Raw genomic sequence first — 111,225 nt, forward strand, 5'->3', positions numbered from 1 at the left:
TTTGGGTACGCTTTACATAATTGCTTTGTTCATCCATAATGATACTTTTTTGTGTATCGCTATTTCAGGACGTGACAAAATATAGAAATAAAAAAAGCGACTCAATAATAATCGCTTTACTTTTTACGAATTTAATAAAAAAGAGCCACGCAATGCGTGGCTCTTTATATAGTTGTGTGCTGTGTTCAGTATTATTAATTGTTCAAAGCTTCTGCACCACCTACAATCTCTAAGATCTCTCCTGTAATTGCAGCCTGACGTGCTTTGTTGTAAGTTAATTTTAACTGGTTTCTAAGCTCTGTAGCGTTATCGGTTGCTTTATGCATTGCTGTCATACGTGCACCGTGCTCTGAAGCAAAAGAATCGCGAACTGCTTTATAAAGCTGTGTTTTTAACGAAAGCGGTATAAGGCTTAATACGATTTCTTCTTTAGAAGGTTCAAAAATATAATCAGTACTGTTGTTGTTTACTTCCTCTGTAGCCTGAGCAGGAACTAAAGGCAAAAACTGTTCTGCCATTACAATCTGAGTAGCTGCATTTTTAAAGTGGTTATAAACTAACTCGATTTTATCATATTCACCAGCTGCAAACCTGTCCATAAGTGTTTGTGCAACCTCTGCTACGTTTTCAAACGTAAGGTCGTCAAACAACGAACTTTGATTAGCTATAATGTTACAGCTTTTTTGTAAGGCATCATTACCTTTTTTACCAATGGTTAAAACATCAACCGTTTTACCAGCATACTGGTTCAATAGGTTTTTTGTTTGTTTAAGCACATTAGCATTAAAGGCACCACACAAACCTCTGTTAGAAGTAACTACTACAAGAAGTACTTTGTTTACTTCACGCTGTTCTGCAAACACACCTCCTGTATCTCCTTCCAGAGTAGCGCTAAGGTTTTGTAATAGCTCTGTAAGCTTCTCAGAATAAGGTCTCATAGCCGTAATAGCATCCTGAGCTTTTTTAAGCTTAGCAGCAGAAACCATTTTCATCGCACTAGTAATTTGCATAGTGGATGAAACCGAAGCAATCCTGTTACGTATTTCCTTTAAGTTAGCCATTGTTATTTATATAGTTTGAGTATTGAGAGTTGAGGCTTTAATAGCTCAGCTCTCAATACTTAAGTCTAAAATCTAATTAGTATTTTGCAGCAATTTCAGCAGCAGCTTTCTCTAAAACGTCTGTAAGCTCATCGGTAAATTTACCTGCTTTAAGAGCGTCAAGAGTATCTCTGTGCTTAGCGTTTAAGTACTCGATATAATCTTTCTCGAATTCTTTAACTTTAGCTACCGGTACGTTTTTAAGTAGGTTTTTAGTACCTGCATAAATAATCGCAACCTGATTCTCTACAGTGAAAGGATCGTTTACTGCCTGCTTAAGGATTTCAACGTTTCTTCTACCTTTTTCAATTACATTTAAAGTAGCAGCATCAAGGTCAGAACCAAACTTAGCGAAAGCCTCAAGCTCACGGAACTGCGCCTGGTCTAACTTAAGAGTACCTGATACTTTTTTCATTGACTTGATCTGAGCGTTACCACCAACACGTGATACAGAGATACCTACGTTAATTGCAGGACGTACACCCGAGTTGAATAAATCTGACTCAAGGAATATCTGACCATCTGTAATCGAAATTACGTTTGTTGGGATATAAGCAGAAACGTCACCCGCCTGAGTTTCGATAATAGGAAGAGCCGTTAACGAACCACCACCTTTAACGATTGGTTTTAATGACTCAGGTAAGTCGTTCATGTTTTTAGCGATATCATCATCTGCAATTACTTTTGCAGCACGCTCAAGTAGTCTTGAGTGAAGGTAGAAAACGTCACCAGGGTAAGCCTCACGTCCCGGTGGTCTTCTAAGTAGAAGAGACACCTCACGGTAAGCTACCGCTTGCTTAGATAAATCATCATAGATAATAAGCGCAGGACGACCTGTATCACGGAAGTACTCACCTATCGCAGCACCTGCAAATGGTGCATATACCTGCATCGGAGCAGGGTCAGAAGCGTTAGCAGCAACAATAACTGTATAAGCCATTGCGCCTTTTTCTTCTAATGTTTTTGCAATACCTGCTACAGTAGAAGCTTTTTGCCCTACAGCAACATATATACAGAATACAGGCTTACCTGCATCATAAAATTCTTTTTGGTTAAGAATGGTGTCAATACAAACTGTAGTTTTACCAGTTTGACGGTCACCAATTACAAGCTCACGCTGTCCACGACCTACTGGGATCATGGCATCAACAGCTTTAATACCTGTTTGTAGTGGTTCTGTTACCGGTTGACGGAAGATAACTCCAGGAGCTTTACGCTCAAGAGGCATCTCATAAAGATCACCACCAATAGGACCTTTACCATCAATTGGGTTACCTAGTGTATCAACTACACGACCTACCATTTGCTCACCTACTTTAAGTGAAGCGATACGCTGTAGCCTTTTTACAGTTGATCCCTCTTTAATTCCGGTAGAAGGGCCAAGCAATACTACGCCCACATTGTCTTCTTCAAGGTTTAATACAATACCTTCTAACCCGTTGTCAAACTGTACTAACTCACCATATTGAGCGTTAGACAATCCGTATACACGGGCAATACCATCACCTACCTGAAGAACAGTTCCTACTTCTTCTAATGTAGCACCCGATTCAAAACCGGACAATTGTTTCTTTAATATTGCTGAAATTTCAGCAGGGTTAATTTCTGCCATCTTAATTTATAATTTAGACACTTTTGTGTGATAAATACTTAATTACTTAATTCTCTTTTTAAGGTTAGCAGTCTGTTTGCTACAGATGCATTGAACTGCTTATCACCTATCCTTAGGATAAACCCTCCTATTATAGCTGGGTCAACCACATTTTTAATGGTGATTTTTTTATCTGAAAACTCTTTTATTTTCGCCATTACCTTAGCTTCAAGCTCGGCAGTTATAGGAAAAGCAGTCGTTACAGTAGCATGTTCTATATCATTTGCTACGTCAAACTGTCTTGCATATTCTACAGCAATAAGACTAAGAATCCCAAACCTCTTATTTTCTAATAAAAGACGGAATAAACCTTTTGTGATATTTTGTGTAGACGCAAACACTTCGTTTAAAGCACCTTCCTTAACCTCTGCCTTAATGGTAGGGCTATTAATAAAGCTGTTAAGCTCGCTATTTTCTTTAATTGTAGATGCTATAAGAGCCATATCCCCGTTTACCTGCTCGGCCACATTAGAAGCCTGAGCCATTTCAAGGATTGCCTTTGCATATCTTACTGCAGCTCTTGAACCCCTCATAAGATTAGTTTAATTTTACGTCATCTAACATTTTCTCAACTAAAGTAGTCTGAGCAGCGTCGTTAGATAATTCCTGTTTAAGTATCTTCTCTGCAATCTCAAGTGATAGGCCGGAAACCTGAGCTTTAAGTTCTGCCATAGCAGCGTTTTTCTCGCTGTTAATAGTAGCCTTAGCCTGCTCAATCATTTTCTCTCCCTGAACCTGAGCTTCAGTTTTAGCATCAGCGATCATTTTTTCTTTGATCTCTCTTGCCTCTTTCATCATAGCATCTCTTTCAGCTCTTGCTTCCTGAAGAATTCTTTCGTTATCTGCCTGTAGGTTTTGCATTTCTTTACGTGCAGCTTCAGCAGCAGCAATAGCATTTGCAATACCTTCTTCTCTTGCAGTGATAGCATCCATAATTGGTCTCCACGCAAATTTAGCTAATAATACTAAAAGGATTATCAGGATAACTGCCTGATAAAAAAACAACCCGAATGAAAAATCGTTGATTAATTTTTCCATTATATATGTTTAATTAAGTTCTTTTAAAATTTAAATCAATAATGCAAACATTACCTGCAGCCAACCGCTGCAGGTAAATGTGTTGTTTTAATTAAGCTGCGAAAAGAGCTGCGAAAGCAACACCTTCAAGAAGCGCAGCGATAATGATCATCGCAGTCTGGATTTTACCAGCAGCCTCAGGCTGACGAGCAATAGCGTCCATTGCAGAACCACCGATTTTACCTAAACCAAGGCCAGCACCTATTACTACTAAACCTGCTCCAATAATTCCTGGAATTGTCATAACTATTTGATTTATATTAATTAAAAAATTCTTACTCTACAATTAATTATATTATTATAGGCTCTTCTTCAGTGTGAGGATCGTGGTCCTCTTCATGATGATGCTCCTGTACTGCCATTCCAATGAACAGTGCCGAAAGCATTGTGAATACAAATGCCTGAAGGAATGCAACTAATATTTCTATTATCGAAATGAATAATGTTAATCCGAAGAATGAAGGTCCGGCAATCCAGTTTTTGAACACAAAAATAAGACCTAATAAACTCATTACTACAATGTGACCTGCAGATATGTTCGCGTAAAGACGAATCATAAGCGCAAATGGTTTTGTAAGTGTACCTAATATCTCAATAGGAATTAAAGCTATTTTCATAAGTACAGGCACATCCGGCATCCAGAATATGTGTTTCCAGTAATCTTTATTTGCACTAAACTGAGTAACAAAATAAGTAAATAAAGCCAAACATGCAGTTATAGCAATATTACCGGTAACATTAATTCCAAGCGGAGTTAAACCTAAAAGGTTAAGAATAAGTATAAAGAAGAATACAGTTAAAAGGTAACCCATAAATTTTCTGTATTTCTTTTCACCAATATTTGGTAGCGCAACCTCATCTCTTATAAAAATGATTAGCGGCTCAAGCACTCTACCTAAACCTGTAGGTATAGGTCCTTTTTTGTATGACTTAGCTAATCCAATAAAGAATATGAATAATAACGCTGCTGTTACCAACATTGCCACAACATTTTTTGTGATAGAAAAATCAAGAGGTTTTTCGTTTGTTGGGTGATGATGCTCATCAAAATTTAAAGTACCCTGAGCATCTGTTTTGTATATTTTACCGTGGTGTAATGCATAGTAGTTACCATCTACCTCTGCAATCTCTTCACCGTGGTGAAACTTTGAAGATGAGAAAATTTTCAGTCCGTTATCGATAAGGATAACCGGAAGTGGAAAACCGTAATGCTTACCTTCAGTCTCATCTGAAAAGAAAGTAAAATCATGAGCATCTTTTAAGTGATGATCAATAAATGCTTTTATTTTTCCTTTTTCATCTGTTGATTCATGTCCTGCTTCGGCATGATGTTCTAAAGCATGGTCAGCCTCCTGATTATGAACCTGTAAGGAATCCTCTACAGAATTAGCCATAGCCATGAACGGAACTACAGCAAATAGGGTTGCTAACGCGATTTTAAGTGATTTTACGGGAAACACCATCTTATTAAATGTCTTAATTTTACGGTCCTTAAATTTTGTGCAAAGGTACATTTTTAATTAATATTCCAATATTATTGAGCAAAAAAATTTACCGTAATTTCAGATTATAGGCTTTATTATTATTTTTTGTTTAATAAACGTGCTGTATAATAGGCCTCTATTATCAAAAACAAAATGAAAATCACAAAAAAATTGATTTTTTCGGTAGAATTTTCTGTTGCCTTATTTATTATGGGTCTGGCAAAAGCATAACATAATGCCATTTTTCCTCCTGTTAAAAAAAGGAAAGCATACCCCAATTGTTCTTTATTTTTACCTGAAATAAAAACCAGAACCTCTATTATTATTACAGAGCACATAAAAAAGAAAATATAAGTAACAGGTAAGGGATATATAAAATCTGTTGAAGAGAAGCCTGTATCCGGAATAAAATAGAGAAGAAAATTTAATCCAAAAGTAATAACGGTAAATACCGCCAAAAGCAAAAAAGCTGAAACGTAGTCTTTTTTCATTATTTATTTAACTGATTAACCTGCCTTATTACATTATACATTGCAATTGCTACACCTATAAGTGTAAACAAAATAGTATTTGGGTTTGAAGTATTGCCGTATTTATTATCCAGCCATCCTCCAAACCAAGCAAACAAAAAAATAATTATCCCCATTTGTATGGGGATATTAATAAGTATTATCCATTTTCGGTTATTTCTATCCGGCTTGTTGCTGCTCATTTTTTTTAGACAATGGCTTTACCGAATTTTTCATGGTACAGGTTGCAGTAAATTCTGCTCCCGGCTCTACCGAAAGTTTATTTACGTTTACCTCTCCGGTAATTTGCGCCTTAGATTTTACATTAAGTAGTTCGGCAACTTCAATTTTACCTTCAAAACGACCTTCAATGTCGGCATTAGTACATTTAATGTCTCCTGTTACACTTCCGGATGGGCCAATTACTATTTTGCCCTGGCTTGTAAAGTTTCCTATTAATTCGCCGTCAAGGCGAAAGTCGGTTTTCGAAATGATATCTCCTTTAATTATTGTGCCCTCTACAATCCTATTCGTTTTACCTAAATCTGTGGTTGGTTTTTGAGATTTGTCAAACATGCTTATTCAATTGCTAAAAATTGTGTGAAATTCTTTTTGATTTGTATTACCTTATAATCTTCGCTCGATATTATGTATGGTGTTTGGGTAATTTTATATTCTTTGTAATCTTTTAATATACTCACGGCATCTACAGCAGCCTCTTTACTGTTAAGCCCGTGCATAACAATAAAATCTTCGTTCATGGTGTATATGTCTCTCGACACGGTTAAGCTCCTGTTGTAGCTTTCCTCTATAAACTTTTTCAGTTTATCGCTTAATTCTTTTGCCTTACCATCATCGGGGTTATTATCAAACTGGAATATTATTTTCCAGCTTACTGCAGGGCGACCAAAATCTACTTTCTCCAGCGTAGGAATGTTTGTTTTAAGCATTGCCTCTGCCGATTTACCCTCTTCACTGTTAGGGTAGTTTAACGCCACATAGTTTAATGCATTTTTGTATTCTTCAAGACCTTTAAGTCTTGCAACTATATTCGCTTTAAGAAGCTCGAATTTTGAAGCAATCTCTTCTCCGGTATAGGTATCTATAGCTTCTTCAACTAACGGATATACTTCACGCAGTTTACCGTCTTCATATTGTTTGAACAGATTAGCATAAACCGCTTCCGGACTCTGATTATTATTTTGTTCTGCACCCGGATTCCTGATAATCTCGGCATAACGGCTGTCAGGATACTCATTAAATATTTGGTTTTTATACAACTCTGCTCTCTCAGGGTTTATAATCTGGTATATTTTATACAGGTTATATTTAGATGGTAGTATCAGCCTCTCTTCCGGACTGTTGGTTAACAGTTTCTCCAGCTTATCGGCAGCTCTTTGATATTCTTTAAACTTCTCCTTATATATAGTACCTAACTGGTAGTATGCAAAATTTCGTTCTTTCGCCAAACTGTCCAGTACTACCTCTGAGGTTGGTAACTGCCCTATATAAAATTCAGGGCTGTATCTTGGATTAAATTCATCTTCATTTGAAACTATAGCGGTACTGTCATTAACAGTTTCTTCCTCCTCACTTCGCGAGCCACGCTGCTCGGCAGACCATCGCCAGTTATCAGCAAGTTTTCTGCCTCCCCATTTTCTCTGAAACTCAAGCTTACCATAAGAAACAATTGAGTTGTTATAGAAATAAAACGTTCCGCCACCAGGCTGCTGGGTTTGACCGGAAACATTACTGTTACCTTTTGTTTTTGCCGCAACTTTTTGAGACATACTGCTGTTACCTTGTTGCCCGTTAAATTTATTTTTGCCGGCAGCCGTGTTAGTAGTACCCCCCATTGTGGTTAAACCATTATTCATCGGAATTGCCATAGACCGGGCATTTTGACCGCGGCTCATGTTCTCAGCTATTTGAGCTTCTCTCTCAAGTCTTTCTTTTTCTTTTTCGTCGGCCTCTTTAAGTTTTACTATATACTCTTTAAAATAAGCAACCCTTTGATCATCAGTCATAGCGGCCAAATTAAGAATACTGTCATTGGTTTGTGCTATACCTTCATACTTAATAACATCATCCAGGTTATCCCTTTTCTTTTTTATAGCCCTGTACTCTCTTGTTCTCTGATTTAGGAAAACCAAAGTACTGTCGTAATATTTACCGGCTGTAGGATATTTTGCATTCTCAAAATAAATCTCGGCAATATTCCTGTGATTAGATGCTGCTAAATATTTATCCTTAGGATTTTGTCGTAATGACTTATTGTAATACTCAACCGCTTTATCATCAAGATCCTGTTTATCATAAAACAATCCTACCTGATGGTTAAGTACATCCAGATAAGGCCTATTCTCTCTGTCTTTTAAAAGTTTCCTGTACTTTTCCATGAAGGCAAGAGTATCCCCGTTTTTATAATCAAACTGAGCAGCCTGTCTTGCATGTGCCTGTATGGTATACATTCTTGGTGATTTTCTTTTCATATCTATCACCGTTTGGAATTCTGTATAAGCACTGTCAGGGTATTCCAGACTTTCGTATAACTGACCTAATATAAAATGGTATCGGGCTTCTTCCTCTCTTTGCTTTGTAAATTCGGCTGCATTTTTAAGTACAACAACAGCACTATCTTTAGAACCTGTAGCTATATATGCCTGAGCCAACATGGCATTTGCATCAGCAAAAATTTGCGGCTCTATCTTTTCTTTTTCGTCTAAAAGCTTTTTAAGGTTTTTTATAGCAATGGCTTCGTTCTCTAACCTAAGGTTAGTTTTTTCCCTCCATACCTTGGCCTCAAATATTTTGTCGCTTGACGGATATTTATATAAGATATAGTTAAAAGCTTCAAGTGCTGGTATAAATCTATTTTCGTAATACCTTGCCTTCCCTAATAAAAGGTGGGCTTCATCCATTTGCGGATTCCTTTCGGTACCGCCTATATACATGGAGTGTTTTTGGATTGCTTTTGTAGCTTTCTCCTCAGCCCTGTCAAAGTTTGGATTGCTTTGTTTTTCTTCCTTCTCGTCTCCTTTACCTGCTGCGGGCTTTTGCTCTTCCTGTTGTACAACAGGCTGCATTCTTTCTACGGGTAAAAGCTCCCAAAAATTATCGCTATAGGTAGTTTTTAACTCCTCCACACCATTAACAAGAGCAATGTTACCGTTATACAGCACATTATATTCTGTAGTGACCGCGTGAAAATTACGGTTAACAAAGCTGTCCTTTTTGGTAGAGCAGGCTATCAAAAAAGCAAAAGTTCCGGTTAGGAGTATATATTTATAAGTACTGGTTTTCAAGGCAAAACATGTTTTTATCCTTAACTTTTAAATTGATGTTTTAGTATTAAGGAGTCGTAAAAATACGTTTCTTTTTTTATTTTATGCAAAAAAATCCCCCGAAGCTTCGGGGGATTTATAATAAAGTTAAACAGCAAAAAAAGCTTCAAGCTCCTGGAGCGTTTCCTGTGAAGTTTTAATATCTTTTACAATTTCGCCTTTGTGCAGCGCTACTATACGGTTACTTACTTCGGTAGTATGTGCCAGGTCATGACTGGAAACCAGTACTGTGGTATTACCGTCTTCTGCCAATTCTTTAATAATACGCTTCAGTCTTATTTGTGTTGTAGGGTCAAGGTTTGCAAAAGGCTCGTCTAGTATAATAACCTCAGGGTTTCCTATAAGGGCTGCAACAATACCTACTTTCTTTTGGTTTCCTTTTGAAAGATCTCTTAAATACTTTTTTCTTTTAAGTATCTCCCCGTTAAAAAAGTCTTCATGTTTTTCTAAAAGAGCATCAACATCGGCTTTATTCCAGCCACGAAGCTCTCCTATAAAATAAAAGTACTCTTCGGGCGTAAGGTAGCCTATTAAAAAACTATCGTCAATAAAGGCCGATGTAAAAGGCTTCCAGTCTTCACTCTCATCAACTCTTATATTGTTTGAGGTAATATTTCCCTGTGTAGGTCTTATCAAATCCAGTAATAAACTGAAAAATGTGGTTTTCCCTGCACCGTTGTTTCCCACCAGTCCAAAACTTTCTCCTTTTGGGATTTCAAGCTCTGGTATATTAAGTACTGTTGTATTATTATATGTTTTTTGAAGATTACTTACTTTGATCATGATATATAATTTTTGATTGGATGATTAGTTTACTTGTTTGTATGCCGCAAGCGTATCATACTTTTCAGATTTATACAGCTTAGCTATTTGGTTGAAAACAAAATTTCTGAATAAAAGCCCTATTAACCCTGTACCTGCAATTAAAAGATAGGCAATGGTATCATTAAAAATGTAGTGACCTACAGCATACAACGCTATTGGAATAATAAGTTTAGACAGCCCTAAAAGCATCATTCTAAGGTTAAAGGATTTTTTACCTCCCATTGCCTGACTGGCTTTGGTTAAATCGACCGGAGTTTTTACAAAAGCTCCGCTTAAAAGTACCATATAAGCATTGATCCCTATATTATAAACTGCGCAGGCAAGAATCATTAGGTATACATCGACACCAAAATAAAGATAAAAAGAAGCCAATACTGTAGTTATAACTGTAGCAATTACCATAAGCCACCATTTTGAGGCTATATATTCCCTGTATGGTATGTTTTGGCTCATCATAAGCGGATAGTAAGAACTATCCCAACTAGGCACAAACTGCCCAAAGGTGAACATAAAACCACTAGTAAGCATTATAGCAGCAAACATTTTCCAGGTTGGTGTATTATATACTTCAATACTATTACTAAAAAATAATAGCCCGTAAAACAAGAATAATACACTTGTTAATACTGTCATTTTTGCTCTTTTGTTTCTTAGTATAAGCTTTAAATCATTTTTAAGGTAGGTACTCATGGAACCAAACTGATCCAGCCAAGCATAATTTTCAGTACGTGCTTCCTCTTCTTTGGTTTTCAAACCGGCATCCAGAAACATGTATTCGTAAAAGAACTTAAATGTTGCTCTCCATACAATAACAAGCAGAGCAACAGGCAGCAACGCCATAAAATAAGTACTGTATAATGACGTAAAGAAAACTTCTGTATATGTTGTAATATCAAAATAGCCATAATACTGTAAGCCTCCAAATGTTGCCAGTAAAACAATGAATACTGCAAAAAGCCAATTCTTACCCTCCAGTAATATGTTTAAAAAGTTATTACTGTATACCAGCGCCATAATACCTACATGCCACAATACAACATTTACAGGGTTGTATCCTTTAACTAACAAAACAATGGAGAAGGGTACAAAAAAGAAAGCATGTATTATATTGAAAAAAGTAGCCATACTTTTCCCTATGGTAAAGTTTACTATGGTTTTCTTCTTAATATTAAGGGTTAACAATGGTTTAATATTACTAACCGGAATATTTTGAAAAACAATCCTGATTACTAAATCTACAACTATATAATAAATAAGGTATTTGTTTACCCAAAGCATTGGGTCACTAGCACCTGCTTTTTTTAGTATAGAAAAGGCGCCTGTTCCCAGTAAAAGAAGAAAGAAGGCCATCATTATGGCATATAGTAAAACGATTATTTTAACTACAAGATTAGTACTAAAAGCTGCCGACCTGGTAAATGCTTTCCATTCGAGCTTTATAAATTTTTTAAACATCGTATTTTGGTTTGGTTTACCCGATTAGTAGTATAAAATGTAAAAATGTTACAGTTATACTATTGCTTTAACAGCTTATACTCAGGATATGTTTGCTCTAAATGCACTTCTGCCCTGTTTATTATTACATATAAAATTATGTATTGATAGATAGCAAACAGTACCACTGCTGCTGCCAGTATCCATTGCCCTACCGTAGAATATTCTTTATCATAAACATACTCTATTATCTGATAGGGTATGAATATAAATACGGGTAAACTCCCACAACGGAATATTATTTCTTCAAGCATCCAGCGATAGCCTGTTTGTTTTACTTTTTTCCTGTACCTGTGGTTAAGCACAAAAAAACGCACTAAACTGAAAATTAATATCGAGAACAGTAATATTGGTGCTATAACGGCATGAATATGTTGTATTGATTTTGCCAAAAGCACTGTTAATACAATAGTGAGCAGTATTTTAGGTAATTTGAAATACTCTCTAAAATAAGCCCAAAGCAATTTTCTATATTTTTTCGTCAATGCCATCTGCCTTCTTTCCACAACATCCATAAAACCGAAAACACCAAACTTTTTAAACTCCTGTTGCAGGGCATCATCAAACAACAGCCCCGGTTGTTGTTGCCATTTCTCTTCGATGGCATTAGCCAGATGGTCTACCAGTTCGGTTTGCAGGTCGTAGTATTCTACAAAATGCTTACGAGTAAAAGCATAAAGCTGTTTTACTTCTTCATCGGCTATTTTTCGTTCTTTATTCATTAAATCTTAGCTTGTATATTTTTCTAAGCTTTAGGTATGAGCATATTATCATAACAACAAAACTGATGATTACAGCATAATATAAAAACAGGTAAATATCATCTTTAAACATATTTTGGGGCTTTACCACCAAAAACAATATATATACAGTTAATGCTGCTGCATAATGAAACCTGTTTACGCCAGACCATTCGGGTTTTTTATTTATAACAACCATATGGACATAACTACTGAATACTATACCACACAGTAAAAAATATAAAATGGTAAAACCTGTAAATACAGCATCATTATAACCCCTTTGGTTTAACAGTAAGGATATTGTAAACAAAATCGTAGCAACAATATAGAACTGAGGCTTAACAAAGTCCTTAACCAGCATTTTGAATGCCCTTATTGTTGCTGCTTTTGAAAATTTTCTGGCAGAACTTAATAGCTCAGCTTTATTTTTAGCCATATATGCCTGAAATTCATCATAAAAATCACCTTCCTTTTCTTCAAGAACTGTTGCTACATGGTCAGTCATTTCATAGCGTATATCCAAATATTTTACCCCTGAATTCTCAAGATATTGGTCTATAAATTTTATTTGGCTGTCTGTTACCTGCATGTTTAAAATTGTAAATCAGGATTAATTTTTGGGTTAACCAGTGTTTGCATATTCTTGATAAACTCTTCCAGTTCCGCCAGTCGGTTTATAGTTTCTTTTTGTCCGTCTTCTGTTAGTTTGTAATATTTGCGGAGCCTGTTTCCCACTTTCTCTACCTCTACATCCAGCAAGCCTTCGCCCTCCAGTTTATGCAGGGCAGGGTATAAGGCACCTTCAGTAATATTAAGTTCGCCTTTGGTTATACTCTTTACCTTTTGGGTAATCTCATAACCATACATACGTCCGTTTTCTTCCAGCAGCTTCATAATAATAGTGGTAAGGCTGCCTTTATATAATTGGGAGTTTTTCATTTCAAAAATTTTGTATCACAAAAATACATAAAATTCTTATGCATAATAGTTTTATGTATATTTTATTTGATTAATGTTGTTTTATACCGTTACAGGATTGCTTATTTTTGCATTGAAAAACACAAAATATGTCAACATTTCACTCACTTACAATAAAAGATATAAGGAGAGAAACACCTGGTGCAGTTTCTATTGCCTTTGAGATTCCGGAAAATCTGAAAAACGAATATAAATTTATTGCCGGCCAGTATATTAACATTAAAAGTGTATACAACGGTGAAGAATACCGCAAGGCCTACTCTATATGCTCAAGCCCTAACAGTAACGAACTAAGGGTTGCCATAAAAGCGGTTAAAAACGGAGGTTTTTCTGTGTTTGCTAATGAGCAGCTTGCAGTTGGCGATACTATTGAAGTAGGTATCCCAGAAGGTAAATTTACTTTTGAACCTAAAACAGACCGCCAGAGAAACTATGCGGCCTTTGCTGCCGGTAGCGGTATTACACCGGTACTTTCCATAATACATTCGGTATTAGAAAATGAGCCTGAAAGTACATTTGTACTTGTATACGGTAACAAAACACCTGAAGACACTATTTTCCACCAGTACCTACACGATTTGCAACAAAAATATGTAGGCCGTTTGTTTATCCAAATGGTATACAGTCAGGCAAGGGCAGAAGATTCTCTTTTCGGACGAATAGAACGTTCTACCGTAAACTTTGTACTTAAAAACAAACATAAGGAAAAAGAATTTTCTAAGTTTTACCTGTGCGGACCGGAGGAAATGATTAAAACGGTAAGCGAGATACTGAAAGAAAATAATGTTCCTGAAAAGAGCATAAAATTTGAGCTTTTCACCACTCCGATTGAAGAGAACAAAATTGACGAAAATCTTGAAGGGCAAACCAAAGTTACCGTATTGGTAGATGATGAGGAGACTACTTTTGTAATGTCGCAAAAAATGACCATCCTTGATGCGGCATTAAAAGAAGGACTGGATGCTCCTTACTCCTGCCAGGGCGGTATTTGCAGCAGCTGTATGGCACGAATTACAGGTGGTACTGCAGAGATGAGGAAAAATGCCATACTTACAGATGGCGAAATAGCCGAAGGCCTTATACTTACCTGCCAGGCACACCCAACCTCTCCCGAGATTCATGTAGATTATGATGACGTTTAATTAAATGTCCAAACCATAAAAAAAAGGATGCTTAGGCATCCTTTTTTAGTATATCATTAATTCGGTTTATAACTGTTCTTGGCTTTATGGTACGCATGACATCCTCATAGCCATCCACTTTCTTATTACCGTAAATGGACGTTGGCAGTAACGGATATTTCTCTCTGCTGGAAACCAACAGGTTTTCCTTCGACTGATGGTAAGGGGCAAAGCCTGCATAAGGGTGTGTAACTCCCCATAGTGTTAAGGTTGCCACTCCCTGCATTGCTGCCATGTGGGCATTACCACTGTCCATACTCAACATAACATCAAGGTTACTTATAAGCTGTAGTTCCTGCTGTAATTTTAATTTTCCTGCAACTACCACTACATTGCTAATATTATTAGCAAAAGAATTTAGTACATCTATCTCTTTTGCTCCTCCGCCAAAAAGAAACAGTTTATACGATTTGTTTTCGGCTAAACCATTTATCACTTCCTGCATTAAATCCTGCGGATATACCTTACCTTCATGCTGGGCAAAGGGTGCTATACCTATCCATTGTCCTGATTTTTCTCCTGTTACTGTTAGTACTTCGGGTGTGAGTTCGTGTTTCTCAGGGAAAACAGGCACGCTAATATCTATAGGGAAGCCCAGTTGGGCAAACGTTTGGGAATGCCTCTCTACAATTGGGGTAAGCTGCTTAAATATTTTGTTTTCAGCACGGGTTAAGGCTTTTTTCTCTTTCCTTGCCTTATCAGTAGTAGCTGTTTTTATTCCGCCAAAGGCAAATAGTCTGGTTACTGTTTTAGAGCGAAGTACGTTATGTAAATCGGCAACAGCATCAATGTCCAGTTTTCTAAGCTCGCGGTATAGTTTTAGCAGTCCGCCAAAACCTTTATGAATGCCTTTTACATCGGCCTCATAAAAACCTACATTGGGAATACCTACAAAAAAGGGTTTGAAAAAGCCTCTGGACAATACCGTGAATTTAACCTCAGGGTATTGTAAAGCTAAGGCTCTCAGCAACGGTACCGTCATAGCGACATCACCCATTGCAGAGAGCCTTATTACAAGTATATGTTTTATACCCGCCATATTGTGCAGGGTTTACTTTTTGTTTTGGTATAAAACAGGGTTTAATTCTTCGTCGTTGTACATTTTCATTTGTTTGTACACTTTCATGAATTTATCTCCGCTTTCAATATCGGCTAAAAGCTCATCAATAGCAGTAGAAAGATCTGTTCTCTGTTCTAAAAGAACATTCAGTTTCTCCTGACATTTGGCAATGTGCTCCGGCGAAGCGTCTGTACGGTTCACCTCTTCCTGCATGTGGTATATTTTAAGGGCAAGGATAGAAAGCCTGTCTATAGCCCATGCCGGACTCTCAGAGTTTGTTTTAGCGTTATCTTTAACTGTAACATCCTGATACTTATTTAAAAAGTAACTGTCAATATATTCTACCATATCAGTTCTGTCCTGGTTAGAGGCATCAATCCTTCTCTTTAATGCAAGTGCCGCTACAGGGTCAATTTGCGGATCACGAATAATATCCTCAAGGTGCCATTGTACAGTGTCAATCCAGTTTTTGGCATATAGTAAATGCTCTATCTGATCCTTGCTGTAAGGATTGTTAACAGGCTGGTCAACATTATCAAATTTGTGATAATCGTTTATACTTTGCTCAAAAATGGGAAATGCTATTTTAGAAAACATAGGGTTAAAATTTTATTTTACAAATATAGTTTTAATACTTTTATCCTGCTAATACTAATTTACAGCACTATGTATATTCACTACCTTTCCCAAAACAATAGCATATTAAACCATTTTTTGGCACAAATACGCGATGTAAACGTACAAAAAGACACTATGCGTTTTAGGAAGAACATAGAGCGTATAGGGAAAATTATGGCTTATGAAATAAGCAAAACACTAGAATATACCCCTGTTAATATTACCACTCCGCTTGGAACTAAGGAAACCGAATTTGTAAAAAAACCTGTGGTGGTTTGCTCTATATTAAGAGCAGGGCTTACCCTTCATAACGGACTACTCAATTTTTTTGATGATGCCGATAGCGGATTTGTGTCGGCCTACCGTTATCACCCTAACAATGGTGATGAGTTCATTATACAAACACAGTATCAGGCTGTACCTAACCTTACAGGGAAAACACTACTGCTGGCCGACCCAATGCTGGCTACAGGTCTATCGTTAGAAGCTGTATTTAAAAACCTTATGGCAACAAATAAGCCCGAAGAAATTCACATTGCAGTTGTAATCGCAGCACCCGAAGGCATAGCCCATTTACAGGAAACCTTACCGGATAATGTGCATTTATGGATAGCAGATAAAGATGAGTACCTTAACTCCCACAAGTATATTGTTCCGGGACTTGGAGATGCAGGGGATCTTGCTTACGGAGAGCGTTTATAACTGGGCAAAAAATAATCCTAGAGATATTAATACAATCAGTATTAATATACTCTCCCTTATCCACTTTACCTTTTGGCTTTCTATAAAGTTAGCCCCCATTATGGCAAGTGGTGCAAATGTAAATGCCAGGAAACTATTGTTCTTATTGGCAGAAAGCACATATATAGCTACACCTATTAAGAAAGAGAAAATCACTTTTTTATAAGAAGAATGCAGGTTAATAGGTTTTGCCGAAAGCATGGCAACCTGTGCTACAACAAAAAACAGGGCTATTGATGAAAACAGGGCAAGTGCAATATTTTGGTAAATATTTTCAAAATACGTAAAGTCGAAGCTTGTTTGCATATCGGCATACAGGTCGTAAAACAGTTCATTACCAAACAGTAATACCGTTAAAACGTAAAGTGTAGAAGCCGAAAAAAAGGCTATAAAAGGTATTATCCAGTTACGATAATCTCTTGAAACGTGAAAAACTATCGAAATAAATACCAGCACAATGAAAATAATACACCAAAAATGAAAAAAACTTGCCACAAATATCCAGAAAGAGGCATCAAAGATTTTTTCCTTAGGGGTAATGAGTGACTGTAGTGATATAAGCCTCCTCAAAGCCAACAGCAAAAAGAAGTTTGCCACTATTATTTTTGTATTTACAAGTATAGTAGGAAAGAGCACCAAAAACATGGTAAACAGGAACATAGCATAAGTATTGTCCCGGCTTAATGAGTTCTTTCTGGTAATAAAATTTACAAGGAAAACCGAAAAGGCCAAAAGCAAATATAATCCCACTTTTTGTAGTATGAGCGAGAAATATTCTACCCAGTAAGTATCTTTAAACAGGTATAAAAAATAAAATAAAGTTATTAGTACACCTATTAAAGCATAATTTATCGGCTTTGATTTATTAAAAACACTTGCCAGCATGTGAATATTTTATACTTTTGTGATTGTAAATATAATACTTGTTTAAAAATGAGAGCATTTTTTGAAGGAATAGATTATCTGTTTGTACACATACTATTTGCACCGCTTGACTTTATTAGAGCCCTAGAGCTTGAAAACTGGTGGGTAGCAAACATTATTACCTGGATTTTTATCCTTATCTGCTGCGGGGCAACCTGGTACTGGATTCAGCAACTGAAAATTTTCAAAGCGAATCACGAAGATGACCAGGATACCACAGCACACTCTTTCTTATCATAGATCGAAACCTATATCTTTTCTAAAATATATCTTATCAAAATTTAGCTTGTCTATATTTTGATAAGATTTTTTTATGGCTTCCTTAAAGTCAGCACCATATGAGGTAACAGCAATTACACGACCTCCATTAGTCACTACATTTCCGTTATCGTCTTTTGTTCCCGCGTGGAAAACAAGAGAATCTTCTACCTTATCAAGTCCTGTTATAACTTTACCTTTTTCATAATCTTCAGGGTATCCACCCGAAACCAGCATAATTGTAGCAGCACTTCTTTCATCAATTTCAAAAGCAGTTTCTGCAAGCGTACCGTTATGTAGCGCTTTGAAAGCTTCAACAAGATCTGATTTTACCCTTGGCATTACCACCTCAGTTTCAGGATCACCCATTCTTACATTATACTCAATAACATAAGGATCGTTACCTACTTTTATAAGACCAATGAAAACAAAACCTTTGTAATCAATGTTTTCGTTTTTAAACCCTTGTATAGTTGGCTTAACAATAAGTGTTTCTATTTTTTCAAGGAATTCGGCATCTGCAAACGGCACCGGTGAAACAGCTCCCATACCACCTGTATTAAGTCCTGTATCGCCTTCTCCAATACGTTTGTAGTCTTTAGCCATTGGTAACAGCTTGTAGCTCTCTCCGTCAGTTAAAACGAAACAGCTAAGCTCTATACCGTCAAGAAACTCCTCGATAACTACCTTAGTACTCGCCTGACCGAATTTTGCGTCTACAAGCATGTTTCTAAGCTCCTGTTGTGCTTCTGCAAGGTCGTTTATAATAAGTACACCCTTACCTGCCGCAAGTCCGTCTGCTTTAAGTACGTATGGTGCTTTTAATGTAGTAAGAAATTCACACCCCTGCTCTACGGTTTCTTTTGTAAAACTCTCGTAAGCTGCTGTTGGGATGTTGTTTTTTACAAGGAATTTTTTAGCAAACTCCTTACTTCCTTCAAGCTGTGCAGCATATTTTGACGGACCGATAACCGGAACGTTGCTAAGCTCACTGTCGTTTTTAAAATAATCATATACACCTTTTACCAGTGGGTCTTCCGGACCTACTACCACCATACCGATGTTTTCCTGCTGTACCAGTTTTTTTACAGCTTCAAAATCAGTCGGGTTTATGTTTACATTATTTGCAATGGCCGATGTACCTGCGTTACCAGGTGCAACAAATAATTTAGAACACTGCGGGCTTTGCAGCATTTTCCAGGCCAGCGCGTGCTCTCTACCTCCAGATCCCAGTAATAAAATATTCATATGTTATTGCTTAATTATTATGATAAACACTAATAGGCTTTTTCTTCACCCTGAAAAATGTTTACCACCGTTTGTACTATAATTTTTAAATCCAGTAAAAGCGACCAGTTCTCAATATAAAAAACATCATACTTAATTCTGTTTATCATATCCTCATCGGTGCTTATTTCTCCTCTGTACCCTTTTACCTGTGCAAGGCCTGTAATACCCGGCTTTACATAAAGCCTTATTAGGTATTTTTTTATACGCTTGCTATACAGGTTGTTTTGTGACCATAGGTGTGGCCTTGGCCCCACTACGCTCATTTCCCCAATAAGTACGTTTAGGAACTGTGGCATTTCGTCAATACTCGTTTTCCTCATAAAACGACCTATACGGGTAACTCTCGGGTCATTTTTTATAACCGATTCCTCTGTAGTTTTGTTCAGCTTCATAGACCTGAACTTATAACAAAAGAACTCCTTTTCATTTATTCCCGGCCTTCCCTGTTTAAAAAACACGGGCCCCGGTGATTCCAGCTTAATTATAAGTGCAAGTATAGGTGTAAGCCATGTTAGCACAAAAATTATAACGAATAGCGAAAAGGCAATATCAAATAACCTTTTGGCTACTTTTGCCACCGGCTCATGTAGCGGTGTTTTTCTTAACGACAGTACCGGGAAAAACTCATAGTAGTCTACCCTTAGGTTTTTAGTGAATATCTCCTTAGTATCAGGGATAAACTTAACAACCTTGTCATTAATATCGGCAAACTCAACCAGTCTTTTAATCTGGTAATTGGTAATTTCGTTTAGCGAACAGTATATCTCATCTACGTTATTATCTATCGCAAAGGCTTCTACCTCAGCTATTTTTCCTTTTACCTCATCATTATGTTTCCTGTCGGAAAAGAATCCAAGAAATCTATAACCGTACTCCCCTTTTTGTTCAAAAAGTTCTTTTAGCCTTAAAGCATCTGGCGTATAACCAATAATAACTGCCTTGCGGTAATTACTACCCGTAACCACCCTGTATCTCTTTAAGTAATAAAACAATACAAATTTAAACAGTATTATGATTATAAATGCAACGATAAGATATTTTGCTATAGCCTGACCACTAAATATGGCTTGTTTTGAAAACGGGAAAAAAGCAATTACCACCAGCAAGAACACTATGCCCTGCCTTACAATTTTTACAATTATTTCGGTTAGGCTGGTAAATCGGTAAATTTCATAAAAACCAAATATATAGGCTATTATAAACCATGTAGCCAGCTGATAGATTCCAAAATAAAACTGGTTGATGCCCAGTTCCCAAAAGAAATAAGGGAACAACAGGGTTAGGACCAATACATCAAATGCTATATTTATTGGTCTTATATATTTTGAATATCTCCTTTTTCCGGATGAAGTCATTAATTAGTATATATATCCTGAAAAATCTTTGTGTTCTTCCTTAAGCAGTTCCTCGTGTGTTAACGATTTAAAGTATTCGTAGGTTATTTTCATACCTTCGGCACGATCTACTTTAGGCTCCCATCCCAAAATTTCTCTTGCACGGGTTATATCCGGTTGTCTTTGTAAAGGGTCGTTAATTGGTAACGGTTTATAAATAACCTTTTGTGTTGTACCTGTAAGTTTAATTATCTCTTCGGCAAAATCCTTAATGGTAATCTCATCCGGATTACCAATGTTAACCGGATATACATAATCAGAATGCAACAGCCTGAAAATACCTTCTACCTGATCGTCTACATAACAAAACGACCTGGTTTGCATACCGTCTCCAAAAACAGTTAGGTCTTCACCTCTTAGCGCCTGCCCTATAAATGCCGGAATTACTCTACCGTCATTTAACCTCATCCTTGGACCATAGGTATTAAATATCCTTACAATTCTGGTTTCAACACCGTGAAACGTATGGTATGCCATAGTTATGGATTCCTGAAAACGCTTTGCTTCATCATATACACCTCTTGGCCCTATGGTATTTACATTACCATAGTAATCCTCATTTTGCGGATGCACTAACGGGTCACCATAAACCTCAGATGTTGATGCGATAAGTATTCTTGCCTTTTTAACCCTTGCCAATCCTAAAAGATTATGTGTTCCTAATGATCCAACCTTAAGCGTTTGGATAGGAATTTTTAAATAATCAATAGGGCTTGCCGGTGATGCAAAGTGCAGGATGTAGTCCAGCTTATCGGGTACGTTTACAAACTTGGTAACGTCGTGGTGATAGAACTCAAAGTTAGGAAGTTTGAAAAGATGCTCTATGTTTTTAAGATGACCGGTAATTAGATTATCCATACCAATTACATAATAGCCTTCCTTAATAAACCTGTCACATAGATGAGATCCTAAAAAACCGGCTGCTCCTGTAATAAGTATTCTTTTCATCTTTAACTTCTTTCTTTTTCTATAATACTGGAATACAATTCTTTATTAAACAGGCAATACAAAACGGTAAAGAAAATAACACCTCTTTGCCTCCATAAAAAAGATTCGGTCAAAAATAAGGCTATCATTAGAAATGCGAAAGCAATATGAACAAAATCTTTATTACTGAAACCGTTTTTAAGGTTAATGCCTAACATTACTATTAAAACCAAAAATCCTATTAAACCCAAATCGGCAAAAACCTCAATATACTGGTTATGAAAGTTAAGGCTGTTATACCCCCTGTGGGTTTCGTCGCCCTTGTATACATTATGCTCCTCTCCCTTTTCCTTAATCCTGTTAAGAGAGGCATTAAGTCCGTAACCGGTAAGTAAAACAGGATCCTCGCTCATCATTTCGGTAAAAATCCTTATTTGGTAAACCCTAAAGGAAGTTCCGTTAAAATAATCGTTTTGGGTAAATGTATCTTTATTCCATGCTTCCTGTATGCTGATAGCATTGCTACCCGATTCCCTTACGGCCATTTCTGTTCCGGGTTCCAACTCTGATTTTATTCTTTCTCCTATTTTAGTGTAATATCCTGCTATGACAACTAATGCCGCAAAAGCAACTCCTATTGTCCACTTGGCTTTTTTGGTAATTCCCGACCAAAACAGTACATAAATCAGGATAAGGAAAATATCGGCCAAAAGTATATTTTTTGACGACAGCAGGAAAACCATTATAAATAGTAGTCCAAATGCCATATAGTCAATTCTCTTTTTATATTTTTTTACCAGGAAATAAAATAACGCTACCGACAGGAATACCGAGACATATATAGCATTTACATCTTTAGTTACCAGTTCATGGTAAAAAAACACTGAAGTATCTCCTGTATTAAAATATTTACTAAAAGCTCTTATTACATAAAACAGAGCATATACAACCATGCCCCAGCTGTAAAACTTTACAATGTCTTTTTGTTGTTTGGACCATAGTCTTGTAAAAGCAAGTACTACCGGTATTATCAGTAACGGAATTTCTTTGGAAAGCGCCTTTAGTGTACATTTAAATTCAACCGTCCATATAAGGGACGTGCACATAACAAGGAATAAAAACACAGGCAATGCAAGACTAAGGCTAAAATTAAAATGTCTTTTTTTTGCCGTAAGCAGGGTATAAACCACCAGTAATATGGTTGCTATACTACTAAATGCATAATTTAAAGGAATAGTAAGCAGTATGGTAGCTACCAGAAAAACCAGCATTTTAGGGCTTGCTGAAGGCCGTTTATTATTTGGCAAGGCATTTTTCGAAGAAGTGAAGATAGTCCCCATTAATTTTTTCCCAATTAAAGTCGTCTATTATTGCTTTATAGTTGTTTTCGATGGCCTGCAAATTATCACTTTTTTTTAACGTATTAACAATATTTGCGACTTCTTGCGGGTTTGAGAAATAAAAAGCATTCTTTTTAAGAACTCCTTTATTAAAATCGTTGTTGTTTGCTATTATAAAAGCCTTAGATGCCATAGCTTCTAAAAGCGACGGATTAGTACCGCCAACAGAGTGCCCGTGAAAGTAAAGATTAGAGTAATACCTTAAATTATCCAGGTGATTTATATTATATATACCTCCCATAAAACGGATATGGCTGTAAGCTCCAAACTTGTTTTTTAAATAGGCTCCATATTTAGTTTCATGCTTACCAATAACCAGTATTGGGGTTTTGTTACCGCTTTGTACCACCCCATCAAGCACCATGTCTATGTTATTTTCGGGCTCAAAACGGGCCATCACCATATTATAATTGCCTTTCTCTACATTATATTCCTTAATCACCTCTTCATCAGGGTTTTCAAAAGGATATGCTCCATAGGCAATATATTCTGACTCTTTGTTGTATCGGTTTTTTAGTGATTTCTGTATACCCAGTGAGTCGGCCACTAAATAATCACTGCTAATGGCAGCCAGTCTTTCGGCAAACTTAAGGAACTGCCTTACCGGTGCCGAATATTTGGAACGTTTCCACTCCAAACCATCCATATTACTAATTATAATCGATTTTTTAGGTAACAGGAAAAACCATATGGAACTACTGGTATACCCCAGTTGAAGGATAATGTCGAAATTCCTTTTGCGGGAATCCATTATACAGTTGTAGTCATATATAAACTGTCCAAAAGTACCCATTTTATACTCCGGGTCATGTTTATGGATAATATGTGCTCCCTTAAACATTTTTTCCTGATACGGGTGATTGTGAGAATTATAAACATATACCTCATGACCTTTATCGGCCAGGTAAGCCGAAAAGTATTCTGCAAACTGTTCAAATCCCCCATAGTAATTGGGAACACCTCTTGTACCTAGTATGGCTACTTTCATTATCACTTTTTAAGGTTGGCAAATATAAGCCTTTCCGTTACGCTTTTCTAATTGTTTAGCTTTCAGCTTCCAATACGCTATTGATACCCTTAAGATAGTTTTGAAGCGAAAACTGTTGTTTAGCCCTGTTATAACCGCTTTCTCCAAATTCATTTTGCAGTTGCGGGTTATCCATAAGTTTAATAAGCGCATCTGCAAGGGCTTTATCATCTAACGGATTTACCAGATAACCTGTTTCATTATTCAGTACTATTTCCTTTAATCCGCCAAGGTTTGAAGCTACAAGCGGTTTTTTTGCCAGCATAGCCTCCAGCCCTACCAAACCAAAAGATTCTGCTTCTGTCGAAGGCATAAGGGCAATATCTGTAACATCCCAAATTTGCTTCAGGTTCTTAGTAAACGGCAGTATTGTTACCTTGTTTTCAAGACCTTCGTGTTTAATAATATCCCTTAGCTCTGTTTCATAATATTCCTGCCCCGGTACAGGAGAACCTACAAAAAACAACTTAGCATTACTTGTTTTTAAATACTTGGAAAATGCCGATACGGTCCATTTATGCCCTTTTAAACGGCTTATTCTTCCTACAAGTGTAATCACAATATCTTCCTGAGTGAAACCGAAATCGACTTTTGTAGCCACAGCACCTACCCTTTGTGACTCATCTAGGCCGTTGTAAACTACAACTGTTTTAGACTGAAGTGCCGATACTCTATGTAATAAATTATCTCTGGTAGCTAATGAATTGCATATAACCTTATGTGCTGTTTTGTTTAAAAGCCTTGGATAAGCTTCGGCAAAAATTTTAGGATGGACTATAATTTCATGTACATGCCATACATGTTTTATTTTTCTTTTACGGGCATAGAACATCCCTAATAAAACAGCCAGTGTATTAGAATAAATCAGGTCAAACCCATACTCGACATTTAATTTATCTAAAAGACTTACCCCTTTTTTTATGTCCTTAAAAAAACGATACAGGTTTTTTGGGGTGAACATTTTACGATAAACTTTTAATACCGGAGCTGTTACAACCTTAATATTATCTTTTTCAAGTTCCTGTTTTAAAGGACCTTCCCCGGGAACTACAACAACCGGATAAAACTTTGCCTTATCCATACTTTTAAGCAATAGGAGAAGCATTTTATCTGAGCCATATAATTCGGCCGACTGATGTATTACCAAAATGTTTTTCATGAAGCAACTTCCTTTCTTTCCTTTTCAGAAAAATACAGTAATCCCCCTAGCAGAAATACAATAATGTCCCTGTTATTATAAATACCGGTAATAGTGATAGTGGTTACAAAAAATATTAACCCGGTAGCCGATACCATTACCGAAACAAATGTTTTATCCCTGTAAAGAAACTTATACCATCTGCCAAGCATAAAAAGATAGATTAGCAGCCCTATAGTTCCTACTTTATAAAATATGTAAATATATCCGTTATGTAGTTCTGAAATATACCTTATTCCTTTTCTTTCTCCTGTAAGCGGAGCAAAAAACCTAAGGTTCACTAACGAGCCAAACCCTGTACCATAAACAAAACTACCGGGGTGTTCTGTCATTAAATGTACTGCTCTTCCTGCCTCATAAGCCCTCCAGTGATCCCATAATTTCCTGTGGTCGTCAAGATTTATATTGGTTTTATAAATCTCCTCGGGTGCTATTTTAACCTTATACAAAAACTGTTCGAAACCTTTTCCGTTCCTTCTTATATTTGCTGTATGCAAATAAGCATAAAAGAGCCCTATAAAAACAAAAAGCCCTACTATAATGCGCAAAGTTTTTTTGGTAATTATGGTATAACCAAAGACAGAAAGCCCCATAACTATAGCCAGTACTATCATGGTTCTTGAAAAATACAGCATACTGGAAATTGCCAAAACCAATAATGCCCCTACCACATAAATGATATTATTGAATAACTTTTCGTTTGTATACCTGCTGTAAAACAGCAAAACAAAAATGGAGAAAAGCTCCAGGAAATTATCTTTGGTAAACTCCCTTATCTCACTAATTGATCCTGTACCGGCAAGTACCTTAATAATCCCAAGGTGAATTATGGCCGAAATTACTCCGGCGATAACTATTGTTTTAAAAAACAGGTGTGCATTATCAATGCGGCGATAAAACAAATAGCCTATCAGCAATCCTGTTATAGGTTTAATATAATGCGATATATCTCTTATTACATCAAATAGCTGCGGCCTGTAAATAACAGCTCCCACAAAACCCAAAACAAACAGAAGAAAAAGAGGTTTTATCTGTTTAAGGAAAAAAACAGAAAATGCCGTTTTTTCCATAAACATAAAAACAGCAATAACAACAATTTGTACTACCAGATTAAGCTTAAATGAAGGCAGATATAACTGTAGTAACAGCAATACTATAAATAATGAGCTATAAAATTTTGCCGCGTTTATTTTCATTTGCCTAACCTATATTTAGCTTTAATTTAAGTTGTTTTACTATAGCATTTAATTGTAGTACAGCCAAGAGTCCTGCCTTTTTAACCCCGGTAAAATGCTTTTTTATAAATAACCTGTGTCCTTTTACCAGTAACGGATTTCGGGATTTGTCAAAACCTACAAAATGAATAAATTTATACTTAGGCATAAAAACCCTTTTATAACCTTTTTGTTCTATTTTTTTGCAAAAATCAACATCCTCCACATACATAAAGTAATCTTCGTCAAACCCTTTTATAGCAAAGTACACCACTTTAGGCATAATTATACACGAACCACTTAACCAGTCTATTTCATAAACTTCCTTAGTAAAGTTTCCTGTCCTGAATTCTTCCCCCATATTAAACATTCTCTTAAAGAGAAAAGTACTTTCAAAATCGGGAAATTTACCTACAGACGGCAGGTAATCTTTATTACCGTCCATCATTTTAATACCAGCTGCACCAACATCCTTATTGTTTTTTAAATAGGTAATTACAGGAGTAATATCATCCTGTAAAATAGTATCGTTATTAAACAATAACAGGTACTCCCCTCTTGAATGTTTAACAGCCTCATTATTCCCTTTTCCAAAACCGTGATTTATCCTGCTTTTTATAAGCACAATTTCAGGATAATGCTGCTCTATGTATGCACAACTGTCATCGGCAGAATTATTATCCAGCACAACAATTTCAAAAGAGATTCCTTTAATCCTGTCATATAAAGAATCAAAACAGTCCTTAATATATTTTAGTCCGTTGTAATTTACTATTATGACAGAAAGTTCAGGGTTCATCCGGTTGTTTTAATGTTTAAGCAAATGTATAAAAGCCAAGTCTCTTTTTCATATAAAAAAGACTTATCACATTTAACAGGGCATTAGTAATAACACTTGCTATTGCTGCTCCGTTTATTCCGTAAACAGGTATAAGCAGGTAATTAAGGGAAATATTTGCCAAAAAACAAACTACCGTTATGTTTCTAAACACTTTTTCATTACCCGTCATATTTAAAATCTGATCGGTATTACCACACATAGCACTAAATAAAATTCCGGCAGAAATTATAATAAGGGTACTTTGCCCTGCAATTGCCTCTTCTCCAAAAAAAGACAAAATATAACTGCTTAACCCTACTATACCGGCAACAATAGGCAGGGTAGTAAAAATAATAAGCCTTGTATATTTATGTATGTATTTTTTAAGCCCGGATAGGTCTCCTTTTCCATAAAGTTCGGCCATTTTAGGCATCATAATAATATTAACCGTAACAATAACAAGGAAGCCCAGTGTACCTATTTTATAAGCAATATTATAAATACCTACCTCATCCTCATCTACCATCATGCCCAGCATTATCAAATCGGTCCAGTTTAACAGGTACAGCATAAGGCCACTAAATAATAAAGGCCATGCCGTTTTAACAAGCGCCCCCGATGACAATGGTAAATCTGTTATTTTCGGCTTTATTTCAAAAACCATAAAAGCCTCTGTAACAACCACAATTAACATACTCACCGCAAAAGCGATAAAGGTATAATACTCGGGCATTTTTAAAGTGTAAAACAGGTAAAGGAAGCCCAGCAATAGCAGGTTAGGCAACCCAAACATGAAAACATTATATAGTTTGAATTTTTTAACCGATATAAAGAAAAATAAAAACAATTCGTGGAAAATAAACAATGGCAGTACAAGGCAAATCACCACAAAGTAATTGGAAAGCATATCGCTTTTAAATACAGTCTCTGATAAAAATTCGGCTCCGAAGAAAAAGAACATCACCGGTATTATCGAGAATATCAACGTGATTTTAAGTCCTTTTATAAGCAGTTTTTTTGCCTGTAAGTAAGTGTAGCTATTATTCCCTACAATTTTTACCAGTGCCGATGGTATGCCCAAAGCAAACACAAGGGCTGCTGCCTGCGCTATGGTAAATGCAAGGGAATAGTTACCGAAAATCCCAACGCTAAAAAGCCTTGAGATTAGCATTGTTACCAGAAATGAAGTACCCAACCCGAACAATCGGAAAATAAACCCGATGCCGGAAGTAGAAATCATTTTTTTAAAATTCACAGCCTCCATTTATACAACGTCTATTAATGACTTATATTTATTTTCTTATCGGTAAGTATATAGCTTTCTGTATTCTGTATCTTATCTGTTAGATATAAACCTATGGCATACTCTCCCTGTTCAAGGTTATTTTTATCTGTAGAAAACTCAAACCCTGAATAATTAAGATCCCTTTTATCGAAAAACTGACCCACATCAGGTCTTAAACGTTTACCTGCCGTAAATATAGCCGTATCTTTTTTTATTAAAACAACTCTGACTTTTGTATTCAAAGAAGCGGTATTTTCTAAAAATGCCCAACCGGATATCCTGATATTATTACCGAATATGTCAATATTCTCAACATTACACTTTAGTCTTCCGTTTTCTTTCGCTTTTAAATCGGCTATGGTAAGTTCCTGATTGCTCTCTTGCTGTTTTATCTGATAATTATTTGCCCAGCAATCAAAAAGCTTCACATCATCATGCAATATAAAATGCCTCTTTAAAAATGCCTCCTTGTCCGGAGAAAGATTATACTGCCTGCCATGGGCATCGGTATACCAAAAAGATTCAAGATGTAATGAATCCTTTTGCAGTTTACCTACATACTCTTCCAATGAAGCTTCCGCAATAGGGTAATGTAATTTATTGTTGTTTAAAAAATAATTATAATACCATTTAAGGCTGGTTATAACCTTTTGATTTTGGTTACTGTTGTTTGCAATGTAACTGGTTATTTCCCTAAACTGGGTTTTATTTATTCTTGTATAATAGTTGTTGAATGTAACCGTATTTATAACTGAAACAGCAGAAATAGCCAGTACAATACCATAACAGAAATAAGTGTTCTTTACTTTTGAAAGTGGTAAAGCTGCTAAAAGTATAATTGCCGGCAAGCTAAGTATAAAATACCTGCTTATCATTACCGATGGTGAGAGATATGATTTTATTAAAGGTAGTAAAACTGTTATTAACAGCCAGAATATAGGTACTATTATACTAAAAGAAGTACTTAACCCCATACTACCCTTTAGAGACTTTCTTTTTTTAAATAAAAAAGCTATACTAATTATTAACAGTAAAATTACGGTAAATAATATACGTTTTGAATATCCGAAAATTTCAAAAAAAATGAGATATACCGTATCATTTTGAGGATCTGGTATCCAAAATTCTTTAATACTTAAAACCTTAAGAAATATAGGTAGTAATGGTAATAAAAACAATAATATTAAAAAGCCTGCTATAAGTTGGTTTTTAAACAGCCTGCCTCTTTGCTCCCTGCCTGTCCAAAATAAGAGCAATAAAAAAATGAAACACTGAGCCATGACTGCAAATAGTCCAAAAAAATGAAAGTGTATCATTAATGCCGTAAACAGGGCATAATAAAAGGCATTTTTAAGATTTGGGGCCTCTGCAAGAAACATAAGCCTGTAAAAGGAGAGTATGGTAAACAGTTCAAAAAAAATATAAGGCCTTACCTCCTGAGAGTAATACAAATGAAAATAAGTTACACTTAATAAAAGGGCAGCTATTTCACCCGTACGTTTATTAAAAAGCTTTTGCCCTAAAAGATAAATGGCATAAATACACAGTACCCCTCCCATTGCCGAAAAAGCTCTTGCTACTAAAGTTGTGTATCCAAATACTTTAAAAACAAAATAAAGAAGGTAATAGTATAAAGGAGGTATTTGCTCGCTTGTGGTTACAGAAAGGTAAACGTTTCTGAAACTTTGCATTGGAGAAGCCTCATTCATAGAATGAATTTCATCCAGCCATACACTTTGTAAATCAAGTTTATAAAAGCCCAAAACTATCCCTGTAACTAAAGCTAATAGTAACAAAGGAGACTGTTTTATAAACCGAAGATGTTTCATTGATTTATTGGATATCATCTATATAATCTAGGTACTTTTTAGTGTTTGGGCTGTCGGTGTTTTTCCTGGAGCTTAACTGCAAAAGCAACACAATTAATGTTACCGAAAACAGCTGAACTATAATTCCCGATATTATTAATATTAAACTTGATGCCCACCCAGGAATAGCATTATCTGTAAATAGTTTTTGGAAAAGTATATAAATAACCCCTACAAAACATATCAGCATACCATATATGGAAAACTTAAGTATTCTTACTGAAATAGAATCAAAATAAACCGCTATAGAGCTTAAACCGTGCAAAACAAGGCTATTAAAATTCATTTTTGATGTACCCGAATACCTTTTACCTCTGTCAATAAGAATCTTATCATACGGTAGCCTTGAGTGCATTATAGCGCCCGAATAGTGGTTCCATATATTATTTAATGCAACTGTTTTTTTTAGGTATGCAGAAGGAATTGCACTGTAATTACCAAAACTTATTCGTTGTCCTGTTAATAATTTAAATAGTTTCTTGTAAAGAAAATATCCGGCTTTAAACAATTGTGATTCTTCCCTTTTTTTCCTTTCTGCAAAAACTATTGTATTACTTTCAGTGCATTTTTTTAAAAGTAAAGGGATGTCTTCGGGGCGATCTTCTCCGTCACTATCCAGTACAATAACCATGTCATAATCGTTAACCTCATTATAAACATATTGTAGCCCTACAGCAATAGCCCTTTGATGACCAACGTTCACCTTAAGATTAATGATTTTTACATTTTCTGAAAAAAGGACAGCATCTTCAGGAAAGGTTACCGATCCATCATTTACAATAACAATATTAAATATAAATTCACTGTGCGTGTTTTCAAGTTGTTTAATTTTATTAACTAAAACAGAACAACTTTGCCAGTCGTTATATAGAGGCGTAACACAGTAAATCTTTTGCATGCCTGTTACTTATATAGTTGTAAGGATTTTTCCCAGCTATTTATTTGTATATCAAATGTATATTTTATTTTACTTTTATCCAAAACACTATACTGCGGGCGTTTTACCGGTGTTGGATATGCTGATGTTGGAATAGGTTTTAAGTCTATAGTCACATTATTAGTCTCGAAAATCTGTTTGGCAAAGCCATACCAGCTGGTTTCCCCTTCATTACTGTAGTGATAAATGCCATAAGCCGCTTTACCACTTTCTATAATTTTTAGCACCGCTTCTGCCAAATCAACTGCATTAGTAGGAGTTCCTTTCTGATCATCAATAACGCCAAGCGAATCCCTTTCGGCAGCCAGTCTCAACATGGTTTTCATAAAGTTATTAGCAAACTGAGAGTACAACCATGAAGTTCTTACAATGTAATGTTCTTTGAGTGCCTTTTCAATTTCCTGTTCGCCCTGCCTTTTGGTAATCCCATACACCCCCTGCGGATTTGTACTATCCTCTTCGGTATAGGGTGTTGATTTTGTTCCGTCAAAAACAAAATCGGTAGAGATATGTATTAGCTTAACGCCTTCTGCGTTACAAACCTCAGCAAGGTTTTTAGCTCCGGTTACATTAACAGCATAAGCCTGTTCCTTATCGGTTTCGGCCTTATCAACAGCAGTATAAGCGGCTGCATTAATACAATAATCAGGCTTTACTTCTTTAAACAGCTTTTCAAGCACTGCTTTATTTGTAATATCACCCTCTTTACTATCGGCATAATAAAAAGAAAGCGAACTATGACTAGCCGCTATATGCTTAATACTTTGCCCTAACTGACCCGATGCTCCTGTAACTAATACTACCATATTGGTCTTGCATTTTTAAGGTTAGGAAGTATCGTATCCTTGTCTGATATAATCAGGTTCTCCGTTGGCAGTTGCCAGTCTATATTCAGTTCAGGGTCATTAAACAGTATTCCCCCTTCTGATTCCTTATTGTAAAAATTATCGCATTTGTAAAAAAACGATGCCGTTTCACTCAATACTATAAAACCGTGAGCAAAACCTCTGGGAACAAAAAGCTGTTTTTTATTTTCGGCAGTTAATAATACCGCTACATGCTCACCATAGGTAGCCGATCCCGGTCTTACATCTACAGCTACATCCAGTACCTCTCCTTCCAGTACCCTTACCAGTTTAGCCTGTGCGTGGTTGCCCGTTTGATAATGCAGCCCTCTTAGTACTCCTTTTGTGGAATACGACTGATTGTCCTGTACAAAGTGTACCTTTTGCCCGGTTTGTTCCTCAAAACGCGCTTCATTATAACTTTCCATAAAATAGCCCCTGTCGTCATAAAAAACATTAGGTTCTATTATAAAACATCCTTCAAGTTTTGTAGGTATTGCAGTCATTTATTTAATATATTTTGTTTAATATATGTATATCGTAATCCCTTTTAAAAAGGGATTACCCAAATTTAATTAATTGTTATTACTTTGATTTTGTGAGTTTATGCAAATACCAATTTATGGTCTTTACAATACCTGTTTCAAAATTCTCATCGGCTTTCCAGCCCAGTTCGTTCTCAATTTTTGTTGCATCAATAGCATAGCGCATATCATGCCCCGGCCTGTCTTTTACAAAAGTTATAAGCTCGTTATATTTACCCAATTCACGCGGCTGCATCTCATCCAGTAAATCACATATCTTATTGGCTATATACAGGTTGTTTCTTTCGTTTCTTCCGCCAATATTATAGGTTTCCCCTGCTACACCTTTTTTGTAAACCAGTTCTATCCCTTTACAGTGATCCAGTACATAAAGCCAGTCTCTTACATTTTCTCCGGTTCCATAAATAGGAATATTTTCGCCCGAAATGGCTTTTCTTATAATAGTTGGTATAAGTTTTTCCTGGTGTTGTTTCGGTCCGTAATTATTAGAACAGTTTGTTGTAACAACATTCATCCCATAGGTATGGAAATAACTTCTTACTACCATATCGCTGGATGCCTTTGAAGCACTGTAAGGACTATTTGGCGCATACGGCGTTTCTTCGGTAAACAAACCTTCCTTACCCAAAGTACCATATACCTCATCAGTAGAGATGTGATGGAAACGGCAGTCTTTGTATTCTTCCTTGTACTGATTTGGGGCATCCATCCAGTGTTTTCTGGCAACATCAATCAAAACAAAGGTTCCCATAACATTAGTTTGTATAAATGCCTCAGGCCCCGATATAGAATTGTCTACGTGTGATTCGGCAGCAAAATGAATCACCCCCCTAAAATCATATTCCTTAAACAATTGCTCTATAAGCTCCCTGTCACAAATATCCCCCTGTACAAATTTGTAATTTGGATTGTTTTCTGCCTCAGTAAGATTAGCTAAATCTCCGGCATAGGTAAGTTTATCTAAATTAACCAATAAAACATCATTATTGGTCTGTAAAAAATATTCAACAAAATTAGCACCTATAAATCCGGCACCTCCTGTTACTAGTATCGCTTTATTCATTTTCTCCTGTTACTGTACTCTGTCTTTTTTTAACCTGTCTTTTGTAAAATCCTATAAACCAAATTAAAACAGCAAATACTGCTACAAAAAACAATGGCATTATTATAGTCATTCTGCCTCTTGTAAATGAAGACTTTTCTATATTAAGTACTTTACTGCTGTCTTTAATTATTTTAGTGTAGTTTATCCTGTCCAGGCGGTTCATAGCCTGCTCATCTACTATTTCCTGTTTTTGGAGTATTACCTCATCCAATGCCATATCCTGATTAAAGAAAACAGCTGAGCCTCCACCCTTGCGGGTATAACTGTTTAACATACCGTCTATTTGCATTAAAAGCGTATCGGTTGCCGCAATTTTTATTTCAAGGTTTTTAACCCATTCTGCCTGAACAGTTTGGTAAAACTCATCATCATTCAAAAAGTTCATAAGAGCCTCAATAGTCTTATCATCTGCCGGAATACCCGAATTAAATGTAATTACATGATATTTATAATTCTTACCAACAACCGTTTCTTCCAGTATTTTAGAAATCTCTCCACTGTCAGACATTAATTTTAAAACCTCATACTTAATACGGTCGTCTCTCTTTACAAAAGAAAAAACATCAACTACAGGTTTTACCTCTATTTTGGTTATTGATTTAGGCTCCAGCCCTATACTTTGAAAAAAACCGTCATCACCCACTTTAGAGCTTAAATAATCTATTTTAGAGTACAGGTAATCCATACTCTTAAAGTTAGGTATTACAAACAGGTTATTTTCATAACTTGGTTTACTCTTTTCGTCTTTAAAGTAACCCCAAACACCACTACCTATTATTATAACCAGCAGGATAATAAAATATTTTTTTGCAAACAGTATCGCGTCAAAAAAGCGGTCGCCTGCTGCTGTAAAGTAACCCTTTACCTTACCCGATACATAATCAAAATCAATATCCCTATTATTAGGGTTTTTGTCTAACTGGTTTGCCATAGTTTATGTGACATTAAATATTTGTTCTAAAATTTTAATTGTAATTAAATAAGTAGGTTTCACTCCCGTTGTTCCTAATCCCCCCGAAGCAAGTGTACTACCTGTTTCAAGCGGATTATCTGACGCATAATAGGCATACCTTACCTTTACATCAGGGTTAATACTCCTGCGTATTTTTGAGGCCGACTGTATGGCTTTTTGATAATAGGCTCCTTCCATCTCCAGGCCTATAACACCCCAGGTAGATTCGTTAAAAAATTTAAGCAAGTCCCTGTTTTGAAGTGATGTACCTAAAACGGTTACCATAGCCCCGGTATAAACCGGTATGCCTTGTCCTTCCAATAGCACTGCTTTTAATTCGTTTTCAAACGGATAATTATCTCCTGTACCTTCGTTTATATGTGCCGAAGGAATCATAATATCACCCTTATTACCCTCAAGTATACCAGCTTTACCCATTATGGATACCGATTCAACATCAAGGAAGGTTTTTGATTTATGCTCCTTAAAAGGTTTTAGCAGCTCATCAATAGTTTCATAGGCCTGCTCACCAAAAGCATAATCCATTACTATTAATACAGGCTTTACTTCGCCCTGAACGCCATTTTTAAACGGTGTTCCTGCGAAATCAATTGCTGCCGTATCAAATAGCTGTACGTCTATATTAGTACCCGATGTATCGGGGATAAATATCATTCCGTTTTTAAGAGCTTCTTCTTCAATTCTTGCTCTTTGTTCTCCGTTACCGGTTTTACTTAACTCTTCATAAATAAAGTAATCAGGTTTACCCTTAAATTCTTTACTTAATACCTTTTTGGCAAAAATAGAGTTCATCACACTGTGCATATTAGCACTTATAATGTGAATAGGCCTTTCCAAAAGCCCGTTTTGTTTAAGGATGGTTTTGATATTGTTTGCCCAAATCTCACCATGAATATGATGCCCTAACCGCTCCCTTAAAATAGGACTAAAGGTTATCGTTCTTTTTGCACCACCCATAGCTTCATCTATAGCCAGTTTACCCAGCCAATATATTATATGCAAAAACCTATCGGGCATTTCTGCCGAACCAAAAGCATCATAAATATCCAATACTTCCGAAAATGTTCTTCCCAACACCGAAGACACATGCGAAATGGCTTTTTCTCTTTCTTCCAGTGTAAGCTTCTTTTTTTTCTGAAGCACTATTTGTTCCAGCCTAAACCAGTCGTGGGTAATTTCGCCGTTATCGTCTATAAGTACCCTGTCTTTTATTTTATGCGATTCGATAAAAATAAAAGTAAGGTGGGTAAGTATATCATATATATCAGATCTGCCTCGGGTAATTTCCACGTTCATCTGCTCGTCATCAATACGATAGCAGTTTCTTCGCCTTTTAGGTGGCACTATGGCCTTAAAATGTGATTTGGAATATCCTTCGTCTGATGTAAGGCTTATAAAACGGCATTGTTCTATACCTATAGGTAAACGCTCTATAACATATAACAGTCCGTTAAGTTCGGCCTTCTCCTCTGCTATCGACCCGTAAATTTCGGGTCTTAAAAGCAAAAGTGCTTCCCTGAGGGTATCGCCCGATACTCCCATGGGCTTATAAAAACCACGGTTTAAAAGATGGCGCATTGTAATATACAAACGCTCAATTGCTGCAGAAGATTCCTGCGCCTTGGATCGGGATGTATTCTTAATGCCCTGCATAATCTTTTAGTGTTTTAAGGCAAATGTAGGATTTTATTTTTTACTTATGTTAAAGCCTGTATATCCTGTTAATTAACAAACGGGGTTACAGCGCATCTGCTATTTTTCTGTCGTTAGAGAGTCTTGGCAGTTTATTTTGTCCGCCCAGCTTCCCTATTGATTTCATATATTTCTGGAAACCGTTTTTATCCACTTTAGTAATTACCACTGTACGCAATATATTACCCGATATCAAATCGTCATAATACACATTTTGTTTTCTCATGGCCTTATCAATAGCCAGAGAAAATGCATTCATATCTGTAGGCTCTTTCTCAAATTCAATAAACCATTCATGGTATGGTAAACCGCTATCCGGATTAATTTGCGGAGCTACTGTAAATTCGTTTACACGTACATCTGTACCTTCCATTGCTTCCTTGAGTGCGCTTTCCACTTCCTTGCCAATAACATGTTCCCCAAAAGCCGATATATAATGCTTTATCCTTCCGCTAACTATTATCCTGTATGGTTTAGTAGATGTAAACTGTATTGTATCGCCTATATTATATCCCCATAAACCGGCATTAGTAGAAATAATCATTACATAGTTAATACCCAGTTCTACCTCGCCAATGGTATAGCGTTTAGGATGCTCACTAAAAAACTCATCTGCTTTTATAAACTCATAAAATATACCCGAGTTTAGCAGCAGGAGCATTCCTTTTGCATTCTGTTTATCCTGATAGGCAAAAAAACCTTCCGAAGCCGGGAACAGTTCAATACTGTCTACCTTTCTCCCAATAAGATTTTCAAACTTAGCCCTGTATGGCTCATAATTTACACCACCATATATAAACAGACTGAAATTTTTAAATATCTCGCCTACCTTTTTATGTCCTTTTTTCTCCAGCCTTTCAAAATACATTTGTACCCAAGATGGTATTCCCGAAATAACCGACATATCCTCATTGTAGGTCTCTTCCACTATGGCATCTACCTTTTGTTCCCAGTCTTCAATACAGTTGGTTTCCCAGCTTGGCATGCGGTTACGTTGCAGGTAAGCCGGCACAAAATGTGCCACTATACCCGAAAGGCGCCCAAACTTAATCCCGTTTTTCTCCTCCAGCTCAGGGCTTCCCTGCAGGAATATCATTTTACCGTCTACAAATTCGGCTTTACCTGTTTCATTAATATAATGTAGTATGGCATTTCGGGCTGCCTCAATATGATAAGGCATGGACTCTTTTGTTAACGGAATATATTTTGCCCCCGATGTGGTACCCGATGTTTTGGCAAAATAAAGTGGTTTACCCGGCCAAAGTACATCTTCCTTACCTTTAACCACCTTTTCCACATAAGGTTTTAAGTCCTCATAATCTCTTACAGGTACATGTTTTGCAAAATCAGCATGCGAACGTATGCCTTCAAAATGATGATCTTTCCCAAAATTGGTTTGTGCTGCTTTTGCAATAAGCATTTCTAAAACCTTTTGTTGGGTTTCTACAGGTTTTTGAACCCATTTTTGGGTATCGTTGTATATTTTTTTTGCAAATAGTTTTGCTGCAAACGATTTTATAGACATAAGTTCTTATTCAAAATCAATAAACTGGGTTGGGTTAATAGGATAACCGTCTTTCCATAATTCAAACTGCAGGTGTGCTCCTTTATCAGCATCTTCCGATGTTCCTGCCATAGCTATTACCTCACCCGATTTTACTACATCACCCTGTACTTTTGTTAAGGATGAAGCTTTTTTATATGCCGAGATAATACCGTCGTTATGACGAATGATAATCACATTACCCTGTATAGGAGTCCAGTCTGAAAATAATACTGTACCGGATGCTACCGATTTTATCGGTGTATTAGCCGCAAGCATAATATCTACCGAGAAGTGTTTGTCCTTCGCATTATAATTCTCTATAATATGTCCTTTTGCAGGTGCAAATAAAACCAGGTTTACTTTCGGTTGCGCCTTTTCAAACAGATTATACTTGTCTTCCAGTGCTACCTGTTCCCTTAATTTAAGTTCGGCCTCTTTTGGTGCCAGGTCTACATTAGCATCGTTATGTTCGGCAGCAATTATAGAATCCCTGTTAAGGGCAGCATGTTCAATATCTCCCGTTAATACTTTTCTTATGGAAGCCAGATAAATGTTATTCTCATCTAATACCTTTTGAAGCGAATCCGACTTTATGGCATTATCAATAGCATCTTTTTTCAGTTTAGAAGAGGAGTAACCCGGTATATACTCCCTTAAAGGAGTAAATGCAATTATATAGGTTGTAAGGGCTATCATAACGATACTAATTAACGTTAGCCCTACAAAAACATTCATTAAGTTAAGCTTTAAGGAAAATATTTCCTCAAAGGAATCTTCATTTAATATTACAAGGCGGTTTTTTGTAAAGAGTTTCTTCCTGATTACCTGCCTTTTACGCTTTTTGCCCGACATATTTCCTGTTTAATTCACAAATATACTAATACCATATGCTCCTGCAATACGGTATTTTAGCTAAAAATCTTTAAATTTCTCTACTTTAACGCAAACCAATACTAAATATTTGCCGTAAATAGTTATTGTAAATTATTTTATATTTAACTTTGTCGAAATAATCATTTTATTTATTGTAATTATGAACATGTTAGCAATTTTTTTAGGAATGGTAGGATATGGCCAAATAGCTATTGTTGTGGTTCTAATCATACTATTGTTTGGTGGAAAGAAAATTCCTGAATTAATGAGAGGCCTTGGATCTGGTATTAAAGAATTTAAAGATGCAGCGAAGGATGACCAGCCGGCAAACTCAAAAAATGAACAATCTCAAAAAGAAGAAAATAAATTATAATATTTGTTTCTATACATAAAAAACCCTCTAAGCAGTGCTTAGAGGGTTTTTTATTTTTTTACAATACCATGGTAAGCTGTATTCTTTTTCTGGTCTCATCTACCTCAAGTACCTTAACTTCTACATGTTGATGTAGTTTTACCACCTCATTCACATCACTCACAAAACCGTTCTTTAACTGGGAAATATGTACCAGTCCGCTTTCTTTGATACCTATATCCACAAAACAGCCAAAATTGGTAATGTTATTCACAATGCCCGGTAATATCATCCCGGTGCGCAGGTCGTTAATAGACCTTACGTTAGGATCGAACTCAAACACCTTGGCCGACTTCCTTGGATCAAGTCCCGGTTTTTCAAGCTCCTTTAAAATATCCTTAAGTCCAAGGACCCCAACATCTCCGGTTACATAATTATTTAACGGAATTTTGGCAATTGCCTCTTTGTTAGAAACCAAATCGGCAGTTTTAAGCTTCATATCCTTAGCCATTTTTTCCACTATACTGTAAGCCTCAGGATGTACAGCCGAATTATCAAGCGGGTTTTTAGCATTCGGGATTCTTACGAAAGCCGCCGCCTGCTGATAGGCCTTATCCCCCAGTCTTGGTACTTTTTTAAGCTGTTTCCTGTCTTCAAACGGACCATTCTCACTACGGTAGTTTACTATATTTTCGGCAAGCTTCTCTCCTATACCCGATACATATCCTAACAATGATTTACTCGCCGTATTGATATTTACACCTACCGAGTTCACACAGCGCATAACCACCGTGTCCAGTTCGTCTTTAAGTTTACCCTGATCCACATCGTGCTGGTACTGCCCCACACCAATGGCTTTAGGCTCTATTTTAACCAGTTCGGCAAGCGGATCACTCAGCCTTCGGCCTATAGATACTGCTCCCCTAACGGTTACATCATAATTAGGAAATTCATCCCTTGCTATTTTTGATGCCGAATATACCGATGCCCCTGCTTCGCTCACTACAAATACCTGTACCGGCTTATCAAAAGCTATTTTTTTAATGAAATGTTCGGTTTCACGCGATGCCGTTCCGTTACCTATAGAAATAGCATCTACCTTATAAGCATTTACCATAGAACGTATTTTTTTCATGGCAATGGCTGTCTCCTTTTGCGGCGCATGCGGAAATATAGTCTCGTTATACAACAGGTCGCCCTTCTCATCAAGGCAAACCACCTTACAGCCTGTACGAAACCCCGGATCTATAGCCAGTATGCGTTTTTCGCCAAGTGGCGGAGCTAACAACAGCTGACCCAAATTTCCGGCAAAAACGCCAATAGCGGTTGCATCGGCTTTTGCTTTGGCTTCCTGCAATACCTCGTTAGAGATAGCCGGAGCCAGCAGGCGCTTGTAACTGTCCTTTATTGCCAGCTTTAGCTGGCCGGCGGTTTCGCGGTTGTTTTTAATAACCGACTGCTCCATAAAATCGATGGCCTCATCACTGTCTATATCTACTTTAAACTTAATGACACCCTCGTTTTCGGCACGTAATATAGCCAGTACCCTGTGTGACGGCGCTTTAGCCAGGTTTTCACTCCAGTCCAGGTACTGCTCAAATTTTTTAGCCTTTTCCTCATCGGCACCTTTAACCTTTTTAGTAGTTATCTCTGCCTTGCGATTGTACATCCGCCTTAGGTTTTTACGGATGTACAGGTTTTCGTTTACCCATTCGGCAATAATGTCGCGGGCACCCTGTAGTGCATCATCTTCATTTGCCACTTTATCGTTAAGGTATTTTGATGCTATATAATCAATATCATCGCTGTTTTGTGCCATGATGATTTTAGCCAAAGGTTCCAGTCCGTTTTCACGGGCGGTGTCGGCTTTTGTCTTTTTGCGTTTTTTGAACGGAAGGTAAAAATCCTCCAGTTCGGTCATATCAAAGCTGGCATCAATTTTCTGCTTTAAATCGGGCGTTAGCCCGTTTTGCTCCTCAATACTCTTTAAAATTGCTTCTTTTCGCTTTACAATAGCTTCAAAGGCCTGGTTTAGCTTGGCTATCTGTTCTATTACCACCTCATCAAGATTGCCCGTCCTGTCCTTTCGGTAACGCGCAATAAAGGGAATAGTACAGTCTTCACTTAGCAGTTGTAATGTATTTTCTATGCTTTTTACAGGGGTGGTAACCTGCCCCGAAATGAATTGGATGTTTGTCATTATTCAAAAATATGAACTACAAACATAGTATTCTTATTTCATAAATTTAATTGGTGCCGGCCAGAAGTTTTTAACCTCACCCTTGCTTACCCTAATGGCAGCATATACCGGATATAGGAAATTAAAAATACCTACAGCTACCATAAGCCCTACAAATACAAATGCATTAAACGGCAGGTGCATTATTTTGAAAAATACAAATGTGAACAACAGTATATAGAAACAAACCGTCCATACGATCTGGAAGTTAATTATGTTTTTACCCTGTGCCGATACCGAAACAATCCTGTCCTTTTTATTGAGCCATAAAATAAGCGGAAGGATTATATTACCCAGTGGTATAAATACCGAACTCATAACCGAAAGATGCATATATACCAAATAGGTTCTGTCTTCAGTTTTACCATAATCTACTAAGTCCTCAATATTAATTTCGAGTGCCTCACATATCCCTTTAAGGCTGTTGCCGCGCGGTTCGGTTTCGTCTTTTTCAATACGCTGTAATGTGCGTAAATTTATCTTAGCGCTCTCGGCTACCTCTTCCTGAGTTAAGCCTTTTTGCTTTCTTATTTCGGCAATTCTTTTTCCAATGGTTTCCATAATTTTTTGATTTAAAGTTATGGGACAAAATTATTTACCAAGGTAGGCATTTGATAGCGGTTTTACTACGGCATTTTTACGGCATTTGTGTCAAAGGGTTGAAAAATAAGGGTTTTATATATTTATGAATTTTGTATGTTTATAAAAATTTACCTTACCATGAAAAAAGTAATATCCTTTTTATTCAAACCTTGGTGGAAACCTTTGGTTTGCTTTGCTATTACATTTTTACTTCTTTTTATAAATCCATTCATACCTTATGAAACAACTTTAAATATAACACTTTTACTCTTTTTTCTTGGTCTTTTATTGATTTTTATTTCTGTAATTGTTTTGCTTGTAAATAAAAAATGGAAGCATGCTTTTATAAATTTCATGGCTTTTATGCTTGGCATATTTTTTATTCCAATATTAAGCTTATATGTGTTTTTTTATCTACAAAATATGCCCGATAATTATGCTAATAACTTGGAGATACCAAAAAATATAGAGATAGAAAAACCTCAAAATGAAAATTTTTCTCCTACACTAAAAGATACAGTTTATACTTTTGATAAGAGAATTTGTGACTTTAATATACATAATGGTATGCAACCCGGTATATATAGTTATAATGTATTGTTAGGAAACATTGAAAAAGGCACTATATATCTTAAGGCTTATGAAATTACACATAATGATTCCTTATCTGCCGAAAGTTTAAAGCAAAGTAGTTCCATTATAGTTGAAAATCATTCAAATTCATTAAAAAACTTTTATATGACAGATGATTTTACAATTTATGAAGGAGACTGGGGATATCCTTATGCAGCCCGTTTTGAAGTATGGTTTAAACCTGAAAACGGAACCGAAAGAAAATTAACTGAAAAAAACTATATAATTGAAGGATGGCAACGATAAAGTTTCCTAATCCTGCACAATAAAATCCTTAGGATCTTCCTTTTTAAACTCAGGTTGTATGTTAACGTGGTTAATACCAAATTTATCATACACTACCTCTTCTATTTCCTGCAACAGTATATTAAACTGCGATAGCGTAATATCATGTGTACAGTCTAAATGCGCTTCCAGGTGCAGCTCCTCTTCGTTTAAGTGCCATACATGGATATGGTGCAGTTTATTAACACCCTCAATTTTGTGGACTTCCCTAACTATGGCTTTAATATCTATAAACTCGGGCGTAAACAGCATGAGCATTTTTGTCGACTTTATTAACAGGTCTACCCCTACCACAACCAGGTAAATGGCAATAATAAGTGTAAGCACGGCATCTACCCAATACATTTCGAAATAATGCATCATGAGTCCGCCTACGAGCACGGCTATAGATGCCATCATGTCTGTTAATAAGTGTAGGTAAGCCGATTTCATATTCAGGTTATGATTGGCATCCTTTTTTAACAGCAGTACCGAAAGTCCGTTTGCCACAATACCCAGTATGGAGAACCAAATTACAAGCCCCGGCTTAATAATAACCGGATCAAAAAAGCGTGTAATAGCCTCATAAATAAGATAAAAGGCAACAATAACAAGGGTAAGCGAATTGACAAAAGCCGCAACCAGTTCTGATCGTTTTAACCCAAAGGTTTGGGATATGGTGGCTTTTTTACGGGAAAGTTTATGTGCCACATAACTAATTACCAGCGAAAGGACATCGCTAAAGTTATGCAGCGCATCTGAAAGCAAAGCCAGGCTGCCGGAAATTATCCCTCCCACAACCTGGGCTATTGTTATTAGTGTATTGAGCAGTATGGAAAAAAGCAGATTTTTCCCTTCAATTTCATGCTTGTGTATTCTATGATTATGATGGTGCCTGCTCACTACAATTTTATGTTATTAACAAGGTATTTTGTTTACTCTGTTTTGGTGTCTGCCGCCTTCAAATTCGGTATTTAAAAAAGTATCTACCATTTCAACAGCCTGCTGTATAGAAGTGTACCGTGCCGGTATACTAATAATATTAGCATCGTTATGTTGGCGCGCCAGCGCCGCAATTTCTTTAATCCAGCAAAGTGCCGCTCTAATTTTCTGGTGTTTGTTAACACTCATGGCAACACCGTTACCGCTACCACATATAATAATACCAAAATCGGCAGTACCGTTTTCAACATCATTGGCAACCGGGTGTACAAAATCAGGATAGTCTACACTGTCAAAAGTGTCTGTACCATGGTTAATAACTTCTATACCCTTCTCTTCCAGGTACTTTACAATAGCTTTTTTGTAATCAGGACCCGCGTGGTCGTTACCTATTGAAATTTTCATACTTTAAAATGTATTTATAAATAAACTTATTGCTGCAAAGTTACCAAGATTTAGGCATCTGTAATATTATTAAAAGGGTTTTTATGTTTTATGCCTGATTTTCAGTATAGTTACGTTTTATAAATATGTTAAAATATTGAATTGTTAATAGAATATGTAAGTGTACTGAAAACTAAGTAGTTAAATTTTAACAGTTATTGTTAATAAGTTAACAACAGAAAAAAGAAAGTTTTTTAAAAGTGTAACGATAAATTTTGTAATCAAAAACCTAACTTTTAAAACCAAATTTATTTCTTAGAATTTCTTTGAAAGTTATGAAAAGGTTAACAGGGGTTATTAACAGTAATCAACAGCGTAAGTTTTCAAACAAAACAATTAAAAAACAATAATTAACCATTGTTAATAACCTGTACCTTATTTTTAGGAAAACCTTTATTACTAATTATTTACAATTTCTTAACTTTGTTGATACCTTTGTATAAAATTGTATAACTCGCTGAAAAAACAAATTAGCCAAAAGTTATCCCTACTATTAACAAGCAATAATAACCATCATTTAATTTTTAAAATTTTAAAAAAGGCTTTATTGTTTTTAATGTATGTTGAAAACCTTAATAACTTTTACGCTATACAATTTTGAGATTATTTGAGTCTTCTAAGTTTTTGAGTATCTCTTTTACGGTATCTAAGTCGTTAGTGTGAACTTTGAGTTTGATTCCGCCCAGGGCATGGGAGTAAAGCGGAGCTATGGCTGTAATGGTTTCGTTCTCGAAATAGAAGTTTATTCCGGCTTCTGTTAATAAGTGCTTCAGGATGGCTATTTCGTGCGGATAGCTAAACACGGCGGCTGTGATAAAGTCCTTCATACGTAAATGAGATTCAGTATTCTCCGTATAAATTTAGTAAGTAAATAGTTATTATTTCATTAATTGTACTAACTATTCTATAAGTAATTCGTAATTTTCAGCAATATTTAAACTATATATGAGTAAAAAAAGAAACGGAAAACCGTCTGTGAAAAGGGAAAAAGACTTTTCCAGGAAAATTTTTAAAATACTCTCTAAAGATCCAAATAAACTATTTAACTACAAGCAGATAGCTGCTGCACTGGAACTAAACGATACCAAAAGCAGAAACGAGATTATTAAAGAGTTGAAATTTCTTGCCTCCAAAGAAACGATTGAAGAAGTAGAGAGAGGCAAATACAGGGTTGTATCTAAAGCCGATTATATTGAAGGCAAGATAGATATGACCAGCAGGAGGACTGCCTACTTTGTGAGTGATGAACTTGAAGACGATGTATTTATACCTACAGGTAACCTTAATAAAGCCCTTGACGGCGATAAGGTTAAGGTATATATTTATAACCGTAGGAGAGGGAGAAGACCTGAAGGTGAGGTAGTTGAGATTATTGAAAGAGCAAGGGTAGAATTTGTGGGAGTTATTGACATCCAGAAGAACTTTGCTTTTGTGAGTACGGCAAACCCTAAAATGTATACAGATATTTTTATTCCTAAAAACAAACTGGGCAACGCTCAGGACGGGGATGTGGTACTGGTAAAGATAGACGACTGGCCTGCGAAGGCAGACAGTCCTTTTGGAGAGGTTTTAAGAGTACTTGGACGCCCTGGTGAACACAATACCGAGATACACGCTATTTTGGCCGAATACGGGCTTCCTTACGATTTTCCTGTAGATGTTGAGGCGTATGCTCAAAAGATTGATACTTCTATCAAGGAAGAGGAAATTGCTAACAGGAGGGATATGAGAAAGGTATTAACCTTTACCATTGACCCTAAGGATGCTAAGGATTTTGATGATGCACTATCGTTCCAGGTACTGGAAAACGGTAACTATGAGGTAGGTATCCATATTGCCGATGTATCATACTATCTTGAAGAAGGTACGCTACTGGATGAAGAAGCATTTAACAGGGCAACATCGGTATATCTGGTAGATAGGGTAGTACCTATGTTACCCGAGGTACTGTCTAACTTTGCGTGTTCACTAAGACCGCATGAGGAGAAATATACATTCTCTGCAGTGTTTGAAATTAATGAGAAAGCAGAAGTTGTTAACCAATGGTTTGGTCGTACGGCTATTTATTCTGATCAGCGTTTTGCTTATGAGGAAGCTCAGCATATTATTGAAACCAAAGGAAATACCATTCCTCAGGAAATATCATTAACAGGGGAGGAGTATCAAATAAACGGTGATATACAGCATGCTGTTATTAAGCTAGATGAGCTGGCTAAAATATTACGCAGAAAGCGTATGCAGCATGGTGCAATTTCGTTTGATAAGGTAGAAGTAAAGTTCCACCTTAATGAAGCTTCCGAACCTACCGGTGTGTACTTTAAAGTAGCTAAAGATGCTAATCACCTTATTGAGGAATTTATGCTATTGGCCAACAGGAAAGTGGCAGAATTTATTGGTAAGCAACAGCCTAAAAAGACTTTTGTATACCGTATTCACGATGAACCGGATGAAGATAAACTTTTTAACTTACAGTCGGTTATATCAAAATTCGGTTATAATATCAACTTCAAGTCAAAAGATTTGATATCTAAATCGCTTAATAATCTTTTAGCTGAAGTTCAGGGTAAAAAAGAACAAAACCTTGTGGATACACTGGCTATTCGTAGTATGAGTAAGGCAAGATATTCTACTGATAACATAGGTCATTACGGACTGGCGTTTGATTATTATTCGCATTTTACTTCACCAATTCGTCGTTATCCTGATGTTATGGCACACAGATTGTTACAGCATTATCTGGATGGGGGTAAATCTGTAGATGAGCAGGAGTATGAGGAGAAATGCAAACATTCGTCAGATATGGAAAACCTTGCAGCTAATGCCGAACGTGACAGTATTAAGTATATGCAGGTTAAGTACATGCTGGATCATAAAGACGAGGAGTTCTTAGGTGTAATATCGGGTGTTACCGAATGGGGTATATATGTTGAGATCGTTTCAAACAAATGTGAAGGCATGTGTCGCATAAGGGAAATAAACGATGATTATTACACTTTTGATGAAAAACAATATGCTTTAGTAGGGCAGGTTAGCCAGAATTTATTACAGCTGGGGGACGAGGTTTACGTTAAGGTAAAAAATGCCGATTTGGTGAAAAAGCAGCTTGATTTTCAGTACCTCGGTAAGAAAGAGTAATCAATCAAAAATTAATATATCATGAAAAAACTAATTGTGGCTTTATTGCTTTTTTCGGGTAGCCTGTTTGCTCAGGAAACCAGAAATCTGGGGGATTTTTCTACCGTAAAGGTATTCGACCAGATTCATGTTTTAATGGTGAAATCAAATGAGAACAAGATTGTTATTTCAGGTCATGATTCTCAGGATGTGGAAGTTGTAAACAAGAAAGATGAAGTAAAAATAAGAATGAAGTTTTCCAAACTCCTTCAGGGTGATGATATATCGGTTACATTGTATTACAAATATGTAGACCAGGTAGAAGCCAGTGAAGGTGCTTATGTTTCATCTGAAGATACTTTTAAAGCAGTTGCCTTTGAGCTTAATGCAAAAGAGGGAGCTCAAATTAAACTGAATCTGGATGTTGATAAACTTAAAAGTAAAATTAAATCGGGTGCTATAATAACCATTAACGGTAAGGCTTCTAACCATGATGTTAGTATTAATTCGGGAGGTATTCTAAACTCTAAAGATCTTAATACAGCCCAAACTTCTGTAAGTATAACAGCAGGAGGGGAGGCCGATGTTTTTGCTACTGATTTTGTAGATGCTAAAACTACAGGAGGTGGTGATATTGATATTTATGGTGATCCTAAGCAGGTAAACAAAACCAATAATATAGGTGGCAATATCAATGTTATGTAACTAATTATCTGATTAAAAATAATATATCCCGATAAGCCGGTAAGGTTTATCGGGATTTTTTTTAGCTTAACTGTAACAGTTTGATATACAAACCTGTCTTTATGTAAATGATCAACTAATTTTAAAGGACATGAAAAAGTTATTCTTAATTGCAGCAGTTGCAGTATTTCAGTTTGCAAATGCACAAAAAACAGTAGAAATTAAAAGTTTCAGGGAACTTGCCATAAGTGGAAATCTAGAGGTAAGAATGATTGAATCTTCAGAAAATAAATTGGTTATTGCTGAAGGTGAAGATACATTACAGGTAAATTCTGATGAAGGCGATCTTGCTTTAAGTAATTCGGGTTCTACTGCAGAAGTAGTTATTTATTTTAACGGACCTATTGATGAAATTGCTCTTTCGGGACCAATAGAAATGTTAGTAAAAGGTACAATCACTTCAAAGAATTTACAGATAAGTGTTGATGGCGGTACCGAACTGAACTGTTCTGTTTATGCCGAAAATATGAGTGTGGCAGCTTCTTCTGGATCTGAAATTATATTAAAAGGTGATGCTAAACAACTGGATATTCATGCTGCAAGTGGTTGTGAACTTAATGCCAGTAAGCTTAAAACAGAAAATACAGCAGCTTATGTAGCATCGGGCGCCGAGGTTTCTGTTTATGCCACCGGTGTGGTAAATGCAGTAGTAGCATCGGGTGCTGAATTAGCTATACACGGTAACCCTAAAAAGGTAAATGAAACTAAGGCAAGTACTGCTGAAATTACCATTGTAAAATAATTAGTATCCCTTTGATTTACATTTATCTTTAGTACGGTTGTTTTTATTTAAAAATTTAAAATAGTAACTTGCATCACTATAATTATAGTTGATGTTACAGGATATTTTAAGCGCCGTATCTATAGGTTTCATTTTAAGTATTATGCCGGGAGCAGTTTTTTTTGTACTGCTGGAAACCAGTGTAATTAAAGGTTTTAGAGCTGCATTGGCATTTGATCTTGGTGCTATATTTTCAGACATTATTTTTATTCTTATAGCTTATTTCAGTAGTTATAAATTACTTCAAAATATTAAAGATGAGCCTGCCTTATTTACTTTTGGCGGGCTCATTATGATTACATACGGTATCATTTCATTTATCAAGATCAATAAATCGGCTAAAAATGAGATTATAGATGATACCTCCCGTGATATTATTAAGAAGAACTATTTCAGCCTGTTTGCAAAGGGTTTCCTGCTTAATTTTATTAATATAGGTGTATTGGGATTCTGGCTGGCTATTATCATCACTTGGGGACCGCAATTAGATTTAGATCCAACCAGAATATTTATATTCTTTACTGCTATTATATGTACTTATCTGTTAATTGATATTGGTAAAATTATGTTGGCAAAACAGCTAAGAAGTAAACTTACCATGAGTAACATTTCTAAAATAAAAAAAGGTATAAGTATCATCCTTATGATATTTGGATTTGCTCTATTAATACAGGGCTGGTTTCCGGCAGAAAAGAAACTAATGGACGAGGCTTTTGACAAGCTGGAGAATAAAAAATAACTGATTAAAAATCTACATAAAATAAAAAAAGCTATCATGAAAATGATAGCTTTTTTTGTGGAGGCATCGAGCGGATTCGAACCGCTGTAGCAGGTTTTGCAGACCTGTGCCTAAGCCCCTCGGCCACGATGCCCTTTTGGTTATGGTTGGCAAATTTACATATATTTTGCAGTAACGCAAGAAAATTTACCAGTAAAATTAAACTTTATACAAAGTTATCGCAATATATAATGTTTTATTTTAGTATAAGTTATTATTAATGAAAAGTTTAGGTACGGTACTCTTCAATTTGTACAGTTACCGCCTGTACATCCCCACCAATAGGGGGATTGATTTTAGAAACTCCCACAACAATTCTTGAAACCGAAGGTATTTCATCAAAAACGCGCTTTACAATTCTTTTAGCTACATGCTCTAAAAGTTTAGATCGAATAGCCATTTCTTCCATAACTATTTTGTTAAGATGAACATAATCAACGGTATCAGTCAGTTCATCAGTCTCCATTGATTTTCTCAGGTCGGCTTTTATTTCAAGATCAACACTGTAGTCAGAACCTATTTTACTTTCTTCCACCAGGCAACCGTGGTAAGAAAAGGTACGTATATTGGTAAGTTTAATAATTCCCATAGCAAGTATAAAATATTGCTGTAAAAATACAATTTCTTAGTCTTTTATAGTGTTTTAAATATTCTAAAAAAACCGTCTTTTTTAATACCTTTGCAATCTTATTATTAACAGGATATGTCGACCAGAGAAAGATCATTAAATTTTATAGAGGAGATAATTGAGGAAGATTTGGCAAACGGAATGAACAGGGAATCCCTGCGTTTTCGTTTTCCGCCGGAACCAAACGGATATTTGCATGTAGGGCATGCCAGCTCTATATGCCTTAATTTCGGATTGGGATTGCGTTATAATGCACCGGTTAACCTTCGTTTTGACGATACAAACCCTGCCAAAGAAGAGCAGGAGTATGTAGACGCTATTAAGAAAGATGTAGAATGGCTTGGATACCAATGGGCCGAAGAGCGTTATGCATCTGATTATTTCCAGCAACTATATGATTGGGCTGTTGAACTTATTAAAAAAGGTTTGGCTTATGTTGACAGTCAGTCGTCTGAGGAGATGGCAAAACAAAAGGGAACACCATCTCAGCCGGGTAGCGAAAGCCCATACAGAAACCGTTCTGTAGAAGAAAACCTGGAGCTTTTTGAACAAATGAAGAATGGTGAATTCCCGGAAGGTACTCATGTTTTAAGAGCTAAAATTAACATGGCTTCTTCAAATATGCTTATGCGTGATCCTATTATGTACAGGATACTGCACAAGCAGCACCACCGTACAGGTAATGACTGGAAAATATACCCAATGTACGACTGGGCTCACGGCGAAAGTGATTATGTAGAATCTATTTCTCATTCGCTTTGTACGCTTGAATTCCTTATGCACAGGGAGTTATACGATTGGTTCCTGGATCAGATTCATGATAACAAATCCATGCGCCCTAAACAGCGTGAATTTGCCCGCAGAAACCTGAGTCATACAGTAGTAAGTAAGCGTAAATTGCTTCAACTTGTACAGGAAGGTCATGTTACAGGATGGGATGATCCAAGGATGTCTACCATATCAGGTATGAGAAGAAGAGGTTATACTCCTATGGCTATCAGGAACTTTGCCGATACTATTGGTATTGCTAAGCGTACTAATCTTGTAGATGTTTCTGTATTGGAGTTTTGTGTAAGGGAAGACCTTAACAAAACTGCACCAAGGGTTATGGCTGTTTTAGATCCGGTTAAGCTTGTTATTACTAACTATCCTGAAGGACAGGAAGAATGGCTTGATGCCGAAAACAATCCTGAAGACGAGAGTGCAGGTTTCAGAAAAGTTCCTTTTTCAAGAGAATTATATATTGAAAGAGAAGACTTTATGGAAGAGGCAAACAGAAAGTATTTCCGTTTAACGCTTGGTAAGGAAGTACGTCTTAAAAATGCTTATATCATTAAAGGTGAAAGTGTTGTAAAAGATGCTGATGGTAACATTACCGAAATTCACTGTACTTATGATACTGACAGTAGGAGCGGAAGCGGTACTGAAGCCAGTCTTAGAAAGATAAAAGGTACTATTCACTGGGTATCAATACAACATGCTCTTGAAGCAGAAATAAGGATTTATGACAGGTTATTTACCCACGAAAATCCTGACGGTGATAAGGAAATTGACTTTAAGAGTTACCTTAACCCTAACTCGCTTGAGGTTATAAAAGGATATTTGGAACCAAGTTTAAGTGAAGCTAAAGATGGTGACCGATTCCAGTTCCAACGTTTGGGATATTTTTGTGTTGACAGAGATTCTACAGCCGAAAAAATTGTTTTCAACAAAACAGTTGGCTTAAGAGACACTTGGGCAAAATTAGAAAGTAAAGAATAAAGGATATAAATATTATCTATTAAAACTCCGAATAACATTCGGAGTTTTTTATTATATATAATTACTATTATTATGGTAATTATTATAAATGACTACTATTAAAAATGATCTACATAAATTAATTGTAACACATTTTTTTTTGTAGGAAAGGTAATTGTAAGGTACATGCTGTAAAACTGCTTTATATCTCGTTAATTTAAATTTGTGTTTTATTTAGCCTTCAATTAACTACACATTAACATCCTACAAATGTTAAAGTCTTTACCTTTATAATTATTAACCTAAAAATTCAATAAATTATGGCTGGTAAAACAGAAACAGCAGTAGCTGTACTAGTAGGAGCTGCAATAGGTGCCTGTGTAGGAATTTTATTTGCTCCGGATGAAGGATCAAAAACCAGAAAAAAAATAAAAGATGGTTATGATCATAAAAGAGATGAAATTAAAGATAAGCTTCATGAAATTTCTGAACAGGTAAAAAGTAAGTTCGGACATTCTCAGGCAGACCTTCAGTCTGGGCTTGACCATTTGGTTGAAACAGTTGAGCAAAAGAAGGAAGATATCATTGCTACACTTGAGAAAAAATTAGAAGAGCTTAAAGGAACGGCAAAAGCTGCTGCAAACAAATAATTAGTTATATGGCATTTGAGGAAATAAAAGAAAATGCTGAGGATTTAAAAAACCAGGCAAAGGAGTTACTGGATGCTAATGTACAGTACTACAAGCTATGGGGTTTTAAAATCCTCATGAAATCAACATCTATGATGCTTAAGGTTATACTTTTAGGCATAATGTTGTTACTTGTTGTTTTATTTTTCTCGATAGCCGCGGCAATCGGTATTGGTTATGCCCTAGATAATATGGCCTACGGATTCCTTATAGTAGGCGGTATTTATTTAATACTGGCCATTATAGTATACTATTATCAGGATAAGATTACCGAGGGACCTTTACTGGCTAATTTTTCACGAATATTTTTTAAAGATTACGATTAGCCATGAAATCAAAAATATACAATAGTTACGAAGAGATTAATAAAGATCTTAGAATACTAAAGGTTGAAAAAGATCTTGCGTACCATAAGTTAATCAAGGAAGTTGAAGAAACTAAAGAAAGCCTTCAGCTTAAAAATATAATAGGGGATACACCAAAACGGATATTAAACATTCTTGGTTTATTTGCCGGCCCTTTAAAAAGCCTGGCATTAACCATGTTGTTTAAAAAGATATTTAAATAAAAAGAGCGGCTTACTTAGCCGCTCTTTTCTATTTTAATCTTCGTCGTTATCAAAGTCAGTTTCAGGTTCTATGTACCTGTTAGAATCGTCATCTTTCTTCTTTTTTGAAGCATTTTTCATCGCTTCACCTACTTGGTTTGATGCCGTAAATGATGCTACCATATTGTTTAGCATATCACTACCTGCCTGTGGTGAGTTAGGTAAAAGGATAAGGTTAGAGTTAGTATCGCTACCTATAGACTGCAGTGTATCATAGTGTTGTGTTACAACAATAAGTGCCGATGCTTCCTGAGAGTTGATACCTACTTTGTTAAGTACATCAACACTTTCTACAAGTCCTCTTGCAATTTCACGTCTTTGGTCGGCAATACCCTGTCCCTGTAATCTTTTGCTTTCTGCCTCAGCTTTAGCTTTAGCTACAATACGAATTCTTTGTGCTTCCGCTTCATATTCTGCAGCCGATTTTTCCCTGTCGGCAGCATTAATACGGTTCATCGCATTTTTAACCTGAATATCCGGATCAATATCGGTAATAAGGGTATTGATAATGTCATAACCATAAGTGGTCATTGCATCGTTAAGTTCTCTTTTAACTGCAATTGCAATATCATCCTTACGTTCAAAAACATCGTCAAGTTTTAGTTTAGGTACCTCTGCACGAACAACATCAAATACGTATGATGTGATTTGATCGTGTGGATATTCCAGCTTATAAAAAGCTTCATATACTTTTTCCTGAATAACTTTGAACTGTACTGAAACCTTCATTTTTACGAATACATTCTCTTTGGTTTTGGTTTCAATAATTACGTCAAGCTGTTGAATTTTAAGATTTATTCTTCCAGAAATCTTGTCTATTAAAGGTACTTTCCAGTGAAGTCCGGCATGACGTATACTCCCGAATTTACCAAATCGCTCTATAATAGCAGCTGTTTGCTGTTTAACGGTAAAGAATGATGATAGAAATAATATGAATACTATAAACAGTAATACATATAAAAAAACGTTTCCCATGATTAGTTGATTTATTTTTGTTAAGATACGACTATTAGTATAATAAAGAAGCCTCTTGTTACAGAGGCTTTCAAATTTTATAATATATTTTATATTTGCAGGAATATTCTTAAAATTTATTATGAAAAAGGTTTACCTGTTTTTCCTATTACTTTTTGGTTTTATGACCTATGGACAAAATTCATATTTGATTACGCAAAAAGATGAAAAGATTATTATTAATGATAATAGCTTTTATATCTATTTAATTGACAAAAGAGTAGGTTATAGATTACCTGGAATAGACTGGCAAAAATATGTCAAATTTAAAGACTTCAAATACTTTGTACTGGGTGAATACTTATTTAAAACATTTTACATTGATGGTAATAAAAAGCCATCTGCATATTATGTACTGGCAGAATCTAAGAATAAGAAGCTTGTTTGTATTGTTAAGACAGTAGTAAAAAAATTATCTAGTATTGATTATGTTACCTATTTAATTCTGGATGAAAATGACAATACCATTTTAGAATCTACTTTTACTGAGAGACTAAATGATGAAAATAATGAAAAGAGAAATGAAGCTGTAAAAATGATTAAAAATCACTTTAATGATTGTACTGAATTAGTAAAAAAACTGAATGAATATTCTCGTAGTCAGGAGCTTATTATAGATTTTTTTATTCATCCTGTTTATTTTGACTGTAAAAACTAATTTAATTTTTAACCATACTTTATCATGAAAAAGAACTATTTTCTTTTCTTATTATTCATTTGTTTTTATGCAAATGCTCAAGCGCCAAAAGGTGTTTTTCTTGCTGCCGGTATTAATCAGGCTTCATTGAATTCAGACCAATTAACAGCAGACGGATCTATAGGATATCATCTTGGTGCTGCTATTAACTTTGGTTACAATCTTAATTTTAACTATGAGTTCGGTATACTTTACTCGCGTAATGTTTTGTCTTTACCTTATGTATCTGGGGTATCTTCTGATTTTACAGATTCAGGTAATCAAAAATATAATGTAGATACTATTGATATGAATTTTATGTTTAATTACTATATCATTCAGCCTGAGTATAATAAAGTCTTTTTTGGTCCTCAGGCTGGTTTAACAGTTGGAATAACCAATGGTGAATGGACTCCGGCTAAAGGAGCCAGTACAACAAATCAAACTTATGAATATGGATTGACTCAGAATAGTTTTCAAGGCGTACCTGACTTTAATTTAAGCACTTCTTTTGGTATTGTTGGCGGATTTAATGATTTTAGGGCTTCGATTAAATATAACCTTGGTTTAACAAACGCTTTGTCTGGTGTTGAAAATAATGAAAGAGACCAATATAATCTTTATACCGGTCCTGATTTTAAGGGTAAGCTAAGTTCTGTTAGCTTTACACTTTACTATAAAATATTTTAGATAAATTATAGTCATAAAAAAAGCTCCTAATTTTAGGAGCTTTTTTTATTTATAGTGTTTCAACGGCTTTTTTAATCCTGTTCAAAGTGTCTTCTTTTCCAATTAATGCCATTATATCAAACAAATGAGGCCCTTTTAATGAGCCTACAAGGCTTAAACGGAGCGGTTGCATAACTTTACCCATTCCTACTTCTTTTTCGCTTATCCAGGCTTTTACAACCGTTTCTAAGTTTTGTGAAGAGAAATCCATAGTATTGTTAATAACCTCGCTCAATTCGCTTAAAAGCGCCCCTGTATCTTCTTTCCAGTTCTTTTTGGCTTTATCATCATATTCTGTTGGTGCCGTAAAGAAAAAGTCACTTAAGTCCCATAACTCACTTGTAAAAGTAGCACGCTCCTTAACCAGTCCAACAACCTGTTCTACAAATTCCGGAGGTTTGTTTATACCTTTTTCTACTAATGTATGGTTAAATTGTGAAGCTAATGTGCTGTTATCCTGCCTTATGAAATATTGATGGTTAAACCATTTGTTTTTCTCAGGGTCAAACTTTGCACCAGCTTTATGTACTCTTTCTAAATCGAATGACTGTACCAGTTCTTCCAGTGTGAATAATTCCTGATCATTACCTGGGTTCCATCCTAACAATGAAAGGAAATTAACAACAGCTTCCGGTAAAAATCCTTCTTCTCTGTAACCAGATGACTTACTTCCGTCTGCATTGGTCCATTCAAGCGGAAATACCGGGAATCCCATTTTATCACCATCTCTTTTAGATAATTTACCGTTACCTACAGGTTTAAGTATTAACGGTAAGTGTGCAAATTCCGGAGCTTCCCAATTAAATGCTCTGTAAAGTAATGAGTGCAGGGGTAGGGAAGGTAACCACTCTTCACCACGAATAACATGGCTGGTTTCCATTAGGTGGTCATCTACTATGTTTGCAAGGTGATAGGTAGGCATACCATCGCTTTTAAATAATACCTTATCATCTAAAAGATTGGTCTCAAACTTCACATCACCACGAATAATGTCTTTAAGGAATAATGTTTCTCCTACCGGTATTTTAAAACGAATAACATAATCTTCACCTGCAGCGATTCTTTTTTCTGTTTCCTCTTTACTAATTCTTAATGAGTTATCCAGTTTATCCCTATTGGTATGATTATATATAAATGTTTTTCCTTCTGCTTCTTCCTGTTTTCTTAAAGCATCAAGATCTTCTGCTGTATCAAAAGCATAATATGCCCAGCCTGTATTAATAAGTTGTTCAGCATATTGCCTGTACATTTCCTTACGTTCGCTTTGGCGGTACGGACCATATTTACCCTCTTTCCCAATACCTTCGTCAAATGGTATACCTAACCAGTTAAGGGCTTCAATTATATATTCTTCTGCTCCCGGTACAAAACGGTTTTGATCGGTATCTTCTATCCTCAGGTAAAAAACACCGTTATTTTTTTTAGCAAATAAGTAATTAAAAAGGGCTGTTCTTACCCCTCCAATGTGTAATGGCCCTGTTGGGCTTGGTGCAAAACGTACACGAACTTGTTTGGACATTGTTAATAAATTTTAGGTGCAAAGATACAATTATGATATTTTCAATAACACCCAAATAAGCGACATATTTAATTATTACATGTAAATACTTAATTATCAAATGCTAAACTTAAAAATTTGAATCTACAGAAAGTAGGATTTTACGTTTAATTATCCGGCAGAAATTGTATTTTTATCAGTTATTAACAATCGACTGTCATTTTGGAAGCAAAAAACATTATTTTCAATAAGCTTGAAGGCTTTATTAAGAAGTACTATACTAACGAGTTAATAAAAGGAAGTATCTTTTTTATGGGGCTGGGACTGCTGTATTTTATATTCACATTACTCGTAGAATATTTTTTATGGCTGTCTACCAGTTGGCGAACTATGCTTTTCTGGATGTTTATAGCTGTCGAAATATTTTTGTTATTTCGCTTCATACTCTTTCCTGTTTTTAAATTATTCAAACTACAGAAGGGTATAGATTACAATGAGGCTTCGTCTATCATCGGAAATCATTTTTCTGAAGTAAGTGATAAGCTTACCAATTTTCTTCAGTTATCAAAATCTTCCCATGAGTCAGAATTGTTATTGGCTTCCATAGAACAGAAAGCAAAAAACTTACAGCCTGTACCTTTTGCTAATGCGGTTAATTTTAAAAAGAATTTAAAATACCTGCCTTATGCAGCGATACCGGTTTTATTAATTTTAGTATTTACACTTAGTGGAAATTCTTCCATATTTACACAAAGTTTTGATAGAGTAGTGCATTATGACAAGCATTACACGCCACCGGCACCCTTTGAATTTGTCATTGTAAACAATTCACTTACTGCTCAACAGGGAACTGATTTTACTTTAAGAGTTAAAATAGTTGGTAACATTGTACCTGAGAATACTATGATTACTATTGGTGATGAAAATTACTATTTAGAAAATACTGAAACCGGAGTTTTTGAATATACTTTTGAAAAACCTCTTAAAAATATTGATTTTCAGTTAGTTGCTAATAATGTTACTTCTCAGGAATATCAACTGGCTGTTGTAGCTGTACCAACGATATCAAATTTCGAAATGCAGCTTAATTTTCCGTCTTACCTTCATAAAAAAGCTGAAGTTATTCGTGGAACAGGAAACGCTGTAGTACCCGAAGGGACTAAAGTAACCTGGAAAGTAAGTGCTTTGGCTACCAATAAAATTGAATGGGTAGGCAAAGATGAGAACTTACTTTTTACAAATACTGATAATGTTTTCTCAATAAGCAAAAGTATATTGGGTAACATCGATTATCAGATAATGACTTCCAATGATAAAGTTCAGCATCATGAAAAATTACAGTATGCAATTACTACAATAAAAGATCAGTATCCAACTATTGAAGTGAGTACAGCTCCCGATAGTTTGAATTTAAAAAATGAAGTGATTTTAGGTCAGGTTTCCGATGATTATGGACTAACCAAATTGCAGGTTGTATATTATGCGCAGGGTAATCCTGACAATGCTAAGAAAATAGTATTACCGGTTAAGAAGGAAACCTTTGACCGATTTTTCTATACATTTCCACAAGGGCTTGATGTTAAGCAGGGGGTTAGTTATGAATACTATTTTGAAGTATTTGATAACGATGCCATCCATAATTACAAGAGCAGTAAGTCTTCAGTTTTTTCTCACAGAGAATTAACCGATGATGAAAAACAAAATAAGGCTTTACAGGAGCAGAATAGTAATATAAACAGTCTTGAAAAATCAATTAAAAATCAGGACAAACAGCTTAGTGATCTTGACAAACTTCAAAAACTGAATAAGGAAAAATCTGCGTTAGAATATAAAGACCTTAAAAAGGTTGAAGATTTTATAAACAGGCAGAAAATGTTGGAAGAGCAAATGAAAGAATTTTCCAAAAAGCTTAACGATAACCTTGAGGAATTCAACCCGGAAAAGAAGGATGAAAACAAAGAGGAATTGATGAAGCGTTTGGAAAAGCAGGAGAAAGAGGCCGAAAAAAATGCAAAGCTTTTATCAGAACTTGAAAAGCTTACCGAGAAAATGGAGAAGGAAGAACTGTTTGATAAAATGGAAAAATTCAAACAGAAGTCGAAGAGTCAGACAAAAAGTTTAGAGCAGTTGGTTGAACTTACCAAGCGTTATTATGTAGAAAAGAAAGCAGAACAAATAGCAGATGAACTTCAAAAACTTGGTGAAAAACAAGAGCAATTATCGGAAGATAAAGATAATTCTGCCGAGAAACAGGAAGAGATAAATAAGGAATTTGATAAGCTTCAGGAAGAAATGCGTGAGCTTGAAAAAGCAAACGACGAACTTAAAAAGCCTATGGATATTCCTACTGATAAAAATGAAGAAGAGAATATAGAAGAAGATATGCAAAAGGCAACCGATGAGTTGCAGCAGGACAATAAGCAGGGAGCTTCACCAAAACAAAAATCGGCAGGTGAAAAAATGAAACAAATGGGTGGGCAAATGATGCAGTCCATGATGAGCGGAGGTATGGATATGTTAGAGGAAGATGTAAAAATGTTACGTCAGATTCTGGATAACCTTTTAGCTTATTCTTTTTCTCAGGAAGATGTAATGAATCAGTTTAAAAATACAAGTTCTGGTTCACCAAGCTTTAGTAAATACCTTATAAAACAACAGGACTTAAAGCAACAGTTCCGTCATGTTGACGATAGCCTTTTTGCTATGTCTTTACGTAACCCTAAAATCACCGAGGAGATTACCGAAGAGGTTGGAAATGTTCATTACTACGTTGACAAAGCATTAAATGATCTTGCTGAAAATATAATTCCACGCGGTGTTTCTAACCAGCAATATGCTATTACATCTGCTAATAAACTAGCCGATTTTTTGAGTGATCTTTTAAACAATATGCAAATGCAGATGCAGGGTTCTGGTATGGGTCAGTCTAAACCAGGAAAAGGTCAGGGGCAGGGAGGCATGCAGCTTAAGGATATTATACAGAAACAGAATGGACTTTCTGAACAGATGAAGAAAGGAATGCAAAAAGGGCAGAACGAAGGGGATAAACCCGGTGACAGTAAAAGTGGAAAGAAACCTGGTGAAACGGGGGAGGGCGGAACCAGCGGTGAAGGTGAAGCAGGAGATCTTTTAGAAATTTATAAAGAACAACAACAACTGCGTGAAGCATTAGAAAAGGCTCTAGAGAAAGAAGGTATGGGAGGTAATGGCCAACGAGCTTTACAACAGATGAAAGATATAGAAAAGCAACTTTTAAATAAAGGCTTCAAGAATGAAACTCTTAATAAAATGTTTAATCTTAAGTACGAACTTTTAAAGTTAGATAAAGCTATACAACAACAGGGTGAGGAGAACAAACGTCAGTCGCAAACCAATACGAAAGACTATAAGAACAACGCTACCAATATACCTGATGAGCTTAAAGAATATTTAAATAGCATAGAGATTTTAAACAGACAAAGTCTACCTTTGCGCCCAAATTATAACCAAAGGGTACAAACCTATTTTAAGAACAATGATTAGTTTTAATTACGAGACCGATTTTGAATTGGAAAATGAAACCCTTTATGAGGAATGGGTTTCTAAAATTATAGATTCTGAAGATAAAACAGAAGGGGAAATCAACTACATTTTTTGTGATGATGAATACCTTTTACAAAAGAATATTGAATTCCTTAATCACGATACATTGACTGATATTATCAGTTTCGATTACACTATGGGTAACCTTATAAGTGGTGACATTTTTATTTCTGTTGAGAGAGTGAAAGATAATGCAGCCGATTTTAATACTGAATTTATTGAAGAATTAAAACGTGTTATGGCTCATGGCATACTTCACTATTGCGGTTATAAAGATAAAACCGATGAGGATTCTGCTTTAATGCGATTTAAAGAAAACGAGAAAATCAATCTTTTTTAATTAATTATAAATTGTAATTTCACCTTACATGTACAAAATTTTACCAGCTTTATTATTATTTAGTTCGTCACTTTTTTCTCAAAACTATATTGTTGATGAGAGTTTTTATCAGGGAAGTGGAATTTTTTCTGAGACTGAAGTAACTTCTATGCTTGAATTACCTGATAATAAAATCTTTGTTAGTTTTATTACTACTGTTAATTACTATGGAATTAATAATAAAAGTTTTTTTGTGATTAATGAGAATGGTAGTTTAAGTTCAAGTTTTTTTTGTGGTAGTTGTTTATCTTCTGGTAATGTGGATCATTCTTTATTAGCAGGTGATAAAATTATTATCGCTGGTAATTTTTCATCTTATAATGGTGTTGACAGAAAATATATAGCTAAAGTTAACTTAGATGGTTCTCTAGATACTACTTTTAATGCCAATATTTTGTCTGACGAATCGCTTGTGTATTATATTTCTAAAATTGATTTATATGAATCTGACGGACCAATTTATGATCCAAAAATTTATATTTCAGGATACTTTAGAAATCTAAGTTTTGATATCATTGCTAATCCGTTATTACGATTAAATTTTAATGGTTCTTTAGATACTAGCTTTAACCTTGATGATTCACTTGATGATTTAATTATTAGAAATTTCACGGTACTTGATGATGGAAAGATTTTAGTAGAGGTTACTGATTTGTTTGATGATAGATTTATATTGCTTAATAATGATGGTTCAATTCATACTGATTTTTCCAATTTAGAATTTTCTGTTTATGAAATAAATTCTATGTTAATTTTAGATGATGGTAAGTTACTCGTAGCCGGTAGATTTTATCTTAATTCTAATGAGTATATTTTATTAAAGTTTAATGTAGATGGTAGTATCGACGAGTCTTTCCCTTTGTATAATCATCCGTATGAAAACGTTCCTTTTTTTGGATATGAATTAGTTAAGCATAATGATGGTATATATTTTTCGGGAAAATTTGATTCGTTTTATGGTTCTTCTATTGATGATTTTGTTTTGCTTAATTCAGATGGTACTTTAAATTCAAACTTTGACATGGGTGGTGTTTCTGAAGAATTTGGATATGATACATCTTTTATATCAACTGTGTTACCTTTATCTAATGGTAAAATTATGATAGGTGGAGAGTTTTATAGGGTCAATGGTGAAATAACTAAAGTAATGGCAAGGCTTCAGCCAGCTAATCTTAATGTAGATAAGTATGAGATGAGTAATGACTTAATTGTCTATTCTCAAAGCGAAACCACCTATTTTAATTCAATTAACAATAGTATCTCCAGTATACAATTTTATGATATTTCAGGCAGACTAATAGATAGTACTATTGTTAATTCTGACACTTATAGCTGTACATTACCAAATAATAGTCTAATTTTGTACCGCATTTTTTTAAATGATGGTGCTATAGTTACAGGTAAAGTGATTCGTTAATGTTTCACGTGGAACAGTAAATCAAGCATCTTTTATATTTCGTGTTCCACGTGGAACACGAAGAATTTTTAGAGTAAAATATATAATGTTCCACGTGGAACGTTAGAGCGAGAGGAAAATTTTTTAGCGTTCCACGTGGAACAAGATAGGAGAAATTAAAATGTTTCAAGAAGTATATGATATAATTGTAGTGGGTGCAGGCCATGCCGGAAGTGAGGCTGCCGCTGCCGCTGCTAATATGGGTTCAAAAACGCTTTTGGTTACCATGAGCCTGCAAAACATTGCGCAAATGTCGTGTAATCCGGCAATGGGTGGTATAGCCAAAGGTCAAATTGTACGCGAGATTGATGCGTTAGGAGGGTACTCTGGGATTGTGTCTGATAAGACAGCAATCCAGTTCAAAATGCTCAACAAATCAAAAGGGCCTGCTATGTGGAGTCCGAGGGTACAAAGTGACCGTATGCGTTTTGCTGAAGAGTGGAGATTGATGTTGGAACAAACTCCTAATTTGGATTTCTATCAGGAAATGGTTTCCGGCTTACTTATAGAGAATGGTAAAGTAGCAGGTATAAAAACATCTCTTGGAATTGAAATCAAATCTAAGTCGGTTGTCCTGACAAACGGAACTTTTCTGAATGGTTTAATCCATATTGGGGAAAAACAGTTTGGAGGGGGTAGAGCAGGAGAGGGTGCTTCATATGGAATTACCGAAGATTTAGTTAAGGCAGGTTTTGAAGCCGGACGTATGAAAACAGGTACGCCACCTCGTGTTGACGGACGTTCTCTTGACTACAGTAAAATGATAGAACAACCGGGAGATGAAAACCCAGATAAGTTTTCATATCTGGATATAACTAAACCATTAGTGCATCAACGATCGTGTCATATGACCTACACTTCAGAACTGGTTCATGATGTACTTCGTGAAGGTTTTGACCGTTCGCCAATGTTTAATGGTAGAATTAAAAGTTTAGGGCCGCGTTACTGTCCGTCTATAGAGGATAAAATTAACCGATTTGCAGATAAAGACCGTCATCAGCTTTTTGTTGAACCTGAAGGATGGAATACGGTAGAAGTTTATGTAAATGGATTCTCTACTTCATTGCCAGAGGATGTTCAGTTTAAAGCTCTGCGTTCTGTAGCCGGTTTTGAGAATGTAAAATTCTTCCGTCCGGGGTATGCTATAGAATACGATTATTTTCCACCTACACAGTTAAAACATACGCTTGAAACTAAATTGGTGGAAAATTTATATTTTGCCGGACAAATAAACGGTACTACCGGATATGAGGAAGCCGCATCACAAGGACTGATGGCTGGTATTAATGCTCACCTAAAAGTACACGACAAAGATCCGTTTATATTAAAACGTAACGAAGCTTACATTGGGGTACTTATTGACGACTTAATTACCAAAGGTACAGAAGAACCATACAGGATGTTTACTTCGCGTGCCGAGTACAGAACCTTACTTCGTCAGGATAATGCCGATTTTAGGTTAACTCCGCTTTCATATGAAATTGGATTAGCTGAAGAAGATCGATTAAAAAGAATGGAAAGTAAAAGAGAGAAATCTCACGCTTTCGTAAACTTTTTCAAAGAAACCAGCGTTAAGCCGGAAGAGGCTAACTCGATACTTGAAGAAAAAGGATCTTCGTTAATGAGTCAGCCGGATAAAATGTTTAAAGTGTTTTCAAGACCGCAAATTGAACTTGATGATATTTTAAAGTTTGAAAAAGTTAGGGAATATATTAACGAACACAAATTAGATAAAGAAGTTGTTGAGCAAGCCGAAATACAGGTTAAGTATTCCGGTTATATTGAAAAGGAAAAAAACAATGCTGATAAGCTTAATCGTTTAGAGGATGTAAAAATCCCTCAAAATTTCGATTACGATAAAATTAAATCACTTTCTTACGAAGGAAGAGAAAAAATGAAAAAAATAAGACCCGTAACTATTTCTCAGGCATCCCGCATTAGCGGTGTGTCGCCTAGTGATGTTTCGGTGCTTTTAATTCATATGGGAAGATAATATGAATAAACTAACAATGTTTCACGTGGAACGTAATATAAAAACCCTTTTTCAAAGAGGGTTTTTTCTGTTTTTGCTGGTTGGGGTTTTACAATCGTGTGTTTCGCCAAGACAGGCTGTAGATGTGTCTGAATATATTTTACTGGAAAATGGAAAACAGATTTACGGCAAAGACAAAGGGCTTACTGCTTTTGTTTTTCAAAACAATCCAACAAAAATGACTTTTGCACAATTTTTAGGCAATAAGTATAATTTAATGAAGTTTACTGATATTGAATATTGGGTTACTTTAGAAGGAATGAAGTTTAAGGTATTTTTTTATGAAAACGATGAATTGAACAAATATTTTGATACGACTGATTTTGTGGCTTCAAATGCAGTACCTGATTCTTCAGTAGTAGGATCAAAAGTAAAATTCCTAGCAATTTCTGTGGTAAATGAATATAATGAAGATTGTCTTGCTACTTCTTCATTGTTTAAAAATATTGTGATTGATTATCTAAAAGACTTAAAGGACGAATACAATAATTTATAATGAATTTTTCAGAAAATAACGTTTATATTACCGTAAAGGATCATTCGGTCTCGGGAGAAGAGTTTCAATTATTACTGGATGCTGATTTGGGATTATTAAAAACCCATCCGCAACCTGCACCCGAAAATTTAGGAAGTTATTACGAAAGTGATGATTATATTTCGCATACCGATGGTAAACGTTCGCTTTTTGAAAAATTATACCATGTTGTAAAACAAAAAGCATTAAGAGATAAATTATCTATCATAAAAAAATACCATCCTGAGAAAGGTAAACTCCTGGATATTGGTGCAGGGACGGGAGACTTTCTTGTAACTGCAAAAAATGACGGTTGGGATAGTTTTGGTATCGAACCAAGTGAAAAAGCAAAAAAAATTGCAGTTTCAAAAGGAATTTCATTCAAAAATGATATAAAAGAACTTGAAAATAGCTCTTTTGATGTGGTCACTATGTGGCATGTTTTAGAACATGTTCCTGATATTCAGCAATATATATCCGAAATAAAGCGGATTTTAAAGCCAAACGGACTCATAATCATAGCGGTACCCAATTATAATAGTTATGATGCGAAGTATTATGGTAAATTTTGGGCTGCTTATGACGTACCCAGACACCTTTGGCATTTTTCAAAAAATTCCATTAAACAACTTTTTTCAAAACAGGGTATGGATTTAATAAAAATCCTACCAATGAAATTTGACAGTTTTTATGTGAGCCTTCTTTCAGAAAAATACAAAACCGGAAAAATGAATTTTGTAAAAGGTTTTTTAACCGGATTACGCTCAAATTTAAAAGCGGCCGGAAATATGGAGTACTCGTCGCTTATTTATGTTATAAAACACGGTAAAAACTAAATAAAACTTCATAAATAAACGTTTACAATCTAAAACAAGGAAATACCTTGGCATTTTTTAAAACACTCTTAAAAACGATTTATGGCGTCTGATTTTGATTTATATTGTTTATAGCATAGATTTGTTTTCATAAAATTTATTTATGGTTAATTTTTTTCCATAAATTTTAATAAAAACTTGTTTTTGCATCTTTGATGCGAATTATTACTTTTACCGAAATTTTTTTAAAAATCGAAAAACGCAAATGAAAAAATCTTTATTGATACTTGGTCTTGCCGTTACACTTTTTTCATGTAACAAAAATGAAGGTGGTGCAACCGAATTCAAAACGGCTTATGTTGACACGCAAAAGTTAATGGACGATTCTGAAGCTTTAAAGGATCTTAACTCTAGAAGCAACGTTAAAGGAGAAGAACTTAAAAGGGAACTTAACGATGAGTACCAAAAGTTAAGACTTGATTATGCAAAAGCTCAGGATGAGGCACCAAGAAGAGGAGCACAATGGGTTCAGGCTAAAGCTCAGGAGTTCCAGGAAAGAGAGCAAAAACTCTCTATGATGCAGGATGGTATGATGAGACAGCTTCAGGAAGAATTTGCTCCGCAAAGGGACAGTATTGTTGAAGAGATGCGATCGTATATCAAAGATTACGGTAAGAAAAACGGTTATGATTATATTTATGGTACCGGAGATGCTGCCAATGTACTTTATGCTAAAGACAGCTATGAGATTACAGAGGAAATCCTTAAAGCAGTAAATGCTAAATTTAAAGGAGAGAATCCTGAGGCTGTAAAAACAGAAGATAAAGCTACTGAAGTAAAAGTAGAAACTACTGAAAAAGAAGAAGCAAAATAATTTCACTATTGTAATATTAAATTAAGCTCCCTTTTGGGAGCTTTTTTGTTGCCATAAATTTTTTATACTTAATTTCGGGATTCTAATAATTATACGCCACATGCAAAGTTTATCTACAGCTGCCGAATATACCTTACGCTTTATAAATCAAACAAATAGATCTATTTTTCTTACCGGTAAAGCAGGTACGGGAAAGACTACTTTGCTTAAGGAAATTATTCGTACCACACATAAAAATGTGGTTGTGGTGGCGCCTACGGGTATTGCTGCATTAAATGCTGGTGGTGTAACCATACACTCCATGTTCCAGTTACCTTTTGCAGGTTTTATTCCGGATAATGTAACACCGCAGGTGACTGATACTGTCCGTTTTGAAAATAAAGATAGTCTGCGCAGGCACTTCAAAATGAGAGGGGATAAACAGGCAGTTATCAAAAACATGGAACTGCTTGTTATTGACGAGGTGAGTATGCTGCGTGCCGATTTACTTGATGCTATGGATTTTATGTTACGTAATGTGCGTCATAAGGATATTCCGTTTGGAGGTGTTCAGGTATTGTTTATTGGCGATCTGTTACAGCTACCTCCGGTGGTAAAAAATGAAGAATGGGAAGTGTTGAGCCAGTATTACAGAGGAAAGTATTTTTTTCATTCTCAGGTAGTTAGTAGTAATCCGCCCCTTTATATAGAGCTTTCCAAGATATACAGGCAAACTGATGATGCCTTTATATCAATACTTAATAACCTGAGAAACAATGTAATAACTCCAAATGATATAGCTGTTTTAAACAACTATGCCCAACCTGATTTTGATTTGAAAAAAAATCCGGGGTTTATTACACTTACTACCCATAATGCAAAAGCAGATAATATAAACGCCAAGGCACTGGATGAACTGGATGAAAAGGAATTTGTTTTCCATCCGGAAATTGTGGGCGATTTCCCAGAGAAAATCTATCCGGTAGAGGAGGAGCTTAAACTGAAAAAAGGAGCTCAGGTAATGTTTATTAAAAACGACCTTTCTCCTGATAAAAATTATTTCAACGGAAAAATAGGTATAATCAAATCAGTATCAGATGAAGAAATACTGGTACATTTCCCTGAAGAAGATCTTACCATTGAGGCCGATAAGTATGAATGGAAAAACGTAAAATACCACGTAAACGAAAATACCAAAGAAATAGAAGAAGAGGTTTTGGGTACGTTTGTTCACTATCCGCTTAAACTGGCTTGGGCAATAACAGTACATAAAAGCCAGGGATTAACCTTTGATAAAGCTGCGCTCGATGTGTCGGGTGTTTTCCTGCCGGGACAGGCCTATGTAGCGCTTTCGCGTTTACGTTCGTTAAACGGGCTTATTTTGCTTTCTCCGCTGCAAATGAATGGTCTTACTAACGACATGGATGTAATGGGCTATGCTTCATCCAAAGTTAAGGAAGAGCAAATGGAACTGTTTTTGCAAAAAGATACGCTTCGTTTTATATTTAATTACCTGAAAAACAGCTTTGACTGGGATGAACTTACCGATGTTTGGCAACGACATAAACTGACCTACCTGCAGGAAGGACCAAGATCACTGAAATCCAAACACAGGGAATGGGTCAACCTATCTGAAGATAAGATAAAGAAAATGCATACCCCGGGGCATAAGTTTATCAGTCAGCTGGCTAAATTGTTTTCCGTGGAACAACCTGACATGAAGTTCGTACAGGAAAGGGTAGAGGCGGCTTACAATTATTTCTTTCCGGTTATGGATAGCCTTGTAACAGGTTTGCTTCAAAAAATGGAAGAGATAAAAAGACTGAGAAAAGCTAAAGGTTTTTATGAGGAACTATCGGAACTGGAAGAGTTACAAACCTACACGGTAATCAGGCTGATGAAAGCTAAAAGACTAATGCTTGCCGTGCTTAATGAGGAAGAGATTATAAAAGAAAATCTTATTACGCCCGAAATACACACGTATCGAATTAAGAAACTGGAAGCCATACGCAAAAACCTTAAAGATAACCCTGTTACTTTATTGCAGGAAGAAACCGAGGAATATGATAATTATCCGGCAAAAAAGAAGCAGCCTAAAAAATCTACGCTTGAGGAGACGTTTGATTTGTGGAAAGAAAAAATGAGTATTGAAGATATTGCCAGAGTTAGGAAACTTACCGAAACTACAGTACTTAGCCATATTGCCGGACTGGTTCAGCGCGGGAAAATCCAGATAGAGGAAGTACTTGCTGAAGATAAGATTGCCGAGCTTGCCAAAGCCTTTGAAGATTTTGACGGTGAGTCGCTTACTAATCTTAAAGAAAAACACGGTGAAGCCTTTACCTGGGGTGAGCTGCGATTATACAGGGCAAGCCTTAACGATGATGAATAAAAAAAGCCCCTCAGTGAGGGGCTTTATATTTTTTGTTGGGTTAAATTAATATAACCAGTTCAATAACATTACGGTAGGAATAAAATAGATAACAATAGTTCTTGCTCCGTCATAATCTTTGGCAAGACGCTGACCCAATAGCAGTAAAAGCAGCGTAGCACTCGATACTATTGCGGCATAGCCGGCAAATTCGGTATCATCATTCATAAAAATCTGAATGATTCCAATAACCGAAAAAGCACCTGCAACAATCTCAAGGATAAGTACTAAAAGTAATGCGGCCGGAACTTGGTTTTTAATTGCACTTTGTGAAAAATGACCTTTAAGCCACTCAACATTTCCTTTCCAGTCGGCAACTTTATCGTAGCCCGATTGGATAAAAGTTATGGCTAAAAAAATCAGGATAATAATGATAGCTGGTGTCATAATCTTTACTTTTTATGAATTAATCGCGTTAGTTTTATGGAAAGGTCGGTTAGTATAATTTTGGCATTACCGTTTCTTTCAATGTGGTAAAGCGCATCCGACAGTTCTTTAAAAATATCATTAATATTATTTCCGTTTACAAACGGGGCAAAATTTTCAAGTTTAAATTTATCGACAGTTGGTTCCATAAAAACCAGTTCTTTTGCCTGATAGTTAAGCAGTAATGCCTGACGGAACATATCGATACAAAAATGTATAAACTGTTTTTGAGCTTCACGGCCAATACCCGCAATTTGTTCGCTCCAGGCAATTAGATCCTGTATGGCGGCGGCGTTTCCTTTTGCCCTAAAAGCGGCACGAACCCACTGTACAAACCACTCTTCAAAAGGTAAACCGTTATTGTCTTTGTTTAAAATATGTAATGCCTTATTGAAGTTTCCCTGTGCCTGGTGGGCAATTTTAAGGGCTTCATTGTTATCAAGTCCTTTTTGGGAAATAAGTGCATCGGCAATAGCCTGCTCACTAAGTCCGCCAAAATGCAATACTTGGCAGCGTGAAAGTATAGTTTGCAGTATATCGTCGTCACTTTCCGCAATCAGCAGAAATATGGTTTTTTGTGGTGGTTCTTCCAGCAGTTTCAGCAATTTATTAGCTGTTGCGACATTCATCCTGTCGGCCATCCATATAATCATTACTTTATAACCGCCTTCGTAAGCCTTTAGCGAGAGTGATTTTACAATCTCATGTGCTTCGTCTACCCCTATCTGTCCCTGTTTGTTCTGGATATCAATTTTCTTATACCAGTCAAAAAGCCCTGCATAAGGATTTTCGGTAATAAACTCCCTCCAGTACTTTAAAAAGTTGGCACTAACAGGATGGCTTTTCACTTCGCTGTTGGTAGCGACCGGAAAAACAAAATGTAAATCGGGATGTGAAAAATTCTGAAACTTCAGGTTACAGGCAGCGTTGCCGTTGTTGTTTTCGCTATTAGTGTTGGAGCACAAAATATACTGGGCATAGGCAATTGCCATGGCCAGTTTACCTGATCCTTCGGGACCTACAAAAAGTTGAGCGTGCGGAATCCTGCCGGAATCGGCACTTTTTGTCAAATGGCTTTTAATATGTTCCTGGCCTAATATATCTGAAAAAAGCATAGGGCAAATATAGAGGAATTTATGGGATGATTGCCATAATAAACTATTACGTTTTAGTGGTTAATCTCCTAACTGTAAAGCAATGAGACATATATGTTAAATAATAGGTAGCCCCTTATTTTATTATAATTTTTTTAACGGAAAAAACTATATTTGCCTTTAATCAAATTTAAACAACTTAAAATACAGTATGAAGACCCTTAATGATTTTGACTTTAAAGGCAAAAAAGCAGTTATAAGAGTAGACTTTAACGTACCTCTTGATGAGAATTTTAACGTAACTGATGATACAAGGATTGTAGCTGCGAAGCCCACAATAGATAAAATCTTAAATGACGGTGGAAGTGTCATTTTGATGTCACACCTTGGAAGGCCAAAAGGGAAAGAAGAGAAATATTCCCTTAAGCATATTGTTGCCAAAGTATCTGAAGTACTTGGTGTTACCGTAAAATTTGTTGAAGACTGTGTGGGTGCTGATGTTGAAGCAGCTGCTGCGGCTTTACAGCCGGGTGAAGTATTACTTTTAGAGAACCTGCGTTTTTATAGTGAAGAAGAAGCCGGAGACGAAGGTTTTGCAAAACAACTTGCTAATTTAGGCGATATTTATGTTAACGATGCCTTTGGTACGGCACATCGTGCGCATGCATCTACAACCATAATTGCGAAGTTTTTCCCTGAAAATAAGTGTTTTGGCTTACTTCTTGCTAAAGAAATAGAAAGTCTTAATAAAGTGCTAAATGATAGCAAAAAACCGGTAACGGCTGTTTTAGGAGGGTCTAAAGTTTCTTCTAAAATTACGGTTATTGAAAACATACTGGATAAAGTAGACCATATGATAATTGGAGGAGGGATGACATTTACTTTTATCAAAGCTCAGGGCGGTAAAATAGGTGACTCTATTTGTGAGGACGATAAACTTGACCTTGCCCTTGATATTCTTGCCAAGGCAAAAGAGAAAAACGTACAGGTACATATTCCTGTAGATGTTATAGCTGCCGATGGATTTAAGAATGATGCAAACACTAAGGTTACTAACGTAACTGAGATACCTGATGGCTGGCAGGGACTTGACGCCGGACCAAAATCACTTGAAAATTTCAGAAAAGTAATACTAGAATCCAAAACTATTTTATGGAATGGACCGCTAGGTGTTTTTGAAATGGAAAACTTTGCTAAAGGTACAATTGCATTAGGTAATTATATTGCCGAAGCTACAGAGAACGGAGCCTTTTCTCTTGTAGGTGGAGGTGACTCTGTTGCGGCTGTTAAGCAGTTTGGGCTTGAACCTAAAATGAGTTATGTATCTACAGGTGGCGGTGCCATGCTGGAGATGCTTGAAGGTAAAACTCTTCCGGGTATTGCAGCTATTTTAAAATAGCACTGTTAAAATTTATACGAATATTACAAAATTAAAGTTATAGCATGAGTTGTTATTTTTATAACAATTTGTAATATAACGGTTTAACAAGTAAATTATGAGTAAAAGAACATTGTCTCTGCTGTTAGCAGCATTCTCAATCGGGGCTTTTGCACAGGAAAGTGCAGAGGCCGATGTACAACTGAAACCGGTAACCAAAATGTCATTTTTGGATTCGATTAAATCAGGGTTTGTACGTCATGATGAATTGAGATGTATTGACAGCCTATGGATGAAGGAGTTAACAAACACGGAGTTGTTTGATGACATGCAGGATGATATTGAGATGGTGAATCCTGATGACGATGTGGCTTTTGAGTTATCTACAGAGCTTTTACAGCAAAGGCTTAAGGAACTTGATGCTAAATCGCCGTTTAACATTGAATACAGCAAGGGCCTGGAAAACATTATTAAATCGTATTTAAAAAACAGGCCAAAAAGCTTTTCGCGACTTATGGCTATTTCACAGTACTATTTCCCTATGTTTGAAGAGCACTTGGCAAAATATGATGTGCCTATCGAGATTAAGTACCTGGCTGTAATTGAGTCGGCACTTAATCCGAGGGCAAAATCAAGGGTAGGAGCTACCGGGTTATGGCAGTTTATGTATCCTACCGGTAAGCAGTACAATCTTGAGGTAAACTCATATGTTGATGAGCGTTGCGATCCGTTAAAGGCTACCGAGGCTGCTTGCCAGTATCTTTCAAGCCTGTATAACATATTTGGCGACTGGGATTTGGTACTTGCATCATATAATGCAGGTCCGGGTAATGTAACCAAAGCGATACGCCGTTCTAACGGACAAAAAAATTACTGGAACATTCGTAAAAACCTGCCAAGGGAAACACAGGGCTATGTGCCGGCTTTCCTTGCTACCATGTACATTTATGAGTATGGTAAAGAGCATGGTATCACTTCAAACGAAGCTCCGGTAACTTATTTTGAGACCGATACCATTATGGTAAAACGTAAAATGAGTTTCAAACAGGTGGCAGATTTGCTTGATGTACCGGTAGAGGAACTGGAATTTCTTAATCCTATATACAAACTTGATGTTATTCCTTATGTTGCCGATGAGCCGCATTATTTAAGATTACCAAAAGATAAAATAGGGCTATTTACTTCAAATGAAACAGCTATTTATGCTTACGTAGATTATGAAGACCTGAAAAGGGAAAGACCTAATTTTATTGACGAGAAAGATAAGGAAGCGTTAGCCAGTATAGGTAAAACGACAAAAGTTAGTACAAAATATCACACTGTTCGCAGGGGTGATGTACTTGGATCTATAGCAAACAAATATGGTGTTTCGGTTTCCGACCTTAAAAAATGGAACAGGGTAAAAGGCAATACCATTTATGCCGGACAAAAACTTAAAATACACAAAACCATTATTGTTAACCTGCCTAAGGAAGAAACTGCAGTAGCAGCAAAAACTACTAAGCCTAAAAAGGCAGAGACTAAACCGGAGGTTAAAAAAGCAGAAGAAACTCAAGTATCTCCATCTGAAGGTGATGACGAGGAAGTAATGGTTGCCAATGCCGAAGAAAAAGTGGAAGAAGCTCTTAAAGCACCTGAAACTAAACTGGCGGTTAAAGAGACTAAAAAACCTAAAACAGCTTATGAGGAAGCTCGTTTGTACATTGTGCAAAAAGGGGATTCGCTTTTCAGTATTGCAAAAAAACACCCTGGTGTAACAGTAGAAAATCTAAAAGACTGGAATAAGCTTAACGGCGAACATATTAAGCCGGGAATGAAGCTTAAGGTAAGCAGTATAAATTAAACGCATCTCATGTCGGGAATAAAACAAATACTGAATTTTGTTTTTATCCTGTGTATTATTAGCTGTAATAGCGATAGTAGCAGTGATGGCAGCAGTTCTTCAGGAGATATTAATGAGATTTCCATTATCATTGATGATAAACTGTGGAACGGTGATGTAGGCGACAGCCTGCGTAAAAAACTGGCTGCTCCCGTTGAAGGCCTTACACAGGAAGAGCCCCTGTTTACTCTAAATCAGTATAACGAAAATATTTTTGACGGGGGACTTACCAAAGGACGTAATATCATTGTAATTGATAGAGACAGTATAAATTCCTTTAAGTTCAAAACAAACAGGTACTGTTCTCCTCAAAACATATTTACTATAAAAGGCCAAACAGCCGAAGAATTACTTTTTCTAATAGAGATTCATACTGATGAGATTGTTAGGAAAATAAGGGAAACCGAAATTGATGAAAACCAAAAAAGGAATGCCAAGACAGGATTGGTAAACCATGGTGTTTTTGAAAAATTCGGGATATGTATTAATGTTCCCTCAAGCTATAATTTTGCCATGAACAGGCATGATTTCCTTTGGCTTAAAAAAGATACTCCCGGCGGGAATACCAGTATTTTAATATACAGGGTGCCTGCCAGTGTTATTGAACACGACAAAACCATTTTAAATAATATTATCCAAATGAGGGATTCCATTGGTGTTAAGTATATTCACGGTTTGGAAAAGAATACTTACATGGTTACCGAAGAGGCTTATTCCCCTTACTTTTTTACTACGAGCTATAAAAACAGAATGCTGTTTGAAACACGCGGTAACTGGGAAATGGAAAACGAATTCATGTCGGGTCCGTTTATAAACTATGCCGTTAGGGATAATGTTAAAAATGATTACTTTATAATCGAAGGGTTTGTATACAGCCCATCTACTCCAAAAAGGGATTTGATTGTAGAACTAGAGTCCATAATCAGGTCTGCCGAATTTCTATGAAGCCAACATTCAAAATAAAGCGATTTAACGAGCTTTCTCTTTCTGAATTATACGAATCCCTGCAATTGCGTAGCGAAGTGTTTGTAGTGGAACAAAACTGCGTATATCAGGATGTAGATGGTAAAGACACAAAGGCAATTCATGTTTTAGGTATGTTTGATGATACTGTAATTGCTTATGCCCGCTTGTTTGCTCCTGGCGATTATTTTGAAAACGCCTCGATAGGAAGAGTTGTAATAAGCGAAAAATATCGCGACCGTAAATGGGGTCATGATTTGATAAAAGAATCTATAAGAGCCATAAAAACGCACTATAATGCCAAAGAGGTAACTATCTCTGCGCAGCTATACCTTAAAAAGTTTTATGAATCGCACGGATTTATACAACAGGGGGAAGGCTATCTTGAAGACGGCATTCCCCATATTGAAATGAATTTATCTTTTGTTTAGGTTTATACCTTTGTAATAAGGAACTCTACACGACGGTCAAATTCTGATCCTTTACCTAAAGATTTAGTGTTTCCATAACCTTTGTAGGTCATTCTCCTTGCCGGAATTTTCTTGGACACAAGATATTTGTAAACCGCATAGGCACGGTTTTTAGACAATTCTCTTTTTTTTGTGTCCTTATCTATTGCTTCCTTTTGGAAAGTAGGTGTACAGCAAACATGTCCCTGTATTTCAAATTGCAGGTTTTTGTATTTGTGCAGTATGCGTGCTATTTTGTCCAGTTCCTTACGGGTAGAAAGTTTGAGTTTACTGCTGCCGCGATCAAAAAGAATGTTACGTAAAATTATCCTGTCTCCTACAACCATTTCAGGCTTAAGGGCGTCATAAACTCCGGGATCTAATGGAGGAGGAGGTAATGGCTTGAAGTTTACCAGTACATCCACACGTCTGTTTTTAGAACGCGCTTCCGATACGTCATCTATATCCTCTTCAAGTAAAATCCTGCCGCGACCTTCAATAGTTACGATGATCTTATTTTTTATGCCTTTAGAAACAAGTTTCTCTTTAATCGTATTAGCACGGTTGTTAGACAGTTTATAGTTGTATTCGTCTTTACCACGATCATCACAGTACCCAAAAATCTGGATGCTTTCCACACGGGTAGTATCCAGGGCTGTAATAAAGCTAACAACATCGTTAGCCTGCTTTTCGTCGAGGTTAAACTTATCAAATTCAAAGTAAACGGAGTGTACTAACTCCTCCTGTGAAAATGAGATTTTAGGTAGTAATAGTAATAGTAAGATGCAGATAAAAGGTTTCATTTGTAAATTTTAGTTAGGATCATCAACTCTTGTCAGATGCAAATCCTCAGGCGGGTGAATCACAATAGGGAACTGTTCTACTTTTAACGAGCTGTTGTCCAGACCGAAAGCACGCCCTTCTGTAAGGCTCACCTTTTTAAGGATAAAATATATGTCAAGAATAATTCTTTCATACCAAGGCAAATCGTTGTCGTAAGACAGAAACTTCTCGATAATCACAAACTTAAAATCACCAATTACATTGTTACGGTTTAGGGACTCATAACGGCTGGTAATATCTACCTCTCCGTTTTTCACCATGTCTTTTACAACGTTCTTAAACATAAGGTTAACCCTTGGTGCCACACGGAAACCAAGATAAAAGTCAACCCTTATCACATCGTCCTTCATTATTTCCCTAACGCGATAATCCATACGGTAAGGTTCGTCTACCACATTTACGTGAACAAACCAGTAAATATCGGCGCGTTTAGGGCGTTTCTGTAATATCGAATAAATAATTTTCGATTCAATCTCATCGCTAAACTGAGCATTGGTTAAGTATACCAGGTGGGTTGCATATTTTGGTATAGACTTGTCATTACTCAGGTCAGCCAATACGCTTTTGTAATTATCAATTTTCGTGAATTCTGTGTATTCACTACGTATCTTTTTAGCGGTAAACCAAACTGCCATTATAGTGGAAAGCAGTCCGGCAATTATGAGTGATACGTAACCTCCGTGTGTAAACTTACTGATATTAGCAATAAAAAACGAAATTTCTATTGAAAAATATACCATTATAGTAAATAGTATCAGTATAGGGTTGTAACGTTTCATTACCATATAATAGCCCAAAAGTGTAGTGGTCATTATCATACAAAGTACAATTGCTAAACCGTAGGCTGCTTCCATATTGCCTGATTCTCTAAAGTGCAGTACTACAAAAACACAACCCAAAAAAAGTAACCAGTTTACCGATGGTATGTACAGTTGCCCTCTTAGTTCTGTAGGGAATTTAACCGATACTTTAGGCCAGAAATTAAGGCGCATGGCTTCACTTATAAGTGTAAACGATCCGCTAATCAATGCCTGAGATGCAATAACCGCAGCCGACGTGGCAATGGCAATACCAAAAGGTACAAACCAGTCTGGCATTAGTAAATAGAAGGGGTTGCCTGGGTTAGCATTATTGCTTAATTGTGAAAGGGTTTTACCCGAATGTGATATAAGATAAGCTCCCTGCCCGAAGTAGTTTAAAACCAACATACTTTTTACAAATGCCCAACTTATCCTGATATTGCTGCGCCCGCAGTGCCCCATGTCGCTGTAAAGCGCCTCGGCTCCGGTAGTACACAGGAAAACAAATCCCAGTACATAAAAACCTTCATGATGAATACTTAACAGGTGTATAGCGTAGTATGGGTTTAATGCTTTTAATACAGCAATGTTAGACATAAGTGGTATAATTCCCAGTATACCCAGCATACCAAACCATATTAGCATCATTGGGCCAAAGAATTTACCAACCAGTTTGGTTCCAAAACGCTGAATGGCAAATAGTATGAAAAGAATACCTATTACGATAGGTACTGTATCGATGTCTGAATTGTAAATACGAAGTCCTTCAATTGCTGAAGAAACTGATATGGGTGGTGTGATAATACCATCGGCAAGCAGGGCACTACCCCCAATGATAGCCGGGACAATAAGCCCACGTTTTTTTAGTCGTTTTACAAGGGTGTATAGTGAGAAAATACCACCTTCCCCTTTGTTGTCTGCCTGTAGTGTAAGTATAACATATTTTACCGTGGTTTGCAGTGTAAGTGTCCAGAATATACAGGATAGCGCTCCAAGTACTATGTCTTCCTGTATAGGCAATTCGCCCATTATGGCTTTCATTACATACAGGGGTGACGTACCTATATCTCCGTAAATAATACCTAAAGTAACCATTAGTCCACCTAACGTTACTTTGTTCAAATGTTTGTGACTATTGCTCACGATAACAATAAATTAAAACGGCAAAGGTATACGTTTTTATAAAAATCAATAAATGTATGTGAGATATTTAACCTAAAAAAAATCCCCATACTATTAAGTATGAGGATTTTCAGACTTTTATTTTGAAAGAATTTTATTATACTCGGCCGAATTATTGAGTAAATCAGTAGCTTTTTTAATCTCCGGATTGCTCGTGGTGTAGTATTTATAAAGACCTTCTTTGTATTGGTATCTTGTTATAATGTCGTCTACAATCAGCTTTTTAATCTCTTCCTTGTTCTGGTCAAGTTCCTTTTCTTCACTCTTTTTAAGAGCGGTAAGTAACTGGTTGTATTCGGCGGCAATAGTCTCGTCTACCTTTTCCTTTTTAGCTATTTCAAGAGTAGCCTTAAGCGATCTTTCTGTTTCTGTATCAAAATCAAAATTGGTTGTTTTCAAAAACTGTTTGAACCCATTATAGTCCGCATCACTAAATGTGGGGATTGTAGTTCCAAGATTAGGGTGTTTGTAATAATAATCAGTCACATAATTAAAAATAGCATCATTACGCTGTAGGGCATCGGCAATAGAGCTTTGTTTGCTCTCTTCCATAACTACATCCGGTAATATACCACCACCATCATAAACGGTACGTCCGTTGCGGGTTTTAAAAGCATTGTAATCTTTCTGGTCTATTCTTATGGCCTTACCGTCGGCATCTTTATGGGTGTAATCAAGCGCCTGTATACCACGACCTGAAGGAGTGTAGTAACGTGAAATGGTAACCTTTACCTGAGTTCCGTAAGTAAGTTCAAGCGGGCGCTGAACCAAACCTTTACCAAAACTTCTGCTACCTACAACAACAGCACGATCCAGATCCTGAAGTGCTCCCGAAACAATTTCTGAAGCCGAGGCACTTTTACCGTTTACTATAACCACAAGCGGAATCTCGGTATCAATTGGAGCACGCTGTGTTTTGTATACGTTATTGTATTTTTCGTTTTTAGACTTAGTGGTTACAATAGTTTCATCTTTAGGAAGGAACAGGTTACAAATGTTTACTGCTTCGCCCAGTAATCCGCCTGGGTTACCCCTAAGGTCAAGAATGATTTTTGTAGCTCCCTGTTTTTTAAGATCAAGTAGAGCCTCTTTAGTTTCAGACGACGCTTTTGCATTAAACTGAGAAAGTACAATGTATCCGGTTGTAGCATCGACCATTGCATAGTAAGGCACAGCATTAAGGTCTACTTCAGTAAGTATCAGTTTTGTACTTAATGTTTTACCCTGACGCAGGTATTTAATATCTATGTTGGTGTTTTTTGTTCCTTTTAAAAGTTCGCCGGCATCTTCTTTAAAATCAACTAGGTTTACATCGCCAATCTGGATAATTTCATCTCCGGCTTTCAGTCCGGCTTTATCGGCAGGATAATCCTTGTAAGGTTCTTTTATTATAAGCCTTCCCTCTTTACGTGTAATAAGCGCGCCAATACCAGTATACTCGCCGGTGTTATTTATTTTAAATTTGGCTACATCCTGTTCGTTAAAATAAACGGTATATGGGTCAAGGTCAGCCAGCATGTTTTTTATGGCAATGTCCATAAGTTCGCCGGGGTTGGTCTCGTCTACATAGTTAACGTTAACTGTTTTAAAGAGGGTGGTAAATATTTCTATTTGCTTTGCGATTTCAAAGAAATCGTTTTTAAAGCTTGCCCCAACAAACAGAAAAGCAACTGCAAATACCGGGATAACATATTTTCTTTTTAGTTTGGATAGCATGATATTATTGTTTTTTTCCTTTGATTCGTCTTCTGATTAAAATAAACACAATTACGAAAATAAGGATAAAAGGCCAAATTTGGATTAAACCTATAAAGAAACTTGAAAGTGAGTTAAACCCTGATTTAAGCGCATTGACCAGTTTTGCGCCGTATGATACTGTAGCGCCCTGTTTTTCGGCAACGGTTTTGTAAAAATAAATGTAAACCGTGCTGTATGAAACCTGATTTTCCAAATACTGTAATCGTGCCTGTTTTGACTCGATTTCCTCACGTATTTCCGAAAGCTCCTTTTCTATTTCCAGCATTTCCGAAACTTTATTGGCTTTTTTAAGTAGTTCCAGATAGCGCGCTTCCAGTGCTTTTTTTGTTTTTATGCGGGATTGAGTATCAATATACTCTTCGGTAACGTCGCGGGATGAAATTTCTTTTCTTTCAAAGTACGATACTCCTTTACTGATTTCGTCTATAAAATTGTCAAACGATTCGTTAGGTACTCTTATGGTAAGGGAACGGCTTACTGTATTATATTCATTTCTTTCTTCATCACTTTGTATCTGCCCTTTAAATTTACCTATTGCCTGTTTTATATTACCGGCAGTAGTCTCAAGGTTTTGTGTTTCAAAACGAAGCGTAGCGGTTTTAATGATTTTTGCTTCAGTTTCAACGGTTCTGGCTACATCTCCTTCTATAGACTTATATTTGATTTCATAAGCTGGAGCAGTTTCTTCCACCGCAACTGCATCATCATATAATATCATATTGTCTACACTTTCAGCAGATTTTTTACATGAAATAAGTAAGGCGACAAGACTAAAAGCAAAAAGTAAATTTTTCATAAGTAAAGGTGTTTTTTTGTTAAAAACGTAAAAACCTTTACAAATATTACAAAGTGTTAAAAAACAACTTATTGTGTAGTAATCTGAGTTATGAATTTTTCAAACAGTTGTACCGTTTTGGTGTTTATTTCCTCAAGAGATAAACGGTCTTTAGTTTGGTACATCAGCATATACGCATAAGGTTGCGGCTGATTTTCAAGCAGCAGTTGTTTGTTATGACGGTAGGTTTCGCGAAGCAGGCGTTTAAAATAGTTTCTGTCTACAGCTTTTTTGAAATGTCTTTTGGAAACCGACACCCCAATTTTTATAGGACCCGGTTCATGTTCGGGAAGGGGTACATAAACCAGACGTAAAGGGTATTTTGAAACCGAGCGCCCTTCTGCAAACATCAGGTCTATTGTGTTCCTGCTTTTTAGTTTTTCCTCTTTAGGATATGTAAACTTCCCTTTTTCCATAGTGGGGCAAAGGTACATTTTTTTAAAACAGCTTTAGTTTATCTATAATTAAGAAAATTTTCTTAATATTGTAAAAGAAAAAAATACGTTATTATGGTTTCTGATCGATTAAAACAGTACATAGAAACAAAGGGAGTTAGTTACTATGCCTTTGAAAATAGTATAGATGTGAGCCGGGGGAGCATTTCTAAAGCAGTAAAAGACTCGAAGAGTATTGGCTCCAATGTACTTGAAAAAATTCTTTCAGTATATCCTGATCTTAATCCGTCATGGTTATTAACAGGTGAAGGGGATATGTTTAATAATGATGTTGAAGTTGCAGCACCGGATACGGTTAAAACGTACCGACTTAAAACCGACAGGAATATTGAATCGCAGCAAATACCATTATATGATCTTGAAGCTGTTGCCGGTCTTGTTCCGTTATTCAGTAATAATAAGGCATTAACGCCGGCCGACCATATTTCAATACCGCATCTCCCAAAATGTGACGGTGCGATTTATGTTACCGGAGACAGTATGTACCCATTACTTAAAAGCGGGGATATTGTTTTATACAAGGAAGTGAATGATATGGTTAATGGTATTTTTTGGGGCGAAATGTACCTGATAAGTATTGATATGGACGGAGAGGAGTACATCACCGTGAAATATATACAGCGCTCACAAGAACCGGGCATGGTAAAACTGGTTAGTGAAAACAGGCATCATCAGGAAAAAGAAGTTGAGCTTTCAAAAATCAGAGCATTAGCTTTAGTAAAGGCTTCTATCAGAATGAATGCCATGAACTAATATTCTACAAAAAATCCAGACCTTCCTTCTACATCTTTACCCATTTTTCCCCAATGTTTTTTATTCAGGGTAAAAATGCTTTTTACTTAAATCACTGTAAAACAGCAGTATTTAATGTTTTTTTCTGGTTTAATGTTTAAGGGGCATTATACTTGTTTTTAAAATAGTAATACTGATAAGTATTGCAACACTTACTGAAACCTAAATTAAAGAATACAATACGGGCTGAACCAGCTAAAAACCATATAACTGTAACACACTTTTAGTTCATTGGTTTTTAGCGTCTATATATATTTATACAGAAGCAGTGTTTTTTGATTCTATTTTATCTGTTTCAAAAAACCTTCGGGCTTAATTTTTCCGGAGGTTTTTTTGGTATCAATGAAAAAGCCCTGCATTTGCAGGGCTTTCTTGTATTATTGCTTTACATAAATGTTGTTTTCCTTATTTATGTCGGCCATGAGCTCCATAGGATCTATCATAATCACCTTTATAGCCGATTTAGGCTTGTTTATGGTGAATTGGTAGGTTGTATGTGCCCAGTCCCAGTTTGCAAGCACTGTGCGCTTTAAATTAGCGTATGGGTTGTCTTTTTGGTAATGCATTAAGCTAAGCGGTACATAGTACGTTTCCTGAGTACCGTCTTCATAAACTACAATAAGGTCCAGTGGCATTGGCATCATACCTATGCGCTCCAGTGTAACCGTTGTAGAATTAGTGTTGTCACTAAGATCTTTAATACTGTAATCAATAGTATTTGTAGTTTGGCACCAGTCGGTTAAATACCAGTCCAGTTCAGCCCCCGATACTTTCTCTGCGGTACGGATGATATCCAGCGGAGTAGGGTGGGTAAACTTGTAGTCATGGTAATAACGCTTAATGGTTTTCATTAGGTTTTCCTGACCTATAACATCTATAAGCTGCGTAAGGAAAATTGTCCCTTTACTGTAAGCCGATATACCGTAAAGCATATTAAGGGAATACCTGTCGGCATGAGTGGTTAAAGGTTGTTCTTTACCTGTAGAAACCATGTAGAAGTAGTTGCTATAGGCATCAGTCCATGGGTGAGACTGTTTTTCTTTTTTATCATTAGGTAACACGGTTTCCATAGCAAGATCACTAATGAAAGAAGTAAAGCCTTCATCCATCCATTCGTGCTTAGACTCGTTAGAGGCTAAAATATGCTGGAACCATGAGTGAGCAAATTCGTGAGCTGTTACACCTACAAGGCTACCATAGCTGCGGTTACCTGTAATCAGTGTACACATAGCATATTCCATACCACCGTCACCACCCTGAACAACAGAGTATTGTTTGTATGGATAAGGGCCTATGTTTTCGTTATAGAAAGCCAAAAGCTCGGCCGTTTTAGGCTGAAGCTTTTTCCAGTTTTCATTGTATTCCGGATTGTCTTTATAGAAGAAGTGCAGTTCTACACCGTTTGGGCCTATTATTTTGTCATGAATGTAATCTTTATCTGCACCCCATGCAAAATCGTGTACCATTGGTGCTACAAAATGCCAGGTAAGGGTTTTTGTTTTTCTTGGGTGTTTAACTTTTACACCTTCGTCTTCATAACCTTTACCAATTTCGTTTTTGTTTTGCAGGTAGCCTGTTCCGCCTATGGTATAGTTTTTATCAATAGTAATTTTTACGTCAAAATCACCCCAAACACCGTGAAATTCACGACCAATGTATGGATCTGCATGCCATCCTTCAAAATCGTATTCGGCAATTTTTGGATACCATTGTGTCATGGAAAGGGCTACACCTTCGGTTGAGTTTCTTCCAGAACGACGCACCTGTTCTGGCACCTGTCCTTCAAAACTCAAATTAAATGTAGTTGATTTTCCAGGTAATATAGGAGACGCTAAATCTACTTCAAGTACAGTACCCGCAACAATAGTTTTGGCTTCTAAACCATCCTGTTTGAAATTAGATATGTTTAGGAAACCTATCTGATCTGGAGTAAGGGTACTAATACGGCTTTCCTTAATAGTTTCTTCACCTCTCTTAAAACTTTTTACCATTCTTCCGTCCGGGTCGGCAATGGTTTGCAGCCTGGCATCCATCTCACTTCCGGGTTGGAAAGCATTGTTGTATAAATGATAAAATACGCGGCGAAGCGTATCGGGAGAGTTGTTAGTATAAACAAGTTCCTGTGTTCCGGTATAGCGGTAAGTTTTTACGTCCATGGAAACGTCCATTTTGTAATCTACGTGCTGTTGCCAGTAACCCGGGTTAGGATTGTTGTTTTGGGCAAACAGGCCCGAAACGGCAAAAAGTGCGAATAATACTGATTTTTTCATGGGCTTAAAATAAAAAATGGAAGGGAATTTCCCTTCCATTTATCTGATTTATATGAAAATTATTTTCCTCTTGAAATCTGATCGGCCATTATCAGGGCGTTGTAAGCATTTACAATTTTACCTGATTTTGAAGCCTCACTGAACATGATTACTTTTTGATCTTCACCTTCACCTACCTGTACCTGCATGTTTGGAGCTAAACCAGAATCCATAAGGATGTGCTTAACCTGTGAAGCAGAAAGTTTAGGGTAGTAAGCACGAATAAGTGCAGCTACACCGGCAGCATTTGGAGAAGCCATAGAAGTTCCCTGTAGGAATTCATAATGATTATCAGGAGTTGTTGCATAAATTCTCATACCCGGGCTAAATACGTCTACGTTATTTTTACCGTAGTTAGAGAAAGGGGCTACTAAACCTTTTTCTGTAAGCTTGTTGTTAAGAGCACCAATACAGATAAAGTTATCTGAAAACTCAGGACCTGTAACCATGTTATCGTTAGGGTAACGCTCTACACCACCGTTTTTGTCAAGGTAAGCACCTTCGTTACCTGCAGCACAAACAATAAGAACGTCTTTTTCTCCTGCATATTTAATTGCATCATATACCCACTCGCTGTGTGTAGAGAAGTATTTACCAAAACTACCGTTGATTACTTTAGCACCATTGTCTACAGCATAACGAATAGCAAGTGCAACATCTTTATCATACTCATCACCATCCGGTACGGCTCTTACAGCCATAATTTCTACAACATCGCTGGCAACACCGTCACCACCAATACCGTTGTTTCTTACCTGAGCGATGATACCCGAAACGTGTGTACCGTGTTTAGCACCGTCTTTATCCGGGCCAATTACATTATTATTACCATAACCTCTTGAGTTGAAATCATCAGGGTTGTCACCCAGAATTTCACGAGCATTGTATTTTAGGTTAAGGTGGTATTCAATTTCATTTGTGTAGTGCTCTACACCAGAGTTAACTTCTTTAGCAAGTTCTTCTCTTGAAATCTGAGCAAGAATCATTACAAACTGGCTTCTAACACTAGTTAGACTAGGGTCTTTTAAATCAAGTGCTTTAAGGTCTTCTGCAGTGTAGTTTTCCTTACCTGTAAGTTCCTGGAATTTTTTATCGGCTTTCAGGATGAAGTCCATCTGCATTTTACCTGCAAGCGCCTGGTTGTATTCTTCATCATATTTAGCTTTTGCTCTTTTGTAGGTTTCAGAACCATCGTCACCTTTTTTAAGGATCCTGATGAACTCCATGTTTTCATGGTTAATGTCGCCTAAAAAGTTCCATCCGTGAATATCGTCAATGTATCCGTTGTTATCGTCATCAATACCGTTTCCAGCAATCTCTTTCGGATTGGTCCAAATAACCCCTTGTAAGTCAGGGTGCTCAATATCCACACCAGAATCTACTACACCAACAATGATTTTAGTAGCTTTTCTTCCTTGTAAAAGAGTGCTGTAAGCTCTGTCTACACTCATTCCCGGAATGGTATCGTTAAACAGGTCTAAATGACTCCAACGTTTTTCTTCTGTATCAGTAAGGTCAGCTTTCTTAGCTGTGATAGTAGTATTGATGGCAAGCGGGGTTGCCGTAATTTTTTTAGATGAACCGCAGCTTGCCAGAAATAAAGCCAGGGCAGCTGACAGGTAAATTGACTTGAACTTCATAATTCGTTTTATTTAATTTTTTAAATAGGTCTAATGTATCCTGATTTTGTTACACAAAAATCCCGATTAACATTAAATTAGTATATCACTACACTTGTATGCATCTTTAAGGCGTACACCTTTTTCGGTATGCTGTACTGTAATTATTTCATTGTGAGCGTCATGCTCTAAAAATAAATAATAACCGTTATCGGCGGCGGTATTCATAAACTTTGCCTTCTCATCCAGTGTTAATAACGGGCGGGTATCATAACCCATAACATACGGTAACGGAATATGACCCGCAGTAGGAAGCAAATCGGCCATGAAAACAATGGTTTTGCCGTTATAGTTTATATGCGGGATCATTTGTTTTTCGGTATGTCCGTCTGCAAAAAAGATACCAAAGCCCAGCTCACATTGGTCTAAATAGTCACCATTAGGGCGGTTAATAAACTTAAGCTGTCCGCTTTCCTGCATAGGGATAATATTTTCTTTCAGGAAAGAAGCTTTTTCACGGGCGTTAGGTTTTGTAGCCCATTCCCAGTGATTATCGTTTGTCCAGAAGTTGGCATTTTTAAAAGCAACCTCATATCCGGTACGCTCTTTATTCCACTGTACGCTTCCGCCACAATGGTCAAAATGAAGGTGTGTCATAAACACATCGGTAATATCATCTCGGTGAAAGCCATATTTTGCAAGGGACTTGTCTATACTGTGGTCACCCCAAAGTGAGTAGTAGCCAAAAAACTTTTCGTTTTGCTTATTTCCCATCCCTGTATCTATCAAAATCAGTCTGTTGCCGTCTTCAATTAAAAGGCATCTTGCAGCAATATCAATAAGATTGTTGGCATCTGCCGGGTTTGTTCTGTTCCATATCGTTTTAGGAACAACGCCAAACATAGCCCCTCCGTCAAGCTTAAAATTGCCACTTTCTATTGGATATAATTTCATTGTATTGAGTTTAGAGGTGCCAAATTACTAATTTAAGCCCAAATATCGTTATAAGTATTGCTTATAATGCAATAAGGAGAAAAAGGTTATCTGCTATTGCAATCTGTAAAAATGGTGGTATCTTTGCACTAAATTTAGATTAAATGTAAATTGTTGAATTATGATAAAAGTTTCTGACACAGCAAGAAAGAAAGTCGCAAGCCTTATGGAAGATGAGGGATTTGATGCTGCTACTGATTATGTGAGGGTAGGCGTTAAAAGTGGCGGATGCTCTGGGCTTTCATACGATTTAAAGTTTGACAAAGAGCTTGGAGAGAATGACAAAGTGTTTGAGGATAACAATATAAAAATTGCCGTAGATAAAAAAAGTTTCCTGTATTTAGCAGGTACAATCCTGGAATATTCGGGAGGATTAAACGGTAAAGGATTTGTATTTAATAATCCAAATGCAAGCAGAACCTGCGGTTGCGGGGAAAGTTTTTCGCTTTAATTATTATGTTTCAGGTTTCAGGTTACACATTGAAGCCTGAAAAATGACAACGTAAACGAATTTAGAATATATAGGTATTTCAGTAATGTTTCGGTATACTATGTACCGGTAATTTTCCACCTGAAACGAAACAAACGATGAGTAAGTACACAGAAGAAGAATTAAAAATCGAACTCGAGAACAAGGAGTATGAGTACGGTTTTTATACGGATATAGAATCAGATACGTTCCCTAACGGGCTAAACGAGGACATTGTTCGTGCTATTTCCTTAAAAAAGGAAGAGCCTGAATGGATGACCGAATGGCGCCTTGAAGCTTTCAGGGCTTGGGAACAGATGGTTGAGCCTGAATGGGCTAACGTACACTATGAGAAACCTAAATTCCAGGATATATCATACTATTCGGCACCAATGAAAAAGCCGAAATATAACAGCCTTGATGAGGTAGATCCTGAACTTTTAGACACGTTCAAAAAACTGGGAATCTCATTAGATGAGCAAAAAAAGCTGGCAGGTGTTGCGGTCGATATCGTGATGGACTCGGTATCTGTTGCTACTACCTTTAAGCAAACACTTGCTGAAAAAGGTATTATTTTCTGTTCTATATCTGAGGCGATTAAGGAACACCCTGAGTTGGTTAAGAAATATCTTGGTACCGTAGTACCGCAAAAAGACAATTTCTATGCAGCACTTAATTCTGCCGTATTCTCAGACGGTTCTTTTTGTTACATACCAAAAGGCGTAAGATGCCCTATGGAACTTTCTACTTACTTCAGGATCAATCAGGCCGGTACAGGTCAGTTTGAGCGTACACTTGTTGTGGCAGACGAAGGAAGTTATGTAAGTTACCTTGAAGGATGTACAGCACCATCGCGCGATGAAAATCAGCTGCACGCTGCTGTTGTAGAACTGATTGCTCTTGATGATGCCGAGATTAAATATTCTACTGTTCAAAACTGGTTCCCTGGTGATAAAACAGGTAAAGGTGGGGTTTATAACTTTGTAACCAAACGCGGACTTTGTGAGAAGAATGCTAAAATTTCATGGACACAGGTTGAAACAGGATCTGCCGTTACATGGAAATACCCAAGCTGTGTACTTAAAGGTGATAACTCGGTAGGGGAGTTTTACTCTATTGCTGTTACAAATAACTATCAGCAAGCCGATACAGGTACTAAAATGATTCACTTAGGAAAAAATACTAAGAGTACTATTATCTCTAAAGGTATTTCGGCAGGTAAATCACAAAATAGTTACCGTGGTTTGGTACAAATAGCTTCGAGAGCGGAAAACGCAAGGAACTTCTCCCAGTGTGATTCATTACTTATGGGTAACAGTTGTGGTGCGCATACATTCCCATATATCGAATCTAAAAATACTACCGCAAAAATAGAGCACGAGGCAACAACAAGTAAAATTGGTGAAGACCAGGTGTTTTACTGTAACCAGAGGGGAATCCCTACAGAGAAAGCCATTGCACTTATTGTGAACGGGTTTAGTAAGGAAGTTTTAAATAAGCTGCCTATGGAGTTTGCCGTAGAAGCTCAAAAATTACTTGAAATAAGCCTTGAAGGCTCTGTAGGTTAATCAATTATTAAAAAATACACCATTATATATTTTTATGTTATCAATAAAGAATTTACACGCAAGTGTTGAAGATAAAGAGATTTTAAAAGGTATAAACCTTGAAGTAAAAGCAGGAGAGGTTCATGCTATAATGGGCCCTAACGGTTCTGGTAAAAGTACGCTTTCTTCTGTTATCGCAGGTAAAGAGGACTATGAGGTAACCGATGGGGAAATTGTTCTTGAAGGAGAAGATATAGGCGAACTGGCACCGGAAGAAAGAGCTCATAAAGGTGTTTTCCTTTCTTTCCAGTATCCGGTAGAAATTCCGGGTGTATCTGTAACTAACTTTATGAAAACGGCAATCAACGAGAGCCGTAAAGCTAAAGGATTAGAGGAAATGCCGGCTAACGAAATGCTGAAATTAATCCGTGAGAAATCAGAATTATTAGAAATAGACAGGAAGTTTTTATCACGTTCGTTAAACGAAGGTTTCTCGGGTGGTGAGAAAAAACGTAATGAGATATTCCAGATGGCTATGCTTGAACCAAAGTTGGCTATTCTTGACGAAACCGACTCAGGCCTTGATATCGATGCACTTCGTATCGTAGCAAACGGTGTGAACAAACTACGCAATAAAGACAACGCTGTAATTGTTATTACACACTACCAAAGGCTGCTTGACTATATTGTTCCTGATTATGTTCACGTACTTTACAATGGTAAGATTGTAAAATCAGGAGGTAAAGAGCTTGCTTACGAGCTTGAGGAAAAAGGTTACGACTGGATAAAATCAGAGAATTAATAATTTCAGGTTTCAAGTTTCAGGTTGTAAATGGCTACGATTAAGAGGTTTGAAGATTTAGAAATTTGGCAGGAAGCCAGAAGGCTTGCAAAAGAAATACACATTATTTCTGTAGAAACCGAATTAAAAAATGATTTCAGACTAAAAAGCCAAATAAAAAGTTCTTCAGGATCTGTTATGGATAATATTGCTGAAGGCTTTGAACGTGATGGTAATATGGAGTTTAGGCAATTCCTATCAATATCAAAAGGTTCTGCAGGAGAAACCAGATCACAGTTATATAGGCTGTTTGATTCCGGATATATTACGGCTGAAAAACTTGAAATATTAAAAGCAGATTATGAAAGTCTTAGTGGTAAACTAAAGGGGTTTATCAATTATTTGAACAAAAAAGATTATAAAGGCAATAAGTTTCAGTAATAACATATTGCCTAAAAATATCCAGGATGAGGGCTTAAATGTGAAACCTGAAACCTGAAATCTGAAACATAAAGTAATGGATTTAAAAGAGAAATTATTATCTTCTTTCATGGCTTTTGAAGAGCGTGTGGATGTAAATGCTGATTTACATAATATACGCACAGAGGCTATAAAGAATTTTGAAAATAAAGGGTTTCCAACCAAAAAGGAAGAAGCGTGGAAATATACTTCGCTTAATGCAGTACTTAAAAATGACTTTAGCGTATTCCCAAAGCAGGAAAACGCATTAAGTTATGCTGAGGTAAAAAAATATTTTCTGCATGAAATAGACACCTATAAAGTTGTTTTTATAGACGGTATATTCAGTTCTTTCCTTTCTTCCACTACACACGAAGGTCTTGATGTTTGCCTGATGTCATCGGCATTAACAAAGCCTAAGTATAAGGAAGTAATAGATACTTATTTTAATAAGAGAGCCAATAAGGATGAAAGCCTGACTTCATTAAACACTGCATTTGCTCATGAAGGTGCTTTTATTAATATCCCTAAAAATAAGATAGCCGATAAACCTATAGAGATTATCAGTTTCTCTACAGGTAACGAGGCGGCTCTTATGGTACAGCCTAGAAATCTCGTGATTGTTGGTAAAAACGCACAAGTACAGATTATTGAAAGACACCAGAGCCTTAACAGTAACCCAGTACTTACTAACTCTGTTACCGAAATTTTCGCTCATGAAAATGCCAATGTGGATTATTACAAAATCCAGAATGACGTTTTAACGGCAAACCTTATAGATAATACTTACATTTCACAAAAGCGTGACAGTAACGTGAGTGTTCATACCTTCTCATTTGGTGGTAACATAACACGTAACAACCTTAACTTTTACCATGAAGGTGAGAATATAGACAGTACACTTAAGGGGATCACAATTATTAGCGGTAAGCAGCACGTAGACCATTATACGCTTGTTAATCATGCTCAACCAAACTGTGAGAGTCACCAAAACTATAAAGGTATTTTTGACGGAAGCTCTACAGGAGTATTTAACGGTAAGATATATGTTGAGAAAATTGCTCAGAAAACCGATGCTTTCCAGCAAAACAACAACGTACTGTTAAGCGATAAGGCTACCATAAATGCTAAACCACAGCTTGAGATTTTTGCTGACGACGTAAAATGCTCTCACGGTTGTACTATTGGTCAGCTTGACGAAGATGCTATGTTCTATATGCAGTCAAGAGGTATTCCTCAAAAGGAAGCCAAAGCTTTATTGATGTACGCATTCTCTAACGAGGTTATTGATAGTATCAGGATTACTGAGCTTAAAAACAGAATCAATAAAATTATAGCAACAAAATTGGGGGTAAACATGGGCTTTGACCTGTAATTACCATTAATTCTAAATAAAAGAAAAAGCAGCGCTAACAGCGCTGCTTTTTCTTTTATTTAGAATTAATAAAAATAATTTGGATATGTGGCAGCGCCTGAGTAGATTTGCAATTTAGAATTAATCTAATTTAACTTAAATAATGCAGCGCATTACAAAATTATTTATACCAATAACCTTTACGTTAAGCATAAGTCTATTTGCTCAAGAGCGCGTAATTGATTCTATAAAGAATACACAGCTCGATGAAGTTATTGTAACAGGCCAAATTGAACCTCAATCCATAAAGAAATCAGTATTTAATGTCAGGGTTATCTCTAAAGAGGATATACAAAGACAGGCAGCCAATAACCTGGGAGATGTTTTAAACCAGTATCTCAATATTGTGGTAAGGCCTAACAGTAGCGATGGGAGATCTTCTGTTAGCATGTTTGGACTAGACGGTCAGTATTTCAAAATATTGGTAGACAATGTGCCTATGGTTAGTGATACAGGACTTGGTAATAATGTAGATCTTACTCAAATTAACCTTGATGATGTGGAGCAGCTGGAAATAATTGAAGGCTCAATGGGAGTAACTCATGGAGCTAATGCTGTTAGTGGAGTTATTAATATAATTACAAAAAAATCTACCAAAAACAAATGGGATATTACCGCAACGGTACAGGAAGAAACCATAGGCGATGAATATGAGCCTTTAGGTAAAGAAGGAAGACATATACAGGCTTTGCGTGCAGCACATGAGATTAATGATAACTGGTTTTTTTCTGTAGGAGCTAACAGAAACGATTTTCAGGGCTTTAAAGATAACAGGGGAGGAAAGGACTTTACCGAAAACACCAATGATATTGAGTATCAGAGAGGGTATAGCTGGCTTCCAAAGGAACAGTTTTTTACCAATGCCCTTGTTCGTTATCAAAAAAACGGCATGCGTTTGTTTTACAGGTTTGAATATCTAAATGAGGATATAGATTATTATAATTCCATTGTGTCAAACGAGTTTTCAGAACAAACAAATAGTGTAATGAGAATAAGTACAGACAGGAGATATTATACAGATAAGTTTTATCATCATTTAAACGGCGTAGGAAAGCTTTTTTTCGCTTTGGATTATAATGTGTCATTGTCATACCAAACGCAGCAGAGAGAGCTCGAACAGTTTAAATATTACATACAAACGGGTGAGGAAGCAAACAACGAAACAAAACCATATCAGGAAACCGATGTAATATATTCTACCGGTACTTTGTCAAACTTCTTTAAAGACAGGAAGTATGACCTACAGTTTGGGTATGAGTTTGTAAATACAAACGGTTACAGCTCTTCGGTTACAGGTTTATTTAATCCTACAGAAAATTCACAGAATACAGAAAGAAGACTTGAAAACTATGATTTTTTTAGTGTGGCAGAGATTAGTCTGTCAGACAGGTTCTCAATCAGGCCGGGCTACCGTTACTCTTTCCAGTCTAAGTTTGAAGATCAATGGGCAGGCTCATTTGGCATGAGGTATCTGTTTAATCATAATATTGAGGCAAGGGCATCATACGGAAGGTCATACAGAACTCCTAACTACGACGAACTGTACACCTATTTTGTAGATGCAAACCATAATGTACAGGGTAACGAGCAGCTTATACCTGAAACAAGTAACTCGGCTGAAGCCAGCATTAAAAAAATGAGTTTTTTCGATTCAGGGCTTAAACTGTCAAACAACATCAATTTTGCCTATATGGCGGTTGATGACAGGATAGAACTGGCGGTGGTTCAAACAACACCTATGTTAGAGTCAAAATACATTAACATAAGTAAGTATCAAATGTGGAATGTATCTACCGGTCATCAGGTAGGATATAAAAATTTATTGGCAAAAGTAGGCTTTACCATTGCAGGAATATCAAGAAAAATAGATAACGGATTAGCTGTTTCAGATGATAAATTCCTAACCAATTACCAATTTAACGCTAACCTGGCCTATACTGTTCCAAAATGGAAAACAACATTCTCTGCTTTCTATAAACTTAACGGAAAACAACAACAGTATATAGAAAGTACAGATGCTTCAAACGGTGATGTTATTTATGTATTACAGGAACTTGAAAGTTTTGGACTACTTGATGCATCTGTAAAGAAGACCTTTTTTGATAAGGCATTTGATGTAACATTAGGGGCCAGAAATTTACTCAATATTGTAAATGTAAGATCAAATATAGGTGCTTCAGATGCCCATACTACTGGCTCAACCAATAACCTTTTAGGTTATGGAAGATCCTTTTTCCTAAAGCTAACTTATAATATTAATCTATAATTATTTATACAATCATACATATGAAAAAGTTATTTCTCTTTCCGGTTGTAGCTCTGTTTTTAGCGAGTTGTAGCAGTGACGATAACAATAATGATCCGGTTATAACCGACCCGGTAAATAATGAACTTATAACATTTGGAGGTGAAACAAATCCGCTTGGAGTAGGAGGGGCTACAGAGCCTAATCAGGTATATGTTGACCTTAGTGGCACCAGTGCTTCACCTGTTATAAGAGATAGCTGGGACTTAGGTTTTTATTCAGGCAGCGAGTTTAGGGTAATTATTAATGGGGCAGTACGAATGGCTGCCAAACAACTTGAGACAACTGATATTACCGAAACAGTTGAAGAAGACAATAGTGTAGCAGTAGGTACTTTTGACTCTGCTAACATGGCTTATGTTGATGACCCCCAGGGCGAGACTTTTGGTACTGCTTTTGGAGAACTTGCAACCAGCGAGGCAGAAGCTAAAGTATTTTTAGTAAATCGAGGAAGTGAAGTACCTACTACAGAACCTGCTGCCGGTTCTTCAAATGTTGCAGGAGACCCGAGAGGGTGGAAAAAAGTTAAGATTTGGGTTGACGGAACTGATTATAAAATACAATTTGCCGATTTAGCTTCAGTAGATTTTGAAGAAGTAACCATAAGCAAAAATTCGTTGTTTAATCATGTTTATTTTAACTTAGGAAGCGGAGAAGTTGCTCAAATTCAGCCGCAAAAGGACAGTTGGGATATGAATTTCACTACGTTTACAAACGAAGTGTTTCAGGGTGAAGTTTCTGCAGGAGCCTATTTCTATTCTGATTTTATAGTTATTAATACGCTTGCAGGTGTTGCTGCTTATAAAGTTGAAGGAGGACAGGATGCTTTTGATGCCTTTACAGCTCTTGATGTTGTACCTTCAGAATTTAGCGATGATCAAAGGGCTATAGGTGCCGAATGGAGAAATGTAACACCGGTACAGCTTTATGATGATGTTTTCTTTGTACTTAAAGACAGTGAAGGAAACTTATTTAAAATCAAATTTATTTCAATGCTTAATACAGAAGGTCACAGAGGGTTTCCTTTGTTTCAATACCAGCTTCTGTAAGCAATTACAATAGAATCATTTCAATATTCATAGCTGAAAAAAGCAGTAGTTAAGTTAGTTTTTGTTTTTACTGCATCCCGACCGGATTTCATAGTTACCGGTCGGGATTTTTTTGTTTATAAGGTAAATATTGCTCAATAAAAAACCCCGCATAAGCGGGGTTCACAATTTAAAGATAACACGAATTATAACGAAGCGACAAGTTCTCGCCACTCTTCAAGTTCAGGTATGCCCGGTTTTCTTTTCCCAAAGAACTGAACGATAATTTCTCCCAGTTCGTTGTATACCTCAATGGCAGTTACCATACCGTCTTCGGTTGGTTTTCTAACAATCCAGGTTTGGGCAATTTTATCCATATCAAGATGCAGGTTAAAATCAGGATCCATTACATTAAACCAGTTGTTGTGCCACATGGTTTTTCTTACCAGTCCGGTATGTATCTGGATGTTCCCTCTGTTACCTACAAAGCACATAATAGGAGTTTTTGTTTCTGCAGCGCCTTCCAGCATTTTTACTACAGTTTCTTTTTCAATCTTTTTAGCAAAGTTCTCATTGGGAGCTAAACGCAATGCCTGCGTTCTGGTAACGCCAAACTTTTTAAGCATACCAAAGAACGCGTGGGTGTCTTTTAGGTTCTCCCAAGCGTCCTGAAAGCCTTTTACGTCTATTTCAGTATCCGGTTTCTCGTCAATGTTTAACGCAACTTCAACCGTAGGTTCATCTGTATCTTGATTGTCTGATGTATATTTTGTAACCAGTTCGTCAAAAGCAGCTTCGTTGCTGTCTTTTGTCAGGTATATTTTATGAATAGCTAAACCGTCTTTTCCAAAAAACTGAAGACTTTTACGATCTCCGTTCTCTGATTTTTCGCTTACGGCAAAAGCCTTGTCCCAATGCGCAAGGAAGATTCGCAAATCGATATCCTCACCTACAAAAAGACCTGCAAACGGGCTACTGAAGTCTGGGTTAAGGTAAACGCCTTTTCTTTCATGCACACACTCGTCATTGCGGGTTAGCGCCATTACCTTACCAAGTTTTTCAATTTCTGTAAGTATAGCAGCAAATTCAGGCTTAAGTCGGGTTACCGTTTCTCCGGTTTGCGTGGCTAAAAGCTCAGCCTCGCTTACACCAAGTTTCTCGGCAGCATTGCGTATTCTCAAATGTGGGTTTTCGGCCTTAAGGGCGTCCCACTGCGATTTAAGGTTATTGGTTATAGTATCCATAATTCGGGTATTTATTATTATGTTCCAAAAATTATTAACGGGTTATTATTAATAGGGTTAGGGCAAACCGTACACGGAAAATTGTACACTTTACTTATTATTTCGGGTGTAAATACATTCTCCGGAGTGTTATGTGCCACTACCTGTCCTTTTTTCAAAAGCATTATCCTGTCGGCAAACTGTGCGGCAAGATTAAGATCATGCAATACCATTACTGCGGTATTGCCTTTTTTAGTAAAGTTTTTAATGGTGTGCAGTATCCTGTGCTGGTGCAGTACATCAAGGTTATTAAGCGGCTCATCTAAAAAAACAAGTTTGTTTAATACCTCGTTATCAAGTTGGGTAAGTACTCTGGCTAGGTGCACACGCTGTTTTTCTCCGCCCGAAAGCGAATTGTAATCACGGCTTTCCAAATGCATCACATCGGTCTCTTCCATGGCTTTGATTGCAGCCTCATGATCTTTTTGATTTGGGTTGGCGTTAAAATAGGGATAACGTCCCATCATCACAACATCTTTACACGATAGCGGAATGTCATGGCTATTGTTTTGTGAGAACTTAGCTTTGTTGTGGGCCAGTTCCATTTGTTCCCATTCTTCAAAAGTTCTTTTCTTAAAGAAAATAGGCTTTTCATTTTTTCCGGTTTCGTTTGCTAATAAACTTAGTAATGTCGATTTTCCGGCTCCGTTAGGTCCTACTATAACTAACAGTTCACCATAGTTAACCGATATATCTATGTTGTGTAGTATAGCATGCTTTTTATGTGCATAAGATATTTTATAGGCTTCCAGCATATTACATCGATTTTCGGTTTCTTATTAGTATCACTATAAAGATAGGGGCACCCATAAAGGCAGTAAGTATACCAATAGGCACTTCTGAAGGTTGTGCTATAGTTCGGCTGATGGTATCTGCCGTAAGGAGGAGTATTCCGCCCATCACGGCAGACAGAGGCAATATTAAATTATAGTTGGATTTAAACAGCAGCCTTAGAATATACGGAACTATAAGGCCTACAAAGCCTATTGTTCCGGCAAAGGCTACTGAGGTACCTACCATCAGCGCTGTTAACAACACTATTTGCTTTTTTATTTTTTCTACCGGAATTCCCAAATGCTGTGCATCGCGCTCACCAAGCATCATAGCATTAAGCGCTTTACCTTTATTGATAAGAAAAACATAGGAAACCAGTACGATTACGGCTAAAATGAGGTTTTTGGTCCAGGTTGCTCCTGCAAGGCTGCCCAGGTTCCAAAAGGTAAGATCCCTTAGCTGCTCCTCTTTAGAGATATAGATAAGGAAACCGGTTATGGCAAAACCAAGGGCTGTAAAAGCCACTCCGCAAAGCAACATGACAACCACGTTAGTCTTACCGTTTGATGTAGAAATTCGGTAAACCAGTATCATGGTTAGCAACGCCCCGATAAAGGCCATTATACTAAGCAGGGAGAAATGGAAAACTTCGGGGATATATTGTTTAAATGAACTTCCTAAAACTATGGTAAGTGCAGCGAATAATGATGCGCCCGATGTTATCCCAATAAGATCGGGCGTGGCAAGAGGGTTTTTAAACATACCCTGCAGGCAGGTGCCCGATACTGCCAAAGCACTGCCTATAAGTACTGCCATGGTAATGCGTGGCAAACGAAGGTTTAAAAGTACAAAGCGGTCGCTTTGTGATATTGAACTGTCTCCCGACAGTATGCCAGAAAACAACTGTGCCACCGTTTGTTTTTCAAAGGCATATACTCCCATATAAAGGGAAACTACTGCCAGTGTAACCAGCAGTAGTATTCCGGAGGTAATATATAACGAGAGCTTATTTTGCATTTTCGGCCAGCTGACTGTTTAATTGTACTGCAGCTTCTCCAAGACGTGGTCCGAAACCACTTAAAAGAGCACCGTCCATGATGATTATCTTTTTGTTTTTACCGGCATTGGTTTTGTCTACACCCGGTATTTTAAATACCCCCTGTGGACCACCAAGGCTACCAACGCCCGAATTAAACATTAATATAACATCCGGATTCCCCTGTAAAAGGGCTTCAGGTGTTAGGGGTTTGTACTCTTCAAATCCGGTAACGGCATTAGTAGCACCTGCAAGTGTAATTACTTTATCTACAGGTGTATTAGTTCCGCTTACCATTAACATGTTGGCACCACGGGCATATATAAATAATACTTTTGGCCTGTTTTCTAAGTGCTGTACTTTGGCAAGGTCAGCATCTATTTTGTCCTGTAGGGATTTATAGTTATCGTTGTGAAGTGTGTTTGCTACTTCTTCAATTAGTTTTTTAGTCCCTTCCGGGCTTATTTCCTGAGTATAAATTTGTGTTTCTATACCGGCAGCTTCTAGCTTTTCTGCCAGTTCAGGGCTAATGTCTGTACTTGTACCCAGTATCAGGGTAGGTTGCAGTTCCATTATGGTTTCAACCGAAAGGCTTCTAACATGTCCTAAATCCTTAGCAGTAGTTTTAACCGACTCCGGATAGGCACTGGTAACATCTACACCAACCAGTTCACTTTCATGACCCAGGGCAGCTATTATTTCGGTTACCGCTCCGTTTAGCGATACAATACGTTGTCTTTCAGCAGGAGTCACGCTTTCCTGTTCTGTTGTTATTTCTGTTGACGTTTCTTTATTGTTATTGGTGTCCTTTTTACATGAAGTAATTGTGAATAAGGCGATTGTAAGCAAGGTTAGAAGGCTTATTTTTTTCATTTTGATAATGATATTGTTTTTAATGAATCTAAATTAACGCAAATGTATTGTTTTTATTTAGAATGAAAAAAAATAAGAATGTTAAAATAAAATAGCTTCACGGTAAGTTTACTTAAGGCGCAGTTTGATAGCTAAAATCTATTAAGTGATATTTTAAAACTGTGCCATTTATTCTGTTATTACAGAAACAAGACGTAAATTTGTACCCAATTTGTTGTAAAGCCATTAGTTGGCAAAAAATAGAGGAGAAAAAAATGTTTGATATAAAAGCTGTAAGGGCTGATTTCCCGATACTTAGCCAAACCGTAAACGGTAAACCACTGGTATATTTTGATAATGCGGCAACATCACAAAAACCAAAGGTGGTTATAGATGCAATTTCAAAATACTATGGAGAAATAAACTCCAATATACACAGGGGTGTGCATACCCTTAGCCAGATGGCAACCGATGCCTACGAGATTTCAAGGCAAAAAATTCAAAGACACATTAATGCCAAACACAGCTACGAAGTACTGTTTACAGCAGGCACTACACATGGTATTAACCTTGTGGCAAACGGGTTTGCGGCATTCGTAAAAGCTGGCGATGAGGTAATGGTTTCGGCAATGGAACATCATAGTAATATTGTGCCGTGGCAAATGCTTTGTGAAAGAGTAGGTGGTAAGCTTGTTGTTATTCCTATGAATGAAAACGGTGAACTTATCATTGAGGAGTTTGAAAAACGCCTTTCCGATAAAACCAAACTGGTTGCCGTTAACCACATTAGCAATTCACTGGGAACCATTAACCCGGTAAAACATATTATTGATAAGGCACATGCTGTAGGCGCAGCCGTACTTATTGACGGCGCTCAGGCAGCACCGCACTTAAAAATTGACGTACAGGAGCTTGATTGTGATTTTTATGCTTTATCAGGTCATAAAGCATGTGGTCCAACAGGTAGCGGTATACTGTATGGTAAAGAAGAATGGCTTAATAAACTGCCTCCTTACCAGGGTGGTGGTGAAATGATAAAAGAGGTAAGCTTTGAAAAAACTACCTATGCCGATTTGCCTCATAAATTTGAAGCAGGTACGCCAAATATTGAAGGAGGTATTGTACTTGGTACGGCTATAGATTACCTTAACGCAATAGGGCTTGATAACATAGCAGCTTATGAACATGAACTACTGGTTTACGGTACCGAAAAGCTACTGGAAATAGAAGGTCTTAAAATTATTGGCACGGCTAACGAAAAAACATCGGTAATATCGTTTAACGTGGGTAACATTCACCCGTATGATATTGGTGCTATTGTAGATAAAATGGGCATAGCCGTGAGAACAGGTCACCACTGTACACAACCGGTTATGGATTTCTTTAAAATACCGGGAACCGTAAGAGCTTCGTTTGCTTTTTACAACACCAAAGAAGAAATAGATGCTCTTGTTACCGCTGTTAAGAAAGCGCAAACAATGTTGGGTTAAATTTTAAAATACCTACTTTTACGATAAAATTATTGTATGAAAAAGTTTGCAGCAATTGTACTATTGGCAATTTTTGCCATAGGGTGTTCATCGGCACTTAAAAAGGAAAGCGATAAGATTTCGTTTGAGTATGAAGCCATAACCAGAGGCAGTTACAAAAAGGTAATTGTAAAGCAGGATACGGTTATTACCATTAAAGACAGAGACCTGAAAGATGTGGTTACAGCCGGACTTAAAAACGGTGAGTGGAACAGCCTTTTAAAATCGCTTGAGGGTGTAAACCTTGAAGGGCTTAACAAAATTAAGGTACCAAGTGTAAACCATCAGGTAGATGCAGCACCAATAGCAAACCTAAAAGTAATACGCGGAGATAAAACCTACCAAAGCAAAAGCTTTGACCACGGTAATCCGCCACAGGAAATAAAAGATGTTGTAGATAAAATTATGGCAGCATCTGATTTTAAAAAGAAATAAAACAAAATGGATATCAGAGAGATTCAGGAAGAGATAGTAGACGAATTTTCAATGTTTGATGATTGGGAAGAGCGTTACCAGTATGTAATTGATTTAGGTAACTCGCTTCCGCTGATTGATGAGCAATATAAAACCGAAGAGAATATCATTAAAGGATGCCAGAGCAAGGTTTGGCTTCACGGTGAGCAAAAGGACGATAATATTGTTTTTACTGCCGATAGTGATGCTATACTTACTAAAGGTATTATAGCCATACTTATTAGGGTATTCTCTAACCAGAAAGCTGCTGATATACTGGAGGCCGATATGTCTTTTATTGATGAGATAGGACTTAAGGAGCATTTATCGCCTACCAGGGCAAACGGACTGGTTTCTATGATTAAACAGATTAAAATTTATGCCCTGGCATTCCAGGCTAAAAACTAAAATACTATGGAACAGCAAATTGATACTGCACAGCTGGGGGAAGAAATTGTAAAGGTTTTAAAAACTATTTATGACCCTGAAATTCCGGTTGATATTTACGAACTGGGACTTATCTATGATGTAATGGTAAATACTGATTATGAAGTAAAAATCCTTATGACCCTAACATCGCCAAACTGTCCTGTGGCAGAAAGCCTTCCGCAGGAAGTAGAAGACAAGATTAAAAAGATTGAAGGTGTAAAAGCTGCTGAGGTTGAGATTACTTTCGATCCGCCATGGACACGTGACCTTATGAGTGAAGAGGCTAAGCTGGAGCTTGGTATGCTTTAAAAAAGTGTTCAGTCATCAGTTGCATTGAGCACAGTTTGTCATTCTGAATGAAGGGAAACGAAAGGAGAATCTCTAAATATGATGTGAGATTCTTCCTTTGTCAGGATGACAACCTCTAATGTAAATATAATGGAACAAGAAGAAATAGTAAACAGGGTGGCAAACAGCGCCCTACAGGTTTTTGATCTGGAAGATTATTACCCGAAAGAGGAACGAATAGCTATAGATATTACCCAGTGGCTTTGGCAGGGACTGGTGCTTAAGGAAAAAGATTTCCGTGAGGCGCTAAAAGACCATAACTGGGAACAGTATCAGGATAAATATGTAGCAATATATTGCAGTGAAGATGCCATTGTACCTGCATGGGTCTACATGCTTATTACTTCATACTTACAGCCTTTTGCTAAAAGTGTAATGCAGGGAGAACTACATCAGCTTGATGTGAAGATATATAACGACATCCTTAACGGATTAGACTACTCTCCTTATGAAGGAAATCCCGTAATCATTAAGGGATGTTCACACAAACCTGTACCCGAAGAGGCTTATATGTTAGCCATGCAAAAACTAATGCCCGTAGCCAGAAGCATTATGTTTGGAGAGGCCTGTTCGTCAGTACCTTTATACAAAAAGCCTAAGGTTTAACTTTTTGTTAACTGTACGGTTTTACTGCTATTTATATATATTTGCGTAAAACCCCAACACAGTTATTATGAAAAAAGTACTATTTGCAGTAGCGTTATTTGGTTTTATAACGGCTAAGGCACAGGATCAGAATGCCGCAGCGGCCGATAACGATACCATTGGCCCATGGACGAAAAAAGGGAACGCATCCTTATTGTTTAACCAGTCAACTTTTGACAACTGGATTGCCGGTGGTGAGAATAACATATCTGGTAGCGTAGGTGTAAACTACGATATAAACTACAAAAAAGGCCCGTGGACGTGGGATAATAAGTTTATTGGTGCTTACGGTCTTGTAAGGACTAAAAACAGCTCATTTACCAAGAAAACCGATGATAAAATAGAAATCAATTCGGTATTGGGTAAGAAGGCAACCGAAAGATGGTACTATTCGGCCTTTTTAAACTTTAAAACTCAGTTCACAAAAGGATACAAATACGGGACCGATGAGAACGGTGCAGAGATAAGGGACGAATATACCAACTTTATGTCTCCGGGTTATTTGCTTTTTGGTCCGGGTATGATGTACAAAAAAGACGATAACTTTAAAATAAACCTGTCTCCGGCCACTTCAAAAATCACTTTTGTAGATAAGAACTTTACCCTGCCCGACGCTGCCTATTTTGGGGTGGACGAAGGTAAATCAATGCGCTATGAGCTGGGTTTTAACGCATCGGCTTATTATAAGGTTGAGGTATGGGAAAATGTATCGTTTGAAAACATACTTAACCTGTATTCCAACTATCTTGAAGATCCTCAAAACGTCGATTTGGACTATCAGCTTAACATAGTAATGAAAATAAACCGTTACCTGACTACTAACCTGTCGTTCCAAACAATTTATGACGATAACGCCTATAAAGGTTTCCAGATACGCCAGGTTTTTGGTGTAGCCGTTAATTACGGATTTTAATTAGAGAAAACAAGAATATAAAAACAAAAATCCGGCGCTGTAAAGGCCGGATTTTCTTTATTCTTTTTCCTCAGAATGATTTTCCTTATAATCAGGATAAAGGAAATTGTTATAAGGAAAACGTGTTATGTGTATTTCTCTAACAGCTTCATAGACTTTTTCCCTAAATTCTTCGAAATTTTCTTTGTTGGTTGCCGAGATGAAAAGTGCATTTTTCTCTCCTACATTGCTCATCCAGGTGGCTTTCCACTCTTCAAGGCTATAGTGCTTAGATGTCCTTTCTGTCATCAAATCATCTTCATCAATTACAAGCGGCTTATAAGTATCAATTTTATTGAAAACCATTATAGTAGCCTTGTCAATACTGTCAATGTCCTGTAAAATTTGGTTAACCGATGCGATGTGGTCTTCAAAGTCGGGATGCGAAATATCTACAACATGTAAAAGCAGGTCGGCTTCACGAACTTCGTCTAGCGTACTTTTAAACGATTCTACCAGCTGAGTAGGCAGTTTTCTGATAAAACCTACAGTATCTGACAACAGGAACGGGAGGTTTTTAATAACAACCTTTCTTACTGTAGTATCCAGTGTTGCAAATAGTTTATTCTCTACAAATACCTCACTTTTGCTTATGGTATTCATAAGGGTAGACTTACCTACGTTGGTGTACCCTACAAGGGCAACCCTAACCAAAGCCCCGCGATTACTTCGTTGTACAGACATTTGCTTGTCTATAGTTTTGATCTTGTCCTTTAAAAGGGCAATCCTGTCTCTAACAATACGACGGTCGGTCTCAATTTCCGTTTCACCGGGACCACGCATACCAATACCACCCCTTTGCCTTTCAAGGTGGGTCCACATACCCGAAAGCCTCGGTAACAGGTATTGGCATTGTGCTAACTCTACCTGTGTACGGGCATATGAGGTTTGTGCTCTTTGGGCAAAAATATCGAGTATAAGGTTGGTTCTGTCCAGCACCTTACATTCGCCAAAAATTTTTGTTATATTTTTTTGTTGAGCAGGTGATAATTCATCATCAAAAATCACCGTCGAAATGTCATTTTCTTTAATGAAATGATGGATTTCATCCATTTTTCCGGTACCCAAAAAGGTTTTAGGGTTAGGTTTCTCCATTTTTTGTGAAAAACGCTTTATCACCTCTCCACCGGCTGTAAATGTTAAAAATTCTAACTCATCAAGGTACTCAGTTAGCTTCTCTTCGCTCTGATTTTGTGTTATAATTCCAACAATTACAGTTTTTTCAAACTTAATTTCTTCTTTCTCCAGCATAAATGTTATTTAAAGAGTGCAAAAATACAAAATATATGAAAGTTGATTTTGTAAAAAAATCGCATATAATTTAAGGAAAACGTTAAATGAAAACAAAAAGTTACTAAAATGTTATATTTTTTTAATTTTGATTCCTTAATTCTACCAAAACTAACATAATTCTATGAGAAAATTTACTTTCATGATTTTCATGTCATTATTTTCTATTGCCAGTTTTGGACAATTGGCAATGGAAGGTTTTGAGACATGGCCCCCAACAGATTGGGGAATTTATGACAACGGTGTAGGTACTGGTACGACTACTACCTGGGTGCAAAGCCCATTAGGAAGTCCAATTCAGCCTCCTTATGAGGGCGACTATGCCGCTTACTGTTCGTCACAAAGTGTGCCTTCGGGTACTCCGGAAGACTGGTTGGTTACACCACAGTTTACTGTACCGGCTAACCCTCAGTTGCGTTTTTATAACATGACGATACAGCCAGGAGGGCAGCAAACGGTTCTAAAAGTGATGATTTCCACTTCATCAGATCCGTCATCTTTGGCAGATTATACTTTGCTTGAAGAGTGGAATGATGACGAAATCAGTGCTAGTGCTTATCAACTTACAACGGTAAACCTGCCAGCTGATGCAGTAGGAGAGGATGTTTATGTTGCCTTTGTAAGATCTGGAGGAAACAGCGGTGGAGGTGATCACTGGCTGGTAGACAACGTAAGTGTTGTACAGCAATGTTTGGCTCCTACTAACCTAACATTTACTAACCCTGGGTTAGACAGTGTAGATCTTAACTGGGATGCTAATGGTGCTACTGCATGGGAAATAGAAATAGTTCCTATAGACGAAGCGCCTACAGGTGTTGGTGTGCCATATACAGGCACATTGCCATATCAGGCAACCGGGCTTGAGGCCAGTACTGTTTATAAAGCTTATGTACGTTCAGTTTGTGATACTGACGGTAATGTAAGTGACTGGACAAACCCGCTTAACTTTAGTACAGTAGCACTTGGTGCAACATGTGCAGCGCCTATAGAGATTACTTCTTTACCGTATTCTACTACAGATAACACAGCGGGTTATGGAGACGATTACAGTGGTTCTCCTGGTGCCTCAGGTTGTGGAACAACTAATTCTTACCTTGAAGGTGACGATGTAGTTTATGCTTATACCGCACCTGCTGATGGTGTAATTAGTATTGATGCTACTGATTTAGGGAACTTTGCAGGAGTTTTTGTTTATGAAAGCTGCGATGATATAGGTGTTAACTGTATTGCCGGAGGAACCGGTAACGGTACCAACCCTATTTCTATGCCAATAATAAATGTTACAGCGGGTACTACATACTATGTTGTAATATCTACATGGGCTGCACCACAATCAACACCATATACTTTAACAGTACAGGTCGTTAACTGTGCGCCGCCTACAAATTTAACGGCAACAAATATTGATGATGCATCTGCAGATCTTTCATGGGATGCAAATGGTGCTACATCATGGGAAATAGCAATTCAGGACAACGGGGCAGGTATTCCTGCCGGTGCTGGTACTACAGTAGCTACAAACGTTAACTTTGATGCTACTGCAAAAACAGATGGTACTCCGTTTACTCCTTCAACTAACTACGAATACTATGTAAGAGCAGACTGTAACGATGGTACTTTTAGTGCATGGGCAGGTCCATTTGCTTTTACAACTACACAAATACCGGGTAACCTGGATTATAGTGATGATTTTGAAGCAGTATCAGGCTGGACATTAAGCAATGGTACTTCAACTAATAAATGGATTATAGGTAACGCTGTAAACAATGGTGGTACTCAATCGCTTTACATTACTAATGATGATGGTGTTTCTAACGCCTATACAACATCAGCAACTACTGTTGTTCACGCCTACAGGGATATTCAAATGCCTGCAACTATAGATGCATTAACATTATCTTTTGATTGGAGAGCAGATGGTGAAAGTACTTATGATTACTTAAGAGTATGGTTAGTACCTGCTACATTCAATCCTACACAGGGAACATTAATTAATAACACTAACGGTGTACAAATAGGAGGTAACCATAATCAGAATGCTACCTTTACTACCGAAGAGTATTATATTAATGCTTCTGCTTACGCAGGTCAGGTAATGAGACTTGTATTTGAGTGGAGAAATGATGGTAGTGGCGGTACAAATCCACCAGCTGCTGTAGATAACGTTAACCTTGAGTTTGTTGATTGTCCAATTCCAACAAACCTAACTGCCGGTAACGAAACGTTAAATGGTGCTACTTTTGACTGGGACGGACCAACATCAGTAACTCCTACATTTGACTACTATGTAAGTGAAGATGATACAGCTCCAGACGATACTACAACTCCTACAGGTAACGTATCTGCTGATGATGTAACATTAAACAATTTAACTCCGTCTACAATGTACCACTTCTGGGTAAGAAGTAACTGTGGTAGCGGAAGTACAAGTTTATGGGTTGGTCCTGTAACAATTAACACGTTACAAATTCCGGCTCAGCTTGATTTTAGCGAAGACTTTGAAGGAACAATTAATTGGACTTTAAATAACGGTACACAAACTAACCAATGGGTAGTAGGTACTGCTACAAGTAATGGTTCGGGAAGCTCTCTTTATATTACGAATGATGGAGGTGTAACAAACGCCTACACTGATGATGCAGAATCAGTTGTTCATGCTTACAGGGATATTGAAATTCCTGCAGGTGCAGAAGACTTATATCTTACTTTTGACTGGAAAGCATTCGGAGAAAGTACTTTTGATTATTTAAGAGTATGGATTGTTCCGGTTATTTATAACCCTGTAACAGGTACTCAGATTAACGGTAGTAACGGAGACCAGATAGGCGGTAACTATAATCAGAATACTTCATGGACATCTGAGGCTTTTGTTGTGCCGGCTGCAAACTATGAAGGGACAACCATCAGACTTGTGTTTGAGTGGAGAAATGACAATTTTGTGGGTACAAACCCTCCTGCAGCGGTAGATAATGTTAACCTTTCTCTTATTACCTGTCCTGCTCCGGATAACGTAACTGTAGATAATTTAACGCAAACAACGGCAGATATCGCGTGGGAAGCACCAACAACAGTTACGTCTTCATATGATTACTATATTAGTACATCTGATATAGCTCCTGAGGATGATACTATACCAACAGAAAATGTTACGGATACAAATGTTACAGCAAATAACCTGACTCCTGGTGGGATACACTATGTATGGGTAAGGAGTAACTGTGGAGCAGGGGATACTAGTTTATGGATAGGACCTGCAATATTTGTATTACCACAGATACCAGCGCAAATGGATTTTCAAGATGACTTTGATGCAGATGATACTAACTGGACTCTTCTAAATATGCAACAGCCTAATGTTTGGACTGTTGGGACAGCAGTAAGCAATAGCCCTGATAAATCATTATATATTACAAATGACGGAGGTGTGACTAATGCTTATACTGCTAACCAAGGTTCTACAGTACATGCATTTAGAGATATTGAGGTTCCTGCAACTATAGCAGATGCTCAACTTTCATTTGACTGGAAATCTGCGGGAGATACTTCTGAAAATGATTATTTCAGAGTATGGTTAGTACCGGTTACATTTACTCCTCAACCGGGTACTCAGATAACAAATACTGACGGACAGCAAATAGGTGGTGAATACAGTCAGAACCCAGAGTGGACTACAGAAACACAAATCTTTAATGCTACTGCTTATGCAGGGCAAACAGTTAGATTAGTATTTGAATGGAGAAACAATACATTTACCGAAGTACAGCCACCGTCTGCTATTGATAATGTATTATTTAAAGTTGTAACCTGCCCTCAGCCTGTAGATTTATTAGCTGAAGCAGTACAGGGAGCTTCTTATATTAACCTTTCATGGACACCTACAGGTTCTGAAACACAATGGGAAGTTGTAATTCAGGATATGGGATCTGGTGCTCCTGGTGATGAGCCTACTACATCTGTAATTGTTACTGATGATCCTTCATATATAGCTAACGATATAGTTTCGGGAGAATACTATGAGTTCTATGTAAGAGCTATTTGTGACGAAGACAGTTCAAGCCTTTGGTCAGGTCCACAATTATTCTCAATATTCAATCCACCGGGATGTGCTAATGTTGAGGTATTTGATCCTGAAATGGATATTGTATTACCGGGATCAGAGTATATAGTTTGTCCTGATGAAGACAACTGTGTACCGTTAAGCGCTAACTACATGCTTACTGGTGAGACAACATCTTATGAAATAGAATCTATTGATTATGCTCCGCCGTTCCCATTTACGGGAGGTACTCCGGTATCGGTTGGTACAGATGACGTATGGTCTCCTGTAGTAGAACTTCCTTTTGAATTCTGTTTCTTTGGAGAAATCTATTCTGAAGTAATTGTTGGTTCTAACGGTGTTGTTTCTTTCGATACAACCGATGCTGAAGGATATTGTCCTTATTCATTTAACCAAACAATCCCAAATACAGGATTCCCTATCCTTAACGCTATTTATGGTGTGTATCAGGATATCGACCCTAACCAGAATAATGATGTGGCTAACCCTGATATTAACTATCAGGTATTAGGTACATATCCATGTCGTGCACTTGTAGTTAACTTCTCTGAAGTAGCTCAGTTTAGCAGCAGCTGTAATAATAACCCTGATGTTGGCGCACAAACAACTCAAATTGTACTATACGAAATCTCTAACGTAATTGAGGTTTATGTTGGTAATAGAGTACCATGTACATCTTGGCAAAATGGTGCCGGAGTACTTGGACTTCAAAATGCAGATGGTACAGAAGCATTTGTGCCGGAAGATAGAAATACAGGAGCGTGGACAGCAACTGAAGAAGCTTGGAGATTTACACCAAACGGAAACACTAACGTTGTATTCGAATGGTTACAGGATGGAGTGACTTACAGTGATCAAACTGATATTACTGTTTGTGTTACAGAACCTACTACACTTACTGCACGTGCTACTTACACTAACTGTAATGGTGAGCTTCTTGTAAAAGAAAGTGATGTTACAATTCGTTTAGCTGAAGAGGTTGCTGTAGATAACCTTATAGATCTTGGTATTTGTACAACAGGAGAGATGGTAACTGTAGATCTTAATGATGCTATGATTGATTTTGTTGCAGGATTAACAAATCCAGAGAACTTTACTATAACTTTCTATGCAACAGAAGAGGCTGCTATTGCTGGTGGTGATGATAACCTTGCTGCAGAGCATGAAACAAACACAACCGAAACTATTTATGTAAGGGTACAGGAAACAGGAAGTGAATGTTACTATATTGGTTCATTTGAAATCCTTATTTCAGATAACCCACCACAATTTACTTTAGATGGTGAGCTAGATGTTTGCGAAGGACAGTCTACTACTTTAACTGTGGAGCCAATTAACTTTGATATTGCAGATGCAACTATTACATGGACATTAGACGGTGCTGATTTACCTGAAACAGGAACAAGCATTAGTGCTACTCAGGCTGGTATTTATGAGGTAAGTGTTGTTGTAGATTGTGAGGCTACTGAAGCAGTAACTGTTACTGTTCATGAATCTCCGGTTGCAGATGTAATGGAAGATGTTGCAGAGTGTGATACTTTTGTGCTTCCTGCACTAAACGAAAATAACAACTATTATACTGGTGCCGGCGGAACAGGTGATATGCTTGTTGTTGGTGATGAAATAACGACAAGTCAAACTATCTATATCTATGCTCAGATTGATGGATTAGAATGTACAGATGAAACAAGTTTCGTTGTAGATATTGTTCCTACTCCGGCTTTAACTATTGCAGCAGGTTGTGAGGATAACCTTTATATTTTAGAAGTTTCTTTAGGAGAAGACTATACTGAAGCTGATGTTGTTATTGAATGGACAGATTCAACAGGTGCTACTGTTGGAACTGATACTTCTCTTGTTGTAGAAGAACCGGGAGAATACACTGTGACTGTAACTCCTACAGGAGATGTAAGCTGTCCGGCAGTTCTTTCTGAAACTGTAGATACTGTTGCCTGTATGATTCCTAAAGGAATCTCTCCAAACGGGGATACTAAGAATGACAACTTCGATCTTACAGGGTTTAATGTAAGAAAGATAAGCATCTTTAACCGTTACGGTAAAGAGGTGTTTACCCAAGGAGCTTATACTAACGAATGGTATGGTCAGGACAAAAAAGGTAATGAACTTCCAACAGGTACTTACTATTACTCTATCGAATTAGGTAATGGAGATAGTAAAACCGGATGGGTTTACATTAACAGAGAAGAATAAGAAGAAAACCAAAGCTAAGGGAGGCGAGGCTTGCCTCCCTTGGTTTACTAATTATTAACACAGAAGACACATGAAGAAAATATACCTTGCGGCGCTAGTTGCGCTGTGCGGTCTGGCAGATGTTTCTGCCCAGCAGGATCCGC

General features: G+C 36.8%; 101 protein-coding genes and 1 tRNA gene. 42 read left to right on the forward strand and 60 right to left on the reverse strand.

Annotation, left to right across the window (positions count from 1 at the left end; translation table 11 throughout):
• Nucleotides 1–194: 194 nt before the first annotated feature.
• From atpG to V3Z67_RS14370, 15 genes are all read right to left on the reverse strand, one after another.
• Nucleotides 195–1,061: an ATP synthase F1 subunit gamma gene (atpG, locus tag V3Z67_RS14300; protein WP_330443958.1), complete on the reverse strand. Its 867-nt coding sequence runs from the start codon at nt 1,059–1,061 to the stop codon at nt 195–197.
• A 76-nt stretch (nt 1,062–1,137) separates the two neighbouring features.
• Nucleotides 1,138–2,712, reverse strand: coding sequence for a F0F1 ATP synthase subunit alpha (gene atpA, locus V3Z67_RS14305; protein ID WP_330443959.1), 1,575 nt, complete (start codon nt 2,710–2,712; stop codon nt 1,138–1,140).
• 38 nt (nt 2,713–2,750) lie between these two features.
• Nucleotides 2,751–3,284, reverse strand: coding sequence for an ATP synthase F1 subunit delta (atpH, locus tag V3Z67_RS14310; protein ID WP_330443960.1), 534 nt, complete (start codon nt 3,282–3,284; stop codon nt 2,751–2,753).
• Nucleotides 3,285–3,288: 4 nt separating this feature from the next.
• Nucleotides 3,289–3,789, reverse strand: coding sequence for a F0F1 ATP synthase subunit B (locus V3Z67_RS14315; protein ID WP_330443961.1), 501 nt, complete (start codon nt 3,787–3,789; stop codon nt 3,289–3,291).
• 91 nt (nt 3,790–3,880) lie between these two features.
• A complete protein-coding gene (atpE, locus tag V3Z67_RS14320) occupies nt 3,881–4,072 on the reverse strand; it encodes an ATP synthase F0 subunit C (protein WP_147582315.1) in 192 nt (63 codons plus the stop codon).
• A gap of 46 nt (nt 4,073–4,118) precedes the next feature.
• Complete coding sequence (gene atpB, locus V3Z67_RS14325; RefSeq protein WP_330443962.1) at nt 4,119–5,291, reverse strand: F0F1 ATP synthase subunit A; 1,173 nt, start codon at nt 5,289–5,291, stop codon at nt 4,119–4,121.
• A gap of 119 nt (nt 5,292–5,410) precedes the next feature.
• Nucleotides 5,411–5,803: a DUF6168 family protein gene (locus tag V3Z67_RS14330; RefSeq protein WP_330443963.1), complete on the reverse strand. Its 393-nt coding sequence runs from the start codon at nt 5,801–5,803 to the stop codon at nt 5,411–5,413.
• Complete coding sequence (locus V3Z67_RS14335; RefSeq protein ID WP_330443964.1) at nt 5,803–6,024, reverse strand: AtpZ/AtpI family protein; 222 nt, start codon at nt 6,022–6,024, stop codon at nt 5,803–5,805. Before V3Z67_RS14335 ends, V3Z67_RS14330 begins: the two co-directional genes overlap by 1 nt.
• Nucleotides 6,002–6,397, reverse strand: coding sequence for a bactofilin family protein (locus V3Z67_RS14340; protein ID WP_035131642.1), 396 nt, complete (start codon nt 6,395–6,397; stop codon nt 6,002–6,004). The genes V3Z67_RS14335 and V3Z67_RS14340 overlap by 23 nt, the downstream gene beginning before the upstream one ends.
• Before the next feature lie 2 nt (nt 6,398–6,399).
• Nucleotides 6,400–9,126 (reverse strand): type IX secretion system periplasmic lipoprotein PorW/SprE, encoded by a 2,727-nt coding sequence (gene porW, locus V3Z67_RS14345; protein WP_330443965.1) that lies wholly within the window; start codon nt 9,124–9,126, stop codon nt 6,400–6,402.
• A gap of 126 nt (nt 9,127–9,252) precedes the next feature.
• Nucleotides 9,253–9,948, reverse strand: coding sequence for an ABC transporter ATP-binding protein (locus V3Z67_RS14350; RefSeq protein WP_330443966.1), 696 nt, complete (start codon nt 9,946–9,948; stop codon nt 9,253–9,255).
• Nucleotides 9,949–9,972: 24 nt separating this feature from the next.
• The gene (locus V3Z67_RS14355; protein WP_330443967.1) at nt 9,973–11,445 is read right to left on the reverse strand and encodes a DUF5687 family protein; all 1,473 of its coding nucleotides are present in this window, start codon (nt 11,443–11,445) and stop codon (nt 9,973–9,975) included.
• 59 nt (nt 11,446–11,504) lie between these two features.
• Nucleotides 11,505–12,206, reverse strand: a complete 702-nt coding sequence (locus V3Z67_RS14360; protein WP_330443968.1) for a hypothetical protein — start codon at nt 12,204–12,206, stop codon at nt 11,505–11,507.
• Nucleotides 12,199–12,816, reverse strand: coding sequence for a hypothetical protein (locus V3Z67_RS14365; protein WP_330443969.1), 618 nt, complete (start codon nt 12,814–12,816; stop codon nt 12,199–12,201). The genes V3Z67_RS14360 and V3Z67_RS14365 overlap by 8 nt, the downstream gene beginning before the upstream one ends.
• Before the next feature lie 2 nt (nt 12,817–12,818).
• Nucleotides 12,819–13,166 carry a PadR family transcriptional regulator gene (locus V3Z67_RS14370; RefSeq protein ID WP_330443970.1) on the reverse strand — a complete coding sequence of 116 codons (348 nt, stop codon included), beginning with the start codon at nt 13,164–13,166 and terminating at the stop codon, nt 12,819–12,821.
• 128 nt (nt 13,167–13,294) lie between these two features.
• Here V3Z67_RS14370 and V3Z67_RS14375 point away from each other — a divergent pair, with 128 nt between their 5' ends.
• On the forward strand, nt 13,295–14,347 hold the full coding sequence (locus V3Z67_RS14375; protein WP_330443971.1) for a ferredoxin--NADP reductase: 1,053 nt from the start codon (nt 13,295–13,297) through the stop codon (nt 14,345–14,347).
• Between the two features lie 31 nt (nt 14,348–14,378).
• Here V3Z67_RS14375 and V3Z67_RS14380 read toward each other — a convergent pair whose 3' ends face one another.
• Nucleotides 14,379–15,425, reverse strand: a complete 1,047-nt coding sequence (locus V3Z67_RS14380; RefSeq protein WP_330443972.1) for a glycosyltransferase family 9 protein — start codon at nt 15,423–15,425, stop codon at nt 14,379–14,381.
• 12 nt (nt 15,426–15,437) lie between these two features.
• A complete protein-coding gene (locus tag V3Z67_RS14385; RefSeq protein WP_330121652.1) occupies nt 15,438–16,043 on the reverse strand; it encodes a DUF4254 domain-containing protein in 606 nt (201 codons plus the stop codon).
• Nucleotides 16,044–16,112: 69 nt separating this feature from the next.
• Between V3Z67_RS14385 and upp the strand changes: the two genes are divergently transcribed.
• Nucleotides 16,113–16,766: a uracil phosphoribosyltransferase gene (gene upp / locus V3Z67_RS14390; protein ID WP_330443973.1), complete on the forward strand. Its 654-nt coding sequence runs from the start codon at nt 16,113–16,115 to the stop codon at nt 16,764–16,766.
• Here upp and V3Z67_RS14395 read toward each other — a convergent pair.
• Nucleotides 16,761–17,690, reverse strand: a complete 930-nt coding sequence (locus V3Z67_RS14395) for a DUF6427 family protein (protein WP_330443974.1) — start codon at nt 17,688–17,690, stop codon at nt 16,761–16,763. The genes upp and V3Z67_RS14395 overlap by 6 nt on opposite strands.
• 48 nt (nt 17,691–17,738) lie before the next feature.
• Here V3Z67_RS14395 and V3Z67_RS14400 point away from each other — a divergent pair, with 48 nt between their 5' ends.
• Complete coding sequence (locus V3Z67_RS14400) at nt 17,739–17,969, forward strand: DUF6341 family protein (RefSeq protein WP_035131664.1); 231 nt, start codon at nt 17,739–17,741, stop codon at nt 17,967–17,969.
• Here the strand turns inward: V3Z67_RS14400 and purD are convergent.
• The 18 genes from purD to V3Z67_RS14490 form a co-directional block, all read right to left on the reverse strand.
• The gene (purD, locus tag V3Z67_RS14405) at nt 17,964–19,235 is read right to left on the reverse strand and encodes a phosphoribosylamine--glycine ligase (RefSeq protein ID WP_330443975.1); all 1,272 of its coding nucleotides are present in this window, start codon (nt 19,233–19,235) and stop codon (nt 17,964–17,966) included. The genes V3Z67_RS14400 and purD overlap by 6 nt on opposite strands.
• Before the next feature lie 29 nt (nt 19,236–19,264).
• The gene (locus V3Z67_RS14410; protein WP_330443976.1) at nt 19,265–20,632 is read right to left on the reverse strand and encodes an undecaprenyl-phosphate glucose phosphotransferase; all 1,368 of its coding nucleotides are present in this window, start codon (nt 20,630–20,632) and stop codon (nt 19,265–19,267) included.
• A gap of 3 nt (nt 20,633–20,635) precedes the next feature.
• Entirely contained in the window at nt 20,636–21,619 is a 984-nt protein-coding gene (locus V3Z67_RS14415) for a UDP-glucuronic acid decarboxylase family protein (RefSeq protein WP_330443977.1), read from the reverse strand.
• Between the two features lie 2 nt (nt 21,620–21,621).
• On the reverse strand, nt 21,622–22,869 hold the full coding sequence (locus V3Z67_RS14420; protein WP_330443978.1) for an O-antigen ligase family protein: 1,248 nt from the start codon (nt 22,867–22,869) through the stop codon (nt 21,622–21,624).
• Nucleotides 22,870–22,894: 25 nt separating this feature from the next.
• Nucleotides 22,895–23,986 carry a DUF1972 domain-containing protein gene (locus V3Z67_RS14425; RefSeq protein WP_330443979.1) on the reverse strand — a complete coding sequence of 364 codons (1,092 nt, stop codon included), beginning with the start codon at nt 23,984–23,986 and terminating at the stop codon, nt 22,895–22,897.
• 55 nt (nt 23,987–24,041) lie between these two features.
• Nucleotides 24,042–25,184: a glycosyltransferase family 4 protein gene (locus V3Z67_RS14430; RefSeq protein WP_330443980.1), complete on the reverse strand. Its 1,143-nt coding sequence runs from the start codon at nt 25,182–25,184 to the stop codon at nt 24,042–24,044.
• Nucleotides 25,181–26,419 (reverse strand): O-antigen ligase family protein, encoded by a 1,239-nt coding sequence (locus V3Z67_RS14435; protein ID WP_330443981.1) that lies wholly within the window; start codon nt 26,417–26,419, stop codon nt 25,181–25,183. The genes V3Z67_RS14430 and V3Z67_RS14435 overlap by 4 nt, the downstream gene beginning before the upstream one ends.
• 4 nt (nt 26,420–26,423) lie before the next feature.
• Entirely contained in the window at nt 26,424–27,236 is an 813-nt protein-coding gene (locus tag V3Z67_RS14440; RefSeq protein ID WP_330443982.1) for a glycosyltransferase family 2 protein, read from the reverse strand.
• A gap of 16 nt (nt 27,237–27,252) precedes the next feature.
• Nucleotides 27,253–28,497, reverse strand: coding sequence for a flippase (locus V3Z67_RS14445; RefSeq protein WP_330443983.1), 1,245 nt, complete (start codon nt 28,495–28,497; stop codon nt 27,253–27,255).
• A gap of 38 nt (nt 28,498–28,535) precedes the next feature.
• Nucleotides 28,536–30,371 carry a glycosyltransferase family 39 protein gene (locus tag V3Z67_RS14450; protein WP_330443984.1) on the reverse strand — a complete coding sequence of 612 codons (1,836 nt, stop codon included), beginning with the start codon at nt 30,369–30,371 and terminating at the stop codon, nt 28,536–28,538.
• 4 nt (nt 30,372–30,375) lie between these two features.
• Nucleotides 30,376–31,308 (reverse strand): glycosyltransferase, encoded by a 933-nt coding sequence (locus tag V3Z67_RS14455; RefSeq protein WP_330443985.1) that lies wholly within the window; start codon nt 31,306–31,308, stop codon nt 30,376–30,378.
• Between the two features lie 5 nt (nt 31,309–31,313).
• A complete protein-coding gene (rfbD, locus tag V3Z67_RS14460) occupies nt 31,314–32,153 on the reverse strand; it encodes a dTDP-4-dehydrorhamnose reductase (protein ID WP_330443986.1) in 840 nt (279 codons plus the stop codon).
• Nucleotides 32,147–32,698, reverse strand: coding sequence for a dTDP-4-dehydrorhamnose 3,5-epimerase (rfbC, locus tag V3Z67_RS14465; protein WP_330443987.1), 552 nt, complete (start codon nt 32,696–32,698; stop codon nt 32,147–32,149). The genes rfbD and rfbC overlap by 7 nt, the downstream gene beginning before the upstream one ends.
• Nucleotides 32,699–32,777: 79 nt before the next feature.
• Entirely contained in the window at nt 32,778–33,800 is a 1,023-nt protein-coding gene (gene rfbB / locus V3Z67_RS14470; protein WP_330443988.1) for a dTDP-glucose 4,6-dehydratase, read from the reverse strand.
• Entirely contained in the window at nt 33,793–34,773 is a 981-nt protein-coding gene (locus tag V3Z67_RS14475) for a hypothetical protein (RefSeq protein ID WP_330443989.1), read from the reverse strand. Before V3Z67_RS14475 ends, rfbB begins: the two co-directional genes overlap by 8 nt.
• A 3-nt stretch (nt 34,774–34,776) precedes the next feature.
• Complete coding sequence (locus V3Z67_RS14480; protein WP_330443990.1) at nt 34,777–36,468, reverse strand: DUF6909 family protein; 1,692 nt, start codon at nt 36,466–36,468, stop codon at nt 34,777–34,779.
• A gap of 85 nt (nt 36,469–36,553) precedes the next feature.
• On the reverse strand, nt 36,554–38,032 hold the full coding sequence (locus tag V3Z67_RS14485) for a GH3 auxin-responsive promoter family protein (RefSeq protein WP_330443991.1): 1,479 nt from the start codon (nt 38,030–38,032) through the stop codon (nt 36,554–36,556).
• Nucleotides 38,033–38,038: 6 nt separating this feature from the next.
• A complete protein-coding gene (locus V3Z67_RS14490; RefSeq protein ID WP_330443992.1) occupies nt 38,039–38,905 on the reverse strand; it encodes a M23 family metallopeptidase in 867 nt (288 codons plus the stop codon).
• 187 nt (nt 38,906–39,092) lie between these two features.
• Here V3Z67_RS14490 and V3Z67_RS14495 point away from each other — a divergent pair, with 187 nt between their 5' ends.
• Nucleotides 39,093–39,299 (forward strand): Sec-independent protein translocase subunit TatA/TatB, encoded by a 207-nt coding sequence (locus V3Z67_RS14495; RefSeq protein WP_442902270.1) that lies wholly within the window; start codon nt 39,093–39,095, stop codon nt 39,297–39,299.
• 58 nt (nt 39,300–39,357) lie between these two features.
• Here the strand turns inward: V3Z67_RS14495 and V3Z67_RS14500 are convergent, their stop codons facing one another.
• Both V3Z67_RS14500 and V3Z67_RS14505 read right to left on the reverse strand, forming a co-directional pair.
• Nucleotides 39,358–41,478, reverse strand: coding sequence for a Tex family protein (locus V3Z67_RS14500; RefSeq protein WP_330443994.1), 2,121 nt, complete (start codon nt 41,476–41,478; stop codon nt 39,358–39,360).
• Nucleotides 41,479–41,511: 33 nt separating this feature from the next.
• Entirely contained in the window at nt 41,512–42,078 is a 567-nt protein-coding gene (locus V3Z67_RS14505) for a helix-turn-helix domain-containing protein (protein ID WP_330443995.1), read from the reverse strand.
• Between the two features lie 159 nt (nt 42,079–42,237).
• Here V3Z67_RS14505 and V3Z67_RS14510 point away from each other — a divergent pair, with 159 nt between their 5' ends.
• Nucleotides 42,238–42,978 (forward strand): hypothetical protein, encoded by a 741-nt coding sequence (locus tag V3Z67_RS14510; protein WP_330443996.1) that lies wholly within the window; start codon nt 42,238–42,240, stop codon nt 42,976–42,978.
• 6 nt (nt 42,979–42,984) lie between these two features.
• On the opposite strand, the gene V3Z67_RS14515 is transcribed toward V3Z67_RS14510, so the two are convergent.
• From V3Z67_RS14515 to V3Z67_RS14525, 3 genes are all read right to left on the reverse strand, one after another.
• Nucleotides 42,985–43,899, reverse strand: a complete 915-nt coding sequence (locus tag V3Z67_RS14515; protein WP_330443997.1) for a cation diffusion facilitator family transporter — start codon at nt 43,897–43,899, stop codon at nt 42,985–42,987.
• 15 nt (nt 43,900–43,914) lie between these two features.
• Nucleotides 43,915–44,343 carry a ribose 5-phosphate isomerase B gene (gene rpiB, locus V3Z67_RS14520; protein ID WP_330443998.1) on the reverse strand — a complete coding sequence of 143 codons (429 nt, stop codon included), beginning with the start codon at nt 44,341–44,343 and terminating at the stop codon, nt 43,915–43,917.
• A 626-nt stretch (nt 44,344–44,969) separates the two neighbouring features.
• Nucleotides 44,970–45,209, reverse strand: coding sequence for a DUF2007 domain-containing protein (locus V3Z67_RS14525; protein ID WP_330443999.1), 240 nt, complete (start codon nt 45,207–45,209; stop codon nt 44,970–44,972).
• Nucleotides 45,210–45,327: 118 nt separating this feature from the next.
• Here V3Z67_RS14525 and rnr point away from each other — a divergent pair, with 118 nt between their 5' ends.
• The 4 genes from rnr (at nt 45,328) to V3Z67_RS14545 (ending at nt 49,760) form a co-directional block, all read left to right on the forward strand.
• Nucleotides 45,328–47,517 carry a ribonuclease R gene (gene rnr, locus V3Z67_RS14530; RefSeq protein WP_330444000.1) on the forward strand — a complete coding sequence of 730 codons (2,190 nt, stop codon included), beginning with the start codon at nt 45,328–45,330 and terminating at the stop codon, nt 47,515–47,517.
• A gap of 21 nt (nt 47,518–47,538) precedes the next feature.
• A complete protein-coding gene (locus V3Z67_RS14535; protein ID WP_330444001.1) occupies nt 47,539–48,201 on the forward strand; it encodes a head GIN domain-containing protein in 663 nt (220 codons plus the stop codon).
• Between the two features lie 130 nt (nt 48,202–48,331).
• Nucleotides 48,332–48,982 (forward strand): GIN domain-containing protein, encoded by a 651-nt coding sequence (locus tag V3Z67_RS14540; protein WP_330444002.1) that lies wholly within the window; start codon nt 48,332–48,334, stop codon nt 48,980–48,982.
• A 91-nt stretch (nt 48,983–49,073) separates the two neighbouring features.
• Nucleotides 49,074–49,760 (forward strand): LysE family translocator, encoded by a 687-nt coding sequence (locus tag V3Z67_RS14545; RefSeq protein WP_330444003.1) that lies wholly within the window; start codon nt 49,074–49,076, stop codon nt 49,758–49,760.
• Between the two features lie 58 nt (nt 49,761–49,818).
• Here V3Z67_RS14545 and V3Z67_RS14550 read toward each other — a convergent pair.
• Together V3Z67_RS14550 and folB are read right to left on the reverse strand one after the other, a co-directional pair.
• Nucleotides 49,819–49,893, reverse strand: a tRNA-Cys gene (locus V3Z67_RS14550).
• Nucleotides 49,894–50,028: 135 nt separating this feature from the next.
• Complete coding sequence (gene folB, locus V3Z67_RS14555; RefSeq protein WP_330444004.1) at nt 50,029–50,388, reverse strand: dihydroneopterin aldolase; 360 nt, start codon at nt 50,386–50,388, stop codon at nt 50,029–50,031.
• A gap of 114 nt (nt 50,389–50,502) precedes the next feature.
• Between folB and V3Z67_RS14560 the strand changes: the two genes are divergently transcribed.
• The 4 genes from V3Z67_RS14560 (at nt 50,503) to V3Z67_RS14575 (ending at nt 53,424) form a co-directional block, all read left to right on the forward strand.
• Nucleotides 50,503–52,188 carry a glutamine--tRNA ligase/YqeY domain fusion protein gene (locus V3Z67_RS14560; protein ID WP_330444005.1) on the forward strand — a complete coding sequence of 562 codons (1,686 nt, stop codon included), beginning with the start codon at nt 50,503–50,505 and terminating at the stop codon, nt 52,186–52,188.
• Between the two features lie 299 nt (nt 52,189–52,487).
• On the forward strand, nt 52,488–52,817 hold the full coding sequence (locus tag V3Z67_RS14565; RefSeq protein ID WP_035131719.1) for a YtxH domain-containing protein: 330 nt from the start codon (nt 52,488–52,490) through the stop codon (nt 52,815–52,817).
• Nucleotides 52,818–52,825: 8 nt separating this feature from the next.
• Nucleotides 52,826–53,182, forward strand: a complete 357-nt coding sequence (locus V3Z67_RS14570; protein WP_330444006.1) for a phage holin family protein — start codon at nt 52,826–52,828, stop codon at nt 53,180–53,182.
• 2 nt (nt 53,183–53,184) lie between these two features.
• Nucleotides 53,185–53,424 carry a DUF6327 family protein gene (locus tag V3Z67_RS14575; protein ID WP_330444007.1) on the forward strand — a complete coding sequence of 80 codons (240 nt, stop codon included), beginning with the start codon at nt 53,185–53,187 and terminating at the stop codon, nt 53,422–53,424.
• Nucleotides 53,425–53,457: 33 nt separating this feature from the next.
• On the opposite strand, the gene V3Z67_RS14580 is transcribed toward V3Z67_RS14575, so the two are convergent.
• Entirely contained in the window at nt 53,458–54,438 is a 981-nt protein-coding gene (locus V3Z67_RS14580; protein ID WP_035131724.1) for an SPFH domain-containing protein, read from the reverse strand.
• A 121-nt stretch (nt 54,439–54,559) separates the two neighbouring features.
• Here V3Z67_RS14580 and V3Z67_RS14585 point away from each other — a divergent pair, with 121 nt between their 5' ends.
• Complete coding sequence (locus V3Z67_RS14585) at nt 54,560–55,135, forward strand: hypothetical protein (protein ID WP_330444008.1); 576 nt, start codon at nt 54,560–54,562, stop codon at nt 55,133–55,135.
• Nucleotides 55,136–55,159: 24 nt separating this feature from the next.
• Nucleotides 55,160–55,843, forward strand: a complete 684-nt coding sequence (locus tag V3Z67_RS14590) for a hypothetical protein (RefSeq protein ID WP_330444009.1) — start codon at nt 55,160–55,162, stop codon at nt 55,841–55,843.
• 49 nt (nt 55,844–55,892) lie between these two features.
• On the opposite strand, the gene gltX is transcribed toward V3Z67_RS14590, so the two are convergent.
• Nucleotides 55,893–57,401, reverse strand: a complete 1,509-nt coding sequence (gltX, locus tag V3Z67_RS14595; RefSeq protein WP_330444010.1) for a glutamate--tRNA ligase — start codon at nt 57,399–57,401, stop codon at nt 55,893–55,895.
• Between the two features lie 201 nt (nt 57,402–57,602).
• Here gltX and V3Z67_RS14600 point away from each other — a divergent pair, with 201 nt between their 5' ends.
• From V3Z67_RS14600 to V3Z67_RS14635, 8 genes are all read left to right on the forward strand, one after another.
• A complete protein-coding gene (locus tag V3Z67_RS14600) occupies nt 57,603–60,902 on the forward strand; it encodes a hypothetical protein (protein WP_330444011.1) in 3,300 nt (1,099 codons plus the stop codon).
• Entirely contained in the window at nt 60,895–61,302 is a 408-nt protein-coding gene (gene ybeY / locus V3Z67_RS14605) for an rRNA maturation RNase YbeY (RefSeq protein ID WP_330444012.1), read from the forward strand. The genes V3Z67_RS14600 and ybeY overlap by 8 nt, the downstream gene beginning before the upstream one ends.
• 28 nt (nt 61,303–61,330) lie before the next feature.
• Nucleotides 61,331–62,758 (forward strand): delta-60 repeat domain-containing protein, encoded by a 1,428-nt coding sequence (locus V3Z67_RS14610; protein WP_330444013.1) that lies wholly within the window; start codon nt 61,331–61,333, stop codon nt 62,756–62,758.
• 160 nt (nt 62,759–62,918) lie between these two features.
• A complete protein-coding gene (mnmG, locus tag V3Z67_RS14615; protein ID WP_330444014.1) occupies nt 62,919–64,790 on the forward strand; it encodes a tRNA uridine-5-carboxymethylaminomethyl(34) synthesis enzyme MnmG in 1,872 nt (623 codons plus the stop codon).
• Nucleotides 64,791–64,815: 25 nt separating this feature from the next.
• Nucleotides 64,816–65,325, forward strand: a complete 510-nt coding sequence (locus V3Z67_RS14620) for a hypothetical protein (protein WP_330444015.1) — start codon at nt 64,816–64,818, stop codon at nt 65,323–65,325.
• The gene (locus V3Z67_RS14625; RefSeq protein ID WP_330444016.1) at nt 65,325–66,179 is read left to right on the forward strand and encodes a class I SAM-dependent methyltransferase; all 855 of its coding nucleotides are present in this window, start codon (nt 65,325–65,327) and stop codon (nt 66,177–66,179) included. Before V3Z67_RS14620 ends, V3Z67_RS14625 begins: the two co-directional genes overlap by 1 nt.
• Nucleotides 66,180–66,423: 244 nt before the next feature.
• A complete protein-coding gene (locus V3Z67_RS14630) occupies nt 66,424–67,032 on the forward strand; it encodes an OmpH family outer membrane protein (RefSeq protein WP_330444017.1) in 609 nt (202 codons plus the stop codon).
• A 100-nt stretch (nt 67,033–67,132) separates the two neighbouring features.
• Nucleotides 67,133–69,403 (forward strand): helix-turn-helix domain-containing protein, encoded by a 2,271-nt coding sequence (locus V3Z67_RS14635; RefSeq protein ID WP_330444018.1) that lies wholly within the window; start codon nt 67,133–67,135, stop codon nt 69,401–69,403.
• 45 nt (nt 69,404–69,448) lie between these two features.
• On the opposite strand, the gene V3Z67_RS14640 is transcribed toward V3Z67_RS14635, so the two are convergent.
• Entirely contained in the window at nt 69,449–69,829 is a 381-nt protein-coding gene (locus V3Z67_RS14640; protein ID WP_157484491.1) for a DoxX family membrane protein, read from the reverse strand.
• A gap of 5 nt (nt 69,830–69,834) precedes the next feature.
• Nucleotides 69,835–70,983, reverse strand: coding sequence for a DNA polymerase III subunit (locus V3Z67_RS14645; protein WP_330444019.1), 1,149 nt, complete (start codon nt 70,981–70,983; stop codon nt 69,835–69,837).
• 190 nt (nt 70,984–71,173) lie between these two features.
• Here V3Z67_RS14645 and V3Z67_RS14650 point away from each other — a divergent pair, with 190 nt between their 5' ends.
• The 4 genes from V3Z67_RS14650 to V3Z67_RS14665 all read left to right on the forward strand — a co-directional run bounded on the left by V3Z67_RS14650 (nt 71,174) and on the right by V3Z67_RS14665 (nt 75,616).
• Nucleotides 71,174–72,361 (forward strand): phosphoglycerate kinase, encoded by a 1,188-nt coding sequence (locus tag V3Z67_RS14650; RefSeq protein WP_330444020.1) that lies wholly within the window; start codon nt 71,174–71,176, stop codon nt 72,359–72,361.
• Nucleotides 72,362–72,458: 97 nt separating this feature from the next.
• The gene (locus V3Z67_RS14655) at nt 72,459–74,183 is read left to right on the forward strand and encodes a lytic transglycosylase domain-containing protein (protein ID WP_330444021.1); all 1,725 of its coding nucleotides are present in this window, start codon (nt 72,459–72,461) and stop codon (nt 74,181–74,183) included.
• Nucleotides 74,184–74,192: 9 nt separating this feature from the next.
• Nucleotides 74,193–75,167 (forward strand): DUF4837 family protein, encoded by a 975-nt coding sequence (locus V3Z67_RS14660; RefSeq protein WP_330444022.1) that lies wholly within the window; start codon nt 74,193–74,195, stop codon nt 75,165–75,167.
• Nucleotides 75,164–75,616, forward strand: a complete 453-nt coding sequence (locus V3Z67_RS14665; protein ID WP_330444023.1) for a GNAT family N-acetyltransferase — start codon at nt 75,164–75,166, stop codon at nt 75,614–75,616. Before V3Z67_RS14660 ends, V3Z67_RS14665 begins: the two co-directional genes overlap by 4 nt.
• A gap of 2 nt (nt 75,617–75,618) precedes the next feature.
• Here V3Z67_RS14665 and V3Z67_RS14670 read toward each other — a convergent pair whose 3' ends face one another.
• The 5 genes from V3Z67_RS14670 to rnpA form a co-directional block, all read right to left on the reverse strand.
• The gene (locus tag V3Z67_RS14670) at nt 75,619–76,437 is read right to left on the reverse strand and encodes an OmpA family protein (protein WP_330444024.1); all 819 of its coding nucleotides are present in this window, start codon (nt 76,435–76,437) and stop codon (nt 75,619–75,621) included.
• A gap of 9 nt (nt 76,438–76,446) precedes the next feature.
• Nucleotides 76,447–78,372 carry a KUP/HAK/KT family potassium transporter gene (locus tag V3Z67_RS14675; protein ID WP_330444049.1) on the reverse strand — a complete coding sequence of 642 codons (1,926 nt, stop codon included), beginning with the start codon at nt 78,370–78,372 and terminating at the stop codon, nt 76,447–76,449.
• Between the two features lie 165 nt (nt 78,373–78,537).
• On the reverse strand, nt 78,538–80,175 hold the full coding sequence (locus V3Z67_RS14680) for a S41 family peptidase (protein WP_330444025.1): 1,638 nt from the start codon (nt 80,173–80,175) through the stop codon (nt 78,538–78,540).
• 4 nt (nt 80,176–80,179) lie between these two features.
• A complete protein-coding gene (locus V3Z67_RS14685) occupies nt 80,180–81,013 on the reverse strand; it encodes a DUF4349 domain-containing protein (RefSeq protein WP_330444026.1) in 834 nt (277 codons plus the stop codon).
• A 68-nt stretch (nt 81,014–81,081) separates the two neighbouring features.
• Complete coding sequence (rnpA, locus tag V3Z67_RS14690; RefSeq protein WP_330444050.1) at nt 81,082–81,468, reverse strand: ribonuclease P protein component; 387 nt, start codon at nt 81,466–81,468, stop codon at nt 81,082–81,084.
• Between the two features lie 93 nt (nt 81,469–81,561).
• Here rnpA and V3Z67_RS14695 point away from each other — a divergent pair, with 93 nt between their 5' ends.
• Nucleotides 81,562–82,260 (forward strand): S24 family peptidase, encoded by a 699-nt coding sequence (locus tag V3Z67_RS14695; protein ID WP_330444027.1) that lies wholly within the window; start codon nt 81,562–81,564, stop codon nt 82,258–82,260.
• 416 nt (nt 82,261–82,676) lie between these two features.
• Here V3Z67_RS14695 and V3Z67_RS14700 read toward each other — a convergent pair whose 3' ends face one another.
• From V3Z67_RS14700 to V3Z67_RS14710, 3 genes are all read right to left on the reverse strand, one after another.
• Nucleotides 82,677–84,569 carry a M1 family metallopeptidase gene (locus tag V3Z67_RS14700; protein ID WP_330444028.1) on the reverse strand — a complete coding sequence of 631 codons (1,893 nt, stop codon included), beginning with the start codon at nt 84,567–84,569 and terminating at the stop codon, nt 82,677–82,679.
• A gap of 59 nt (nt 84,570–84,628) precedes the next feature.
• Nucleotides 84,629–86,248, reverse strand: coding sequence for a S8 family peptidase (locus tag V3Z67_RS14705; protein WP_330444029.1), 1,620 nt, complete (start codon nt 86,246–86,248; stop codon nt 84,629–84,631).
• Between the two features lie 72 nt (nt 86,249–86,320).
• Entirely contained in the window at nt 86,321–87,181 is an 861-nt protein-coding gene (locus V3Z67_RS14710; protein ID WP_330444030.1) for an MBL fold metallo-hydrolase, read from the reverse strand.
• A 160-nt stretch (nt 87,182–87,341) separates the two neighbouring features.
• Between V3Z67_RS14710 and V3Z67_RS14715 the strand changes: the two genes are divergently transcribed.
• The 7 genes from V3Z67_RS14715 (at nt 87,342) to V3Z67_RS14745 (ending at nt 95,244) form a co-directional block, all read left to right on the forward strand.
• The gene (locus V3Z67_RS14715; RefSeq protein ID WP_035131760.1) at nt 87,342–87,671 is read left to right on the forward strand and encodes a HesB/IscA family protein; all 330 of its coding nucleotides are present in this window, start codon (nt 87,342–87,344) and stop codon (nt 87,669–87,671) included.
• A 137-nt stretch (nt 87,672–87,808) separates the two neighbouring features.
• A complete protein-coding gene (gene sufB / locus V3Z67_RS14720; protein WP_330444031.1) occupies nt 87,809–89,257 on the forward strand; it encodes a Fe-S cluster assembly protein SufB in 1,449 nt (482 codons plus the stop codon).
• Nucleotides 89,258–89,291: 34 nt separating this feature from the next.
• Nucleotides 89,292–90,038 (forward strand): Fe-S cluster assembly ATPase SufC, encoded by a 747-nt coding sequence (sufC, locus tag V3Z67_RS14725; RefSeq protein ID WP_330444032.1) that lies wholly within the window; start codon nt 89,292–89,294, stop codon nt 90,036–90,038.
• 30 nt (nt 90,039–90,068) lie between these two features.
• Complete coding sequence (locus V3Z67_RS14730) at nt 90,069–90,458, forward strand: four helix bundle protein (protein ID WP_330444033.1); 390 nt, start codon at nt 90,069–90,071, stop codon at nt 90,456–90,458.
• Between the two features lie 76 nt (nt 90,459–90,534).
• On the forward strand, nt 90,535–91,851 hold the full coding sequence (gene sufD, locus V3Z67_RS14735) for a Fe-S cluster assembly protein SufD (protein WP_330444034.1): 1,317 nt from the start codon (nt 90,535–90,537) through the stop codon (nt 91,849–91,851).
• A 142-nt stretch (nt 91,852–91,993) separates the two neighbouring features.
• Nucleotides 91,994–94,156 (forward strand): TonB-dependent receptor plug domain-containing protein, encoded by a 2,163-nt coding sequence (locus tag V3Z67_RS14740; RefSeq protein WP_330444035.1) that lies wholly within the window; start codon nt 91,994–91,996, stop codon nt 94,154–94,156.
• A gap of 20 nt (nt 94,157–94,176) precedes the next feature.
• Nucleotides 94,177–95,244: an HmuY family protein gene (locus V3Z67_RS14745; protein WP_330444036.1), complete on the forward strand. Its 1,068-nt coding sequence runs from the start codon at nt 94,177–94,179 to the stop codon at nt 95,242–95,244.
• 185 nt (nt 95,245–95,429) lie between these two features.
• On the opposite strand, the gene V3Z67_RS14750 is transcribed toward V3Z67_RS14745, so the two are convergent.
• From V3Z67_RS14750 to V3Z67_RS14765, 4 genes are read right to left on the reverse strand one after another with little or no spacing between them, the layout of a single operon-like run.
• Entirely contained in the window at nt 95,430–96,467 is a 1,038-nt protein-coding gene (locus V3Z67_RS14750) for a hemin-degrading factor (RefSeq protein ID WP_330444037.1), read from the reverse strand.
• Nucleotides 96,468–96,484: 17 nt separating this feature from the next.
• On the reverse strand, nt 96,485–97,261 hold the full coding sequence (locus V3Z67_RS14755; RefSeq protein ID WP_330444038.1) for a heme ABC transporter ATP-binding protein: 777 nt from the start codon (nt 97,259–97,261) through the stop codon (nt 96,485–96,487).
• Between the two features lies 1 nt (nt 97,262).
• On the reverse strand, nt 97,263–98,297 hold the full coding sequence (locus tag V3Z67_RS14760; protein ID WP_330444039.1) for a FecCD family ABC transporter permease: 1,035 nt from the start codon (nt 98,295–98,297) through the stop codon (nt 97,263–97,265).
• Nucleotides 98,287–99,189 (reverse strand): heme/hemin ABC transporter substrate-binding protein, encoded by a 903-nt coding sequence (locus tag V3Z67_RS14765; protein ID WP_330444040.1) that lies wholly within the window; start codon nt 99,187–99,189, stop codon nt 98,287–98,289. The genes V3Z67_RS14760 and V3Z67_RS14765 overlap by 11 nt, the downstream gene beginning before the upstream one ends.
• A 254-nt stretch (nt 99,190–99,443) precedes the next feature.
• On the opposite strand from V3Z67_RS14765, the gene V3Z67_RS14770 reads away from it, so the two are divergent.
• From V3Z67_RS14770 to V3Z67_RS14795, 6 genes are all read left to right on the forward strand, one after another.
• Nucleotides 99,444–100,658, forward strand: coding sequence for an aminotransferase class V-fold PLP-dependent enzyme (locus V3Z67_RS14770; protein WP_330444041.1), 1,215 nt, complete (start codon nt 99,444–99,446; stop codon nt 100,656–100,658).
• A 36-nt stretch (nt 100,659–100,694) separates the two neighbouring features.
• Nucleotides 100,695–101,132, forward strand: a complete 438-nt coding sequence (locus tag V3Z67_RS14775) for a hypothetical protein (RefSeq protein WP_330444042.1) — start codon at nt 100,695–100,697, stop codon at nt 101,130–101,132.
• Nucleotides 101,133–101,138: 6 nt separating this feature from the next.
• Nucleotides 101,139–101,558 (forward strand): SufE family protein, encoded by a 420-nt coding sequence (locus V3Z67_RS14780; RefSeq protein WP_330444043.1) that lies wholly within the window; start codon nt 101,139–101,141, stop codon nt 101,556–101,558.
• 6 nt (nt 101,559–101,564) lie between these two features.
• Nucleotides 101,565–101,888: an SUF system Fe-S cluster assembly protein gene (locus V3Z67_RS14785; RefSeq protein ID WP_330444044.1), complete on the forward strand. Its 324-nt coding sequence runs from the start codon at nt 101,565–101,567 to the stop codon at nt 101,886–101,888.
• A gap of 129 nt (nt 101,889–102,017) precedes the next feature.
• The gene (locus V3Z67_RS14790) at nt 102,018–102,533 is read left to right on the forward strand and encodes a DUF2480 family protein (RefSeq protein ID WP_330444045.1); all 516 of its coding nucleotides are present in this window, start codon (nt 102,018–102,020) and stop codon (nt 102,531–102,533) included.
• A 67-nt stretch (nt 102,534–102,600) separates the two neighbouring features.
• The gene (locus tag V3Z67_RS14795) at nt 102,601–103,485 is read left to right on the forward strand and encodes a DUF3078 domain-containing protein (protein ID WP_330444046.1); all 885 of its coding nucleotides are present in this window, start codon (nt 102,601–102,603) and stop codon (nt 103,483–103,485) included.
• Nucleotides 103,486–103,542: 57 nt separating this feature from the next.
• On the opposite strand, the gene hflX is transcribed toward V3Z67_RS14795, so the two are convergent.
• The gene (hflX, locus tag V3Z67_RS14800; protein ID WP_330444047.1) at nt 103,543–104,775 is read right to left on the reverse strand and encodes a GTPase HflX; all 1,233 of its coding nucleotides are present in this window, start codon (nt 104,773–104,775) and stop codon (nt 103,543–103,545) included.
• Nucleotides 104,776–104,938: 163 nt separating this feature from the next.
• On the opposite strand from hflX, the gene V3Z67_RS14805 reads away from it, so the two are divergent.
• Nucleotides 104,939–111,082: a fibronectin type III domain-containing protein gene (locus tag V3Z67_RS14805; RefSeq protein WP_330444048.1), complete on the forward strand. Its 6,144-nt coding sequence runs from the start codon at nt 104,939–104,941 to the stop codon at nt 111,080–111,082.
• The last annotated feature ends 143 nt before the right edge of the window (nt 111,083–111,225 follow it).

The sequence above is a fragment of the Flavobacterium sp. C4GT6 genome (assembly GCF_036347315.1).
In the GTDB taxonomy this organism is placed as follows: Bacteria; Bacteroidota; Bacteroidia; order Flavobacteriales; family Flavobacteriaceae; genus Flavobacterium.

What these genes read in the sequence shown, in the direction of transcription:
- V3Z67_RS14445 (WP_330443983.1), bottom strand. Translation starts at nt 28,497, where the DNA reads ATGATTTCTACTTCCGGCATCGGGTTTATTTTCCGATTGTTCGGGTTG.
- atpE (WP_147582315.1), bottom strand. Translation starts at nt 4,072, where the DNA reads ATGACAATTCCAGGAATTATTGGAGCAGGTTTAGTAGTAATAGGTGCT.
- V3Z67_RS14730 (WP_330444033.1), top strand. Translation starts at nt 90,069, where the DNA reads ATGGCTACGATTAAGAGGTTTGAAGATTTAGAAATTTGGCAGGAAGCC.
- V3Z67_RS14545 (WP_330444003.1), top strand. Translation starts at nt 49,074, where the DNA reads ATGTTACAGGATATTTTAAGCGCCGTATCTATAGGTTTCATTTTAAGT.
- V3Z67_RS14580 (WP_035131724.1), bottom strand. Translation starts at nt 54,438, where the DNA reads ATGGGAAACGTTTTTTTATATGTATTACTGTTTATAGTATTCATATTA.
- V3Z67_RS14330 (WP_330443963.1), bottom strand. Translation starts at nt 5,803, where the DNA reads ATGAAAAAAGACTACGTTTCAGCTTTTTTGCTTTTGGCGGTATTTACC.
- atpG (WP_330443958.1), bottom strand. Translation starts at nt 1,061, where the DNA reads ATGGCTAACTTAAAGGAAATACGTAACAGGATTGCTTCGGTTTCATCC.
- V3Z67_RS14740 (WP_330444035.1), top strand. Translation starts at nt 91,994, where the DNA reads ATGCAGCGCATTACAAAATTATTTATACCAATAACCTTTACGTTAAGC.
- V3Z67_RS14315 (WP_330443961.1), bottom strand. Translation starts at nt 3,789, where the DNA reads ATGGAAAAATTAATCAACGATTTTTCATTCGGGTTGTTTTTTTATCAG.
- V3Z67_RS14360 (WP_330443968.1), bottom strand. Translation starts at nt 12,206, where the DNA reads ATGAATAAAGAACGAAAAATAGCCGATGAAGAAGTAAAACAGCTTTAT.
- V3Z67_RS14375 (WP_330443971.1), top strand. Translation starts at nt 13,295, where the DNA reads ATGTCAACATTTCACTCACTTACAATAAAAGATATAAGGAGAGAAACA.
- V3Z67_RS14370 (WP_330443970.1), bottom strand. Translation starts at nt 13,166, where the DNA reads ATGAAAAACTCCCAATTATATAAAGGCAGCCTTACCACTATTATTATG.
- V3Z67_RS14750 (WP_330444037.1), bottom strand. Translation starts at nt 96,467, where the DNA reads ATGGATACTATAACCAATAACCTTAAATCGCAGTGGGACGCCCTTAAG.
- V3Z67_RS14335 (WP_330443964.1), bottom strand. Translation starts at nt 6,024, where the DNA reads ATGAGCAGCAACAAGCCGGATAGAAATAACCGAAAATGGATAATACTT.
- V3Z67_RS14585 (WP_330444008.1), top strand. Translation starts at nt 54,560, where the DNA reads ATGAAAAAGGTTTACCTGTTTTTCCTATTACTTTTTGGTTTTATGACC.
- V3Z67_RS14355 (WP_330443967.1), bottom strand. Translation starts at nt 11,445, where the DNA reads ATGTTTAAAAAATTTATAAAGCTCGAATGGAAAGCATTTACCAGGTCG.
- hflX (WP_330444047.1), bottom strand. Translation starts at nt 104,775, where the DNA reads ATGCTGGAGAAAGAAGAAATTAAGTTTGAAAAAACTGTAATTGTTGGA.
- V3Z67_RS14765 (WP_330444040.1), bottom strand. Translation starts at nt 99,189, where the DNA reads ATGAAAAAAATAAGCCTTCTAACCTTGCTTACAATCGCCTTATTCACA.
- V3Z67_RS14490 (WP_330443992.1), bottom strand. Translation starts at nt 38,905, where the DNA reads ATGTCGGGCAAAAAGCGTAAAAGGCAGGTAATCAGGAAGAAACTCTTT.
- V3Z67_RS14790 (WP_330444045.1), top strand. Translation starts at nt 102,018, where the DNA reads ATGGAACAAGAAGAAATAGTAAACAGGGTGGCAAACAGCGCCCTACAG.
- gltX (WP_330444010.1), bottom strand. Translation starts at nt 57,401, where the DNA reads ATGTCCAAACAAGTTCGTGTACGTTTTGCACCAAGCCCAACAGGGCCA.
- V3Z67_RS14495 (WP_442902270.1), top strand. Translation starts at nt 39,093, where the DNA reads ATGTTAGCAATTTTTTTAGGAATGGTAGGATATGGCCAAATAGCTATT.
- sufD (WP_330444034.1), top strand. Translation starts at nt 90,535, where the DNA reads ATGGATTTAAAAGAGAAATTATTATCTTCTTTCATGGCTTTTGAAGAG.
- V3Z67_RS14500 (WP_330443994.1), bottom strand. Translation starts at nt 41,478, where the DNA reads ATGACAAACATCCAATTCATTTCGGGGCAGGTTACCACCCCTGTAAAA.
- V3Z67_RS14780 (WP_330444043.1), top strand. Translation starts at nt 101,139, where the DNA reads ATGGATATCAGAGAGATTCAGGAAGAGATAGTAGACGAATTTTCAATG.
- V3Z67_RS14745 (WP_330444036.1), top strand. Translation starts at nt 94,177, where the DNA reads ATGAAAAAGTTATTTCTCTTTCCGGTTGTAGCTCTGTTTTTAGCGAGT.
- V3Z67_RS14655 (WP_330444021.1), top strand. Translation starts at nt 72,459, where the DNA reads ATGAGTAAAAGAACATTGTCTCTGCTGTTAGCAGCATTCTCAATCGGG.
- V3Z67_RS14785 (WP_330444044.1), top strand. Translation starts at nt 101,565, where the DNA reads ATGGAACAGCAAATTGATACTGCACAGCTGGGGGAAGAAATTGTAAAG.
- atpH (WP_330443960.1), bottom strand. Translation starts at nt 3,284, where the DNA reads ATGAGGGGTTCAAGAGCTGCAGTAAGATATGCAAAGGCAATCCTTGAA.
- V3Z67_RS14435 (WP_330443981.1), bottom strand. Translation starts at nt 26,419, where the DNA reads ATGAAAATAAACGCGGCAAAATTTTATAGCTCATTATTTATAGTATTG.
- V3Z67_RS14570 (WP_330444006.1), top strand. Translation starts at nt 52,826, where the DNA reads ATGGCATTTGAGGAAATAAAAGAAAATGCTGAGGATTTAAAAAACCAG.
- V3Z67_RS14350 (WP_330443966.1), bottom strand. Translation starts at nt 9,948, where the DNA reads ATGATCAAAGTAAGTAATCTTCAAAAAACATATAATAATACAACAGTA.
- V3Z67_RS14380 (WP_330443972.1), bottom strand. Translation starts at nt 15,425, where the DNA reads ATGGCGGGTATAAAACATATACTTGTAATAAGGCTCTCTGCAATGGGT.
- V3Z67_RS14450 (WP_330443984.1), bottom strand. Translation starts at nt 30,371, where the DNA reads ATGAAACATCTTCGGTTTATAAAACAGTCTCCTTTGTTACTATTAGCT.
- rfbD (WP_330443986.1), bottom strand. Translation starts at nt 32,153, where the DNA reads ATGGTAGTATTAGTTACAGGAGCATCGGGTCAGTTAGGGCAAAGTATT.
- V3Z67_RS14475 (WP_330443989.1), bottom strand. Translation starts at nt 34,773, where the DNA reads ATGGCAAACCAGTTAGACAAAAACCCTAATAATAGGGATATTGATTTT.
- V3Z67_RS14625 (WP_330444016.1), top strand. Translation starts at nt 65,325, where the DNA reads ATGAATTTTTCAGAAAATAACGTTTATATTACCGTAAAGGATCATTCG.
- V3Z67_RS14795 (WP_330444046.1), top strand. Translation starts at nt 102,601, where the DNA reads ATGAAAAAAGTACTATTTGCAGTAGCGTTATTTGGTTTTATAACGGCT.
- mnmG (WP_330444014.1), top strand. Translation starts at nt 62,919, where the DNA reads ATGTTTCAAGAAGTATATGATATAATTGTAGTGGGTGCAGGCCATGCC.
- V3Z67_RS14365 (WP_330443969.1), bottom strand. Translation starts at nt 12,816, where the DNA reads ATGCAGGTAACAGACAGCCAAATAAAATTTATAGACCAATATCTTGAG.
- folB (WP_330444004.1), bottom strand. Translation starts at nt 50,388, where the DNA reads ATGGGAATTATTAAACTTACCAATATACGTACCTTTTCTTACCACGGT.
- V3Z67_RS14565 (WP_035131719.1), top strand. Translation starts at nt 52,488, where the DNA reads ATGGCTGGTAAAACAGAAACAGCAGTAGCTGTACTAGTAGGAGCTGCA.
- V3Z67_RS14410 (WP_330443976.1), bottom strand. Translation starts at nt 20,632, where the DNA reads ATGACTTCATCCGGAAAAAGGAGATATTCAAAATATATAAGACCAATA.
- V3Z67_RS14650 (WP_330444020.1), top strand. Translation starts at nt 71,174, where the DNA reads ATGAAGACCCTTAATGATTTTGACTTTAAAGGCAAAAAAGCAGTTATA.
- V3Z67_RS14485 (WP_330443991.1), bottom strand. Translation starts at nt 38,032, where the DNA reads ATGTCTATAAAATCGTTTGCAGCAAAACTATTTGCAAAAAAAATATAC.
- rnr (WP_330444000.1), top strand. Translation starts at nt 45,328, where the DNA reads ATGAGTAAAAAAAGAAACGGAAAACCGTCTGTGAAAAGGGAAAAAGAC.
- V3Z67_RS14455 (WP_330443985.1), bottom strand. Translation starts at nt 31,308, where the DNA reads ATGCAAAAGATTTACTGTGTTACGCCTCTATATAACGACTGGCAAAGT.
- V3Z67_RS14440 (WP_330443982.1), bottom strand. Translation starts at nt 27,236, where the DNA reads ATGAACCCTGAACTTTCTGTCATAATAGTAAATTACAACGGACTAAAA.
- V3Z67_RS14640 (WP_157484491.1), bottom strand. Translation starts at nt 69,829, where the DNA reads ATGACACCAGCTATCATTATTATCCTGATTTTTTTAGCCATAACTTTT.
- V3Z67_RS14420 (WP_330443978.1), bottom strand. Translation starts at nt 22,869, where the DNA reads ATGCTGGTTTTTCTGGTAGCTACCATACTGCTTACTATTCCTTTAAAT.
- V3Z67_RS14770 (WP_330444041.1), top strand. Translation starts at nt 99,444, where the DNA reads ATGTTTGATATAAAAGCTGTAAGGGCTGATTTCCCGATACTTAGCCAA.
- rfbB (WP_330443988.1), bottom strand. Translation starts at nt 33,800, where the DNA reads ATGAATAAAGCGATACTAGTAACAGGAGGTGCCGGATTTATAGGTGCT.
- upp (WP_330443973.1), top strand. Translation starts at nt 16,113, where the DNA reads ATGTATATTCACTACCTTTCCCAAAACAATAGCATATTAAACCATTTT.
- V3Z67_RS14705 (WP_330444029.1), bottom strand. Translation starts at nt 86,248, where the DNA reads ATGAAGTTCAAGTCAATTTACCTGTCAGCTGCCCTGGCTTTATTTCTG.
- V3Z67_RS14510 (WP_330443996.1), top strand. Translation starts at nt 42,238, where the DNA reads ATGAAAAAAGTAATATCCTTTTTATTCAAACCTTGGTGGAAACCTTTG.
- V3Z67_RS14685 (WP_330444026.1), bottom strand. Translation starts at nt 81,013, where the DNA reads ATGAAAAATTTACTTTTTGCTTTTAGTCTTGTCGCCTTACTTATTTCA.
- purD (WP_330443975.1), bottom strand. Translation starts at nt 19,235, where the DNA reads ATGAATATTTTATTACTGGGATCTGGAGGTAGAGAGCACGCGCTGGCC.
- V3Z67_RS14675 (WP_330444049.1), bottom strand. Translation starts at nt 78,372, where the DNA reads ATGGTTACTTTAGGTATTATTTACGGAGATATAGGTACGTCACCCCTG.
- V3Z67_RS14660 (WP_330444022.1), top strand. Translation starts at nt 74,193, where the DNA reads ATGTCGGGAATAAAACAAATACTGAATTTTGTTTTTATCCTGTGTATT.
- atpA (WP_330443959.1), bottom strand. Translation starts at nt 2,712, where the DNA reads ATGGCAGAAATTAACCCTGCTGAAATTTCAGCAATATTAAAGAAACAA.
- V3Z67_RS14695 (WP_330444027.1), top strand. Translation starts at nt 81,562, where the DNA reads ATGGTTTCTGATCGATTAAAACAGTACATAGAAACAAAGGGAGTTAGT.
- rpiB (WP_330443998.1), bottom strand. Translation starts at nt 44,343, where the DNA reads ATGAAAATTTCAATAGGTAACGACCACGCGGGTCCTGATTACAAAAAA.
- sufB (WP_330444031.1), top strand. Translation starts at nt 87,809, where the DNA reads ATGAGTAAGTACACAGAAGAAGAATTAAAAATCGAACTCGAGAACAAG.
- V3Z67_RS14590 (WP_330444009.1), top strand. Translation starts at nt 55,160, where the DNA reads ATGAAAAAGAACTATTTTCTTTTCTTATTATTCATTTGTTTTTATGCA.
- V3Z67_RS14340 (WP_035131642.1), bottom strand. Translation starts at nt 6,397, where the DNA reads ATGTTTGACAAATCTCAAAAACCAACCACAGATTTAGGTAAAACGAAT.
- V3Z67_RS14415 (WP_330443977.1), bottom strand. Translation starts at nt 21,619, where the DNA reads ATGAAAAGAATACTTATTACAGGAGCAGCCGGTTTTTTAGGATCTCAT.
- ybeY (WP_330444012.1), top strand. Translation starts at nt 60,895, where the DNA reads ATGATTAGTTTTAATTACGAGACCGATTTTGAATTGGAAAATGAAACC.
- V3Z67_RS14395 (WP_330443974.1), bottom strand. Translation starts at nt 17,690, where the DNA reads ATGCTGGCAAGTGTTTTTAATAAATCAAAGCCGATAAATTATGCTTTA.
- V3Z67_RS14425 (WP_330443979.1), bottom strand. Translation starts at nt 23,986, where the DNA reads ATGAAAGTAGCCATACTAGGTACAAGAGGTGTTCCCAATTACTATGGG.
- V3Z67_RS14430 (WP_330443980.1), bottom strand. Translation starts at nt 25,184, where the DNA reads ATGAAAAACATTTTGGTAATACATCAGTCGGCCGAATTATATGGCTCA.
- V3Z67_RS14610 (WP_330444013.1), top strand. Translation starts at nt 61,331, where the DNA reads ATGTACAAAATTTTACCAGCTTTATTATTATTTAGTTCGTCACTTTTT.
- sufC (WP_330444032.1), top strand. Translation starts at nt 89,292, where the DNA reads ATGTTATCAATAAAGAATTTACACGCAAGTGTTGAAGATAAAGAGATT.
- V3Z67_RS14665 (WP_330444023.1), top strand. Translation starts at nt 75,164, where the DNA reads ATGAAGCCAACATTCAAAATAAAGCGATTTAACGAGCTTTCTCTTTCT.
- V3Z67_RS14805 (WP_330444048.1), top strand. Translation starts at nt 104,939, where the DNA reads ATGAGAAAATTTACTTTCATGATTTTCATGTCATTATTTTCTATTGCC.
- V3Z67_RS14635 (WP_330444018.1), top strand. Translation starts at nt 67,133, where the DNA reads ATGCAAAGTTTATCTACAGCTGCCGAATATACCTTACGCTTTATAAAT.
- V3Z67_RS14715 (WP_035131760.1), top strand. Translation starts at nt 87,342, where the DNA reads ATGATAAAAGTTTCTGACACAGCAAGAAAGAAAGTCGCAAGCCTTATG.
- V3Z67_RS14755 (WP_330444038.1), bottom strand. Translation starts at nt 97,261, where the DNA reads ATGCTGGAAGCCTATAAAATATCTTATGCACATAAAAAGCATGCTATA.
- V3Z67_RS14680 (WP_330444025.1), bottom strand. Translation starts at nt 80,175, where the DNA reads ATGCTATCCAAACTAAAAAGAAAATATGTTATCCCGGTATTTGCAGTT.
- V3Z67_RS14700 (WP_330444028.1), bottom strand. Translation starts at nt 84,569, where the DNA reads ATGAAAAAATCAGTATTATTCGCACTTTTTGCCGTTTCGGGCCTGTTT.
- V3Z67_RS14775 (WP_330444042.1), top strand. Translation starts at nt 100,695, where the DNA reads ATGAAAAAGTTTGCAGCAATTGTACTATTGGCAATTTTTGCCATAGGG.
- V3Z67_RS14505 (WP_330443995.1), bottom strand. Translation starts at nt 42,078, where the DNA reads ATGGAAACCATTGGAAAAAGAATTGCCGAAATAAGAAAGCAAAAAGGC.
- V3Z67_RS14400 (WP_035131664.1), top strand. Translation starts at nt 17,739, where the DNA reads ATGAGAGCATTTTTTGAAGGAATAGATTATCTGTTTGTACACATACTA.
- V3Z67_RS14575 (WP_330444007.1), top strand. Translation starts at nt 53,185, where the DNA reads ATGAAATCAAAAATATACAATAGTTACGAAGAGATTAATAAAGATCTT.
- V3Z67_RS14385 (WP_330121652.1), bottom strand. Translation starts at nt 16,043, where the DNA reads ATGTTTTCTAAAATAGCATTTCCCATTTTTGAGCAAAGTATAAACGAT.
- V3Z67_RS14710 (WP_330444030.1), bottom strand. Translation starts at nt 87,181, where the DNA reads ATGAAATTATATCCAATAGAAAGTGGCAATTTTAAGCTTGACGGAGGG.
- rnpA (WP_330444050.1), bottom strand. Translation starts at nt 81,468, where the DNA reads ATGGAAAAAGGGAAGTTTACATATCCTAAAGAGGAAAAACTAAAAAGC.
- V3Z67_RS14645 (WP_330444019.1), bottom strand. Translation starts at nt 70,983, where the DNA reads ATGCTTTTTTCAGATATATTAGGCCAGGAACATATTAAAAGCCATTTG.
- V3Z67_RS14525 (WP_330443999.1), bottom strand. Translation starts at nt 45,209, where the DNA reads ATGAAGGACTTTATCACAGCCGCCGTGTTTAGCTATCCGCACGAAATA.
- V3Z67_RS14760 (WP_330444039.1), bottom strand. Translation starts at nt 98,297, where the DNA reads ATGCAAAATAAGCTCTCGTTATATATTACCTCCGGAATACTACTGCTG.
- V3Z67_RS14560 (WP_330444005.1), top strand. Translation starts at nt 50,503, where the DNA reads ATGTCGACCAGAGAAAGATCATTAAATTTTATAGAGGAGATAATTGAG.
- V3Z67_RS14540 (WP_330444002.1), top strand. Translation starts at nt 48,332, where the DNA reads ATGAAAAAGTTATTCTTAATTGCAGCAGTTGCAGTATTTCAGTTTGCA.
- V3Z67_RS14630 (WP_330444017.1), top strand. Translation starts at nt 66,424, where the DNA reads ATGAAAAAATCTTTATTGATACTTGGTCTTGCCGTTACACTTTTTTCA.
- V3Z67_RS14670 (WP_330444024.1), bottom strand. Translation starts at nt 76,437, where the DNA reads ATGAAACCTTTTATCTGCATCTTACTATTACTATTACTACCTAAAATC.
- V3Z67_RS14535 (WP_330444001.1), top strand. Translation starts at nt 47,539, where the DNA reads ATGAAAAAACTAATTGTGGCTTTATTGCTTTTTTCGGGTAGCCTGTTT.
- V3Z67_RS14480 (WP_330443990.1), bottom strand. Translation starts at nt 36,468, where the DNA reads ATGCAGGGCATTAAGAATACATCCCGATCCAAGGCGCAGGAATCTTCT.
- atpB (WP_330443962.1), bottom strand. Translation starts at nt 5,291, where the DNA reads ATGGTGTTTCCCGTAAAATCACTTAAAATCGCGTTAGCAACCCTATTT.
- rfbC (WP_330443987.1), bottom strand. Translation starts at nt 32,698, where the DNA reads ATGACTGCAATACCTACAAAACTTGAAGGATGTTTTATAATAGAACCT.